103 protein-coding genes and 1 pseudogene (2 of these 104 only partly in view) are annotated in these 115343 nt (G+C 63.2%); 59 read left to right on the top strand and 45 right to left on the bottom strand.

Annotated features, from left to right (window positions below; translation table 11 throughout):
* Positions 1–205, top strand: partial view of a glutathione S-transferase family protein gene (locus LMTR3_RS24365; protein WP_065747539.1) — the 3' portion only. The gene continues 527 nt to the left of window position 1, outside the view; the window shows 205 of its 732 coding nt (coding positions 528–732); its start codon lies off the left edge, out of view; it ends in the stop codon at positions 203–205.
* A 64-nt stretch (positions 206–269) separates the two neighbouring features.
* Here LMTR3_RS24365 and LMTR3_RS24360 read toward each other — a convergent pair whose 3' ends face one another.
* Positions 270–899: a pyridoxamine 5'-phosphate oxidase family protein gene (locus LMTR3_RS24360; protein WP_065747538.1), complete on the bottom strand. Its 630-nt coding sequence runs from the start codon at positions 897–899 to the stop codon at positions 270–272.
* A gap of 117 nt (positions 900–1016) precedes the next feature.
* Here LMTR3_RS24360 and LMTR3_RS24355 point away from each other — a divergent pair, with 117 nt between their 5' ends.
* Positions 1017–1910, top strand: a complete 894-nt coding sequence (locus LMTR3_RS24355) for a LysR family transcriptional regulator (RefSeq protein WP_065747537.1) — start codon at positions 1017–1019, stop codon at positions 1908–1910.
* A 139-nt stretch (positions 1911–2049) separates the two neighbouring features.
* On the opposite strand, the gene LMTR3_RS24350 is transcribed toward LMTR3_RS24355, so the two are convergent.
* Both LMTR3_RS24350 and pobA read right to left on the bottom strand, forming a co-directional pair.
* Positions 2050–2478, bottom strand: coding sequence for a PaaI family thioesterase (locus tag LMTR3_RS24350; RefSeq protein ID WP_065747536.1), 429 nt, complete (start codon positions 2476–2478; stop codon positions 2050–2052).
* A gap of 211 nt (positions 2479–2689) precedes the next feature.
* The gene (pobA, locus tag LMTR3_RS24345) at positions 2690–3859 is read right to left on the bottom strand and encodes a 4-hydroxybenzoate 3-monooxygenase (protein WP_065747535.1); all 1170 of its coding nucleotides are present in this window, start codon (positions 3857–3859) and stop codon (positions 2690–2692) included.
* A 262-nt stretch (positions 3860–4121) separates the two neighbouring features.
* Here pobA and LMTR3_RS24340 point away from each other — a divergent pair, with 262 nt between their 5' ends.
* The 9 genes from LMTR3_RS24340 to LMTR3_RS24300 all read left to right on the top strand — a co-directional run bounded on the left by LMTR3_RS24340 (position 4122) and on the right by LMTR3_RS24300 (position 13349).
* Positions 4122–5138, top strand: coding sequence for a TRAP transporter substrate-binding protein (locus LMTR3_RS24340; protein ID WP_065747837.1), 1017 nt, complete (start codon positions 4122–4124; stop codon positions 5136–5138).
* 218 nt (positions 5139–5356) lie between these two features.
* Positions 5357–5866 (top strand): TRAP transporter small permease, encoded by a 510-nt coding sequence (locus LMTR3_RS24335; protein WP_065747534.1) that lies wholly within the window; start codon positions 5357–5359, stop codon positions 5864–5866.
* A 6-nt stretch (positions 5867–5872) separates the two neighbouring features.
* Positions 5873–7189: a TRAP transporter large permease gene (locus LMTR3_RS24330; protein ID WP_065747533.1), complete on the top strand. Its 1317-nt coding sequence runs from the start codon at positions 5873–5875 to the stop codon at positions 7187–7189.
* Between the two features lie 176 nt (positions 7190–7365).
* Complete coding sequence (locus tag LMTR3_RS24325) at positions 7366–7824, top strand: DUF3237 domain-containing protein (RefSeq protein ID WP_065747532.1); 459 nt, start codon at positions 7366–7368, stop codon at positions 7822–7824.
* A gap of 360 nt (positions 7825–8184) precedes the next feature.
* The gene (locus LMTR3_RS24320; RefSeq protein ID WP_502686667.1) at positions 8185–8991 is read left to right on the top strand and encodes a crotonase/enoyl-CoA hydratase family protein; all 807 of its coding nucleotides are present in this window, start codon (positions 8185–8187) and stop codon (positions 8989–8991) included.
* A gap of 1 nt (position 8992) precedes the next feature.
* A complete protein-coding gene (locus tag LMTR3_RS24315; RefSeq protein WP_065747530.1) occupies positions 8993–10879 on the top strand; it encodes a feruloyl-CoA synthase in 1887 nt (628 codons plus the stop codon).
* 35 nt (positions 10880–10914) lie between these two features.
* Positions 10915–11676, top strand: coding sequence for an SDR family NAD(P)-dependent oxidoreductase (locus LMTR3_RS24310; protein WP_065747529.1), 762 nt, complete (start codon positions 10915–10917; stop codon positions 11674–11676).
* Positions 11677–11689: 13 nt separating this feature from the next.
* A complete protein-coding gene (locus LMTR3_RS24305; RefSeq protein ID WP_065747528.1) occupies positions 11690–12109 on the top strand; it encodes an acyl-CoA thioesterase in 420 nt (139 codons plus the stop codon).
* An 88-nt stretch (positions 12110–12197) separates the two neighbouring features.
* Positions 12198–13349 carry an ABC transporter substrate-binding protein gene (locus LMTR3_RS24300; RefSeq protein ID WP_065747527.1) on the top strand — a complete coding sequence of 384 codons (1152 nt, stop codon included), beginning with the start codon at positions 12198–12200 and terminating at the stop codon, positions 13347–13349.
* Between the two features lie 119 nt (positions 13350–13468).
* On the opposite strand, the gene LMTR3_RS24295 is transcribed toward LMTR3_RS24300, so the two are convergent.
* Genes LMTR3_RS24295 through LMTR3_RS24285 form a run of 3 tightly spaced genes read right to left on the bottom strand, consistent with a single transcriptional unit; the run spans position 13469 to position 17012 of the window.
* Positions 13469–14200 carry an ABC transporter ATP-binding protein gene (locus LMTR3_RS24295; protein ID WP_028349379.1) on the bottom strand — a complete coding sequence of 244 codons (732 nt, stop codon included), beginning with the start codon at positions 14198–14200 and terminating at the stop codon, positions 13469–13471.
* Positions 14197–15966, bottom strand: a complete 1770-nt coding sequence (locus LMTR3_RS24290; RefSeq protein WP_065747526.1) for a branched-chain amino acid ABC transporter ATP-binding protein/permease — start codon at positions 15964–15966, stop codon at positions 14197–14199. The genes LMTR3_RS24295 and LMTR3_RS24290 overlap by 4 nt, the downstream gene beginning before the upstream one ends.
* A 5-nt stretch (positions 15967–15971) precedes the next feature.
* Positions 15972–17012 (bottom strand): branched-chain amino acid ABC transporter permease, encoded by a 1041-nt coding sequence (locus tag LMTR3_RS24285; RefSeq protein WP_065747525.1) that lies wholly within the window; start codon positions 17010–17012, stop codon positions 15972–15974.
* 171 nt (positions 17013–17183) lie between these two features.
* Between LMTR3_RS24285 and LMTR3_RS24280 the strand changes: the two genes are divergently transcribed.
* Positions 17184–17702 (top strand): MarR family winged helix-turn-helix transcriptional regulator, encoded by a 519-nt coding sequence (locus LMTR3_RS24280; protein ID WP_065747524.1) that lies wholly within the window; start codon positions 17184–17186, stop codon positions 17700–17702.
* A gap of 91 nt (positions 17703–17793) precedes the next feature.
* Here LMTR3_RS24280 and LMTR3_RS24275 read toward each other — a convergent pair whose 3' ends face one another.
* The 9 genes from LMTR3_RS24275 to LMTR3_RS24235 all read right to left on the bottom strand — a co-directional run bounded on the left by LMTR3_RS24275 (position 17794) and on the right by LMTR3_RS24235 (position 28746).
* The gene (locus tag LMTR3_RS24275) at positions 17794–19941 is read right to left on the bottom strand and encodes an EAL domain-containing protein (RefSeq protein ID WP_065747523.1); all 2148 of its coding nucleotides are present in this window, start codon (positions 19939–19941) and stop codon (positions 17794–17796) included.
* 179 nt (positions 19942–20120) lie between these two features.
* On the bottom strand, positions 20121–21410 hold the full coding sequence (locus tag LMTR3_RS24270; RefSeq protein WP_065747522.1) for a glycerate kinase type-2 family protein: 1290 nt from the start codon (positions 21408–21410) through the stop codon (positions 20121–20123).
* A 130-nt stretch (positions 21411–21540) separates the two neighbouring features.
* Positions 21541–22767: an ABC transporter substrate-binding protein gene (locus tag LMTR3_RS24265; protein ID WP_065747521.1), complete on the bottom strand. Its 1227-nt coding sequence runs from the start codon at positions 22765–22767 to the stop codon at positions 21541–21543.
* Between the two features lie 161 nt (positions 22768–22928).
* Positions 22929–24158: an ABC transporter substrate-binding protein gene (locus tag LMTR3_RS24260; RefSeq protein WP_065747520.1), complete on the bottom strand. Its 1230-nt coding sequence runs from the start codon at positions 24156–24158 to the stop codon at positions 22929–22931.
* Between the two features lie 237 nt (positions 24159–24395).
* Positions 24396–25412, bottom strand: coding sequence for a branched-chain amino acid ABC transporter permease (locus LMTR3_RS24255; protein ID WP_065747519.1), 1017 nt, complete (start codon positions 25410–25412; stop codon positions 24396–24398).
* A gap of 2 nt (positions 25413–25414) precedes the next feature.
* A complete protein-coding gene (locus LMTR3_RS24250) occupies positions 25415–26293 on the bottom strand; it encodes a branched-chain amino acid ABC transporter permease (protein ID WP_065747518.1) in 879 nt (292 codons plus the stop codon).
* Positions 26294–26305: 12 nt separating this feature from the next.
* A complete protein-coding gene (locus LMTR3_RS24245; RefSeq protein WP_065747517.1) occupies positions 26306–27019 on the bottom strand; it encodes an ABC transporter ATP-binding protein in 714 nt (237 codons plus the stop codon).
* Positions 27016–27813 (bottom strand): ABC transporter ATP-binding protein, encoded by a 798-nt coding sequence (locus LMTR3_RS24240; protein WP_065747516.1) that lies wholly within the window; start codon positions 27811–27813, stop codon positions 27016–27018. Before LMTR3_RS24240 ends, LMTR3_RS24245 begins: the two co-directional genes overlap by 4 nt.
* 69 nt (positions 27814–27882) lie before the next feature.
* Positions 27883–28746, bottom strand: a complete 864-nt coding sequence (locus tag LMTR3_RS24235; RefSeq protein WP_065747515.1) for an IclR family transcriptional regulator — start codon at positions 28744–28746, stop codon at positions 27883–27885.
* A gap of 167 nt (positions 28747–28913) precedes the next feature.
* Between LMTR3_RS24235 and LMTR3_RS24230 the strand changes: the two genes are divergently transcribed.
* The 8 genes from LMTR3_RS24230 to LMTR3_RS24195 all read left to right on the top strand — a co-directional run bounded on the left by LMTR3_RS24230 (position 28914) and on the right by LMTR3_RS24195 (position 39664).
* Entirely contained in the window at positions 28914–31010 is a 2097-nt protein-coding gene (locus tag LMTR3_RS24230; protein ID WP_065747514.1) for a 3-hydroxyacyl-CoA dehydrogenase NAD-binding domain-containing protein, read from the top strand.
* Between the two features lie 169 nt (positions 31011–31179).
* Complete coding sequence (pimA, locus tag LMTR3_RS24225) at positions 31180–32853, top strand: dicarboxylate--CoA ligase PimA (protein WP_065747513.1); 1674 nt, start codon at positions 31180–31182, stop codon at positions 32851–32853.
* Between the two features lie 31 nt (positions 32854–32884).
* Positions 32885–34075: a pimeloyl-CoA dehydrogenase large subunit gene (gene pimC, locus LMTR3_RS24220; protein WP_065747512.1), complete on the top strand. Its 1191-nt coding sequence runs from the start codon at positions 32885–32887 to the stop codon at positions 34073–34075.
* A gap of 190 nt (positions 34076–34265) precedes the next feature.
* Positions 34266–35405 (top strand): pimeloyl-CoA dehydrogenase small subunit, encoded by a 1140-nt coding sequence (gene pimD, locus LMTR3_RS24215; protein WP_065747511.1) that lies wholly within the window; start codon positions 34266–34268, stop codon positions 35403–35405.
* Between the two features lie 132 nt (positions 35406–35537).
* Positions 35538–36311, top strand: a complete 774-nt coding sequence (locus LMTR3_RS24210) for an SDR family NAD(P)-dependent oxidoreductase (protein ID WP_065747510.1) — start codon at positions 35538–35540, stop codon at positions 36309–36311.
* Positions 36312–36572: 261 nt separating this feature from the next.
* On the top strand, positions 36573–38075 hold the full coding sequence (gene glpK, locus LMTR3_RS24205) for a glycerol kinase GlpK (protein WP_065747509.1): 1503 nt from the start codon (positions 36573–36575) through the stop codon (positions 38073–38075).
* Positions 38076–38081: 6 nt separating this feature from the next.
* A complete protein-coding gene (locus LMTR3_RS24200) occupies positions 38082–38675 on the top strand; it encodes a GNAT family N-acetyltransferase (protein WP_065747508.1) in 594 nt (197 codons plus the stop codon).
* A 362-nt stretch (positions 38676–39037) separates the two neighbouring features.
* Positions 39038–39664 carry a glutathione S-transferase family protein gene (locus tag LMTR3_RS24195; protein WP_065747836.1) on the top strand — a complete coding sequence of 209 codons (627 nt, stop codon included), beginning with the start codon at positions 39038–39040 and terminating at the stop codon, positions 39662–39664.
* Between the two features lie 254 nt (positions 39665–39918).
* On the opposite strand, the gene maiA is transcribed toward LMTR3_RS24195, so the two are convergent.
* From maiA to metF, 3 genes are all read right to left on the bottom strand, one after another.
* Positions 39919–40581, bottom strand: a complete 663-nt coding sequence (gene maiA, locus LMTR3_RS24190) for a maleylacetoacetate isomerase (RefSeq protein WP_065747507.1) — start codon at positions 40579–40581, stop codon at positions 39919–39921.
* 211 nt (positions 40582–40792) lie between these two features.
* The gene (metH, locus tag LMTR3_RS24185) at positions 40793–44668 is read right to left on the bottom strand and encodes a methionine synthase (RefSeq protein ID WP_065747835.1); all 3876 of its coding nucleotides are present in this window, start codon (positions 44666–44668) and stop codon (positions 40793–40795) included.
* A gap of 4 nt (positions 44669–44672) precedes the next feature.
* The gene (gene metF, locus LMTR3_RS24180) at positions 44673–45587 is read right to left on the bottom strand and encodes a methylenetetrahydrofolate reductase [NAD(P)H] (protein ID WP_065747506.1); all 915 of its coding nucleotides are present in this window, start codon (positions 45585–45587) and stop codon (positions 44673–44675) included.
* Between the two features lie 380 nt (positions 45588–45967).
* Between metF and LMTR3_RS24175 the strand changes: the two genes are divergently transcribed.
* Positions 45968–46987 carry an LLM class flavin-dependent oxidoreductase gene (locus LMTR3_RS24175; protein WP_065747505.1) on the top strand — a complete coding sequence of 340 codons (1020 nt, stop codon included), beginning with the start codon at positions 45968–45970 and terminating at the stop codon, positions 46985–46987.
* 149 nt (positions 46988–47136) lie between these two features.
* Here LMTR3_RS24175 and LMTR3_RS24170 read toward each other — a convergent pair whose 3' ends face one another.
* Together LMTR3_RS24170 and LMTR3_RS24165 are read right to left on the bottom strand one after the other, a co-directional pair.
* A complete protein-coding gene (locus LMTR3_RS24170) occupies positions 47137–47997 on the bottom strand; it encodes a prephenate dehydratase (protein ID WP_065747504.1) in 861 nt (286 codons plus the stop codon).
* A 33-nt stretch (positions 47998–48030) separates the two neighbouring features.
* Positions 48031–48771 (bottom strand): 3-deoxy-manno-octulosonate cytidylyltransferase, encoded by a 741-nt coding sequence (locus LMTR3_RS24165; protein WP_065747503.1) that lies wholly within the window; start codon positions 48769–48771, stop codon positions 48031–48033.
* Positions 48772–48971: 200 nt separating this feature from the next.
* Between LMTR3_RS24165 and LMTR3_RS24160 the strand changes: the two genes are divergently transcribed.
* The 6 genes from LMTR3_RS24160 to LMTR3_RS24135 all read left to right on the top strand — a co-directional run bounded on the left by LMTR3_RS24160 (position 48972) and on the right by LMTR3_RS24135 (position 57513).
* Positions 48972–49523: a c-type cytochrome gene (locus LMTR3_RS24160; RefSeq protein WP_065747502.1), complete on the top strand. Its 552-nt coding sequence runs from the start codon at positions 48972–48974 to the stop codon at positions 49521–49523.
* A 281-nt stretch (positions 49524–49804) separates the two neighbouring features.
* On the top strand, positions 49805–51706 hold the full coding sequence (locus tag LMTR3_RS24155) for an extracellular solute-binding protein (protein WP_065747501.1): 1902 nt from the start codon (positions 49805–49807) through the stop codon (positions 51704–51706).
* Between the two features lie 11 nt (positions 51707–51717).
* Positions 51718–53586 (top strand): extracellular solute-binding protein, encoded by a 1869-nt coding sequence (locus LMTR3_RS24150; protein WP_065747834.1) that lies wholly within the window; start codon positions 51718–51720, stop codon positions 53584–53586.
* Positions 53587–53589: 3 nt separating this feature from the next.
* Positions 53590–54699 carry a microcin C ABC transporter permease YejB gene (locus tag LMTR3_RS24145; protein ID WP_065747500.1) on the top strand — a complete coding sequence of 370 codons (1110 nt, stop codon included), beginning with the start codon at positions 53590–53592 and terminating at the stop codon, positions 54697–54699.
* Complete coding sequence (locus tag LMTR3_RS24140) at positions 54699–55877, top strand: ABC transporter permease (protein ID WP_065747499.1); 1179 nt, start codon at positions 54699–54701, stop codon at positions 55875–55877. Before LMTR3_RS24145 ends, LMTR3_RS24140 begins: the two co-directional genes overlap by 1 nt.
* A gap of 10 nt (positions 55878–55887) precedes the next feature.
* On the top strand, positions 55888–57513 hold the full coding sequence (locus LMTR3_RS24135; RefSeq protein WP_065747498.1) for an ABC transporter ATP-binding protein: 1626 nt from the start codon (positions 55888–55890) through the stop codon (positions 57511–57513).
* Between the two features lie 106 nt (positions 57514–57619).
* Here the strand turns inward: LMTR3_RS24135 and LMTR3_RS24130 are convergent, their stop codons facing one another.
* Together LMTR3_RS24130 and LMTR3_RS24125 are read right to left on the bottom strand one after the other, a co-directional pair.
* Positions 57620–58462: a C40 family peptidase gene (locus tag LMTR3_RS24130; RefSeq protein WP_065747497.1), complete on the bottom strand. Its 843-nt coding sequence runs from the start codon at positions 58460–58462 to the stop codon at positions 57620–57622.
* A complete protein-coding gene (locus LMTR3_RS24125; protein WP_065747496.1) occupies positions 58455–59837 on the bottom strand; it encodes a leucyl aminopeptidase family protein in 1383 nt (460 codons plus the stop codon). The genes LMTR3_RS24130 and LMTR3_RS24125 overlap by 8 nt, the downstream gene beginning before the upstream one ends.
* A 129-nt stretch (positions 59838–59966) precedes the next feature.
* On the opposite strand from LMTR3_RS24125, the gene LMTR3_RS24120 reads away from it, so the two are divergent.
* Positions 59967–60803, top strand: coding sequence for a tetratricopeptide repeat protein (locus LMTR3_RS24120; protein WP_065747495.1), 837 nt, complete (start codon positions 59967–59969; stop codon positions 60801–60803).
* A gap of 347 nt (positions 60804–61150) precedes the next feature.
* Here the strand turns inward: LMTR3_RS24120 and LMTR3_RS24115 are convergent, their stop codons facing one another.
* From LMTR3_RS24115 to LMTR3_RS24075, 9 genes are all read right to left on the bottom strand, one after another.
* Positions 61151–62125, bottom strand: a complete 975-nt coding sequence (locus LMTR3_RS24115) for a type II secretion system F family protein (protein WP_065747494.1) — start codon at positions 62123–62125, stop codon at positions 61151–61153.
* A gap of 10 nt (positions 62126–62135) precedes the next feature.
* Positions 62136–63113 carry a type II secretion system F family protein gene (locus LMTR3_RS24110; protein WP_065747833.1) on the bottom strand — a complete coding sequence of 326 codons (978 nt, stop codon included), beginning with the start codon at positions 63111–63113 and terminating at the stop codon, positions 62136–62138.
* Positions 63114–63120: 7 nt separating this feature from the next.
* On the bottom strand, positions 63121–64587 hold the full coding sequence (locus tag LMTR3_RS24105; protein WP_084029787.1) for a TadA family conjugal transfer-associated ATPase: 1467 nt from the start codon (positions 64585–64587) through the stop codon (positions 63121–63123).
* A 22-nt stretch (positions 64588–64609) separates the two neighbouring features.
* Positions 64610–65878: a CpaE/TadZ family protein gene (locus LMTR3_RS24100; RefSeq protein ID WP_065747492.1), complete on the bottom strand. Its 1269-nt coding sequence runs from the start codon at positions 65876–65878 to the stop codon at positions 64610–64612.
* The gene (locus LMTR3_RS24095) at positions 65875–66624 is read right to left on the bottom strand and encodes a CpaD family pilus assembly protein (RefSeq protein ID WP_065747491.1); all 750 of its coding nucleotides are present in this window, start codon (positions 66622–66624) and stop codon (positions 65875–65877) included. The genes LMTR3_RS24100 and LMTR3_RS24095 overlap by 4 nt, the downstream gene beginning before the upstream one ends.
* A 9-nt stretch (positions 66625–66633) precedes the next feature.
* Positions 66634–68097 carry a type II and III secretion system protein family protein gene (locus tag LMTR3_RS24090; RefSeq protein ID WP_065747832.1) on the bottom strand — a complete coding sequence of 488 codons (1464 nt, stop codon included), beginning with the start codon at positions 68095–68097 and terminating at the stop codon, positions 66634–66636.
* 17 nt (positions 68098–68114) lie between these two features.
* The gene (gene cpaB / locus LMTR3_RS24085; RefSeq protein ID WP_065747490.1) at positions 68115–68903 is read right to left on the bottom strand and encodes a Flp pilus assembly protein CpaB; all 789 of its coding nucleotides are present in this window, start codon (positions 68901–68903) and stop codon (positions 68115–68117) included.
* Positions 68904–69030: 127 nt separating this feature from the next.
* Positions 69031–69555 (bottom strand): A24 family peptidase, encoded by a 525-nt coding sequence (locus tag LMTR3_RS24080; protein ID WP_065747489.1) that lies wholly within the window; start codon positions 69553–69555, stop codon positions 69031–69033.
* 202 nt (positions 69556–69757) lie between these two features.
* Complete coding sequence (locus tag LMTR3_RS24075) at positions 69758–69922, bottom strand: Flp family type IVb pilin (protein WP_065747488.1); 165 nt, start codon at positions 69920–69922, stop codon at positions 69758–69760.
* Positions 69923–70231: 309 nt separating this feature from the next.
* On the opposite strand from LMTR3_RS24075, the pseudogene LMTR3_RS40095 reads away from it, so the two are divergent.
* The 6 genes and pseudogenes from LMTR3_RS40095 to LMTR3_RS24050 all read left to right on the top strand — a co-directional run.
* Positions 70232–70434, top strand: a pseudogene (locus LMTR3_RS40095) (sterol desaturase family protein); the annotation flags it as partial.
* A 2-nt stretch (positions 70435–70436) separates the two neighbouring features.
* Positions 70437–71888 carry a hypothetical protein gene (locus tag LMTR3_RS24070; RefSeq protein ID WP_065747487.1) on the top strand — a complete coding sequence of 484 codons (1452 nt, stop codon included), beginning with the start codon at positions 70437–70439 and terminating at the stop codon, positions 71886–71888.
* 62 nt (positions 71889–71950) lie between these two features.
* Positions 71951–72778 (top strand): sterol desaturase family protein, encoded by an 828-nt coding sequence (locus tag LMTR3_RS24065; protein ID WP_065747486.1) that lies wholly within the window; start codon positions 71951–71953, stop codon positions 72776–72778.
* A gap of 136 nt (positions 72779–72914) precedes the next feature.
* Positions 72915–73415, top strand: coding sequence for a pilus assembly protein N-terminal domain-containing protein (locus LMTR3_RS24060; RefSeq protein WP_084029786.1), 501 nt, complete (start codon positions 72915–72917; stop codon positions 73413–73415).
* 223 nt (positions 73416–73638) lie between these two features.
* Positions 73639–74193, top strand: coding sequence for a TadE/TadG family type IV pilus assembly protein (locus tag LMTR3_RS24055; protein ID WP_065747485.1), 555 nt, complete (start codon positions 73639–73641; stop codon positions 74191–74193).
* A gap of 49 nt (positions 74194–74242) precedes the next feature.
* Complete coding sequence (locus LMTR3_RS24050) at positions 74243–74830, top strand: TadE/TadG family type IV pilus assembly protein (protein WP_245319984.1); 588 nt, start codon at positions 74243–74245, stop codon at positions 74828–74830.
* Between the two features lie 668 nt (positions 74831–75498).
* Here the strand turns inward: LMTR3_RS24050 and LMTR3_RS24045 are convergent.
* The 4 genes from LMTR3_RS24045 to LMTR3_RS24030 all read right to left on the bottom strand — a co-directional run bounded on the left by LMTR3_RS24045 (position 75499) and on the right by LMTR3_RS24030 (position 79599).
* A complete protein-coding gene (locus LMTR3_RS24045) occupies positions 75499–77082 on the bottom strand; it encodes a TadE/TadG family type IV pilus assembly protein (RefSeq protein WP_065747484.1) in 1584 nt (527 codons plus the stop codon).
* Positions 77083–77382: 300 nt separating this feature from the next.
* On the bottom strand, positions 77383–77595 hold the full coding sequence (locus tag LMTR3_RS24040; protein ID WP_002714433.1) for a cold-shock protein: 213 nt from the start codon (positions 77593–77595) through the stop codon (positions 77383–77385).
* Between the two features lie 268 nt (positions 77596–77863).
* The gene (gene infA, locus LMTR3_RS24035; RefSeq protein ID WP_065747483.1) at positions 77864–78151 is read right to left on the bottom strand and encodes a translation initiation factor IF-1; all 288 of its coding nucleotides are present in this window, start codon (positions 78149–78151) and stop codon (positions 77864–77866) included.
* A 23-nt stretch (positions 78152–78174) separates the two neighbouring features.
* Positions 78175–79599 carry a DEAD/DEAH box helicase gene (locus LMTR3_RS24030; protein ID WP_065747482.1) on the bottom strand — a complete coding sequence of 475 codons (1425 nt, stop codon included), beginning with the start codon at positions 79597–79599 and terminating at the stop codon, positions 78175–78177.
* Positions 79600–80158: 559 nt separating this feature from the next.
* Between LMTR3_RS24030 and urtA the strand changes: the two genes are divergently transcribed.
* The 15 genes from urtA (at position 80159) to LMTR3_RS23950 (ending at position 94418) form a co-directional block, all read left to right on the top strand.
* Positions 80159–81475 carry an urea ABC transporter substrate-binding protein gene (gene urtA, locus LMTR3_RS24025; RefSeq protein ID WP_065747481.1) on the top strand — a complete coding sequence of 439 codons (1317 nt, stop codon included), beginning with the start codon at positions 80159–80161 and terminating at the stop codon, positions 81473–81475.
* A gap of 132 nt (positions 81476–81607) precedes the next feature.
* On the top strand, positions 81608–83221 hold the full coding sequence (gene urtB / locus LMTR3_RS24020) for an urea ABC transporter permease subunit UrtB (protein WP_065747480.1): 1614 nt from the start codon (positions 81608–81610) through the stop codon (positions 83219–83221).
* Positions 83218–84384 (top strand): urea ABC transporter permease subunit UrtC, encoded by a 1167-nt coding sequence (gene urtC, locus LMTR3_RS24015; RefSeq protein ID WP_065747479.1) that lies wholly within the window; start codon positions 83218–83220, stop codon positions 84382–84384. Before urtB ends, urtC begins: the two co-directional genes overlap by 4 nt.
* A gap of 4 nt (positions 84385–84388) precedes the next feature.
* Entirely contained in the window at positions 84389–85150 is a 762-nt protein-coding gene (gene urtD, locus LMTR3_RS24010; protein ID WP_065747478.1) for an urea ABC transporter ATP-binding protein UrtD, read from the top strand.
* Between the two features lie 84 nt (positions 85151–85234).
* Entirely contained in the window at positions 85235–85930 is a 696-nt protein-coding gene (gene urtE, locus LMTR3_RS24005) for an urea ABC transporter ATP-binding subunit UrtE (RefSeq protein WP_057841055.1), read from the top strand.
* Between the two features lie 37 nt (positions 85931–85967).
* Positions 85968–86804, top strand: a complete 837-nt coding sequence (locus tag LMTR3_RS24000; protein ID WP_065747477.1) for an urease accessory protein UreD — start codon at positions 85968–85970, stop codon at positions 86802–86804.
* 43 nt (positions 86805–86847) lie between these two features.
* Positions 86848–87150: an urease subunit gamma gene (locus LMTR3_RS23995; RefSeq protein ID WP_065747476.1), complete on the top strand. Its 303-nt coding sequence runs from the start codon at positions 86848–86850 to the stop codon at positions 87148–87150.
* A 111-nt stretch (positions 87151–87261) separates the two neighbouring features.
* On the top strand, positions 87262–87567 hold the full coding sequence (locus LMTR3_RS23990) for an urease subunit beta (RefSeq protein WP_065747475.1): 306 nt from the start codon (positions 87262–87264) through the stop codon (positions 87565–87567).
* 155 nt (positions 87568–87722) lie between these two features.
* Complete coding sequence (gene ureC / locus LMTR3_RS23985) at positions 87723–89438, top strand: urease subunit alpha (RefSeq protein ID WP_065747474.1); 1716 nt, start codon at positions 87723–87725, stop codon at positions 89436–89438.
* Between the two features lie 46 nt (positions 89439–89484).
* Positions 89485–89784, top strand: coding sequence for a putative quinol monooxygenase (locus tag LMTR3_RS23980; protein WP_065747473.1), 300 nt, complete (start codon positions 89485–89487; stop codon positions 89782–89784).
* 24 nt (positions 89785–89808) lie between these two features.
* Positions 89809–90108, top strand: a complete 300-nt coding sequence (locus LMTR3_RS23975; RefSeq protein WP_065747472.1) for a putative quinol monooxygenase — start codon at positions 89809–89811, stop codon at positions 90106–90108.
* Between the two features lie 152 nt (positions 90109–90260).
* Positions 90261–90809 (top strand): urease accessory protein UreE, encoded by a 549-nt coding sequence (locus tag LMTR3_RS23970; protein ID WP_065747471.1) that lies wholly within the window; start codon positions 90261–90263, stop codon positions 90807–90809.
* A complete protein-coding gene (locus tag LMTR3_RS23965; RefSeq protein WP_065747470.1) occupies positions 90790–91527 on the top strand; it encodes an urease accessory protein UreF in 738 nt (245 codons plus the stop codon). Before LMTR3_RS23970 ends, LMTR3_RS23965 begins: the two co-directional genes overlap by 20 nt.
* Before the next feature lie 240 nt (positions 91528–91767).
* Entirely contained in the window at positions 91768–92400 is a 633-nt protein-coding gene (ureG, locus tag LMTR3_RS23955) for an urease accessory protein UreG (protein WP_065747468.1), read from the top strand.
* A gap of 359 nt (positions 92401–92759) precedes the next feature.
* The gene (locus LMTR3_RS23950; protein WP_065747467.1) at positions 92760–94418 is read left to right on the top strand and encodes a CHASE domain-containing protein; all 1659 of its coding nucleotides are present in this window, start codon (positions 92760–92762) and stop codon (positions 94416–94418) included.
* A 222-nt stretch (positions 94419–94640) separates the two neighbouring features.
* On the opposite strand, the gene LMTR3_RS23945 is transcribed toward LMTR3_RS23950, so the two are convergent.
* Both LMTR3_RS23945 and LMTR3_RS23940 read right to left on the bottom strand, forming a co-directional pair.
* Positions 94641–95189, bottom strand: coding sequence for a sigma-70 family RNA polymerase sigma factor (locus LMTR3_RS23945; RefSeq protein WP_028349310.1), 549 nt, complete (start codon positions 95187–95189; stop codon positions 94641–94643).
* A complete protein-coding gene (locus tag LMTR3_RS23940; protein WP_065731733.1) occupies positions 95189–95380 on the bottom strand; it encodes a NepR family anti-sigma factor in 192 nt (63 codons plus the stop codon). The genes LMTR3_RS23945 and LMTR3_RS23940 overlap by 1 nt, the downstream gene beginning before the upstream one ends.
* Before the next feature lie 312 nt (positions 95381–95692).
* Here LMTR3_RS23940 and LMTR3_RS23935 point away from each other — a divergent pair, with 312 nt between their 5' ends.
* The 6 genes from LMTR3_RS23935 to LMTR3_RS23910 all read left to right on the top strand — a co-directional run bounded on the left by LMTR3_RS23935 (position 95693) and on the right by LMTR3_RS23910 (position 101740).
* On the top strand, positions 95693–96499 hold the full coding sequence (locus LMTR3_RS23935; protein WP_065747466.1) for a response regulator: 807 nt from the start codon (positions 95693–95695) through the stop codon (positions 96497–96499).
* A gap of 126 nt (positions 96500–96625) precedes the next feature.
* Entirely contained in the window at positions 96626–97618 is a 993-nt protein-coding gene (locus LMTR3_RS23930; RefSeq protein ID WP_065747465.1) for a DUF808 domain-containing protein, read from the top strand.
* 262 nt (positions 97619–97880) lie between these two features.
* A complete protein-coding gene (locus LMTR3_RS23925) occupies positions 97881–98441 on the top strand; it encodes a group I truncated hemoglobin (RefSeq protein WP_065747464.1) in 561 nt (186 codons plus the stop codon).
* Between the two features lie 319 nt (positions 98442–98760).
* Complete coding sequence (locus tag LMTR3_RS23920) at positions 98761–99372, top strand: LabA-like NYN domain-containing protein (RefSeq protein WP_065747463.1); 612 nt, start codon at positions 98761–98763, stop codon at positions 99370–99372.
* Positions 99373–99821: 449 nt separating this feature from the next.
* Positions 99822–101096 (top strand): MFS transporter, encoded by a 1275-nt coding sequence (locus LMTR3_RS23915; protein WP_065747462.1) that lies wholly within the window; start codon positions 99822–99824, stop codon positions 101094–101096.
* 227 nt (positions 101097–101323) lie between these two features.
* Positions 101324–101740 carry a hypothetical protein gene (locus tag LMTR3_RS23910; protein WP_065747461.1) on the top strand — a complete coding sequence of 139 codons (417 nt, stop codon included), beginning with the start codon at positions 101324–101326 and terminating at the stop codon, positions 101738–101740.
* Positions 101741–102660: 920 nt separating this feature from the next.
* On the opposite strand, the gene LMTR3_RS23905 is transcribed toward LMTR3_RS23910, so the two are convergent.
* The 3 genes from LMTR3_RS23905 to LMTR3_RS23895 form a co-directional block, all read right to left on the bottom strand.
* Entirely contained in the window at positions 102661–103110 is a 450-nt protein-coding gene (locus LMTR3_RS23905; RefSeq protein ID WP_065747460.1) for a hypothetical protein, read from the bottom strand.
* Between the two features lie 118 nt (positions 103111–103228).
* On the bottom strand, positions 103229–103588 hold the full coding sequence (locus LMTR3_RS23900) for an ElaB/YgaM/YqjD family protein (protein ID WP_065747459.1): 360 nt from the start codon (positions 103586–103588) through the stop codon (positions 103229–103231).
* Positions 103589–103654: 66 nt separating this feature from the next.
* Positions 103655–104758: an AI-2E family transporter gene (locus LMTR3_RS23895; protein WP_141686804.1), complete on the bottom strand. Its 1104-nt coding sequence runs from the start codon at positions 104756–104758 to the stop codon at positions 103655–103657.
* 294 nt (positions 104759–105052) lie between these two features.
* On the opposite strand from LMTR3_RS23895, the gene LMTR3_RS23890 reads away from it, so the two are divergent.
* On the top strand, positions 105053–105823 hold the full coding sequence (locus LMTR3_RS23890; protein ID WP_065747458.1) for a L,D-transpeptidase: 771 nt from the start codon (positions 105053–105055) through the stop codon (positions 105821–105823).
* Positions 105824–105858: 35 nt separating this feature from the next.
* Complete coding sequence (locus LMTR3_RS23885) at positions 105859–106497, top strand: DUF2865 domain-containing protein (RefSeq protein WP_065747457.1); 639 nt, start codon at positions 105859–105861, stop codon at positions 106495–106497.
* Positions 106498–106668: 171 nt separating this feature from the next.
* Here the strand turns inward: LMTR3_RS23885 and LMTR3_RS23880 are convergent, their stop codons facing one another.
* Positions 106669–108762: a methyl-accepting chemotaxis protein gene (locus LMTR3_RS23880; RefSeq protein WP_065747456.1), complete on the bottom strand. Its 2094-nt coding sequence runs from the start codon at positions 108760–108762 to the stop codon at positions 106669–106671.
* 205 nt (positions 108763–108967) lie between these two features.
* Here LMTR3_RS23880 and LMTR3_RS37935 point away from each other — a divergent pair, with 205 nt between their 5' ends.
* On the top strand, positions 108968–109123 hold the full coding sequence (locus LMTR3_RS37935; RefSeq protein WP_141686784.1) for a Thivi_2564 family membrane protein: 156 nt from the start codon (positions 108968–108970) through the stop codon (positions 109121–109123).
* A gap of 62 nt (positions 109124–109185) precedes the next feature.
* On the opposite strand, the gene LMTR3_RS23875 is transcribed toward LMTR3_RS37935, so the two are convergent.
* From LMTR3_RS23875 to cysD, 4 genes are all read right to left on the bottom strand, one after another.
* Positions 109186–109386: a CsbD family protein gene (locus LMTR3_RS23875; RefSeq protein WP_028349298.1), complete on the bottom strand. Its 201-nt coding sequence runs from the start codon at positions 109384–109386 to the stop codon at positions 109186–109188.
* 95 nt (positions 109387–109481) lie between these two features.
* The gene (locus LMTR3_RS23870) at positions 109482–111644 is read right to left on the bottom strand and encodes a malate synthase G (protein ID WP_065747455.1); all 2163 of its coding nucleotides are present in this window, start codon (positions 111642–111644) and stop codon (positions 109482–109484) included.
* 132 nt (positions 111645–111776) lie between these two features.
* Positions 111777–113693 carry an adenylyl-sulfate kinase gene (gene cysC / locus LMTR3_RS23865; RefSeq protein WP_065747454.1) on the bottom strand — a complete coding sequence of 639 codons (1917 nt, stop codon included), beginning with the start codon at positions 113691–113693 and terminating at the stop codon, positions 111777–111779.
* A 24-nt stretch (positions 113694–113717) separates the two neighbouring features.
* Complete coding sequence (gene cysD, locus LMTR3_RS23860) at positions 113718–114512, bottom strand: sulfate adenylyltransferase subunit CysD (RefSeq protein WP_065747828.1); 795 nt, start codon at positions 114510–114512, stop codon at positions 113718–113720.
* A 253-nt stretch (positions 114513–114765) separates the two neighbouring features.
* Here cysD and cysG point away from each other — a divergent pair, with 253 nt between their 5' ends.
* Positions 114766–115343, top strand: partial view of a siroheme synthase CysG gene (cysG, locus tag LMTR3_RS23855; RefSeq protein ID WP_065747453.1) — the beginning only. It continues 859 nt past the right edge of the window; only the first 578 of its 1437 coding nucleotides appear in the window; its start codon is at positions 114766–114768; its stop codon lies off the right edge, out of view.

Here is a 115343-nt window from a genome sequence, read left to right as displayed (position 1 = left end):
CAAGCCGTTTCTGATGGGGGAGTCTCCCTGCGGCATGGACGCCACCGCGTTCGGCGCGCTCGCCGGAATCCTGACGCCGTTCTTCGAGTCGGCGCTGCGGCAGCGGACCGAGCAGTTCGCCAACCTCACCGCCTATGTCGACCGGATGATGCTGCTGTACTATCCGGAATTCGCCTGGGCGCCGGTGCAACAGCAAGCCGCCTGACTATGGCTTTTTGTTTGACGCGTTTTCTTCACGCGAACCGGTACCCACTTCGCTTGAAAACGCTCTAGCCTGCCGGAGCGGGCTGGCCCTGCAAAGCGGCCAGCACGCTCTCGAGTTCGGCGATGCGGGCGTCGCGCACAGCCAATGCCTGCGCGACGTCGGCAGCATCGAACTTCTGCGGAATGTGCTGCGGGCAATTGGTGTCCCACGCCGCAATCTTGAACAGGATGACCTGCTCAGGCCGCGCCTTGTAGCCGTGCGGCATCAGCGATTTCGTCAGGGCCGGATCATTTTCCACGACGCGCGCCTCGCCCCAGATCTTCACGCGCCGGCGATGCGCATAGTCCATCACGAAAATATGTGCCTTCGGATTCTCCGATAGGTTGCCTTGGCTGATGTACTGCCGGTTGCCGCTGTAATCGGCGAACGCGATGGTGTTCTTGTCGAGAATTTTGACAAAACCCTTCGGCCCGCCGCGGTGCTGGATGTAGGGCTGGCCGTCGGCGGAGGCGGTCGCGAGATAGAAGCTCGTGGTCTCCGCCAGGAAGCCGGCGAGGTTTTCGTCGATCTCGACGCGCCAGCCGCCGCGCGCCTCGACGCTGGCATAGGCGTCGCGCGAGCCCTTGCGGGTCTGGATCGCCTTCACTGCCGGGGTAAAGGCGACGTCGCTGGAATAGGTATGAACGTCAGACATCTGAGCCTCCGGTGGAGCGCCTAAACGGTCGTCCTTCGGGCCTTAAGATGGATGTTTCCGTGACCTAAACAATCTTGGGAATTGACACTTCACTATTGCTGGATATGCAATAATGGGATGGACCGGCTCGATGCCATGCAGGCCTTTGTCGCGGTGGCTGACCTGCGGGGCTTTGCCCCGGCGGCCCGCAAACTTGGGCTGTCCCCGTCCGGCGTGACGCGGCTGATTGCGGCGCTGGAGGATCGTCTCGGCGCGCGGCTGCTGCAGCGGACGACGCGGCAGGTGACGCTGACCGACGCCGGCTCGCGCTATCTGGAGCGGGCGCGGCGGATCCTGGCTGATGTCGAGGAGGCCGAGGGCGCCGTCGCGGGCGAGCGTACGCGCCCCGAGGGGCAGCTTGTCATCTCGGCGCCGGTCGGGTTCGGCCGGCTGCACGTCAGCGCAATCGTGACCGCCTACCTGAAGCGCTATCCCGACGTCGGCGTCGACCTCCGTTTGTCGGACCGCATGATCAACCTCGTCGAGGACGGCGTCGATCTCGCCGTCCGGATCGGCCATCTGCCCGACTCGACGCTGGTGGCGCGCCATGTCGGCGAGATGCGGCGGATCGTGGTGGCTTCGCCCGGCTATCTCCGGGCGCGCGGCGAGCCGCAGCGGCCACGGGACATCTCCGCGCATGACACGATCCAGTTCGGCGCCATGACCGCGGCGCTCGACTGGCGTTTCGTCGAGGATAACAGCGAGATCCGCGTCGCCAGCACGCCGCGGTTCGCCACCAATAGCTCGGATGCCGCCATTCAGTACGCCGAGCAGGACGGCGGGCTGACGCGGGTAATGGCCTATCAGGCGGCCGAATCCCTCAAAGCGCGCCGGCTCAAAATCGTCCTGGCGAAGTTCGAACAGCCGGCAATGCCGATCCACATCGTCTATCCGACCTCGCGGCTATTGTCGGCCAAGGTGCGCACCTTCGTCGATCTGGTGACCGAAATGGCCGACTGGCATTTTGGATAGCTATCGTGCCCCGGACGCGGCGCACCGCGAAGTGGTGCGCCGCAGAGCCGGGGCCCGTCTATTCGCACGGCAACTAGCAACATGGGTCCCGGCTCTGCGGAGCGGCGCTGCGCACCGCGTCCGGGACACGATATCGCCGTTACGGCACCGGCTCCTTCTTCGGCACCACCCGAAACGTCGCATTGGCCCGCGCGATCACGGCGTCGTCGGCCTTGATCAGGCTCTGCGCGAAACAGATCGTCCTGCCGGTCTTGACCACTTCGCTCTCGACCGCGAGCCACTGCCCGACCTCCGCGGTGCCGACGAAATCGACCGCCAGCCCGATCGTCACCAGCGACGACACCCCGCCCATCACATGGGCGCAGCTATGGCCCATGGCGCCGTCGGCAAGCGCTGCGATCAGCCCGCCATGGATCATGCCGCGGGCGTTGGTATGCGGCTTTGCCAGCCGCAAGCCGATGATGACAGCCTTGTCGGTCCGCTTCGAATAGAGCGGCTCCCATGGATCGGTAAGCGGGCTCTTGCGGGTGTGCGGTTCGAAGCCTTGGGGAATGTCGGATGCGGTCATTGGCGGCTCGCGGTGTGCTGACGTTTTCAGTCATTGAACGCAAGGCGGCCGCGATGTCATCGCCTACAAAGTTTTAAACGCGATTTCGACGGCTGTTTGAAATGGCATGACGGCGAAGCGACTGTAGGGTGGGCAAAGCGAAGCGTGCCCACCATTCTTGCGGAGCGCTTGGCGGTGGGCACGCTGCGCTTTGCCCACCTACGATTCCCGTCTAAAACGGCAGCCCGACATAATTCTCCGACAGCGACGCGGACGCCGCCTTCGAATTGACGACGTAATCCAGCTCGGCGAGCTGAATCCGTGCGCCGAATTCGCCCTGGTCGGGGAATTTGTGCAGCATCGAGGTCATCCACCAGGAGAAGCGCACCGCCTTCCAGACGCGCGACAATGCCTTGGCGGAATAATTGTCGATCCCGGTCGAGGATTTCTCGTCGTAATATTCGCGCAGCGCCTGCGAGAGGTAATGCACGTCGCTGGCGGCAAGGTTCAGGCCCTTGGCGCCGGTCGGCGGCACGATGTGGGAGGCGTCGCCGGCCAAAAACATCCGGCCGAATCGCATCGGCTCGGCGACGAAGCTGCGCAAGGGCGCAATGCTTTTCTCGATCGAGGGGCCGGTGACGAGTTCGTCGGCTGCCTTCTGGTCGATCCGGCGCTTCAATTCGTCCCAGAACCGCTCGTCCGGCCACTGGTCGATATGATCGTCGAGCGGACACTGCACGTAATAGCGGCTGCGCCGGGTCGAGCGCATGGTGCAGAGCGCGAACCCGCGCGCATGGTTCGAGTAGATCAGCTCGGGGCTGACCGGCGGTGTCTCCGAGAGGATGCCGAGCCAGCCGAATGGATAGATTCGTTCAAAGGTCTGGATCGCGGACGGTTTTACGCTGGCGCGGCTGACGCCATGAAAGCCGTCGCAGCCGGCGATGAAGTCGCATTCGATCTCGTGGGTGACGCCGTCCTTGACGTAGCCGACGCGCGGGCGGTCGGTATCGAAATCGAGCGGTTTGACGTCGGCGGCCTGGTAGATGGTGGTGAGGCCGGCCGCCTTGCGCGCGTTCATCAGGTCGAGCGTCACCTCGGTCTGGCCGTAGATCATGACGGTCTTGCCGGTAGCGCCGTGCAAGTCGATGCGGTGCCGCGCGCCGCTGAACGCGAGTTCGAGACCATGGTGGACCAGCCCCTCGCGATGGGCGCGCTCACCGGCGCCGACCTCGTCGAGCAGCGCCACCGTGCCTTCCTCGAGCAGGCCGGCGCGGATGCGGCCGAGCACATATTCGCCCGTCTGCCGCTCGAGAATGACGTTATCGATGCCGTAGCGGTGAAGTAGTTGCCCAAGCAACAATCCTGCCGGACCTGCACCTATGATTGCGACTTTTGTCCTCAATACCCGCTCCTCCCGGTATTATAGGTTTCAAGCCAGCGGTTGCCCCCAAGCTTGCAATGGTAGTTATATCATATAACGGTTTTGGCAAAGGACATTGGCGCGAAACAGTATGAGTGTATTTCGCGGCGGTGCACATGGCGAACCAGGGAAGAGGAGACGCCGCGGCTGAACGTTCGCCTTGAAAAGGCGGGCGAGTTAGATAACATGTTAATTAACGAGGTCGGGCGATCGAACAGCCCGCGTTCCAAGGGAGAGGATGCCGATGAGGAAAGCATTTCTGGCGATGCTGCTGGCCGCCAGCGTGACGCCTGCGCTGGCGCAGGAAAAATCCTTCGAACTGAAACTGTCGCATTGGGTGCCGGCCTCGCATCCGCTGCAGAAAGCGCTGGAGGAATGGGGCGCGGCGGTCGAGAAGGAATCCGGCGGCACCATCAAGTCCAAGGTGTTTCCGGCGCAGCAACTCGGCAAGGCGTTCGATCATTATGACATGGCGCGCGACGGCATCGCCGATGTCACTTACATCAACCCGGGCTATCAGCCGGGGCGGTTTCCGCTCATCGGCGCCGGCGAATTGCCGTTCCTGATGTCGGACGCGAAGGGCGGCTCGATGGCGCTCGACGCCTGGTATCGCAAATATGCCGAGAAGGAGATGAAGGACGTCAAGTTCTGTCTGGCCTTCATCCATTCGCCGTCGACGTTCCATTCCCGGACGAAGAAAATCGTCACGCCCGAAGACATCAAGGGCATGAAGATCCGGCCCGCCCACGCCACCATGGCGAATTTCGTCACCCAGCTCGGCGGCACCAACGTGCAGTCCTCGGCGCCTGAGGTCCGCGACATCATCGAACGCGGCGTCGCCGACTCCGTTACCTTCCCGTGGGGGTCGGTGGTGCTGTTCGGCATCGACAAGGTGACGAAGTATCACATCGAAGCGCCGATCTACGTCACGACGTTCGCCTTCGTGATGAACAAGGACAAGTACAACCAGATGTCCGACAAGCAAAAGAAGGCGATCGACAACAATTGCACCACGGAGGCCGCCGGCCGCGTCGGCGAACCCTGGGGCAAGTACGAGGATGCCGGCGTCGAAAAGATCAAGGCGATGACCGGTCACGAGGTCTACAAGCTGACGCCGGAGCAGACGGCGGCGTGGAAGAAGGCGGCCGAGCCGCTGGTCAAGACCTGGGGCGAGGGCGTCAAGAAGAATGGCGGCGATCCGGATGCGGCGCTGGCCGAACTCAAGGCCTCGCTCACCAAGTACAACGCGCTCGCGCAGTAAGGCCGAAGCCGAAGCGAAGGAGCTGCGCTCCCTCTCCCGCGCTTGCGGGGGAGGGCTGGGGTGGGGGTCGTGCCGCATAACGCATGCTGGAGTTCGGGGAGAGAGCCCCCACCCGCTGCGCTTCGCGCCGCGACCTCCCCCGCAAGCGGGAGAGGTTAAGTGAGTTCGCGGCCAGACCTATTCAATCAACCGGCATCAGTCGATGGGGAGCTCCGCACATGAATCGCGCGTGGATGGATCGTTTCATCGACACGATCGAATGGATCGCCGCCGGCTTTGTCGGCATCGTCGCGCTCAACATCTTCATCGGCGTCCTGCTGCGCAACACGTTCAATTATGCGATCCCGGATTCGTTCGACATCGGGCGCATGCTGCTCGGCATCCTGATCTTCTGGGGTATCGCCGCGACCAGCTATCGCGGCGGCCATATCACGGTCGATCTGATCTGGGCCAATGTCGGCCCAAAGTATCAGCGCATCATCGACGTGTTTGCGACGCTGGTGCTGCTCTTCGTCGTCACCGTGCAGACCTATACCCTGTTCGACAAGGTGCGCGGCACCTACAACGATAATGTCCTGACGTATGAAGTGCATATGCCGACGTGGCCGTTCTTCGCGGTCGCCTGGGCCGGCGACGCCGCCGCGGTGCTCCTGATCGCGATCCGCACCTGGCGGCTGGTCTTCCATCCGGAAGACATCCATGACGCCAAGATCAAGACCGTGGAGTAGGGCGGGATGACCACCGATGCCGTCGCGGTCCTGGGATTTGTCGCGCTCTTCGTGCTGATGCTGCTGCGCGTGCCGGTCGGCATGGCGATGGGCCTCGTCGGCGTCTGCGGCTTCGGTTACCTGGTCGGCTTTACGCCCGCGCTCAAGATGGTCGGCCAGACCTCGATGCGCACGGTGACCGACTACACTTTCGGCGTGATCCCGATGTTCCTGTTGATGGGCGCGTTCGTCAGCAATTCCGGCATGAGCCGCGAACTGTTCCGCGCCGCCAATGGTTTTGTCGGCCATCTGCGCGGCGGGCTTGGCATAGCCACCGTCGGCGCCTGCGGCGGCTTTGCCGCGATCTGCGGCTCGTCGGTGGCGACCGCCGCGACGTTCTCGGCCGTCGCCTATCCGGAAATGCGGCGCTATGGCTATCCGCAATCCTTTGCCACCGGCGTCATCGCGGCCGGCGGCACGTTAGGCGCCATGTTGCCGCCGTCGACGGTGCTCGCCGTCTACGGCATCATTACCGAGCAGGACATCGGCAAGCTGTTCATCGCCGGCATCATCCCCGGCCTGCTCGCCATTGCCATGTACATGCTTACGATTTCGCTGATCGGCTGGTTCCGGCCGGACTTCCTGCCGGCGGGTCCGCAAACCAAATGGCGCGAGCGCATGGCCGGCCTGAAGAGCATCTGGGCGCCGGTGCTGCTGTTCATCTTCGTGATCGGTGGGCTGTACGGCCTGCCATTTCTGCCGCGCTTCACGCCGACGGAGGCGGGCGGCGTCGGCGCCACCGGTGCGTTCCTGATTGGCATACTGACGGGAAGGCTGGACAAGGAAAAGATCCTGGGTTCGTTGCTGCAGGCGACCCGCACCGCAGCCGCAGTGTTCACGGTGCTGATTGGCGCGCTGATCTTCGGTTATTTCCTGACCGTGACGCAGACCCCGCAGAAGGTCACCGAGCTGCTCACCGGCCTCGGCCTCGGTCCCTACGGCATCCTGGCGCTGATCATGGTGATGTACCTGGTGCTGGGCTGTCTGATGGATGCGATGGCCATGATCATCCTGACGGTGCCGATCATCTTTCCAGTGATCGTGCATCTCGGTTTTGATCCGATCTGGTTCGGCGTCATCGTCGTGATGACGGTCGAACTTGGCCTCATCTCGCCGCCGATCGGCATGAATGTCTTTGTCATCAAGAGCGTCGTCAAGGACGTGTCGTTCTCCACGATCTTCCGTGGCGTGATGCCCTTCGTGGTGACGGACCTGATCCGGCTGGTGATCCTGATCGCATTTCCAATACTGGCACTGTGGCTGCCGCAGCGCATGGCCGGATAGTCGTGCTGCTTCTCCCTCATGGTGAGGAGCGCGAAGCGCGTCTCCGGACGATGCTTCGCATCGCCGGGAGAACCATGAGGCCCCGTCTGTGGCCTACGTCCTTCGAGACGCCGCTCCGCGGCTCCTCAGGATGAGGGATGTGAGCGGCTACGACGCAGTAAAAATAGGGTGATCCGATGACCCCGCAGCTTGAGACCAGATACGTCTTCACCATCACCGTGCGGATCGGCGAGGTGACGTCGGCCGGCGAGATCGGCACCGGCGTGCGCCGGATCATTCCGATCATCGGCGGCGAGGTGAGGGGCGAAGTCAACGGCAAGGTCTGTGCCTTCGGTGCCGATTTCCAGATTATCCGCCCGAACGAGCTGATCGAGCTGGAAGCCAAATACGCCTTCGAGACCGACGACGGCGCCGTGGTCTATGTCGAGAACAAGGGCCTGCGCTTCGGCCCAGTCGAACTGCTGCAGAAGCTCAAGCGCGGCGAGCCGGTCGATCCAAAGCTGATCTATTTCCGCACCGTGCCGAAATTCGAGACGGGCGCAGAGAAATATCGCTGGCTGATGCAAAACCTCTTCGTCGCCTCCGCCGCCCGCCACACCGACCGCGTCGTCATCGACGTGCACCAAGTGCTGTAGTCGTCGGGCGATATCGTAGGGTGGGCAAAGGAGCGCTAGCGACGTGCCCACCATCCTTCCGCTTAGAGCAAGTTCGATTGTGTGTGGTGGGCACGCTACGCTTTGCCCACCCTACGAGTCCGCGAGCTGATTTGCCTCGCGCCAAAGCGAAACCGGCGGACGATCCAGTATTCCAGAGACGCCAGTGATAGAACCGAGAAGCCGCGGCGTACGGGATCCCCGCCGGAGCCTGTCATCGGGCGCGCATTCGCGCGACCCATTGGCGGGGATGACAGTCGAGTGTTGCGTCGCTATTTCCCTCATTGACTCCCGCCCGGCAAAATCGTTATAAAACATAACTATTCTGCGCAGGACTTAAAATTGCCCATGGGAAACGCCTCCACCGCCGCTGCGGGTCAATCCGACCTGCTCGAGATCGAGCAGAAGGGCGCGGTGCTGACCGTAGGCCTCAACCGTCCGGCCAAGCGCAATGCGCTGAACGACGGCATCATCCGCGCGATCCAGGATTGCTTCTCCAATCTGCCCGATGGCACAGGCGCCGTGGTCATCCATGGCGTCGGCGACCATTTCTCCTCCGGCCTCGACCTGTCCGAACTGACCGAGCATGACGCCACCGAGGGCCTGCGCCATTCACAGATGTGGCACCGGGTATTCGATCGCATCCAGTATAGCCGGGTCCCCGTGATCGCGGCGCTGAAGGGCGCGGTAATCGGCGGCGGGCTGGAGCTGGCCTGCGCCGCCCATATCCGCGTTGCCGAACCGTCAGCCTATTTCGCGCTGCCCGAAGGCCAGCGCGGCATCTTCGTCGGCGGCGGCGGATCGGTGCGGCTGCCGCGGCTGATCGGCGTGGCGCGGATGATCGACATGATGCTCACGGGCCGTGTCTATTCGGCGACCGAAGGCTCGGCCTACGGCTTCTCGCAATATCTCACCGACGCCGGCGGCGCGCTGCCGAAGGCGCTGGAACTCGCGGAGCGCGTGGCAGCGAATGCGCCGCTGACCAATTTTGCCGTGCTGCAGGCGTTGCCGATGATCGCGGAAGCCAATCCGCAGACGGGTCTGCTGATGGAATCCCTGATGGCAACCGTGGCGCAGAGCGACAAAGAGGCCAAGCGCCGCATTCGAGCGTTTCTCGACCACAAGACTGCAAAGGTGAAGCCGACCTGACATGAGCGCCAAGCCCAGCATGTCCGCCTCGACCGATTCAGCCGCGCGCGCCGATCATCCGCTGCGCCCGATCTCGTTCGGCACGCCCGCGGTGCATGTCGAGCGCCGCGACGACGGCACCATCTATTTGCGGCCGAAAGCGCAGTTGCGCGACTATCCGGCGCGCATCACCGACCGCCTGCATCATTGGGCCGCAGCGGCGCCCGATCGGGTCTTCATGGCGGAGCGCAACGCGGCACGCGGCTGGCGGCAGATCACCTATGCAGAACTCCTGACGTCGTCGCGGCACATCGCGTCTGCGCTGCTGGCGCGTGGACTTTCGGCGGAAAAGCCGGTCGTCATCCTGTCCGGCAACTCGGTCGATCATGCGCTCATAGCGTTCGGCGCGCTCTATGCCGGCATTCCCTTCTGTCCGGTATCGCCGGCCTATTCGCTGGTATCGCGCGACTACGGCAAGCTCAGCTATCTGATGAAGCTGTTGACTCCCGGTCTCGTGTTCGTCGACGACGCGACGAAATTCGCCGATGCGCTCGCCGCCAATGTGTCTGATGGCACCGAGATCGCCGCCTCGCGCGGTGCGGTGCCGGGCCGTGATGTCACGACGCTTGCGGACCTGATGGCGACACCGCTGCATCCGCGGCTCGACGCGGTGCACGAGTCGATCGGGCCAGATACGATAGCAAAGTTCCTGCTGACGTCGGGCTCGACCGGTAACCCGAAGGCCGTGATCAACACGCAACGCATGATCTGCGCCAATCAGGTGATGCTGCGCGAGACGCTGGCGTTCCTGAAGGACGAGCCGCCGGTCATCGTCGATTGGCTGCCGTGGAATCACACGTTTGGCGGCAATCACAATATCGGGCTGACGCTCTATAATGGCGGCTCGATGTATCTCGACGAGGGCAAGCCGATGCCCGGCGGCATTGAAGAGACCGTGCGCAATCTCCAGGAGATTTCGCCGACGGTCTATTTCAACGTGCCCAAGGGCTATGAATCGCTATTGCCCTATCTGCGCGACGATGCGGCCTTGCGCAAAAAGTTCTTTGCGCGGCTGCATGCGATGTTCTTCTCGGGCGCGGCGCTGTCGGCCTTCGTCTGGAACAGCCTCGACGAATTGTCGGTGCAGGAAACCGGCTATCGCGTGCCGATGCTGACCGGCCTCGGCGCCACGGAGACTGCACCGTTCTTCATGTCGGTCAATCCGGTGACCAGCCGCTCCGGCCATGTCGGACTGCCGGTTTTGGGCAATGATGCGAAACTCGTGCCCAATAATGGCAAGCTGGAGGTTCGCGCCAAGGGTCCGAATGTGATGCCCGGCTATTGGCGTCAGCCTGATATGACGGCGAAGTCCTTCGATGAGGAAGGCTTCTACAAGATGGGCGATGCGCTCAAGCCGGCCGTTGCAGATAATTTCGACGCCGGCTTCGATTTCGACGGCCGCATCGGTGAGGACTTCAAGCTTGCCAGCGGCACCTGGGTCAGCGTCGGCCCGTTACGGGCGCGCTTCGTCGCGGCCTGCGCGCCGCTGGTGCGCGACGTCGTCATTGCCGGCATCAACCGCGACGAAATATCGGCGCTGGTGGTGCTCGATCTCGACGGTTGCCGCCTGATCAATCCGACGCTTCCGGTCGACGACCTCGCTGCCGCGGCGTCCGATCCGCTGATCGTCGCGGCCTTCCGCGAACGCTTTAAGAATCTCGTCGCGGGCGCGACGGGTTCATCGACCAGGATCACGCGCGCGGTGCTGCTCGATACGCCGCTGTCGATCGATCGCGGCGAGGTCACCGACAAGGGTTCGATCAATCAGCGCGCTGTTCTGGAGAACCGCACTGCGCTGATCGAGGAGATCTATTCGCCCGCGCCACCGGCGCAGGTGATTACGTTGTAACCGAATTCGCTGAGAAGCTTGTCAGGGAGAGCACCATGCAGTTGAAGGACCAGGCCGCCATCGTCACCGGCGGCGCATCGGGATTGGGCGCGGCGACCGCGCGCCGCCTCGCGGCGCAGGGCGCCAAGGTCGCAGTCTGCGATCTCAACGCCGACCTGGCAGAGGCCGTCGCGGCCGAGATCGGTGGCGTCGCCGTGATCTGTGACGTTTCCGATGCCGCCTCGGCGGAAGCCGCGATCGCCAAGGCGGCGGCGGCCCATGGTCCGGCGCGCGTGCTGGTGAACTGCGCCGGCATCGGCGTCGCCAAGCGCGTGATCGGCAAGGACGGTCCGATGGCGCTCGGCGATTTCGACAAGGTAATCAAGGTCAACCTGATCGGCTCGTTCAACATGCTGCGGCTGGCGACCGCTCCTATGTCGAAGCTCGAGCCGCTTGCGACCGGCGAGCGCGGCGTGGTGATCTCGACCGCCTCGGTCGCGGCCTATGACGGCCAGATCGGTCAGTCGGCTTATTCGGCTTCCAAGGGCGGCATCGTCGCCATGACGCTGCCGATTGCGCGCGAACTGGCGCAGTTCGGGATTCGCGTGCTGACGATCGCGCCCGGCCTGTTCCTCACGCCGCTGCTCGCCAACCTGCCGCAGGAAGCGCAGGATTCGCTGGCCGCCTCGATCCCGTTCCCGCGCCGCCTCGGTCAGGCCGACGAGTTCGCCTCGCTCGCGCTGCACATGATCGACAACCCTTATTTGAACGGCGAGGTGGTGCGGCTCGATGCCGCGCTTCGCATGGCGCCGCGCTAGGATACTTCATCCCATGTTCGTCAACCGGCGCGATGTGCAGATCCAGTGGGGCGATTGCGACCCCGCCAACATCGTTTACTACCCGCGTTATTTCGCGATGTTCGACGATTCCACCTCGATCATGTTCGAAGCCGCCGGCTTTTCGAAGCAGGACCTCATCCGCAAATATGGTCTGGTCGGCATTCCCATGGTCGACACAAGGGCCAAATTTCATATCCCGTCCACCCATGGCGACTGGATCCGGATCGAAAGCCGGATCGAGAGCTTCAAGCGCTCCAGCTTCGAGGTGGTTCACAACGTCTTCAAGGGCGAGGCATTGGCGATCGAGGCGTTCGAAACCCGCGTGCTGGTCGGCAAGCACCCGGACGATCCCGCGAAGCTGAAATCGGCGCCGATGCCGCCGGAGATCATCGAGCGTTTCATGCGGGGCTGACTTACTATCCGGCATGACCTAAAGAAGGGGCTGAATAGCCCACCGAAGTTTGCTTAAGACAATAAATAGATAGTCAAGGGAGGAATGAATGAAGAAGGCCTTTTTGTCCGCTGCAGCCGTTGTAGCGGCTCTCGCCTTGCCGGGCTCGCCGGCGGTTGCACAGACCAATGAAATCACGATCGGCATCACCGTCACCACGACCGGTCCCGCAGCCGCTCTCGGTATTCCCGAACGCAACTCGCTCGATTTCGTGCCGAAGGAAATCGGCGGCGTGCCGATCAAAGTCATCGTGCTCGATGACGGCGGCGATCCGACCGCGGCGACCACCAATGCACGGCGCTTCGTCACCGAGTCGAAGGCCGACATCATCATGGGCTCCTCGACCACGCCTCCGACGGTTGCGGTCTCCACGGTTGCGAACGAAGCGGGGATTCCGCATTTCGGCCTGGCGCCGCTGCCGATCAACGAGGCGCGCATGAAGTGGTCGGTCGCGATGCCGCAGCCGATCCCGATCATGGGCAAGGTGCTGTACGAGCACATGAAGGCACACGGCATCAAGACCGTCGGCTTTATCGGTTTCGGCGATTCCTACGGCGATCTCTGGGCCAACGACTTCAAGGCTCAGGCCGTCCCGATGGGGTTGACCATGAGCACCGAAGAACGGTTTGCTCGTCCGGATACCTCGGTCGCAGGCCAGGCGCTGAAGCTGGTCGCCGCCAATCCCGACGCGATCCTGGTCGTCGCCTCCGGTACCGCCGCAGCCCTACCGCAAACCACGCTGCGCGAGCGCGGCTACAAGGGCCTGATCTACCAGACCCACGGCGCCGCCAGCATGGACTTCGTCCGCATCGCAGGCGCGGCGGCCGAGGGCGTGATCATGGCCTCGGGTCCGGTGATGTCGCCGGAATCCCAGCCCGACAGCGCGCTGACCAAGAAGCCGGGTCTGGCGCTCAACACCGCCTACGAAGCCAAGTATGGCGCCAACAGCCGCAGCCAGTTCGCCGGCCATTCCTATGACGCCTTTGAAGTGCTCAAGCGCGTGATACCGGTGGCGCTGAAGAAGGCCAAGCCGGGTACGCCGGAATTCCGCGAGGCGATCCGTCTGGCGCTGATCTCGGAGAAGGAAATCGCGGCAAGCCAGGGCGTCTACAACTTCACCGAAAAGGATCGCTACGGCCTCGACGACCGCTCGCGCATCATCCTGACCGTGAAGGACGGCAAGTACGTTCCGGCGAAGTAGGCCCCGGGCGAGGTCCGTAGGGTGGGCAAAGCGTCAGCGTGCCCACCATCAAGCGACGAACAGGAGAGATGGTGGGCACGGCGCGAGCGCGCCTTTGCCCACCCTACGCCGCCGACTAACTAAATCCCGCTTGCGCCCTCGTGCTGGAAGCCGAGATAGCTCGCCGCGACGCGCTGGTTGCTGGCGATATCCTTGGCCGATCCGGACAGGATGAATTCGCCGAGTTCCATGACGTAGGCGCGGTCGGCGATTTTAAGCGCCGCTTGCGCATTCTGTTCGACCAGCAGCACCGAGACCCCGGCGGCGCGCAATTCGCCGATGGTGCGGAAGATATCGGCCACGATGATCGGCGCGAGACCAAGGCTCGGTTCGTCGAGCATCAACAGCTTTGGCGCGCCCATCAGGGCGCGGCCCATCGCCAGCATCTGCTGCTCGCCGCCGGAGAGCGTGCCGGCCAATTGCTTGCGCCGCTCCTTGAGCCGCGGAAACAGCGTGTAGACCCGCTCGAACGACCTTGCCGCGGTTGCCTTCGGAATCCGGAAGGCGCCGAGCTGCAGATTGTCCTCGACGTTCATCGTGCCGAACAATTCGCGGTGCTCCGGCACGAGACAGAGGCCCGCCGCGACGCGATCCTCGATGTCGAGCGGGGTCATGTCGGTGCCGGCGAAGGCGGTGGCGCCCTTGAGCGGCAGCACGCCCATGATGGCGTTCAGCAGCGTGGTCTTGCCGGCGCCGTTGGCGCCGATGATGGTGACGATCTCATCGTCGGCGACCTCGAGCGAAACCGAGCGCACGGCTTCGACCTTGCCGTAGGAAACGTGGGCGTCGGAGACCGATAACAGCGCACTCATGCGGTAGCTCCGAGATAGGCCTTGATCACATCGGGATTGGTCTTGATCGCATCCGGCGTGCCCTCGGCGATCTTGGTGCCGAAATCCAGCACGACGACGCGGTCGGCGAGATCCATCACAAAACCCATGTCGTGCTCGACCAGCAGCACCGACATGCCGCCGTCCCGCAATTGACGGAGCAGGGCAGCGAGCCGCTGCTTTTCCATGTGGCGCAGTCCCGCGGCCGGCTCGTCGAGCAGCAGCAGCAGGGGATCGACGCACAGCGCGCGTGCAATCTCGACAATGCGCTGCTGGCCGAGCGACAGGCTTCCCGCCAACTGGTCGATCTGGTCGCCGAGGCCGACGCGCTCGATCTGGCGGGCGGCTTCCGCCAGCAATTTCGCCTCGTCGGACCGGTCGAGCCGGAACATGCTGGAGATCGCGCCCGCAGACCCCCGCAAATGCGCACCGATCGCGACGTTCTCCAGCACGGTCATGTCAGGGACCAGCTTGACATGCTGGAAGGTGCGCGCGACGCCGAGCCTTACCACTTCCTGCGGCGGAGCGTTGTCGACCTTGTTGCCGAGCACCGAGATGGTGCCGCCGGTCGTCGTCAGCACGCCCGTGATCAGGTTGAAGGTCGTGCTCTTGCCGGCGCCGTTGGGGCCGATCAGGGCAACGATCTCGCGGGCCTGGACGTCGAAGGAGACGTCGTTGACGGCAATCACGCCGCCGAACTGCTTGCGCGCCTTCTCGATCTGCAGCAGCACGGCGGACGAAGCCTGTGCTCGCGCGGGCGTGGCAAGCGGAAGCGACGCATCGGGCTTATTGCGGCCCGGCTGGATCGGCAGTCGCGCCATCAGCCAGGGCCAAACGCCGGTCGGCGCCAGTTGCAGCAGAACGACCAGCAGGATGCCGAACACGATGGTCTCGAGCTGGCTCTGGCCGCCAAAGATATAGGGCAGATAGCTCTGCAGGATCTCCTTGAGGATCACGACGATGCCGGCGCCGAGCACCGCGCCCCAGACATAGCCGGCGCCGCCGACCACGGCGATGAACAGATATTCGATGCCGGCCTGCGCGCCGAACGGGGTCGGATTGGCGGCGCGCTGGAAATGCGCATAGAGCCAGCCGGACAGGCCCGCGAGCACAGCCGCATAGATGAACACCAGAAGCTTGGCGCGCGGCGTCTGTACGCCGAACGCTTCGCCGGCGATATGCCCGCGCCGCAGCGCGCGGATCGCGCGGCCGGTGCGGGAGTCCAGGAGGTTCATGGTCAGGAGCGCCGAGACCAGCACCGCGATCCAGATCGCGAAATAGATCGTGCCGGGATCGAGCATCCGGAAATTGCCGATCGAGAGCGGCGGGATGCCGGAGATGCCGTCATTGCGGCCTAGGAATTCCAGCTTGCTGAACAGGTAAAACAGGCCGATGCCCCAGGCGATGGTACCGAGCGGCAGATAATGGCCGGACAGCCGTACCGTGACGATGCCGAGCAGGACGGCGGCGATGCCGCTGACCACGAGCGAGAGCGGCAGCGTCAGCCATGGCGAGAAGCCGTAGGCCGTGGTCAATACCGCCGTGGTGTAGGCGCCGAAGCCGCAGAAGGCGGCCTGGCCGAACGAGGTGAGGCCGCCGACGCCGGTCAAGATCACCAAGCCCATCGCCACCAGTGCGGCGAGGCCGATATTGTTGAGCAGCACGATCCAGAATGGCGGGACGCCCGGAATGAACGGGATCGCTGCCATCACGAGCGCGAAGATGATGAGAGGGGTGCGCTGGTTCATCGTCGTCAATCCTTCTCTTCCTCGACCGCGGGCGCTGCGAGCGAACGCAGCACCAGCACGGGAAGGATCAGCGTAAAGACGATAACCTCCTTGAAATTGCTGGCGTAGAACGATGAGAACGCCTCGACGCTGCCGACCAGCAAGGCTGCGACAGCCGTCAGCGGATAGCTGACGAGTCCGCCGATGATCGCGGCAATAAAACCTTTCAGGCCGATCAGGAAGCCGGTGTCGTAATAGAGCGTAGTGATCGGCACGATCAGGATCCCGGAGATCGCTCCAATCAGGGATGCCAGCAGGAAAGCAATCTGCCCCGACAGCGTGGTGCGGATACCGACGAGGCGGGCGCCGAGGCGGTTGACGGCGGTAGCGCGCAACGCCTTGCCCATCAGCGTGAAGCCGAAGAACAGCCACAGCGCGACGATGAAGGCGATCGTCAGCCCGTAGACCGCGAGGCTCTGGCCGGTGAAGCGCAGCGGGCCGATCGTCAGTGCGGCATTCGACAGCGCCGGCCCGCGCAGGCCCTCGGCGCCGAAGAACACGAGCCCCAGGCCCTGCAGCGCGAGATGGCAGCCGACGGAGGCGATCAGCAGCACCAGCACCGAGGTATGAGCGATCGGTTGAAACGCGATGCGGTAGAGGAACAGCCCGATCGCCGCGACGATCAAAAGCGACAGCGCGATGTTGACCGCAATCGGGGTCTTGGGACCGGCAAGGCCGTAGGTCAGAGCCAGGATCGCAGCGGGGAGAGCGATGTTGAGGGCAAAGGCGCGCGCGACCCGCTTCAGCCGTAACGATCGCCGTGCCTCAAACAGGTCGAGGCCGAAGGCGACCACCCCCATGGCCATCGCCAGCTTTGCAGTGCCCGGCACCTGACCGGTTGCCAGCATGGCGTAGCTCAGCGCGCCGAAGGTCACGAACTCGCCCTGCGGGATCAGGATGACGCGGGTGACGGCAAACACCAGCACCAGCGCAAGCCCGAGCAGCGCATAGATCGCGCCATTGGTGATGCCGTCCTGCAGCAGGAACAGCATGATCGTCGTATTCAAGACTGGCGCTCCCCCTAAAAGCGTCGCCGGTCCTGACCTCGCACGGTCCGCCGGCCGTCCCATATCTCGGCAGTTGAAAGGCGCCGATATTTGATATATCCAATAACAATTATCAAATATAACATCAAGGCCCGGTCACCGGCCGAGCTTTTTGGGGGCGAGCCTCACGCCATGACAGTTTCCAAGGCAGCGACCGATGTCGTCAAGTCGTCGCGCGGCAACGGCAAGGAAATCGCCGATGGCGCCGCGGAGAATGCCGGGCTGCAACTGGGCGAACTGGCCGACCTGCTCGGCTATTCGCTCAAGCGCGCGCAGCTCAAGGTATTCGAGGACTTCCTGCGCTGTGTCGCGCCGCTGCAACTGACGCCGGCGCAATTCTCCGTGCTATTGTTGCTCGATCGCAATCCCGGGCGCAACCAGACCGAAATCGCCAACACGCTCGGCATCCTCAGGCCGAATTTCGTCTCGATGCTGGATGCGCTGGAGAGCCGCGGCCTCTGTGCCCGGATGCGCTCGACCAACGACCGTCGCTCGCACATCCTGGTTCTGACGGAGAAGGGAAGGGCGGTGCTGGCGCGCGCCAAGAAACTGGTGGCCAGCAAGCACGAGGCGCGTCTCAACGAACTGCTGGGTCCCGCCAACCGCGTCGCGCTGCTCGAAATGCTGTCGAAGATCGCGGCGGAGTTTTGATGGGTGTCATTCCGGGGCGATGCGAAGCATCGAACCCGGAATCTTGAGATTCCGGGTCTGGTCCTACGGACCATCCCGGAATGACAGCGGGTCACGCCGCGACGATGCGGCCTTGAGCCCCTCGCGGCCCGTGTCCCGACAGAAACTGCCGCTCGATCTCGGCGGCGGGAAGCGGCTTGCTGAACAGGAAGCCCTGCATTTCCGTGCATCCCTCGGATGCGATGCTGTGGAGTTGCTCCGCGGTTTCGACGCCCTCGGCGGTCGCCGTCATGCCCATGCCATTGGCGAGCGCAGCAACCGCGCGCACGATGTTGAGCGAGCTTGAATTCTCGGTGATGTTCTTGACGAACGAGCGGTCGATCTTGATCTTGTCGAACGGAAAGCTTTGCAAATAGGTCAGCGACGAATATCCGGTGCCGAAATCGTCCATGGCGATCCGGATTCCGAGCCCGCGCAACTGATGCAGCAGCGCGAGCGTCGCCTCCCTGCTGTGGAGCAGCACGCTCTCGGTGATTTCTATCTCCAGCCGCGTCGGCGCGAGCCCGGAGGCGGCGAGCGCGCCGACGATCACCTGCATCAGGCCAGGACTGCGAAACTGGATCGCTGAAATATTGACGGCGACGTGAAGGTTGTCGGGCCATTGCGCGGCGGTGGCACAAGCCTGCCTGATGACCCACTCGCCCATCGGCACGATGAAGCCGATCTCTTCGGCCAGCGGGATGAAGGCGGCCGGCGAGATCAATCCCTTGGTTGGATGATTCCAGCGTATCAGCGCCTCGAAGCCGCTGATTTCCTTGCTCGCCAGGTTGACGACCGGCTGGTAATGCAGCTCGAATTCGCCGCCCGGCAGCGCCTTGCGCAGATCCTGCTCCATGATGCGGCGGGTTTGCATCTGCAGGTCCATCGCAGGCTCGAAGAAGCGGAACGTGCTGCGGCCGTCGCTCTTGGCGCGGTAGAGTGCGAGGTCGGCATTGCGCAGCAACTTGTCGGGGTTCGATCCGTCGCCGGGACCGACCGAAATGCCGATGCTGACGCCGATCACGGCCTGCTGGCCGTCGATTTCATAGGGCTCGCTCAGCGCATCGATGACGTGCTGCGCCAGCGAAGTGGCATCGGCGGGGTCCGATATCGTGCCCTGCACGATGACGAATTCATCGCCGCCCATTCGTGCGATCGTGCCGGCTTCGCCAATGAGCCGGCGCAACCGTTCGGCGACGCCCCTGAGCAACTTGTCGCCGTAGGGGTGGCCGAACGTATCGTTCACGGCCTTGAACTGATCGAGATCGAGGTGATGGACGGCCACCATTTCCCCGTCTGAAACCCTGCCCAGCGCATATTCGAGCCGATCGTTCAACAACACCCGATTGGCAAGATCGGTCAGCGCATCGTGATGCGCCATGTATTCGATCTTGACCTCGGACTGGCGCTGTTCGGTGATGTCCTCATGCGTCGCGACCCAGCCGCCGCCGGGCATCGGGCGGTGGCGGATCTTGAAGGTGCGCCCGTTCTTCAATTCGACGATGCTGTCTTTCGCTTCATTGGAAACCGCCACGTTGGTGCGCCATTGCAGATATTCGTCGCGCGTCATGGCGGGGAAGCTGCCGGCTTCGAAGCGCAGGTCGACGATCTCGACCAGCGACATGCCGGGGCTGACGCGCTCGGGCGTAATGTCGTACATCTGCACGAAGCGATCGTTGCAGACGATCAGGCGGTGGTCGGAATCGAAGAAGCAAAGCCCCTGCGACATGTTGTTGATCGCGGTGTCGAACTGGAAGTTCCTGACGCGCAGGGCTTCTTCCTGCTCCTTGCCGAGCTCGTATTGCTTCTTCAGCCGGGCATTGAGCTCTTCGCGCTCCGTGATGTCCTCATGCGTCGCCATCCCGCCGCCGTCCGGCATCGGGTAGACGGTGTAGGCGACGATGCGACCGTCGGTAAATTCCTGCACCGTGGTGTCGAGTGCGATGTCGCGACCGACGCGCTCACGGATATAATCATCGACCGCGACCTGCACCTTCAACCCGAGTTTCAGCCGGTGCCGGATCAGTTCCTGGGTCGGTGTTCCCGGCTTCACCTGTTCAGGCGAGAGCCCGTACATTTCCCTGTAGCGGCGGTTGCAGAAAACGACCTCGCGCTTCTCGTCGAATACGACGATTCCGAGCGACATATGGTTGATCGCGTCCTCGAGCCGAGCACTCAAATGCGCTGACCGCGGCGCGGTTGTCGGGATGTGATCCGTCATAGAGCGTTCCCCAGCCGCCACTGGCGGCTCTACTCCTCCAGGAGAACGGCCATTAGAAGCCAGGCTGGTGAATCGCACCTTCGAGATAGGCAAACCGCGCGCGGGTTCTTCGCAAACTGCTCAACAAAGCGTTAATGCCGTTACGGCGCATGCGAGGCTCCGGCAACTGCCTCGGCGATCTACGCTGGGTCCACCAGGATCACCCTGACGTCGTTGACGTTGGTGAGGGTCGGGCCGGTCAGCAGGAGATCGCCGGTGGCCGAAAAGAACGCGGTCGCATCGTTGTTGGCGAGATAGGCCGCAGGATCGAGGCCGAGCGACTTCATCTTCGCGAACGTCTCCTGATCGATCAAAGCGCCGGCCGGGTCGGTCGCGCTGCCGGCGCCGCCGTCGGCGCCGTCGGTGTCTGCGGCCAGCGCCACAATGCCGGACGTACCCTTCAGAAGATCCGCCAGCGCCAGCGCATATTCCTGGTTGGGACCGCCGCGGCCATTGCCGCGCACGGTCACCGTGAGCTCGCCGCCCGACAGGATCGCGATGCGTTTGCCCTCGCTTTGCGCTTTCAGCGCCAGTCGCGCATGATCGGCCGCCACCTCGCGCGCCTCGCCTTCGAGGTCCGCGCCGAGGCCAACAACCTCATACCCTGCGTCCTTCGCGACCTTGATCGCCGCGTCGAGAGAAGCCTTCGGCTTTGCAATCATCTCGAATTGCGCGCGGGCAAAGGCGGGATCGCCGGGCTTGCAGCTCTCATTCCTGGGATCGTCGAGCGCGCGTCGGACGGCATCGTCGACCGTGAGATTATACTTCGCAACCAGGGCGCGGGCGTCAGCCAGCGTGGAGGCGTCCGGTACCGTCGGTCCCGATGCAATCGCGGACGGATCGTCATGCGGTACGTCGGAGATCGCAAGCGTCACGATCTCGGCGGCATGTTGTCCGGCGCGAGCCAGCCGGCCGCCCTTGATCCGCGACAAATGCTTGCGCACGACGTTCATCTCGCCGATCGGCGCGCCCGAACGCAATAGCGCGCGGTTGACCTGCTGCTTCTGTGCGAACGAAACGCCATCTGCGGGTGCGATCCAGTTTGCCGAGCCGCCGCCGGACAACAGCAGCAGCAAAAGATCGTCCGCAGTCGCCTCCGCGGCAAGACGCAGCGTCTCGTCGGCGGCTTTCAGCCCGGCTTCGTCGGGCACGGGATGGCCGGCTTCGACAACCCTGATGCGTCGCGTCGGCACGCCGTGGCCGTGGCGCGTGGTGGCAAGGCCGGTCAGCCGCGACGGATCGAGGCCGAGCGTATCGAGGTAGTGCCGTTCGGCCGCAGCCGCCATCGCTGCAGCGCCCTTGCCTGCGGCGAGGCATATCACCTTGCCCTTGGGCGCGGGACGCAGATGCGCTGATAGCACGACGTCGGGATGCGCGGCCGCAACGGCCGCATCAAAGATCGCACGCAAGAGGGAACGTCGGTCGGTCATGATCTGCAACGGGGCTGCTAACGGGACGGGAGGTCTGGTTATCCATCCAATCGCTGCAAAAGAAAACCCCCGCGAGCGTGCCGCGAGGGCTCTTCCGGCCCACAAATGGGCCGATCAATATTTGGAATGACTAGCCGCCGGCGTCACCAGACAGGATTTCGCCGAAACGCTCCCAGGTCTCGCCCTTGAACTTGATCAGTTGCACCGACGAGATTGGCGCAAAGTCGGTCGGTGACGTATTGACCTTGATGCCCGGCAGCAGCCCGCCCAGTTCGAGGTCCTTGATGCTGGCCGCCTGCTTCATGACGTTCTCGCGCGTGAGATTATCGCCGCAGGCTTTCAGCACATGCACGAGACCCTGGGCGACGGTGTAGCCGAACATCACCGAGGCGTCGGCGCGGTTGGCTTCCGGATAATATTTGTCCAGGAATTCGTTCCAGGCCTTCATGCCCGCATCATCCTTCCACTGCGCATCCGTCGGATCCTTCAGGTATTGCGAGGAAATGATGTCCTGGGCGTTCTCCATGCCGGCCGGCTTGATGACGCTGCCGATCGAGGCCGAGACGTTGTTGAGGAAATGCAGCGGCTTCCAGCCGATCTCGGCGTTCTTCTTGATCGCCTGTGCAGCGAATTTCGGCGTGGTGATGTTGATGAACACGTCGGCACCGGAGGCCTTCAGCTTGACGATGTGGGAGTCGATGGTCGGTTCGGAGACTTCGTAGCTTTCCTCCAGCACGATCATCGAAGCGGCCTTGGCGCCGAGCCCGTCCTTGAAGCCCTTCAGATAGTCCTTACCATAGTCGTCGTTCTGGTAGAGGATTCCGATCTTGGCGTTCGGCTTCTCCTTCAGAATGTACTTCGCATAGATCTGCGTTTCGCTCTGGTAGTTGGGCTGCCAGCCCATCGTCCACGGAAAAGTCTTCGGATCGTTCCACTTGGTGGCGCCGGTGGCGACGAACAGTTGCGGCACCTTCTTGCTGTTCAGGTACTTCTGGATCGCCGTGTTCGGCGGCGTGCCAAGCGGGTTGAAGACCAGCAGCACTTCATCGCTCTCGACGAGCTTGCGCACCTGCTCCACGGTCTTCGGCGGGCTATAGGCGTCGTCATAGCTGATGAAATTGATCTTGCGGCCGTTGATGCCGCCCTCGGCATTGATCTTCTTGAAATAGGCTTCCTCGGTCTTGCCGATCACGCCATAGGCGGAGGCCGGTCCGCTGTACGGCATGATGTTGCCGATCTTGATTTCGGTGTCGCTCGCGCCGGGATCGTATTTCTTCTGTGCGAGAACGCCGCTCGACGACGCGGCGAGTAGTCCAAGCGCGGCCGAAACAACCGCAAGTTTTTTGATTGTGGACACTTCTGTCTCTCCCTTTTCATTTCTTAATGTAACTGTCGAGCCTCTTGACGAGGCTCTTTTGACAGCGTCGTGATTAGCATCTTGCCAAAGGCGTCACAATAAAAAGGCCCCTGCGGCAAAAGCCGCAGGGGCTGCATCTTAAGCAGAGCTCGCAGCGGGGATCAGCCCCCGACGTCTCCCGAGAGAATTTCGCCGAAGCGCTCCCAGTTCTCGCCCTTGAACCTTATCAACTGCAATTGCGAGAGCGGAGCAAAATCGGTCGCCGACGTATTGACCTTGACCCCGGGCAGCAGGCCGCTGAGTTCGAGGTCCTTGATGCTGGCCGCCTGCTTCATGACGTTTGCGCGGGTCAGGTCGTCGCCGCAGGCCTTTAGCACGTGCACCAAGCCTTGAGCGACAATATAGGCGTACATCACCGACGCATCGGCCCGGTTGGCTTCCGGATAATACTTATCCAGGAACTCGTTCCATGCCTTCATCGCGGCATCGTTCTTCCATTGCGCGTCGGTTGGATCCTTGAAGTATTGCGACGAGATGATGTCCTGCCCGTTCTCGAAACCAGCCGGCTTCATAACGCTGCCGATCGAGGCCGAGACGTTGTTGAGGAAGTGCACTGGCTTCCAGCCGATCTCCATGTTCTTCTTGATCGCCTGGGCCGCGAACTTTGGCGTGGTAATGTTGAAGAAGACGTCGGCGCCGCTCGACTTCAGCTTGACGATGTGGGAGTCGATCGTCGGCTGAGAGACTTCGTAGCTCTCCTCAAGGACGATCATCGATGCGGCCTTCGCGCCGAGCCCGTCCTTGAAGCCCTTCAGGTAGTCCTTACCGTAATCGTCGTTCTGGTAAAGGATTCCGATCTTGGCGTTCGGGTAATTCTTCAGGATGTACTTGGCGTAGATCTGCGACTCGCTCTGGTAGTTGGGCTGCCAACCCATCGTCCAAGGAAATTCCTTCGGATCGTTCCACTTGGTGGCGCCGGTGGCGACGAACAGTTGTGGCACCTTCTTCGAGTTCAGGTACTTCTGGATCGCCGTATTCGGCGGCGTGCCCAGTGAATTGAAGACGAGCAGGACTTCATCGCTCTCGACCAGCTTGCGCACCTGCTCCACGGTCTTCGGCGGGCTGTAGGCGTCGTCATAGCTGACGAAGTTGATTTTTCGGCCGTTGATGCCGCCTTCGGCGTTGATCTTCCTGAAATAGGCCTCTTCGGTTTTGCCGATCACGCCATAAGCGGAAGCCGGTCCGCTGTAGGGCATGATGTTGCCGATCTTGATTTCGGTATCGCTGGCGCCGGTGTCGTATTTCTTTTGTGCAAATGCGCCGCTGCTGGTCGCAGCAAGCAATGCGAGGGCGGCCGCAAAGGCTCCCAAACGCAAGTTGATGGCGGACATTTTTTGATCTCCCTGGGATCGGTGACTGTGTCATTGTTTTTGATTGGAGCGCTTGGCGGCTCTTGGGGCTTTATTGAATACCTTTCGGCAGCGTCCAGCAACAAAAAGCCCTCCGCGACGGCGTCGCGGAGGGCGATATTTAGTCGGATGCTCCGGGAAACTACCGCCCGGCGGAATATCGGTTAATGGCCGAGTTCGCCGTTGATGAAGTCGCCGAACCGATCCCGCGGCGTGAAGTTAGTTCTTAAATTTGCCGAGCATCTGCTGCGCAACAATTGCGACCTGCCTTGCGCCATGCGGCACGAGGAAGATGACAATAAACAAGAGCACGCCGAACACCGCACCGGAGAGGCCCTTTGAGATGCTCTCCGCGATGTTGGGCACGAAGATGATGAAGGCAGCGCCGACGAACGAGCCCGGCAGCCAGCCGACGCCGCCGACCACCATGCCGAGGAATAGCGCGATGGCCAGGTTGATCGTGTAGCTGTCGGGCGCCACGAACGCCACGACGATGGCGCTGAGCCCGCCGGCGATACCGGTGATGCCCGCGGATACGCCGAAGGCGAGCGTCTTGTACTGGGCGACGTCGACGCCCATGGCGGAGGCCGCGATCTCGTTGTCGCGGATCGACATGAAGGCGCGGCCCGAGCGCGAGCGCAGCAGGTTGACTGATCCGACATAGATCGCGACCGAGATCGCCAGCGTGAAGTAATAAAGCCACTTGTCCTGACCGATCGGCAGGCCGAACGGCGCATCGGGTTTCATGACCGTGAGGCCCTGAACGCCGCCGGTCCAATGCTCGAGGAAATGCAGCTTCAGGAGCTGCGGCATGGCGACCGCCAGCGCGAAGGTGGCTAGCGCGAGGTAGATGCCGGAAAGCCGCAACGCGGGCTTGCCGAACAGGTAGCCGGCGCCGAACGAGACCAGCCCCGCGATCGGCAGCGTCAGCGCGTAGTTCACGTTGAAGTTTTCCATCAGGACCGCCGACGTATAGGCGCCGAGCGCGTAGAACGCGCTCTGGCCGAGCGAAAATTGCCCGCTGCCGCCGGTCAGGATGTTGAGCGCCAGCACCGCGATCCCGTAGATCATAACCATCGTCATCTGGAAGACGACGAAGTTCTTCACGAATACCGGCGTGACGAGCAGCGCCGCCAGGATCACCAGCGAGGTGCCGGTGCCCAGCGTCATGGCGCGCTTCGGAACGGCCTCGACAGCCGGGGCTTCTGTGACGGTGTCTTCTGCAGCTACGCTCATGATCAGACTCGCTTGACGATGGCTCGGCCGAAGAGACCGGCAGGTTTGAAGACCAGGACGGTTATGATCAGCGCAAGCGCGATCGGCAGTTTCAGTTCATTGCCCACGCCGGGGATGTAGGTGCCGGCGAGGTTTTCGAAGACGCCGACCAGGAAGCCGCCGATGACGGCGCCCAGCGGCGAGCTAAGGCCGCCGAGCACGGCAGCGGCGAAACCGTAAACCAGCACGCCGCCCATCATGTTCGGTTCAAGGAACACGACCGGGGCGATCAGGATGCCGGCGACGGCGCCGATCGCGGAGGCCATGCCCCAGCCGAGCGCGATCATCCAGGAGGTATTGACGCCGACCAGCCGCGCCGATTCCGGCAACGCCGCCGCTGCGCGCATCGCAAGACCGATCCGGGTGAACTGGAAGAAGAGGTAGAGTCCGACCAGCATCAGGAGGGTGACGCCGATCATCCCGGCCTGGTGGGTCGAGATCAACTGGCTGCCGAGGAACGGCGCGGAGCCGAACGGGGTCGGATATTGCTTGATGGTGAAGTCCCAGGTCAGGCCGGCCACCGAGTTGACGATCGCGAACAGCGCGATGAAGCCGGCGACGTTGGTCAGCACCGGCGCTTTCGCAAGCGGCTTAAACAGGAGCCGTTCGATCAGGATGCCGCCGGCGAACGAAATCGCCAGCGTGAGCAGGAACGACCACCAATAGGGCACGCCCCACTGCATCAATTGCCAGGAGATGAAGGTCGAGAACATCGCCATTTCGCCTTGGGCGAAGTTCAGATGGTCGATCGCCTGGTAGATCATGACCACCGCGAGCGCCATACAGGCATAGATCGCGCCCGTGGCGATGCCGGCCAGGACTTGGTTGGTGAATAATTCCATCGTCCCAGCTCCTCAGTAACCCAGATAGGATTTGCGGACGTCTTCGTTGCTCGCGATTTCCTTCGCGTTCCCCGACATCACGATTTTTCCGGTTTCGATCACATAGGCCTGGTCGGCGAGCTCCAGCGCGAGCTGCGCGTTCTGCTCCACCACGAGGATGGTGACCTTGTCCTCACGGTTGATCTTGCCGAGGATCTTGAACAGGTCGCGTACGATCAGCGGCGCGAGGCCGAACGACGGCTCGTCCAGCAGCATCAGCCGCGGACGCAACATCAGCGCACGCGCGACCGCGAGCATTTGCTGCTCGCCGCCGGATAGCGTTCCGGCCTGCTGGGTATGCCGCTCCTTCAGCACCGGGAAATGGTCGTACATGCGCTCGATGTCGGAAACGATATTCTTCTTGTCGTTGCGGGTGATGGCGCCGAGCTGCAGGTTCTCCTCCACCGTCATGGTGGTGAAGGTGCCGCGGCCCTGCGGCACATGCGCGATACCGAGGCGAACGACGTTTTCGGTCGACTTGCCGGACAGCGGCTTGCCCTCGAACTCGATCGCGCCGGTCGAGCGCACCATGTTGCAGATTGCCCGTAGGGTGGTGGTCTTGCCGGCGCCGTTGGCACCGAGCAGCGTGGTGAGGCTGCCTTCGTTGAGGGCGAAGGAGAGGCCGTGAAGGGCCTGGACCTGGCCGTAATAGGCGCGCAGGTCCTTGACATTGAGCATCGCAGTCATTGGTCCTTGCTCCCCAGATAGGCCTTGATGACATCAGGATCGGCCTGGACCTGGGCCGGCGTTCCCTCGGCAAGCTTGCGGCCGAAATTGAGCGCCACGACATGATCGGCGATCGACATCACCAGACCCATGTGGTGCTCGACCAGCAGCACCGTCATGTGCCGTTCGTCCCTGATGCGCTTGATCAGGTCGCCAAGCACATGGACTTCCTCATGGTTGAGGCCGCCGGCGGGTTCGTCGAGCAGCAGGATCTTCGGATCCGCGGCCAGTGCGCGCGCCAGCTCGACGCGCTTCTGGGTGCCGAACGGCAGCCCGGACACGATGGTATGGGCAACATCCTCGAGATGCAGATAGGCGAGGATCTCCTGCACCTTCTTGTTGATCTCGACCTCGCCGCGGCGAACCCAGGCGAGCTTGATCGAGTCGGAGAAAATGTCGCTGGAGGAGCGCGCGTGGCAGCCGACGCGGACGTTGTCGAGCACCGACAAATTGGGAAACAGCGCGACGTTCTGGAAAGTGCGGCCGATGCCGATCTCCGCGATCCTGTGCGCCGGGCGCGTCAGGATGCTGACGCCTTCCATCAGGATGTCGCCGGTGCTCGGCTGATAGAGGCGGGACAGACAGTTGAAGAGCGTCGTCTTGCCGGCGCCGTTTGGCCCGATCAGCCCGAGGATGTTTCCCTTGTGCATGTCAAAGGACACACCGTTGAGCGCGATGATGCCGCCGAACACGACGCTGACGTCGCGGACCGCAAGCAGGGGAGCATTGCCCTGCGCGAGCTGTGCCTGCGTCATCGCGTCCCGCCCGCCCTGATCACGGAGCGGGAACGACCGCGCAAATGTTTTTGCCGGTCATGGTGAAGGCTATCTGATCCCCTCGGCCAAACGTGCAACTCTTCCTCCTGCTTTCAACTTCTTGTTCTCTGATTTTTTTGATTGTGGTGCTGCGCCGCCCAGCGCTGCTTCGATGTTCCTTACCATCGTGACAAGGCGAGGTCCAATGTCGTTGATCAAACGATCTTCCGTGAAACGGAAAGCAGGCGCGCCGCAATTGAAGGCATACGGTCCGGTTCCGTCGCTGAGCTTCAGCGGCACACCTACGGCGTGCACATCGTCCTGCCATTCGCCGGCAGAGATAGTGAATCCGTGACGCGCGAGCATTTCACCCGCGCGCTCGATGCCGTCGCGCATTTTGGGCCAGCGATTGCCGTAGTGGTCGCGCAGTTCGCGCAACAAGGAGGCACGCTCGTCGTCGGGCAGGGCCCAGAGATAGGCCCGTCCCATCGCGGTGGTCGCGATCGGAACGCGTGAGCCGACGTCGAGCTGCACACCGAGCAGCCCGGTGCGGCTCTGCCCGAAATAGATCATGCTGTGACGGTCGCGTCCGCCGACGGCTACGGCGCCGCCGGTCTCGCGCATCAGCGCTTCGCGATAAGGCTCGGACAAATGCCGAACGCCGAGATTGGCAAGGGCGGCATACCCCAGCGCCATGGCTGATGGCGCGAGCTGATACTTTTCGAAACGCGGAACGGGTGTAAGATAACCGAGTTTGGTCAGGGTGTAAGTCAGCCGGGAAATGGTCGGCTTCGGCAGTTTGGTACGGGCGGCGAGTTCTTGATTGCCGAGAAGCCCGTCATTGGGTTGGAATGCGCGCAACACATCGAGTCCGCGGGAGAGCGCGACGACGAAGCTGCGATCAGTCGCCACTTTCTTCCCTGGACGCTTCATTTCCCCGCTACTGCTGCTGATGAGCTCGTTGACAAGGGACGTGCTTCAAAATAACCCTCCCTGTCAAGATGTGGAATTAAATTTCGCAGTGCGAAATTGATGAATAGCCGTAGCTACTCAACGCAAGTTGGGCGGCATCCAAGAACAAACGATCCAGGGAGAGTCCCGTGAGCGAAGTGGTAAAACTCGAGCGTCATGACGTCATCGCCATCGTCACGGTCAACAGTCCTCCCGTCAACGCGCTCAGTGCCGCGGTGCGCGGCGGCATCTTCGAATGCATGAAGAGCGCGATCGCGGATTCGGAAGTGAAGGCGATCGTGCTGACCTGCGCGGGCCGCACCTTCATCGCCGGCGCCGACATCACCGAATTCGGCAAGCCGCCGAAGCCGCCGGGCCTCGCCGAGGTGCTTGATCTCATGGAGAAGTCGCCGAAGCCGATCATCGCTGCCATTCACGGCACGGCGCTCGGCGGCGGTCTCGAAGTCGCGCTGGCATGCCACTATCGCGTCGCCACCAAGGACGCTCGCCTCGGCCTGCCCGAGGTGAAGCTCGGCTTGCTGCCGGGCGCCGGCGGCACCCAGCGCCTGCCGCGCGCCGTCGGGCCCGAGCTGGCGGTCAAGATGATCGTCAGCGGCGATCCGATCGGCGCGGCGGAGGCGCTCAAGAACGGCCTGATCGAGGAGATCGTCGAGGGGCCGGCGTCGGGTGGCGAATCCTTTGCGCTGAAGGTGCTGGCGGAGAAGCGCCCGCTGCGCAAGCTGCGCGACGATGACAGCAAGCTCGCTGCCGCCAAGGCCGACATCTCGATCTTTACCAACGCAGTCGCCGCACTGACCAAGAAGGCGCGCGGGCTGGAAGCGCCGTTCGCTGCAGCCGATGCGGTGCGCGCCGCGATCGAGCTGCCGTTCGACGAAGGGTTGAAGAAGGAGCGTGAAGGTTTCCTCAAGCTGGTCTCCAGCGACCAGTCCAAGGCGCAGCGTTACGCCTTCTTCGCCGAGCGCGAAGCCGCAAAAGTCGCCGGCGTGCCTGATGGCACCAAGCCGCGCCCGGTCGAACGCGTCGCCATTATCGGCGCGGGCACCATGGGCGGCGGCATCGCGATGTCCTTTGCCAATGCCGGTATCCCGGTGACGCTGATCGAGACCGGCGAAGAGCAGCTCAAGCGCGGCATGGGCGTGATGCAGAAGAATTACGAGGCGACCGCGGCGCGCGGCGGCATCCCGGCGGATGCGCCGGCCAAGCGCATGGGCTTGATCGACGGCAAGGTCGGCCTCGACCACGTCAAGGACGCTGACCTTGTGATCGAAGCCGTGTTCGAGACCATGGCGGTCAAGAAGGAAGTATTCGAGGCGCTCGACAAATACGCCAAGCCCGGCGCGGTGCTGGCTTCCAACACCTCGTATCTCAACATCGACGAGATCGCGAAGGTGACGAAGCGTCCGCAGGACGTTCTCGGCATGCACTTCTTCTCGCCGGCCAACGTGATGAAGCTGTGCGAGATCGTCCGTGCCGACAAGACCGCGCCGGATGCGCTGACGACTGCGGTGTCGATCGCGCGCAAGATCGCAAAGGTTCCGGCCGTGGTCGGCGTCTGCGACGGCTTTGTCGGCAACCGCATGCTGGCCCAGCGCGGCAAGCAGTCGGAGAAGCTCTTGTTCGAAGGCGCGTTGCCGCAGCAGGTCGACGCCGTGGTGACGAAGTTCGGCATGCCGATGGGCCCGTTCGCGATGAGCGATCTCGCCGGCCTCGACATCGGCTGGCGTTCGCGCAAGGACCGCGGCATCAAGTCGGAAATCGCCGACGCGCTGTGCGAGGTGGGACGCTTCGGCCAGAAGACCGGCAAGGGCTATTACAAGTATGAAGGCGGCTCGCGGGCGCCGCTGCCCGATCCGGACGTCGAGAAGCTGATCGACGAGACGCTGCAGCGTCTCGGCCGCAAGAAGCGCGTCGTCAGCGACGACGAGATCCTCGAGCGCATGATGTACCCGATGATCAACGAGGGTGCGCGCATCCTGGAGGAGGGCATCGCGGCGCGGCCGAGCGACATCGACGTGATCTGGCTCTATGGCTATGGCTGGCCGATCTATCGCGGCGGCCCGATGTTCTATGCCGACCAGGTCGGGCTGAAGCATATTGCCGACCGGCTGTCGTACTATGCCAAGGAGACCAATGATCCGTCGCTCGAACCGGCCCCGCTGCTCAAGCGCCTCGCCGCCGAGGGCAAGACGTTTGCGTCGCTGGCCCAGCAGTCGAAAGCGGCTTGATGGTGACGGTCGACGCAGGCCAGCTCTCTCCGTTCCCTCCCCCCTTGCAGGGGAGGGAGGGGGGTGGCCGCATCGGCACCGCTCGTGTGGACCCCCTTCCCCCGCCCCTCCCCGCAAGGGGGAGGGGAGCCCTGCCGTCGGTGACCCCCTCACTTATTACAAATCGCGCATGACCCACCCCGGCGAGCAGTTCTATCCGGAAGGCGTCCGCTGGGACGATCAGATCGCGCGCGGCACGCTGCCGGATCTATTGTCGACAGCCGCCGCCGAGTTCGCCTCGCGGCCGGCCATCGAATTCCGCGACCGGCCGATCAGCTACGGCGAACTCGAAGCGTTGGTGGAGACCGCCGCCAGCGCCTTCCTCCGCGCGGGCTATGGCAAGAACAGTTCGGTCGCGCTGTTCCTCGGCAATTCGCCCGATCACCCGATCCATTTCTTTGGTGCGCTGAAGGCCGGCGCCCGGGTCGTGCATCTGTCGCCGCTCGACGGCGAAATCGCGCTGTCGCACAAGCTCACCGATTCCGGCGCGCGCATCGTCGTCACCAGCAATCTCTCCGCGCTGCTTCCGACCGCGCTGAAGTTTCTCGACAAGGGACTGATCGACAGGCTGATCGTCTGCGAGGACGACGACTGGGGCAAGGTCGGCGCGCCCCAAACGCCGCTGCCGAGCAACTCCGCGATCATCACCTACAAGCAGTTCGTCGATGGCGTGGCCAGGCCGGCCGCCTGGCCGGTAATCGACATCGAGGACGTCGCGTTGCTGCAATACACCAGCGGGACCACTGGGTTGCCGAAAGGCGCCATGCTCTCCCACGGCAATTTCACAGCCGCTGTGTCGATCTACGATATCTGGGGAAGACCCGCGCGACTGGAGCGCAATGCGATCGAGCGCGTCATTTGCGTGCTGCCGTTGTTTCACATCTTCGCGCTGACCGTGGTGCTGCTTTCCTCGCTGCGCCGTGGCCATCTGGTCTCGCTGCACCAGCGTTTCGATGTGGAGGCCGTGATGCGCGACATCGAGGTCAAGCGCGCCACCATTTTTCCCGGCGTGCCGACGATGTGGATCGCCATCGCCGCGCTGCCCGATCTCGATAAGCGCGATTTCTCGTCTTTGCGCAGCGCCGGCTCGGGCGGCGCGCCGCTGCCGATGGAAGTCGCAAGGATTTTCGAGCGCAAGGTCGGCATGAAGCTGCGGAGCGGCTGGGGCATGACCGAGACGTCACCGGCTGGCACGGCGTATCCGGAGAACGGACCGGACAAGCCGGGTTCGGTCGGGGTGATGCTGCCGGGCATCGAGATAGACATCGTATCGCTGGACGATCCGACAAAGGTGCTGCCGGTCGGCGAGTCCGGCGAACTCCGCATCAAGGGGCCGAACGTCACCAAGGGGTACTGGAACAAGCCGAAGGAGACCGCGGAGTCCTTTGTCGGCGACCGCTTCCTGACCGGCGACGTCGGCTACATGGATGCCGACGGCTATTTCTACCTGGTCGACCGCAAGAAGGACATGATCATCTCCGGCGGCTTCAACGTCTATCCGCAGATGATCGAGCAGGCGATCTACACCCACCCATCGGTGCAGGAAGTCATCGTGATCGGCATATCAGACGATTACCGCGGCGAGTCGGCGAAAGCCTTCATCACGCTGCGCGCGGGCGCTCAGCCATTCACCATCGATGAGTTGCGCAGCTTCCTCGCGGGCAAGCTCGGCAAGCACGAGCTGCCGACCGCCGTCGAGTTTGTCACGGAATTGCCGCGCACGCCGGTCGGCAAACTGTCGCGCCACGAATTGCGCATGCAGCAGAAGTCATCGCAAGCTGCCAACAGCAAGAACGTCGCTTAGCCGGAATGTAGTTCGCACACAGGAGGATCCGATGGATCTCGCTTTCAGCAAGGAAGAAATCGCGTTTCGTGAAGAAGTAAGGGCCTTCTTCCGGGACAACGTACCGCCGGAAACGCGTCGCAAGATGGTCGAGGGCCGTCACCTCTCCAAGGACGAGATGATCGCCTGGTGGCGCATCCTGAATAAGAAGGGCTGGGGCGTCTCGCACTGGCCGAAGGAATATGGCGGCACCGGCTGGAGCTCGGTGCAGCAGTACATTTTCAACGAAGAGCTGCAGATGCATCCGGCGCCGGCGCCGCTCGCCTTCGGCGTCAGCATGGTCGGCCCGGTCATCTACACCTTCGGCAACGAGAAGCAGAAGCAGCATTATCTGCCGCGCATCGCCAATGTCGACGACTGGTGGTGCCAGGGCTTCTCGGAGCCGGGCTCGGGATCTGACCTCGCCTCGCTGAAGACCAAGGCCGAGCGCAAGGGCGACAAGTACATCATCAACGGCCAGAAGACCTGGACCACGCTGGCCCAGCACGCCGACATGATCTTCTGCCTGTGCCGCACCGACACGTCAGCGAAGAAGCAGATGGGCATCTCCTTCATCGTGTTCAGCATGCAGTCGAAGGGCGTCACGGTGCGTCCCATCGAGACCATCGACGGCGGCCACGAGGTCAATGAAGTGTTCTTCGACGACGTCGAGGTGCCGGTCGAGAACCTGATCGGTGAGGAGAACAAGGGCTGGGACTACGCAAAATTCCTGCTAGGCAACGAGCGCACCGGCATCGCCCGCGTCGGCGTCTCCAAGGAGCGGCTGCGCCGCATCAAGGAGCTCGCCTCCAAGGTCGAATCGAACGGCAAGCCCGTGATCGAGGACCAGGGTTTCCGCGAGAAGCTGGCGGCCTGCGAGATCGAACTGAAGGCGCTCGAACTGACGCAGCTCCGCGTCGTCGCCGACGAGGGCAAGCACGGCAAGGGCAAGCCCAACCCGGCATCTTCGGTGTTGAAGATCAAGGGTTCGGAAATCCAGCAGACCACCACCGAACTTCTGATGGAAGTGATCGGCCCGTTCGCCGCTCCTTACGACGAGCATGGCGACGACGCCTCCAACGAAACCATGGACTGGACCGCCCAGATCGCGCCGAGCTACTTCAACAATCGCAAGGTCTCGATCTACGGCGGCTCCAACGAGATCCAGCGCAACATCATCACCAAGGCGGTGCTGGGGCTGTAGGGCAAGGTCGCGCCACAACAACGCACGTCGTCCCCGCGAAAGCGGGGACCCAGTACGCCGCGGCGGTCATGATTCACGAAGAACGCCGGTGGATACTGGATCCCCGCATTCGCGGGGATGACGACTGAGGGTGGGGGCGTGGATGCCCGCGCATGACGACGAATTTGGTTAGCCGGAGAAAGTAACGAACATGGATTTTGATTTGTCCGAGGAGCAGCGGCTTCTCAAGGAAAGCATCGACGGTCTGTTGACCGACTCCTACGATTTCGATGCGCGCAAGAAGTACCAGAAGGAGAAGGGCGGCTGGAGCAAGGCCGTCTGGAGCAAGCTCGCCGAGCAGGGCCTGCTGGGCCTGCCGTTCGCGGAAGCCGATGGCGGTTTCGGCGCCGGCGCGGTAGAGACCATGATCGTGATGGAAGCGCTCGGCAAGGCGCTGGTGCTGGAGCCGTATCTGGCTACCGTCGTGATCGGCGGCGGCTTCCTGCGCCATGGCGGCTCGGCCGAGCAGAAGGCTTCGCACATTCCCGGCATCATCGACGGCAGCAAGACCTTTGCCTTCGCGCAGCTCGAGAAGAATTCGCGCTACGATCTCGCCGACGTCTCGACCACGGCCAAGAAGAAGGGCGGGGCTTACGTGATCGACGGTGAAAAATTCGTCGTGCTCAACGGCGAGAATGCCGACACGCTGATCGTGACCGCGCGCACCAAGGGCAGTCGGCACGACAAGACTGGGATCGGCGTGTTCCTCGTGCCGGCGAATGCCAAGGGCGTCACCCGCAAGGGCTATCCGACCCAGGACGGGCTGCATGCCGCCGACATCACCTGCACCGGTGTCGAGGTCGGCAGCGACGCCGCGATCGGCGATCCCGAGAACGGCTTGCCGCTGATCGAGCGCGTGGTCGATGAAGCCCGCACCGCGATGTGCGCGGAAGCCGTCGGCGCGATGGATGAATCGCTGAAGACGACCGTCGAGTATCTCAAGACGCGAAAACAGTTCGGTGTTCCGATCGGCAGCTTCCAGACCCTGCAACATCGCGCCGCCGACATGTTCGTCGCCCTCGAACAGGCCCGCAGCATGTCGATGTTCGCGACCATGGCGGCCGATTTCGAAGACGCCAAGGAACGCGCGACCGCGGTTGCCGCTGCCAAGGTGCAGATCGGGAAGTCCGGAAAATTCATCGGCCAGCAGTCGATCCAGCTCCACGGCGGCATCGGCATGACCCAGGAAGCCAAGATCGGCCACTACTTCAAGCGCCTGACCATGATCGAGAATATGTTTGGCGATACCGACTACCACCTCCGCCGTGTCGCGGAAGGTGGGCTGGTGTAGGCCCCGCCGTCATTCCGGGGCGCGCGTCAGCGCGAACCCGGAATCTCGCGCCGACAACTTCTGGATTCCGGGTCCACGCGCTTTTGCGCGTGTCCCGGAATGACGGGGGAAGGATTAAGGGAGCCAAGAACAATGAAAAACACCCCGTTCGATCTGACCGGCAAGGTCGCCGTCGTCACCGGCTCCAGCCGCGGCATCGGCCGTTCATCCGCCGAACTGCTGGCAAAACTCGGGGCCAAGGTCGTGATCTCCAGCCGCAAGGCGGATGCCTGCCAGGAAGTGGCCGAAGGCATCAAAAAGGCCGGCGGCGACGCCCATGTCATCCCCTGCAACATCTCGCGCCGCGAGGAAGTCGAGGCATTGATATCGGGCACGACAAAGCATTACGGCAAGGTCGATATCCTCGTCTGCAACGCCGCGGTGAACCCGTATTACGGCCCGCTGCTCGATATCAAGGACGAGGCCTTCGACAAGATCATGGGCAGTAACGTCAAGAGCAACATCTGGCTCTGCGCGCTGGCGATCCCGCAAATGGCGGAGCGCGGCAACGGCTCGGTGGTGATCATCTCGTCCATCGGCGGCATGCGCGGCTCCACCGTGATCGGCGCCTACGGCATTTCGAAAGCGGCGGATTTCGCACTCTGCCGCAGCCTTGCCGGCGAATGGGGCCCGAAGGGCGTCCGCGTCAACTGTGTGGCGCCGGGTCTCGTCAAAACCGATTTCGCCCGCGCACTGTGGGAAGACGCCGAAAACCTCAAACGCCGCACCGCCACCACGCCGCTGCGCCGGATCGGCGAGCCGGATGAAATCGCAGGCGCCGTGGCCTATCTGGCCTCCGATGCCTCCACCTTCATGACCGGCCAGACCATCGTGGTGGATGGCGGCGTGACGACAGCGGCGACGTGAAGAGTCCCTCTCCCGCTTGCGGGGGAGGGTGCCGAGCGAAGCGAGGCGGGTGGGGGTCTCTCCGCGAGACCGACTCTAAATTAAAGCACGCCGCTCTTGCTAATCTCTAGCGCCATCGCCTGCGGTGGCATCCCCACCCCAACCCTCCCCCGCAAGCGGGAGAGGGAGCGCACCGAACGCGCGGCAAGCTTCCCAACTTGACCTTCGCCTCCCAATCGGATTGCCTCTCCGCAACCAACAATCCTTCGGGGAAGCAACGTCATGTCCTTTGTGCTGGCCATCGATCAGGGCACCACGTCCTCACGTGCCATGGTGTTCCGCAGCGATATTTCCATCGCCGCCACGGCGCAGCAGGAATTCCCGCAGCATTTTCCAGCGTCGGGCTGGGTCGAGCACGAGCCGGAGGACATCTGGATCTCGACGTTACAGGTCTGCCGCGAGGCGCTGGAAAAGGCCGGCCTTAATGCGAAAGACATCGCCGCGATCGGCATCACCAACCAGCGCGAGACCACGGTGGTGTGGGACCGCGCCACGGGGCAGGCGGTGCACCGCGCCATCGTCTGGCAGGATCGCCGCACCGCCGACATCTGCGCCAAATTAAAGACTGAAGGCCACGAGCCCACGATTTCGGCCAAGACCGGCCTGATCATAGATCCCTATTTTTCGGGGACCAAAGTCGCCTGGATCCTCGATCACGTGCCGGGCGCGCGCGAACGCGCCGGGCGCGGCGAATTGATGTTCGGCACCGTCGACTGCTACCTGCTGTGGCGGCTGACCGGCGGCAAGGTGCACGTCACCGACGCCACCAACGCCTCGCGCACGCTGCTGTTCAACATCCACACCGGCGACTGGGACGACGAGCTCCTGAAAATCCTGCGCGTGCCGCGCTCGATGCTGCCCGAGGTCAAGGACTCCTCCGCAAAGTTCGGCGAAACCGTGCCCGGCTTGTTCGGCGGCCCGATCGCCATCTCAGGCATTGCCGGCGACCAGCAGGCCGCAACCATCGGCCAGGCCTGCTTCACGCCCGGCATGATCAAGTCGACCTACGGCACCGGCTGCTTTGCGCTGCTCAACACCGGCACGACGCCGGTGGCCTCCAAAAACAAGCTGCTCACCACCATCGCCTATCAATTGAACGGCAAACGCACCTATGCCCTCGAAGGCTCGATCTTCGTCGCCGGCAGCGCGGTGCAATGGCTGCGCGACGGCCTCGGCATCATCAAGCAGGCGTCCGAAACCGGCCCGCTCGCCGACAGATCCGATTCCATGCAAAGCGTCTATCTGGTGCCGGCCTTCGTGGGCCTCGGCGCGCCGTACTGGAATCCGCGCGTACGTGGCGCGCTGTTCGGCCTCACGCGCAACACAGGCCCGGCCGAACTCGCGCATGCCGCCCTCGAAAGCGTCTGCTACCAGACCTTCGACCTCTGGGCCGCGATGCGCGCCGACTGGCCGGACGCAACCGCCGCCAACATCGTGCTCCGCGTCGACGGCGGCATGACGGCGTCCGACTGGACCATGCAGCGCCTCGCCGACTTGCTGGATGCACCCGTCGACCGGCCGAAGATCCAGGAGACCACAGCGTTAGGCGCCGCCTATCTCGCCGGGTTGAACGCCGGCGTCTACCCCGAGCCCGCAAAGTTCGCGGACAACTGGCGGCTCGAACATCGCTTCAAGCCGGCGATGAGCAAGGCGACGCGCGAGCGCAAGCTCGCCGGCTGGGCGAGGGCGGTGAAGGGCGTGCTGGCAAGCGATGAAGGGGAGTGATGTCAGTTGATAGAGCCTGATGGTTACTCCGACATCGCTGCCGGCAAGATCGCTGCTGTCGTCACGCATCTGGAGATGACTGAACGGCCTGCGCCGCGTTCCGATCCCGCCGGCGCATGGTCGCTGCGTCGGGTGGAGATGCCGCCGCTCGATTGGTTTCGCGATCTCTATCGTCGCGTCGGCGAGGAATGGCTGTGGTTCTCGCGAACACAGATGCCCGACGCCGAACTCGCGGCGCGGCTCCATTCGCCGCAGCTCGAAGTCTACGCGCTGGTCGATAACGGCCGCGACGAGGGCCTGTTAGAGCTGAATTTCCGCGAAGCCGGCGCCTGTGAGATCGGCATGTTCGGCGTCACCGCAAAACTGGTCGGCTCCGGTGCTGGCCGCTGGCTGATGAACCGCGCGCTGGAGCTCACATGGTCGCGGCCGATCAACCGCGTCTGGCTGCACACCTGCACCTTCGACCATCCGCATGCGCTCGCGTTTTATCAACGTTCGGGCTTTCGTCCCTTTCGCCGGCAGATCGTGAGCGGTGACGACCCACGTCTCGACGGCACTGCTCCGCGCGACGTCGCGCGGCATGTGCCGGTGATTGAGTGAATCAGTAGCGCATCCTCATCCTCGGTCGTCATCCCCGCGAAGGCGGGGATCCAGTATTCCAGAGACGATGCGACAGAACCGAGCCGCCGCAGCGGTACTGGATACTCCGCTTTCGCGGAGCATGACGACTTGTATGTGGGGCGTCATCAGAGCATTTCTCAAAACACCTCGAGGAGGATTAGCCGCGGGCGCATGACATGACTCGTGGGTTGCATTACTGACCAGCGTACTTAGGATGGTGTGCAGCGCAACCCCGACCCAGCATGTCATGCCCGGGCTTGACCCGGGCATCCATCAATCTTCGGAAAATCTTTTCGAAGGGGATGGATTGCCGGGTCAAGCCCGGCAATGACGAGTTTAGCATGATCCTGATCGGCCAATTCGACTCCCCCTTCGTCCGCCGCGTCGCCATCGCGATGCGGCTCTATGACATCGTCTTCGAGCACAAGCCGTGGTCGACCTTCGGCGATGCCGACAAGATCGCGCCCTATAATCCGCTGCGGCGGGTGCCGACACTGGTGCTGGACAGTGGCGAGGCGCTGATCGAGAGCGCGATGATCCTGGATTATCTCGACGATCGCGTCGGGCCCGAGAAAGCGATGATCGCGCGCGGCGGCGAGGCGCGCTGGCGGCATTTGCGGATTTGCGCGCTGGCGATGGGGCTCGGCGACAAGGGCGTCAGCCTGCTGTACGAGCGCGTGCTGCGCAAGGAGCAGCTCGATCTCTGGGTCGAGCGCTGCAAGTCGCAGATCGCGGGCGTGCTGGAGGTGCTGGAGAAGGAGCGCGCAGCGGTGAAGACGCCGTACTGGTTCGGCGAGCGCGCCGGCCATGCCGACATCGCGGTGGCCTGCGTGCTGCGTTTTGTCGGCGAGGCGCACCCCGCGCTGTTCGACGCCCGCTATTCGGCGCTGAAGGCGCATTCCGCCGCTTGCGAGGCGCTGCCGGCGTTTAAGGAAATCGTGCAGCCGCTGGCCCCGCCGAAGGGGTGAGTGGTTGCTGTTGTAGGGTGGGCAAAGCCACCGGGTCGCGCGAATGCGCGCCCGATGACAGGCTCCGCGTGCCCAACTTCTATGCCGAGAGAATGGTGGGCACGTCGCTACGCTCCTTTGCCCACCCTACGGCTGCGCTCGCACGCGCGCGAGCCGCAGGCCCAATCCCACTTTGCATGGGGTTGTTTTCGCGATTTTTTCAGGACGGGTGAGGCGCGTCCGGGGAGTCGCGCCGCCCGGTGGCAGCCTCGCGTTCAGGCCTTCGCCCGCATCGCCTCCGGCGTATCCGGCTGCTCCAGCGGATGTGCTTTTTCAAATTCCGGCAGCGCCATCGCGGTCTCGAAAATGCGCTTCACGGTCGGATAGGTCGCCAGATTGACCTGCTGGTTCAGCGCGGCGGTGACATGGCCGACCATGCAGATGTCGGCGATTGTCGGCGCATCGCCATGACAGAATTTTCCGGTGTCCTTGTTATCAGCGAGGTGCCCTTCCAGCGCCGCCAGCGTCTCGGCGATCCAGTGCCTCCGCCACGCCGCCTGCTGCGTGTCGCGCAGATTCAGCTCGTGATCGAGATAGCGCCGTACCCGCGGCGTCAGCAGCGGGTGGCCCTCGCACGCCACCATCAGCGCCAGCGCGCGGACGCGGGCGCGGCCGGCGAGGTCGGCAGGCAGCAGCGGCGGGGAGGGATATTTCTCGTCGAGATATTCGAGGATGGCGAGCGACTGGAACAGCGTGGTGCCGTCATCTTCCACCAGCGCCGGCAACGCCATCTGCGGGTTGATCCGGCGATACTCGGGATCGCGATGTGCGTTGGCGTCGAGGTCGACGAAGATCACTTCGACCGGAACATTTTTCAGATTGAGCGCGATGCGAACGCGAAAACTCGCCAGCGATGGCCAGAAGGAGAAGAATTTCATGGGGCCTCCGTCTCTCTTCCCCTCTCCCCTTGTGGGAGAGGGTGGATCGAATGAGCGAAGCTCATTCGAGACGGGTGAGGGGTTCTCTCCGCGGATACAACCCCTCATCCGGCGCCGTAGCCGATGCGAAGCATCGGCGTTCTAAGTGACGGCGGCCAAAGGTCGCCTATGCCATCTTCTCCCACAAGGGGAGAAGGGAAGAAAGTGCTTGTCAGGCCCCCACTGCCTTCTTCCGCCAGGCCAGATGCACGGCGCAGGCGCAGCCCGGCGGGTGCGAGGCCAAATCCTTGGAGGTCTCGTCGTTGGCGGGGACGGCCGCGATCGGAGCCGGCTCTTTCGAAGCGGCCTGCTCCTGCGAGGGAATGTAGTTCAGCACCGGCGCCAGCCAGCGTTCGGTCTCGGCGACGCTCATGCCCTTGCGCGCGGCATAGTCCTCGACCTGGTCGCGCTCGATCTTGCCGACGCCGAAATAGAAGCTTTCGGGATGGGAGAAGTAAAGCCCCGACACCGACGAGCCCGGCCACATCGCAAAGCTCTCGGTCAGCTTCACGCCGGCGGTGTTTTCCGCATCCAGCAGGCGGAACAGCGTCGCCTTCTCCGTGTGATCGGGCTGCGCCGGATAGCCGGGCGCCGGGCGAATGCCGGCATATTGCTCCAGGATCAACTGGTCGGAGCTCAGCGCCTCGTCGGGCGCATAACCCCAGAACTCCTTGCGGACGCGCTGGTGCATCCGCTCGGCAAAGGCTTCGGCGAGGCGATCGGCCAGCGCCTTGCACAGGATCGAGGAGTAGTCGTCATTGGCGTTCTTGAAGCGGTCGGCGACTGCGTCCTCGCCGATTCCTGCCGTGACGACAAAGCCGCCGATGTAATCTGATACGCCCGACGACGCAGGTGCGATGAAATCCGACAATGCGGCGTTGAAGCGGCCTTCGCGCTTCTCCAACTGCTGGCGCAGCGTATGGAAGGTCGCGATCTTCCGCTTGCGGCGGTCGTCGGCATAAACCGCGATATCGTCTCCTTCCGCATTGGCCGGCCAGAAGCCTATGGTAGCGCGCGCGGTGAACCATTTCTCCTTGATGATGCGGTCGAGCATCTTGCGTGCGTCGTCATAGAGCGAGCGGGCGACCTCGCCGATCTTGGGATCGTCGAGAATGGCCGGGAAGCGCCCGGTCAGTTCCCAGGTCTGGAAGAACGGCGTCCAGTCGATGTATTCGGCAAGTTCGGCCAGATCATAGGCGTCAAAATTCTTGAACCCCAGGAACGATGGCTTCTTCGGCGGCGTTTTCACAAAGTCCGCCTTGACCGCATTGGCGCGGGCATCCGCCAGCTTCAGCCGCTTCTTGTCGGCCTGCGCGCGCAGATGCGCGGCCGAAATCTTGGCGTATTCGGCGCGGATGTCGGCGGCATAGGCCTCGCGCCTGTCCGGCGAGAGCAGCGACGACGCGACGCCGACGGCGCGGCTTGCGTCGTTGACATGCACCACCGGCCCGCCCGGATAGTTCGGATCGATCTTGACCGCGGTATGGACGCGGCTCGTCGTCGCGCCGCCGATCAACAGCGGCATCTTCATGCCCAGCCGTTCCATCTCGCCGGCCAGAAAACTCATTTCGTCGAGCGAGGGCGTGATCAGGCCCGATAGCCCGATGATGTCGGCACCTTCGGCTTTCGCCGTCTCGATGATCTTGGTCGCGGGCACCATGACGCCGAGGTCGATCACCTCAAAATTGTTACATTGCAGGACGATGCCGACGATGTTCTTGCCGATGTCGTGGACGTCGCCTTTCACCGTCGCCAGCACGATCTTGCCGGCGGCGTTGCGGCCGTCGCCGGTGACGCCATTGGCGAGGTTGCGCGCCTTCTCCTCTTCCATGAACGGCATCAGATAGGCGACCGCCTGCTTCATCACGCGCGCCGACTTCACCACCTGCGGCAGGAACATTTTGCCGTCGCCGAAGAGGTCGCCGACGATGTTCATGCCGGCCATCAGCGGGCCCTCGATCACGTTCAGCGGGCGTTCGACCGTCAGCCGAGCGGCCTCGGTGTCTTCCTCGATGAATTCGGTTATGCCGTGCACCAGCGCGTGGCTCAGCCGCTTCTCGACCGGCCACTCGCGCCAGGCGAGGTCCTGCTCTTTTGTCTGCTTCTCCTTGCCGCGGAATTTTTCCGCCAGCGCCAGCAGCCGCTCGGACGCGCTCGCGTCGCGGTTGAGGATGACGTCCTCGCACACCTGGCGCAGCTCGGGATCGATATCGTCATAGACGATCATCTGGCCGGCATTGACGATGCCCATGTCCATGCCGGCATGGATGGCGTGATACAGAAATACCGAGTGCATCGCCTCGCGCACCGGCTCGTTGCCGCGGAACGAGAACGACAGGTTCGAGACGCCGCCGGAGACGTGCGCTCCCGGCAGGTTCGTCCGGATCCAGCGCGTTGCCTCGATGAAGTCGACGCCGTAATTATTATGCTCTTCGAGGCCCGTCGCGATCGCAAAGATATTGGGGTCGAAGATGATGTCCTCGGGCGGAAAGCCGACCTCGTTGACCAGGATATCGTAGGCGCGCTTGCAGATTTCGGTCTTGCGCGCGAACGTGTCGGCCTGGCCGATCTCGTCGAACGCCATCACCACGACGGCCGCGCCATGGCGGCGCGCGATGCGGGCTTCGTGGATGAACTTCTCCACGCCTTCCTTCATCGAGATCGAGTTCACGACCGGCTTGCCCTGAACGCATTTCAGGCCGGCCTCGATCACATGGAATTTCGAGGAATCGACCATCACAGGGACGCGCGCGATATCCGGCTCGGCGGCGACGAGGTTGAGGAACGTCACCATCGCGGCTTCGGAATCGAGCAGGCCCTCGTCCATGTTGACGTCGATGATCTGCGCGCCGTTCTCGACCTGGTCGCGCGCCACCTGCAGCGCCGCGGTGTAATCGCCCGCGGTGATCAGCTTGCGGAATCTCGCTGAGCCCGTGACGTTGGTGCGCTCGCCGACGTTCACGAACGGAATCGCCGGCGTCAGTTCGAACGGCTCCAGCCCCGACAGCCGCAGCCGCGGCTCGATCATGGGCACGATGCGCGGCTTATGCGGAGCGACCGCGGCGGCAATCGCGGCGATATGGTCCGGCGTGGTGCCGCAGCAGCCGCCGACGATGTTGACGAGACCCGCCTCGGCGAACTCACCGATCAGCCGCGCCATGTATTCCGGTGTCTCGTCGTACTGGCCGAATTCGTTGGGCAGGCCGGCGTTCGGATAGGCGCAAACCAGCGTGTCGGCGACGCGGCCGATATCGGCGATATGGGCGCGAAGGTCTTCCGCACCGAGCGCGCAGTTGAAGCCGACGGTGATCGGCTTGGCGTGGCGGATCGAATTCCAGAATGCTTCCGGCAATTGCCCCGACAGCAGGCGGCCTGATTTGTCGGTGATGGTGCCGGAGATCATCACGGGCACGTCGATGCCGCGTTCCTCCGTGATTTCTGAAATCGCGTAAAGCGCCGCCTTGGCGTTCAGCGTATCGAAGATGGTTTCGACCAGCAGCAGGTCGGCGCCGCCGTCGAGCAGGCCATTGACCTGTTCGCCATAGGCCTTGCGCAGATCGTCGAAGGTGACGGCGCGATAGCCGGGATTGGAAACGTCGGGCGAGATCGACGCGGTGCGGTTGGTGGGGCCGAGCGCACCGGCAACGAAGCGCGGCTTGCCGTCCTCGGTCGAAACACGCTCGGCGGCGGCCCGGGCGAGTTTTGCGCCGTCACGGTTCAGTTCATAGGCGAGGTCCGACATGTCGTAGTCGGCCTGTGCAATCGAGGTGGACGAAAATGTATTGGTCGCGACGATGTCGGCGCCGGCGCGCAAGTACGCGGCGTGGATGTCCTCGATCGCCTCCGGCTGCGTCAGAATCAGCAAGTCGTTGTTGCCTCGGACGTCGCGATGGAAGTCCTTGAAACGCTCGCCGCGAAACGCTGTTTCGTCGAACTGCAGTCCCTGGATCATGGTGCCCATGGCGCCGTCGAGCACCAGGATGCGTTCGCGGGCGGCGGCGAGCAGGGCGGTTCGCTTCGGCGAAACCTTCGGAATCGAAACACTCATCGGATCAGGCGGCTTTCTGTGCGCCATTGGGGCGGATGCCCAGCAGATGGCTGATCGCGAACACCAGGTCCGCGCGGTTCATGGTGTAGAAGTGAAAGGTCTCGACGCCGTGCTTGGCGAGCTTTTGCACCTGGCCGGCGGCCACCGTGGCGGCGACGAGCTTACGGGTCTCTGCATCGTCATCCAGGCCTTCGAACTTGTCCGCCAGCCAGTCTGGCACCGTGGTGCCGGCGCGGGTCACAAAACTCCGCGCCTGCTTGAAATTGTGCATCGGCATGATGCCGGGGACGATCGGAATATCGATGCCGCGGGCGCGGACGCGATCGAGGTAACGGAAGTAGAGATCGTTATCGAAGAACACCTGCGTAATCGCTCTCGCCGCGCCGGCGTCGACCTTGGCCTTCAGCGTATCGATGTCGGCGTCGATCGTCGGGCTCTCCGGATGTTTTTCCGGATAAGCGGACACCGAGATTTCGATATCGGGAAAGCGCTTCTTGATGCCTGCGATCAGGTCTGGCGAACTCTGGTAGCCGTCGGGGTGTGCGCGATAGGCGGTGCCGATGCCGGTGGTGGGATCGCCGCGCAGCGCTACGATATGGCGGACGCCGATCTCATGATAGCGCGCCACCACGTCGTCGATCTCGCCCTTGGGCGCGCCGACGCAGGTTAGGTGCGCGGCAGGCGTGAGCCGCGTCTCTTTCAGGATGCGGGCAATGGTCGAATGGGTCCGCTCGCGGGTCGATCCCCCGGCGCCATAGGTCACCGAGACGAAATTGGGGGCAAGCGGCGCCAGCCGGTTGATGGCCTCCCACAGGCTCCGCTCCATCTCTTCGGTCTTGGGCGGAAAGAACTCAAAGGAGATCTTTGGCGAATGCAGCGCGCGATGGCCGTCGAAAGCGGGGGGCGTAACCTCGGTCATGGCACTTCACAGAGCTCCGAAACGATGGGCGGACGTCAGCCGTAGCGATGCGCTAAAATAAGCGAAACCGGGTGGACCAAACAGCCCATTGGGGATGGGAAGTATCCCAATTCATATAAAATATGTGAAATTTGTACCTTGGTAGAAGGTATGGGTGGGCCGAAGCTCATGCTAATTTATACAGCAAATACAACGATTGGTAAGAAGGTTCCCTGTAAAAAGAGGCGTGCTTGGTAGTGGGCAACAGTATAATTTTCCGAATTTGTCACATTTTGTCCCACTTCAGTGCTGCGATGTGGCGCTCCTTTCCCCACAAGCGCGGGCCTGCTCTGCGCCGGCCAGGCCTTTGTCGGCTTCGCTTGTCGCATTAGCTTAACGCCATGATCCCGCTTTCCGTCCTCGACCTCTCCGTCGTCACCACAGGCACAAGACCCGCCGCCGCGCTGCAGAACAGCATTGATCTCGCGCGTCATGTCGATGGGCTCGGCTACGTCCGCTACTGGCTCGCCGAGCACCACAATCTGGCGTCGGTGGCGAGCCCCGCGCCTGATTTGATGATCGGGCAGATCGCCGCGGTGACCAAAAACATCCGCGTCGGCTCCGGCGGCGTGATGCTGCCCAACCATGCGCCGCTGGTGGTGGCCGAGCGCTTCAAGATGCTGGAGGCGCTGTTTCCCGGTCGCATCGATCTCGGCCTCGGCCGCGCACCCGGCACCGATGGGGCGACCGCGCATGCGCTGCGCAGCCGGCTCGACCGCCGCGAGGGCGACGACTTTCTCGAACGGCTGAGCGAACTGGTGTTGTGGGAGACCCGCGGCTTTCCGGCCGGCCACCCCTACAACAATGTGGTGGCGATGCCGGACGACACGCCGCTGCCGCCGATCTGGCTGCTCGGCTCCTCCGATTACAGTTCGGAATTGGCGGCGCAAGTCGGCATGGGCTTCGCGTTCGCGCACCATTTTGCTTCATACGACGCGATTGCAGCGATGACGAACTACCGCAGCCACTTCAAGTCGTCCGGCTGGCGGGAAACCCCACACGGCATTCTCGCCGTTGCGGCGGTCGCCGCCGAGACCGATGCGGAGGCTGAGAAGCTCGCCTCCTCGATGGACCTCAACCGCCTGCGCCGCGATCGCGGGCAATACCTGCCATTGCCCAGCGTCGAGGAAGCGCTGGCCTATGACTACACCGACGCCGAGCGCGCCTCGGTCATGCGCAACCGTTCGCGCCTGTTTGTCGGCAGCCCCGCAACCATCATGGCGAAGCTGCAGCCGATGATTACGGCAAGCCAGCCGGACGAGCTGATGGTCATCACCGCGGTGTACGACCACGATGCGCGGAAGAAGTCGTATAGTCTCTTGGCTGAGGCTTTTGGGCTGGCGAAGAAAGTCGCCGCGTAAAGACTCTCCGTTCCCCGGACGCAGCGCAGCGCGCCGCCCTTTTGCGGCGTGGTGCGCTGCAGAGCCGGGGCCCAGCGTCCGTGGCAAGATAGGTCCCGGCTCTGCGGAGCAGCGTTGCACGCTGCGCCGCGTCCGGGACACGAGAGAGGCTAATCAAGCTTCTCGCTAAACGTCGCGCGGAAAGGGTGGGCCGGGTAGACGCCGACGATGCGGAATTCGCGCGAGAAGAATTTCAGTTCCTCCAGCGCAAAGGCGAGACCCTTGTCGTCGGGATGGCCGTCGACGTCGGCATAGAACTGGGTGGCGAAGAAATTGCCGTCGACCATGTAGCTTTCGAGCTTGGTCATATTGACGCCGTTGGTGGCAAAGCCGCCGAGCGCCTTGTAGAGTGCGGCGGGCAGGTTGCGCACCCGGAAAACAAAAGTGGTGACCAGCGGGCCCGAGGCTTGTTTCGCCCAGTTGGCCTCGCGCGCCAGCACCACGAAGCGCGTGGTGTTGTGCGCTTCGTCCTCGACGTCCTCGGCGAGAATATCGAGGCCGTAGATCTGTGCCGCCAAGCGGGATGCGATCGCGGCCACGCTTCTGTCGTTGCGTTCGGAAACATCGCGCGCGCTGCCGGCGGTGTCGGCCGCGACGATCGGCTTGATGCCGAGCTTGCGGATGATGCGGCGGCATTGGCCGAGCGCATGGACGTGGCTCTCCACCGTCTTGATGTCCGCGAGCTTTGTCCCCTTCGGGGCCATCAATTGATGGCGGATCGGCAAGAACCATTCGCCCACGATGAACAGACCGGACGCCGGCAGCAAATGATGGATGTCGGCGACGCGCCCCGCCACCGAATTCTCGATCGGGATCATGCCGAGATCGGCCTCGCCCGAGGCGATCGCCGACAGCGCGTCCTCGAAGGTCGCGCAGGGCAACGGCTCGGCGTCCGGATAGGCCTCGACGATGGCGATATGGGAATTGGCGCCAGGCTCGCCCTGGAATGCGATTTTGAGCTTTTTGGTCATGTTGTCTTTCCTGGCGGGCCTTTTAGCAGCCGATCAGGCCTTGGCTAGTATGTTGCGGGCGGTTTCGAGGTCGGCCGGGGTATCGACGCCGCGCGGCACGCTATCGACGATGGTGATGTCGATCCGCATCCCGGCTTCCAGCGCTCGGAGCTGTTCGAGCTTTTCCTGCTGCTCCAGCGGGGAGGGGGGCAAGGCCACGAACCGCTGCAGCGCGGCGCGGCGGTAAGCATAGAGGCCGATATGGTGGTAGCGCGGACCGTCACCGTGAGGCGCGGTGGCGCGGGTGAAATACAGTGCACGCAGCCGGTTTGGGCCGATCGGCGAGCCGACCGCCTTCACCACGCTCGGCGCCCGGTCTTCCTCCTCGGTGTGGATCTGCGAGGCCAGCGTCGCGATGTCGACCGCGGGGTCGTCGAGCGGCGGCAGCGCGGCGCGGATGGTGTCCGGCATGATCGTAGGGAAATCGCCCTGCAAATTGACCACGATCTCAGCCTTGCCGGCCGGGTCGAGCGCCAGCATGGCCTCGTGGATGCGGTCGGAGCCGGAAGCGTGGGAGGCACCGGTCATCACCGCCTCGCCGCCGGCAGCCCGCACCGCGTCGGCGATCTCCGGCGTGTCGGTCGCAACCGCGACCCGGCCGATTTTGGCTTCTTCCGCCCGCCGCAGCACGTGCACGATCATCGGCAGGCCGGCGATATCCAGCAGCGGCTTGCCCGGTAGCCGGGTCGCCGCCATCCGGGCGGGAATCAGCACCAAAATACGGGAATCGGTCATCGTCTGAAGGCCCGGCGGGATAGCTGGTTTTGATGGGGATGGGACGAAATTCGGCGCGTTTATACGGGTTGCCAGAGCCCGGGCAAACCGATATCTCAACCCCTGCTGAGGGTGCGGCGCGAAAGGCTGATTCCTCACGCCCACCCGCGGCCGTTCTGCCGGCCTTCAGTCGACCATTCCGGCCTGGAGCCTGATCCGTTATGGACTCCTTCGAACTCAACAAGATTCTCGGTGCCGTCCTTGGCACCTGCATTCTTCTTCTGGTGACGAGCTTTGCCGCCCAGGCGATTTTTGCGCCCGCGAAACCGGAAAAGCCGGGCTTCGAGATCGCCGTGAAGGAAGACACCTCTCACGGTGCAGCCAAGGAAGCCGCCGCGCCGTCCGAGCCGATCGAGAAGCTTTTGCAGACCGCGTCCGTCGAGAAGGGCACCGCCGCCGCCAAGAAGTGCGCCGCCTGCCACACGTTCGAAAAGGGCGGCCCCAACCGCGTCGGGCCCAATTTGTACGGCGTCTTGAACGAGCCGAAGGGCCAGGGACGCGGCGGGTTCAACTTCTCGGCCGCCTTGAAGGGCAAGGGCGGCACCTGGACCTATGAGGACCTCAACAAGTTCCTCGCCAACCCCAAGGCCTTCGTTCCGGGCACGGCAATGGGCTTTGCCGGTATTCCGAAGGACAGCGAGCGCGCCGACGTGATCGCCTATCTGCGCAGTCTCTCGGAAAACCCGGCTCCGCTTCCGACAGCGGCGAATTGATATTTCGTCAGTCCTGCAGGGACTTCGATGGCGGCCAGGCATTGCCTGGCCGTTTCGCTATGCGGGATCGCATCGTTGTTGTCGGAGTTGTTACCGGGACTATTCGCCGCAGCGGCGGTGTTCCCAAGCTGCTATCATGAGGAAAAAGCAACGTAATTCGTCGAACCCTTGCCTTATATTGGGTCCTCACTAACTCCGCCCCGTGTTTGCGCGGTTCGCGTCTGGGGCCGCCGCGGACTTCGACAGAACGGATACCGGCGTCAGCAACAGGAATTCTGCACTTGGCAATTACCCGACGACATCTTCTCCAGGGCGGCGCGGTTGCTGCCCTGGCCCCTGCGCTGGGACTTACCCCGGGCACCCCTGCAATTTCGGTCGCGCACGCACAATCCGGCGCGGGCGAACCAGCCTTTCGACATGCTCTGTCGCTGTTCGGCGAAATCAAATATCCGGCAGACTTCAAGCGCTTCGACTATGTCAATCCGGAGGCCCCGAAGGGCGGCACCGTACGTCAGATCCAGATCGGTACGTTTGACAACTTCAACCTAGTGGTTGCCGGCGTCAAAGGCTCGCTCGCAGGCGGCGTTCAGTTGATTTACGAATCTCTCATGACGCAGTCGCTGGACGAGGTTTCGACCGAGTACGGCGAACTGGCCGAAGCCGTCAGCCACCCCGAGGATTTCTCCTGGGTGACCTATCGCCTCCGGCGAGAGGCGAAATGGCATGACGGGAATCCCGTCACGCCCGACGACGTGATCTTCTCCCTTAATGCGTTCAAGCAACATCATCCGCAGTATTCGGCCTATTATCGCCATGTGGTGAAAGCTGAAAAGGTCGGTGATCGCAACATAAAATTCAGCTTCGACGCGCCCGGCAACCGCGAACTCCCGCTGATCGTCGGACAACTCACGATCTTGCCGAAGCATTGGTGGGAGGGCACCGACAGCGAGGGTCGCAAGCGTGATATCGGTGCGACGACGCTAGAGAGGCCGCTGGGCTCGGGTGCCTATCGCATCAAGGAGTTTGTCCCAGGCAGGACGATAACGTTGGAGCGGGTGAACGACCATTGGGGGCGCGATTCCAGCACCAATGTCGGCCGCAACAATTTCGATGAGCTGCGTCTGGAATACTTCCGGGACTCGACGGTCGCGCTCGAGGCGTTCAAGGGCGACCAGGTCGATTGGCGAACCGAAAACAGCGCGAAGAACTGGGCGACGGCCTACGACTTTCCGGCCGTCAATGACAAGCGCGTGCTACTGGAGGAGTTTCCGAACCGCAGTTCTGGAATCATGCAGGCGTTCGCGCTGAATGTCCGGCGTGACCAGTTCAAGGATCCGCGGGTGCGTCGCGCGCTGAATTTTGCGTTCGACTTCGAGGAAATGAACAAGCAGATCTTCTTCGGTCAGTACAAGCGCATCAGCAGCTATTTCGACGGCACCGAACTGGCATCAAGCGGCCTGCCGCAAGGCACGGAGTTGGAAATACTCGAGGCCGTCCGCGCGGAAGTGCCGCCCGAAGTGTTCACCAAGCCCTATACCAATCCGGTCGGCGGCAGTCCCGAGGCGGTTCGCGAAAATCTTCGTGAGGCGCTGCGCCTGCTCAAGGAAGCCGGCTATGAGGTGCGCGAGCGCAAGCTGGTCGACAGCAAGACGGGAGCGCCATTTACGCTCGAATTGCTTGGTGCAGACCCAACCTTCGAACGGGTCATGCTGTTTTTCAAACCTTCTTTGGAGCGGCTAGGTATCAATGTAAGCGTGCGCACGATCGATCCGACACAGTATGAAAACCGGCTCCGTAGCTGGGATTTCGATGTAGTCGTCTCCTCTTGGGCGGAATCGTTGTCACCCGGAAATGAACAGCGCGAGTATTGGAGTTCGCAGGCGGCGGACATGGCAGGTTCGCGCAACATCATCGGCATCAAGAATCCCGCGGTCGACAAATTGATCGAGCGGCTGATCTATGCCAAGGGCCGGGAAGATCTTGTTGCGGCGACGAGGGCGCTCGATCGTGTGCTGCTCTGGAATCACTATGTCGTGCCGCAGTGGAATTATCCCAAGGTCCGCACCGCGCGTTGGGATCGCTTCGGCAGGCCGTCCGAATTGCCGAAGTACGGCTTGTCGGGCTTCCCATCGCTATGGTGGTACGATGCCGACAAGGCAGCCAAGATCGGCAGGCGCAGTTGAAGGAATCGCGCATGGCGCTAATCACCCGTCGGCACGCGCTCGGCCTCGGCATCGGTACGCTCTGCGCCAGCCGATTTCGCACCGCCGCTGCCGACAATGGCGGCGCCGAGATGCACGGCATGTCGGTGTTCGGCGACCTGAAATACCCGGCTGACTTCAAGCATCTCGACTACGTGAATCCGCAAGCGCCGAAAGGCGGGGTGTTTTCCTCGATCCCGTCGACCCGCGCCTACAATCAATCCTTCCATACGTTCAATTCCTTCAACGCCTTCATCCTCAAGGGCGAAGGCGCGAAGGGCATGGAGCTGACCTTTGCGGCGCTGATGGCGCGTGCGACCGACGAGCCCGACGCGGTGTACGGCCTTGCCGCCAAGTCGGTTTGGATTTCGCCCGACAAGCTGACCTACCGCTTCACGATGCGCCCTGAGGCACGGTTTCATGACGGCTCGAAATTGACTGCGCATGATGTCGCCTTCTCGCTGAACACACTGAAGGAAAAGGGCCATCCGCTGATCATGGTGCAACTCCGCGACTTCGTGAAGGCGGAGGCGGAGGACGACGAGAAGGTGACCGTCACCTTTGCGCCGAACCGTGCGCGTGACGTCCCACTCTATGTTGCGGGCCTGCCGATCTTCTCCAAGGCCTATTACGCGACGCGTCCGTTCGAGGAGTCGACCACGGACATTCCGCTCGGCTCGGGGCCGTACAAGGTCGGGCGATACGAGATAAACCGCTACGTCGAATTTGACCGGGTCAAGGATTGGTGGGCGGCCGATCTTCCCGTCAACCGCGGCAGTTACAATTTCGACACAGTGCGTTACGAGTTCTATCGCGACCGCGATGTGGCGTTCGAAGGCTTTACCGGCAAGAATTACCTCTATCGCGAGGAGTTCACCGCGCGCATCTGGGCGACGCGTTACGACTTTCCGGCGATCAAGGACGGCCGCGTCAAGCGCGAGACCCTGCCGGATGAACTGCCGTCGGGCGGGCAGGGCTGGTTCTTCAACACCCGTCGCGACAAGTTCAAAGACCCCAAGGTGCGCGAAGCGATCATCCATGCGTTCGATTTCGAATGGACCAACAAGACGGTGATGTACGGCGCCTATGCGCGCACGGCCTCTCCGTTCCAGAATTCAGACATGGTGGCGACCGGACTGCCCTCGCCGGAAGAGCTGAAGCTGCTCGAGCCATTCCGCGGACAGGTGCCGGACGATGTGTTCGGCGAGCCGTTCGTGCCACCGGTGTCGGACGGATCGGGCCAGGACCGAAAGCTGCTGCGCAAGGCGCAGCAATTGCTGCAGGAGGCAAAACTCCCCGTCAAAGATGGCAAGCGGCTGTTGCCGAACGGCGAGGTCTTTACGATTGAATTCCTGCTCGACGAGCCGTCGTTTCAGCCGCACCATGCGCCCTTCATCAAGAATCTCGGCCAGCTCGGCATTGAGGCCAGCATCCGGTTGATCGACGCCGTGCAGTATCGCGCGCGGGTCGAGTCCTTCGACTTCGATATGACGGTGATGCGCCTCAGCATGTCGCCGACGCCTGGCGACAGCTTGCGGCCGTACTTCACGTCGCACGCCGCCGCCACCAAGGGATCGTACAATTTGGCGGGCGTGGCGAACCCCGCGATCGACGCGCTGGTCGACAAGGCCATCGGCGCTGAAACGCGTGCCGATCTGACGATCGCCTGCCGCGCGCTCGACCGCGTGTTCCGCGCCGGCCGCTACTGGGTGCCGCAATGGTATCGCACCAATCATCCGATCGCCTATTGGGACGTGTTCGCGCATCCGGAAAAGCCGGCGCGCTACACGCAAGGCACCGGTGCGCCGGAGAACTGGTGGTATGACGCCGCCAAGGCTGCCAAGCTCGAGCAGGCGAAATAATACATGACCGCCTATATCGCCCGTCGCATTCTCCTGATGATACCGACCTTGCTCGGCATCCTGTTCGTATCTTTCGTGGTTGTGCAGTTTGCCCCCGGCGGCCCGGTCGAGCGCGTCCTGGCGCAGCTATCTGGCGCCGATACTGGTGGCTCCTCCCGCGTGTCGGGCTCCTCCGGCGGCGATTTCGGTTCGCGGCCCCAGGTCGGCGCGGCGGCGGACGCCGTCAATTCAAAATACCGCGGCGCGCAGGGACTGGATCCCGATTTCATCAAGAAGCTGGAAGCGCAGTTCGGGTTCGACAAGCCGGCGCATGAACGCTTTCTGCTGATGGTGTGGAATTTCGCGCGCTTCGATTTCGGCAAGAGCTATTTCCGCGACGTCAGCGTGATCCAGCTCGTCAAGGAAAAGCTGCCGGTCTCGATGTCGCTCGGGATATGGATGACGCTGCTCACCTATCTGATCTCGATCCCGCTCGGTATCCGCAAGGCCGTGCAGGACGGAACGAAGTTCGATACCTGGACCTCGGGGGTGATCATTATCGGCTTCGCAATCCCGGGATTTCTGTTCGCGATCCTGCTGATTATCTTGTTCGCCGGCGGCTCCTTCTTCAACATCTTCCCGTTGCGCGGACTGACTTCGGACGGCTGGTCGCAATTCCCCTGGTACTGGAAGATCATCGACTATTTCTGGCACCTCACGCTGCCGCTGATCTCGATGGCGCTCGGGGCGTTTGCCACCATGACGCTGCTGACCAAGAACTCGTTCCTCGACGAGATCCGCAAGCAGTATGTGATGACCGCGCGCGCCAAGGGCTGCGGCGAGCGGCAGGTGCTGTACGGTCACATCTTTCGCAATGCGATGCTGATCGTGATCGCGGGCTTCCCGAGCGCGTTCATTGGCGCCTTCTTCTCCGGCTCGCTCCTGATCGAGACCATCTTCTCGCTCGACGGCCTTGGTCTGCTCGGATTCGAGAGCGTGCTGAATCGCGACTATCCCGTGGTGTTCGGCACGCTGTTTATCTTTTCGCTGGTCGGCCTCCTGATCAATCTGATCTCGGATCTCACTTACATGTGGATCGACCCGCGGATCGATTTCGAGGCTCGCGAGGTCTGATGACGATCACCGCACGCCAACCGGTTGAGACCTCGACGCAGTCGCCGCTCGGCGCGGCGGTTCCGGTCGTAAGCCATGTTTTTGCGCCTTCGCCGCTCAACCGCCGCCGCTGGCAGAACTTCAAGGCCAACCGGCGCGGCTATTGGTCGTTCTGGATCTTCACGATCCTGTTCGTGGTTTCGCTGTTCGCCGAACTGATCGCCAACGACCGGCCCTTCCTGATCAAGTATGACGGCCATCTCTACTGGCCGGCGTTCGTCAGCTATTCCGAAACTACCTTCGGCGGCGACTTCGAGACCGCCGCGGACTATCGCGACCCGTACCTGCAGAAGCAGATCGCGGCCAAGGGCGGCACCATCGTCTGGCCGCTGATCCGTTATTCCTACGCCACCCACAACCTCGACCTGCCGACGCCGGCGCCGTCCCCGCCAACCTGGATGTTGACGGAAGCGCAATGCAAGGAGGTCGTGCAGAGGAAGGGTCTCACGGGCTGCAGCGACCTCGAATACAACTGGCTCGGCACCGATGATCAAGGTCGGGACGTGGTCGCCCGCCTGATCTATGGTTTTCGCATCTCGGTGCTGTTTGGGCTGACGCTCACCATTATCTCCTCGATCATCGGCATCGCCGCCGGCGGTGTGCAGGGCTATTTCGGCGGCTGGATCGATCTCTCCTTCCAGCGGTTCATCGAGGTCTGGACTGCGATCCCCTCGCTCTATCTGCTTCTGATCATCTCAGCGGTGTTGCCGCCGGGCTTCTTCGTCCTGCTCGGCATCCTCCTGCTGTTCTCCTGGGTGTCGCTGGTGGGCCTGGTGCGCGCCGAATTCCTGCGCGGGCGCAATTTTGAGTATATCCAGGCGGCCCGCGCGCTCGGCGTCTCCAACGCCGTTATCATGTTCCGCCATCTGCTGCCGAACGCGATGGTGGCGACCATGACATTCCTGCCGTTCATCGTGTCGTCATCGGTGATGACACTGACGGCGCTCGACTTCCTCGGCTTCGGCCTGCCGCCCGGCTCGCCGTCGCTCGGCGAATTGCTGGCGCAGGGCAAGGCCAATGTGCAGGCGCCGTGGCTCGGCTTCACCGGCTTCTTCTCGGTCGCGATCATGCTGTCGCTGCTGATCTTCATCGGCGAAGCCGCGCGCGACGCCTTCGATCCACGCAAGACGTTCCGGTAAGGGCTCGCGCATGGACGCCATCAACCAGCCTCTGCTCGATGTCCGCGACCTCTCGGTGGCGTTCGGCGATACGCTTGCGGTCGATCGTGTCTCGTTCTCCGTCAAGCGCGGTGAATGCGTGGCGCTGGTCGGTGAATCCGGCTCCGGCAAATCCGTCAGTGCATTGTCGATCCTGAGACTGCTGCCTTATCCGAGCGCCTCGCATCCCTCAGGCCACATCCGCTTCCGTGGCAGCGATCTCTTGCGCGCGTCGGAAAACGAGATGCGCAAGATCCGCGGCAACGACATCTCGATCATTTTCCAGGAGCCGATGACCTCGCTCAATCCGCTGCACACGATCGAGGCGCAGATCGGCGAGATTCTTTCCCTGCACAACGGCATCGGCGGGCAGATGGCGCGGGCGCGCACGCTCGAGCTCTTGACGCAGGTCGGCATTCCCGATCCCGAAACCAGGTTGAAGAGCTATCCGCACCAATTGTCCGGCGGCCAGCGCCAGCGCGTCATGATCGCGATGGCGCTCGCCAACGAGCCGGACCTTCTGATCGCGGACGAGCCGACCACCGCGCTTGACGTCACGGTGCAGGCCCAGATCCTGGCGCTGCTCGCGGAGATCAGGTCCCGGCTCGGCATGAGCATGCTGTTCATCACCCATGACCTCGGCATCGTCCGCCGCATCGCCGACGTGGTCTGCGTCATGAATTCGGGCAAGATCGTCGAGCAAGGGCCGGTCGAACAGGTTTTCACCGCGCCGAAGCACGCCTATACCCGCGCGCTGCTCGCGGCCGAGCCCAAGCCCGATCCGGCGCCGCCGCGGCCCAACGAGCCGGTGGTGATGTCGGCCGACAATCTCAAGGTCTGGTTTCCGATCAAGCGCGGGCTGTTGCGCTCGACCGTCGGCCACATCAAGGCTGTGGATGGCGTCAGCGTCGCGGTCCGCAAGGGCGAGACGCTCGGCGTCGTCGGCGAATCCGGCTCGGGCAAGACCACACTGGGTCTCGCGCTGCTCCGGCTGATTTCCTCCGACGGCCCAATCGTGTTCCTCGGCAACAACATCCAGGGCCTGCGCTTCAAGGCCATGCTGCCGCACCGTCGCGACATGCAGATCGTGTTTCAGGATCCGTTCGGCGCACTCAGCCCGCGCATGTCGGTCGGCGATATCGTCGCCGAAGGCCTGAGCGTGCATCAGAGGTCGCTGTCGCGTGAAGAGCGCGAGGCGCGCGTCGTCAAGGCGCTCACAGACGTCGGTCTCGATCCGGCGACGCGATTCCGCTATCCGCATGAATTTTCCGGTGGCCAGCGCCAGCGTATCTCGATTGCGCGCGCGGTGGTGCTGGAGCCGAATTTTGTCGTGCTGGACGAGCCGACCAGCGCGCTCGACATGCTGTTCCAGGCGCAGATGGTCGACCTGCTGCGCGAGCTGCAGCGCAAGCGCGATCTGACCTACATGTTCATCTCGCACGATTTGCGCGTCGTGGCCTCGCTGGCCAGCCATCTGATCGTGATGCGTCACGGCAAGGTGGTGGAGGAGGGGCCGGCCGCGGAGCTGTTCAAAAACCCGAAGAGCGACTACACCCGCGCCCTGTTCGCTGCCGCGTTCCGGATCGAGGCGGTTCCGGGCGGTGCGGCCGCGACCTGACCGTCATTCCGGGGCGCGCGCAGCGCGAACCCGGAATCCAGAGATAACCTGAGCGAGATTCCGGGTTCACGCGCGTACGCGCGTGCCCCGGAATGACGGTGCGAGGCTACAGCCGCTTGATCGCGGTCACCTCGCTGCCGACGGCCTTGATCCGTGCAATAGCCTCCTGCGTGCTCTCCACCACCGTCGCCATGTGGTGCGCGTTGGCATGCACGATGCTGTCGGCGTCGCGAACGATCGCGACGTGGCCCTGCCAGAAGATCAGATCGCCGCGCTGCAGCTTCGTCATCTCGGCGGGACTCAATGCCCGGCCGAGGCCTCCCTCCTGCATGTCGCTATCGCGCGGGCAGCCGGTGCCGGCGGCGTTCAGCGATACCTGGACGAGGCCGGAACAATCGATACCGAGCGAGCTCTTGCCGCCCCAAAGATAGGGCGTGCCGATGAAGCGTTCGGCAACCGCGACGAAATCCTTTTCCACCGCGTCGAGGCTGCCGAGATGATGGCGCGGCAGATACCAGCCTTCGCTTGTAATGGCGAACGCGCCGTCTTCGCGCATGACCGTCACCCTTGTTCCCGTCGTCAGCGTCTCGACCGGCGGCAGCTTGATCGAGGGGCCCGGAAACGCGAAGGTCCTCAGCGCCGTGACCTTGTGCGTCGGTGCGGCCGCAGGCTTTGCCAGCGCGGCATCCGGAATCCAGCCGACATAGCCGTCGCTCGCGAGTTGGCCCCACGCAAATCCTTCGCCATTGCGGTCGTAGATCGTGATGCGTTCGCCCTTCAGCGCCTGCGTCAGCATCATGGCGCCCGCGGCAGGTCGCTCCCACAGCGGCGCGATCGCCTCACACACGCAAAATTCCTCGCCGGACACATAGCGGGCGGCCTTTACCTTACCTTCGAGATATTTCGCGGCGATTTCGGGCCGTGCCGGCGTCAGGCGCGGATCATGCATAGCGTTCGCTCAACAGTTTGTAGATCGCGCGTGCGGCCTGGCATTCGCCGCCTTCGGGACGCGCGGGTTTTGCGGAAGGCGTCCAGCCGTAGATATCGACATGCAGCCAGCTTTTGGCATCGGTGACGAAGCGCTGCAGGAACAAGGCGCAGGTGATCGAGCCGGCAAAGCCGCCCGACGGCGCGTTGTTGATGTCGGCGACCTTCGAATCCAGCCACGAATCATAGGGTGGCCACAGCGGCATTCGCCACAATGGATCGTTCTCCCGTTTCGCATGCGCTGCGACGCTTTCGGCGAGCGTCTCATCATGGGTGTAAAAGGGCGGCAAATCCGGTCCAAGCGCCACCCGCGCTGCGCCGGTCAGTGTGCCCAAGTCAATCAACAGATCCGGTTTGTCTTCGTCCGCCAAGGCCAGCGCATCTGCCAACACCAACCGTCCCTCGGCATCGGTATTGCCGATCTCCACGTTAGGTCCCTTGCGCGACTTGAAGATGTCGAGCGGACGGAAGGCGTTTCCGGCGACTGCGTTCTCGACCGCGGGGATCAGGACGCGCAGGCGGACCTTCAGCTTTGCGTCCATCACCATCTGCGCCAGCGCCAGCACATTGGCGGCGCCGCCCATGTCCTTTTTCATGATCAGCATGCCGCTGGACGGCTTTAGGTCGAGCCCGCCGGTATCGAAGCAGACGCCCTTGCCGACCAGCGTCACTTTGGGAGCGGTGGGATCGCCCCAGCTCAGGTCGATCAGGCGCGGGGCACGCGCCGAGGCCATGCCGACCGCGTGGATCAGCGGAAAGTTCTGCTGCACGAGGTCGTCGCCGACGATGCAGTCGAAGCTGGCGCCGAAACGCGCCGCCAATACCTTCGCGGCTTCCGCCAGTTGCTCCGGCCCCATGTCGTTCGACGGCGTATTGATCAGGTCGCGCGCCAGCGCCACCCCTTCCGCCATCCGCGCGATGTCGGCGATATCGACGCCGTCGGGCGGCACCAGCCGGACCTCGGGCTGTTCGGCTTTGCGGTAGCGGCCGAAGCGGTAGCTCCCCAGGGCAAAGGCGAGCGTCGCCAGGCGTAGATCGTGCGGCGCGTTGGCGAAACGATAGACGCCCGGCGGCAACAGGCCAGGCAGCGCGCCGGGACGGAACAGGTCGCGCGACTTGGCGGTCTCTTCATCAAGTCCGAACACGACCTGCGCGATCTTCCCGTCGGGCGCCGGCAGCGTCAGGCACTTGCCGGGCTTGGCGGTAAAATCATTGGCGAGCGCAAACTGCCGGGCCGGATCGGGAAGGTCTTTGGCGATCGCGCTCCAGGTGGTTTTGGTGGCGAACGTGATCGGAATGGCGGGGGCGATGGGCGCAGTCTCGAACGGCGATTGCATGCATGTCTCGCGGAGAATGGGGCGTGTCTGGCTGGCATAGCACGGCCAATTAACCGGCCGTTAGGGTTAACAGTCTATTGCCTTCTGGTACGGCTCTATTTGTCCGCCATTCCCGTGAGTTGGAGTGCCATGCGTCGATCGTCCAGCTACGCCGGATCTCTTGCCCGGTTCCTGACCTCAGCCGCGGTAACCGCGGTTTTGGCCGCGGGCCTTGGCGGCTGCAAGACCATGTCCGATGTCACGGGATCGCTGGGTTCGTCCTCATCGAAGGCTGACGCCGCTCCCGAAGATCCGCGCCGCGCGGCCGAGGTCTATGGCGAGCGCTACCGCGCCAATCCCAAGGATGCCGAGGCGGCTCTGGGGTATGGCCAGGCGCTCCGCGCCACCGGCCAGCGGGCACAGGCCGCTGCCGTGCTCGAACAGGCCACGATCGCCCATCCCGGCAATAAGACGCTGCTCGCTGCTTACGGCCGCGCGCTCGCCGACAACGGCAATTCGCAGGCTGCTTTCGACGTGCTCAGCCGCGCCCACACCCCCGCCAATCCCGACTGGCGCATCCTTTCGGTGCAGGGCACCACGCTCGACAAGATGGGCAAGCACGAAGAGGCCCGCCGCTATTACGCGAGCGCGCTGAAGATCGTGCCGGAAGAGCCCTCGGTGCTGTCCAATCTCGGCCTCTCCTACATGCTGACGCGGGAACTGCCGCAAGCCGAGGAAACGCTGCGGCGCGCCTATTCCAATCCGCGTGCCGACGCCAGGGTGCGGCAGAACCTCGCGCTCGTCGTCGGCCTGCAGGGCCGTTTCGCCGAAGCCGAGGCCATCGCCAAGGGCGATCTGCCCGCCGACGAGGCCGCCGCCAACGTGGCTTACCTGCGGGAAATGCTGAGCCGCAAGGACAAGGACCATTCGCGTCCCCCCGGCAACAAGGCGACAGTCCCCGTCGCCGCCCTCAAGCGGCCGGACTGAGCATCACAGCGGTCACCCGCCGTAAGCCGTGATCGCCGCGCGAAAGCACTGATTGTCCATCCGCGGCTCAACGAATACTGCTCACCAGCTTTAGCCACTCATGAGGGCGGAGTTTCGGTACCTGCCTGCATGGGCCCCGGATCTGCAGCGCACCGCCATAGCGCGTTGAAGACGCGCGTAAACGCGCTCTTGGAGCTGCGCAGCGTCCGGGGAACAGAGGCTGCCTCCAGGTCGCAAAAGCTCTCGCGTCCCGGACGCGGCGCGGCACGCAGTGACGCGACGCAGAGCCGGTACCTACGACCACCGGACATGGGCCCGGGGAAGCGCCGGCCCGCCGCGCCGCGGCCTCACGGCAACGCCTGAAGCTTGATGTAGGCCGGTCCGAGAATGACGATGAACAGACATGGCAGGAAGAACACGATCATCGGCACGGTCAGCTTCGGCGGCAGCGCCGCCGCCTTCTTCTCGGCCTCGGTCATGCGCATGTCGCGGTTTTCCTGCGCCATCACGCGCAGGCTCTGGCCGAGCGGGGTGCCGTAGCGTTCCGACTGCATCAGCGCGAGACAGACCGATTTCACGCCCTCCAGGCCGGTGCGCTTGGCGAGATTCTCGTAGGCCACCTTGCGGTCCTGCAGGTAGGACAATTCCGCCGTGGTCAGCGCGAATTCCTCCGACAGCGCGATCGATTGCGACGTGATCTCGGCGGAGACCTTGCGGAAGGCGACTTCGACCGACATGCCGGACTCGATGCAGATCAGCAGGAGGTCGAGCGCGTCGGGAAAGGCGCGCTTGATGGAGAGCTGTCGCTTGGTGATGGCGTTCTTCAGGAACAGCATCGGCGCCTGCAGCCCGAGATAGGCGGCGCCGATGCAGATGCCGAGCTTGACCGTCAACGACTGGTCCAGGTTGGTGATCACGAACACGTAGAGGGCCGCGCCGAGAAACAGCACGATCGGCGTCACCGCGCGGGCAAACAGGAAGGTGACGTAGGGCGCGTGGCCGCGGTAGCCGGCCATGATCAGCTTGTCGCGCGCGGCTTCCTGCGCCAGCCATTTGGTCAGGTTCAGGTCTTCCACGACCTTGGAAACGATTTGCTTCGGAGTCTGGCGCAGCGATACCTTTTCCGATTTGTTGAGGCGTTCGCGCTCGCGCTGGCGGAGCCGTTCGCGCTCGCTGGCCACCGCCTTCATGCGCTTGGCAAGGCCTTCGCCGGCGAACAGCGGCATGATCAGCGTATAGGCGGTCGCACTCGCCGCGATGGCGGCAAGCAGCATGGTCATGAACCGCGCGTCGTGCATCTTGGCGATCAGAAACTCAATCATAGGTGCACCGTCAGAAGTCGAAGTTGATCATTTTCTTCATCACCAGGACGCCCATCGTCATCCAGGCGGCGCAGCATACCAGCATGAACTGGCCGAGGTGGGTGGTCCAAAGCAGCGCGATGTAGCCGGGCGTCGAGATCCACACCAGGACCATCACGGCCGGCGGCAACGAGCCGATGATGCCGGCGGAGGCCTTGGCTTCCATGGACATCGCCTGAATCTTCTCCGCCATCTTCTTGCGATCGCGCAGAACCTTGGAGAGGTTGCCGAGTGCTTCCGACAGGTTACCGCCGGACTTCTGCTGGATCGCGACCACGATGCCGAAGAAGTTCGCCTCCGGCAACGGCATCCGCTCATACAGCCGCGCGCAGGCGTCGCCGAGCGGCATGCCGATGGTTTGGGTTTCGATGATGGCGTTGAACTCGCTCTTGAGCGGCTCCGGCGAGTCGGCGGCGACCACCTTGATCGATTCGAACAGCGGCAGACCGGCCTTGATGCCCCGCACGATGACGTCGACGGCGTCGGGAAGCGCTTTCAGAAACGCCTTCTCGCGCCGCTTCTTGAGGTAGCTCAAGAGCCAGCGCGGCAGGCCGAGGCCGGTGCCGAATGCCATCACGGCGGCGCCCAACAGCGAGCCGCCGACGAAGAATGCGAGCACGAAGCCCACCACCGCGAGGATGCCGGAAACGATCCAGAATTTCTGAGGCGTCCAGGATCCCAGGCCGGCCTGGGCGAGGCGGGTCGAAAGCGGAACGGACTTTTCCTTCTTGCGCCGGGCGTCGAGCTCCTTGAGCGATCCCTCGACCTGCTCGCGGCGCGAGCGCTGGCTTTTCTCGGCCTGCCGCGCCGGCGCATCGGAACGGGCAATCGAGGCGCGGCGCGACTCGGCCTTCTTCTCGCCCGACAGCATCGGATAGATGAATACCCATGCCACACCGCCGATGGCGGTGGCGGCAAGAAACGCCAGTGCGAGCGCTTGCATGCTCATCGCTTCCTCATGTCTGGTCGGCGACTTCGGCGGCATCGAGCGCCGCCGCAAGCCGCTTCTCTTCGTTGTAGTATCGCGCGCGGTCCCAGAACTTCGGACGGCCGATGCCGGTCGAGCGGTGCCGCCCGATGATCTTGCCGTTCGCGTCTTCGCCGAGCAATTCGTAGACGAACAGGTCCTGGGTGATGATGGTGTCGCCTTCCATGCCCATCACCTCGGTGATGTGGGTGATGCGGCGCGAGCCGTCGCGAAGGCGCGCGGCCTGCACGATGACGTCGATCGAGGCGCAGATCATCTCGCGGATGGTGCGCGAGGGCAGCGAGAAGCCGCCCATCGTGATCATCGATTCGCAGCGTGACATGGCTTCGCGCGGGTTGTTGGCGTGCAGCGTTCCCATCGAGCCGTCGTGGCCGGTGTTCATCGCCTGCAGGAGGTCGAACGCCTCGGGTCCGCGGACTTCGCCGACGATGATGCGTTCGGGACGCATACGCAGGCAATTGCGGACCAGTTCGCGCATGGTGACCTGGCCTTCGCCCTCGATGTTGGGCGGACGGGTTTCCAGCCGCACCACGTGAGGCTGCTGCAGTTGAAGTTCGGCGGCGTCTTCGCAGGTGATGACGCGCTCGTCATGCTCGATGAACTGGGTCAGGCAGTTCAGCAGCGTGGTCTTGCCGGAGCCGGTGCCGCCCGAGATCAGCACGTTGCAGCGGACACGGCCGATGATTTGCAGGATCGTCGCGCCTTCCGGTGATATCGCGCCGAACTTGACCAGTTGATCGAGCGTCAGCTTGTCTTTCTTGAACTTACGAATGGTGAGGGCAGGCCCGTCGATCGCCAGCGGCGGAACGATGGCATTGACGCGGGAGCCGTCGGCGAGGCGGGCGTCGCAGATCGGAGAGGATTCGTCGACGCGCCGGCCGACCTGGCTGACGATGCGCTGGCAGATGTTGAGGAGCTGCTGGTTGTCGCGGAAGCGGATGCCGGTCTTCTGGATCTTGCCGGCGACTTCGATGAACACCGTACCGGCGCCGTTGACCATGATGTCGGCGATGTCGTCGCGCGACAATAGCGGCTCGAGCGGGCCGTAGCCGAGCACGTCGTTGCAGATGTCGTCGAGCAGCTCTTCCTGCTCGGCGATCGACATCACGATGTTCTTGATCGCGATGATCTCGTTGACGATGTCGCGGATTTCCTCGCGCGCGGACTCGCCGTCGAGCTTGGCGAGTTGGGCAAGATCGATCGCCTCGATCAGCGCGCCGAAGATGGTCGCCTTGACCTGGTAGTAGTTGTCGGAGCGCCGCGCCTCCATGGTGGCCGCAGGCTGCTGCTTTGCGGGGGCGAGCGGCGGCGAAGCCACCGCCGGCGCCGCGATCTCGCGCGGCGCGGCTGGGGCGCTGGAGACCGGCTCCGGCGCCTGAATGGCGGGCTTGAGTACCCGCGTATCACTATCATTTCCGCTACGCTTACCGAACACGATGGCACTCCACGCGGGCTGTTTACTTCTTGGCCCGCAACTTCTCGATCAAAGGCGACAGCAACGAACTCTTCTTCTTGGTCTCGCCGCGGCCGGTGAGCCGTTGCGCAATCTGCAGGAACATCTCGGTGGTGCGATGAGTTGCGGAGATCTCCGCAATCATCTGGCCGTTGTTGGCAGCCGCGCCGAAGATTTGCGGCTCGAACGGGATCGTGGCGATCGGGTGGTTTTCGATCGCCTTGGCGAACTCGGCGGCGGGGATCTCCGGCCGCTTCGGGATGCCGACCTGATTGAGGCAGTAGAGCGGCGCACGATCGTTCGGCCGCGATGCCTTCAGGAGGTCGAAGATATTCTTGGTGTTGCGCAGGTTGGCGAGATCAGGCGCGGCCACGATCAGGATGTCGTCGGCCGCGATCAAGGCGCGCTTGGTCCATCCGGACCATTGATGGGGAACGTCGAGCACGATGCAGGGCATCGTGGTGCGAAGCGTGTCGAAGATCGAATCGAATGCTTCCGCGCCGAAATCGTAGACCCGGTCGAGCGTTGCCGGCGCTGCCAGCAGGCTGAGATGGTCCGTGCATTTCGACAGCAGGCGGTCGAGGAACGCGGTATCGACCCGGTCGGGCGAGAATACCGCATCCGCGATACCCTGCGGCGGGTCCTGATTGTAGTCGAGGCCGGCGGTGCCGAAAGCGAGGTCGAGATCGGCGACCACGGAATCCAGCGACAGGTCGCGCGCGATCGCCCAGGCGACGTTATGGGCGACGGTGGACGCACCGACGCCGCCCTTGGCTCCGACGACGGCGATGATGCGGCCGACGGCCTTGGCTTCCGGCGAGGAGAACAGGTTGCAGACCGAGCGCACGACGTCGATGGCGCTGACCGGCGCGATCACGTAATCGCTGACGCCGCGGCGGACCAGTTCGCGATAGAGCATGACGTCGTTGATGCGCCCGATCACGATCACGCGTGTTCCGGCGTCGCAGACAGCGGCGAGCTGGTCGAGGCCGACGAGAATGTCGTTGCGGCCCTCGGCCTCCAGGATGATGACGTTCGGGGTCGGGGCCGAGCGGTAGGCCTCGATGGCCGCCGCCATGCCGCCCATCTGGATCTTGAGGTGAGCCTTGCCGAGTCGGCGGTCTTCGCCCGCCGACTGCACGGCGGCCGCGGTTTCCACCGTCTCGCAGAACGCTTGCACCGACACCCGCGGCGCCGGTGCGATGTGGTCCTCGGTCGATGGCGCCGTGATTTCCGGCTGCGGTTCTGTGTTCTGGCGCGAGTAAGTGATCATTTGCCGGTATCGCTGAGTTTGGCCCTGTCGGCCTCGGGATAGGTCGTCGCGGTGGTCATGCCCTTGCGATATTTGTCGAAGGCTATGCCACGGCGAGGCGTATAGGCTGGGGTTTCGGAACGCGGCTGCACGAGGTCGGATGGGTTATCGACCATCGCCGCCAGATTGCGCTGGTTGGAGCAGCCGAAATTGTAATAGGGCTTGTTTTCGAAATAGCCCTTGTTGTGGATCGACGGTCCGAGATCCTCCGGCCACAATCCGCACGGGCCGGCCACCGCCGAGATCTTGGGATAGTTGAGGCGGATCGCGGCCATGTGCCTGGGGTCCTCAGGGCGATACTGCCGGACATTGACCGCGCGCGGCGGCACGCCGGCGGCGGAGAAGGTCGCCTGGATCTCGCGCAAGGAATCCTCGGCCGCCCGTGCGTTCGGGGTATTGACGGGCAGGTCGACGCTGATGACGCCGGTGCCTTCGCGAAGCCAGTCCTGGGCCAGGCCCATGACGTCGGCGCGCTGCGAGGCGGACAAGCCGCCGCGTCCGCGACCGACGAAAACCACGACCGAGCGGTCGGCTTCCTGGACCGCGATTGGATGGCGCTGGCGGTAATCGTCGGGCACGCCAGCCGTCGTCACGGGATCGACGACGGTATGCTTGCAGGCGCCGAGCGCCACGGAAACACCGATCAGCGCTGCGGTCAGGCGGAGCGCGCGCTTGCGATCGGCGGGTTTTGTGCTCTGTGCTGTCATCGTCCCGCCTCAGTCCGTAATAAAGCCGTAAGTGCCGCGATAATTCCGCGCCTTCTCGACGCGGCCCGGAACGCCGTAGATGCGATTGATGCTGCCGAGCAGGTCGGCCTGTGGGTCCGAGGCGCTGGCAAAGCCGTCATCGGGACGCGACAGATCCTTCTGCGCCACCGCACGCACCACATAGGGCGTGACCAGAACCATCAGTTCGGTCTGGTTGTTGATGAAGTCGCGGCTGCGGAACAGCGTGCCGAGAACCGGCAGTTGGGCCAGGCCCGGAAAGCCATTGATGGCCTGCTTAGTCTGTTCCTGGATCAGGCCGGCCATCGCCATCGCGCCGCCGGACGGAATTTCCAGTGTCGTCTCGGCGCGGCGGGTCTTGATCGAGGGAATGGTCGTTCCACCTGCGCCGCCGGTCAGAGCGTTTTCGGTCGAGATTTCCGACACTTCAGTCATCACCCGAAGGCTGATCCGTCCCTCCGTCAGCACGACCGGCGTGAAGTTGAGCGAGATGCCGAATTTCTTGAAGCTGACGGTCTGGACGCAATTTCCGATGCCACCGGATGTTGTTGTTTGGCAGGTCACGCCGGTCGGAATGGGAAATTCGCCGCCGGAGATGAATGTTGCGGACTCGCCGGAAATGGCTGTGAGGTTAGGCTCGGCAAGGGTCCGCACCACGCCGGCGCTTTCCATCGCGCGCAGCGTCGCCTGCACGGATGGCGGCGCGCCGAAAGCCCCGGTAAGTTCATTGGTGGGGACGAGCGGCGCACTGTTCGCGGTGAACGGGGTGTCATTCCTGAAGCTAACAACGGACGTGCCGTAGCTCAGGTTGGCGCGGAGATCGATGCCCATCTGCTTGATGATCGAACGCTGGACTTCGGCAACCGTGACCTTCAGCATCACCTGGTCACGGCCGCGAACTGCGATCGAATTGACGACTTTCTCGGTGCCGCCCACGAGGCGGGCGGCGATGTCGGCAGCCTGTTGCGCCTCGACCGGGGTCGCCGCGGTGCCGCTCAATAGCACGCCGTCACCGACGCCTTCGATCTGGATGTCCGAATTCGGCAACGACTGTTTCAGCGCGGCGCGCACGCCGTTGAGGTCGCGCTTGACCGCGATGTCATAGGCCGCGATCTGTGCACCGGTGGAATCGAAGAAAACGATATTGGTCTGGCCGACCGCGGCGCCGATGATGTAGGCGCGCTGGGTCGACCGCACCACGGCGTTGGCGACCTTCGGATCGGCAACCAGCACGTCCTTGATCTCGCGCGGCAGGTCGATCACGATGGACTTGCCGATCCCGAGCGAAACGAAACGCGCGTTCATCTGCCCATCGGTGGACAACGGCGCGACGCGATAGTCGCTCGCCACCACCGGCGTCAGCGCCGGATTGAGCGTGAGAGCAGCCACGGCCGAAAACGACAGGGCGCGGACGATGAACGTTCGCATCATCGGCTGAATTTCCCTGCACTTCATATCGTGCGTCCTTTCGGTCACTTCTGCACCGCCTGCCGGCTGGCAACGCCATAACGAATCACGTTGAGGCTTTCGCCGCGCTTGTTGAGTGGTTGATCGTCCGGGGCTGCGTTGACGTCGGCGATGCTGCGCAGCGCCAGCGTCAGAGTGCCGCTCTGGCGCGACCGCGCCAGCATCTCGGCCTGCTCGGGCTTCAGTTCGAGGGTAACCGTCCTGCCGACCAGCGCGCTGGTGCCTTCTTTTTCCTTCGGCGCCTGGTCGATAGCGAGAACGCGAACATTGGCGAGGATGATCTCCGAATTGGAGACATCCGGGCCGGTGCCGTCCGGACTCTTCTCGCGCTTGGTAAGAATCACGTCGACGCGGTCGTTCGGCAGGATGAAGCCGCCGGCGCCGGTTTCCGGCGAAATTTCGGTGGAAATGGCCCTGAAGCCGGCGGGCAGAATCGCCGCCATGAAGCCGGAGCCGTCGGCCCTCACCAGCTTCGGCTCGCGAATCGGCTCACCCGCGATGAACGGCGCGCGCGCGATCGAGCCGGTGATCTCCTTGACGGCGTCGGCCCTGCTGGCGCGGCTGATGAAGTTGCTGCTGGCGGTCGACGCCGGCCAGGTCTGCCATTGCAGATCGTCCGGCTTGACCGACTGGCCGAGGCCGATATCCGATTTGGCGACGAGAATATCGACCGTCTGTATCTGCGCGACCGGCTGGGCCGGCGCTGGCTTGTCGCCGGATCCGCTGGCGAGATATGCGGCAATGCCGCCGGCGCCGATGGCGATGGCCAGGACCACAATGCGTGCGGTATTCATTACGCTTCACTTTCCACATTACGCCGCGACGCTTCCGTCGCCGTGATGGGAGTTGACCAGCTATTCGTCAAAGCATGGTTAATGAGGCGTGTGTAAATTGCCCTAACGGAAAGTTAGCGGTGCTGGATCAGCGCATGGCGAGGTGAGCAAGGTCGATCGCCTTGATCCATGCGGTCTCCGGATAGACGATCAGCGCGCCGAGGGCGAGCGCGATGCCGTAGGGGATTCCGCTCTGCTTGTCGTGCAACCGGTTCAGCCAGGCCTGTCCCGAAAGCGGGTAGGGGAGCGGCCACTGTCGGAATTGCAGCAGCAACAGCGTCAGTGCCCCGCCGAACAGCGAGGCGTAGACCAGAAAATTCAGAAGATGGTCGAAACCGAACCAGAGCGCCACGCTGGCTGCGATCTTGGCGTCGCCGCCGCCGACCCAGCCCATCGCGAAGCAGGCGAAGGCCACCACCAGAACGGCGGCGCCGGCGCCGATATGCAAGAGCATGTCGTGCAGGCCCATGCCGCCCAGCACTGCAAGCGTCACAAAGCCGGCGATCAGTGCCAGCGACACGCGGTTCGAAATCGTCATGGTGAAGAGGTCGCTCGCGGCTGCGAACGCCATCAGGGCCGGAAACAGCAGGAGGCGGGCGGTATCGAGAATCATGAATTTTCACACACGCTGCGGCTAACCCGGGGTCCAGGCTCTGGCCGAGCCTAGCCATGAGAAATGAACAATCGGGAAACGCCGGAATGTCGCGTCTCATGTCACATCCGGCGGCGGCTTGCTAAATCCAGCGCGCGCCTTGCCAAAACGAATAAAGGCCCCGGCTTGCCGGGGCCTTTTGACGCTTGCTCGCAACCGTCGCTTATTTCAGGTCGGTCGAGATCGAAGTGAAGGCCGTGCTCAGCTTGGTGCCGATGCCGTTGACGGCGGCGATGATCCCGACCGAGATGCCGGCGGCGATCAGGCCGTACTCGATGGCGGTGGCGCCGGACTCATCCTTCACGAAACGCAAAACGAGATTCTTCATAGATGATAGCTCCTGTGTACACACGTGGCTGGTCGAACTTCAGTTTGGTCTCGCCGGCGTTCTCAGCACCGTGACCATGACGTCACCCTAGGGTGCGACAATTTCGGCGCAGTTAATTCGACCGTGCAAAAATGCTTGGAACTTGCAGTTCTTGAGCACAGTAAACGCTGCATTAAGGCGTTCGATAAAATGCAAGTTACGACTGCGGGTCGTTCGTCGCGATCGCGCAGTGTCGGCCGACTCCTTTGATTCACGGCTCCTTAAGCGCGAGCGGATACCCCTTGTGCTCCCCGATCGAACGAGGCCGTCATGTCCGGTTTGCCAATGGAAGTCACCGAGGTGGTAGACGAGACGATGGCGAAGGTCGTTCCGGTCACGATCGCGCTCGCCTTCGTGTTCACGGCACCCTCGCATTTCTGGCCTGCAATCCCGGCAAGCCCTGGTGGCGCAAGCGCGAGCTCATCACCGACATCTGCTACTGGTTCTTCGTGCCGGTGTTTTGCGGGCTGATGACATGAATACAATTATTGCGGCGGCTTCCAATGAGAAGTCCGCCATCCTCGGCCAGGTACCTGCATGGCTATGGGTCGGCATCGGTGTGTACGCGCTGCTATTGAGCAATGGCGGCATGCTCCTGAACGATTCCGATACCTACTGGCAGATCACCGTGGGCCAGTGGATCCTCGATCACAACGCCTTGCCGCGCACCGACATCTATTCCTTCACCAAGGCCGGAGAGCCATGGACATCGTCGTCCTGGCTGGCGCAGGTGCTGTATGCGGCAAGCTACAATCTGGCGGGTTGGACCGGGCCGGTGGTTCTCGCCTCGAGCTGCATCGCCGCAACCTTCGCACTGCTCGCTTATATTCTCGGCCGCCGCATCCCCGCCGTCCATGCCGTCACCTTCGCGATGGCGGCGTCGGCGCTTTCGATGGGGCATTTTCTGGCGCGGCCGCATGTGCTGGCGCTGCCGATCATGCTTGCGTGGGCGAACGGGCTGATGTCGGCGAGCGAGCGCGGCCAGGCGCCGTCGCCATGGCTGCTCTCGTTGATCGCGTTGTGGGCGAACCTGCACGGCGGATTCGTGTTTGGCCTGGTGCTGGTCGGCGCGTTCGCGCTCGATGCGCTGTGGAATGCCGATCGGGCACAGCAAAAGCCGCTGGCGCTGCGTTGGGCGGCGTTCGGCATCGGCGCGCTGGCGGCCTGCTGCGCCACGCCTTACGGGTGGGGATCGATCCTCGCCGCACGCAAGATTCTCGATCTCGGCGAGCTCCTGCATGTGATCTATGAATGGACGCCGGCGGACTTCAGCAAGTTCGGCGAGTTCGAGATGGCGATCCTCGCGCTGATCGCAGCCGCGCTTTATAGCGGCGTCAAGCTCTCGCCGCCGCGGATCGCGCTGGTGCTGGGCCTTTTGCACATGGCGTTGTCGCATGTCAGGAATTTAGAGATCTTCGCATTGCTGCTGCCGATCGTGGTGCTCGCGCCGGTGGCGTCGCAGTTCGCGCTGCGACCAGCCTGGTCTGCCCGCACCGGCGCTTCGATGCCTGTGCTGGCTGCAGGGATGATCTTGCTCGGCGGCTCGACATGGCTGCTCGCGGCCAACACCAGGTTTGCACCGCCCGAACGACATTCGCCGGCGGCGGCAGTCGATGCGCTGAGGACGCATAATCCCAAGCGTATTTTCAACGATCTCCCGTTCGGCGGCTATTTGATCTGGCGGCAGATGCCCGTGTTCGTCGACGGGCGCGCCGAGCTCTACGGCGAAGCGTTCGAAATGGCCTATTACCGTGCGCTCAAGCTCAAGGACGTCAACCAGCTTCTCGACATTCTCAAGACCTGGAACATCGACGCCGTGCTGCTGACGCCGTCTACGCCTGCGGTCGGCCTGCTCGATCATATTGGCGGCTGGCGGCGCGCTTACGCCGATGAGAATGCGGTGCTGCACGTTCGCACGGCCAACTGATCCGGCCGATCTTTTGGGGACGCCAACTGGCGGGCGAGCCGGGATTCTGGTACGCGGGCCGGATGAACCTGCCGATCGAAGTCGTCGAGATGCTGGGCCAGACCCTGGCCAAGGTGGTGCCGGTCACGATCGCGCTGGCGCTACTGTTCTCGGTGCTTTCGCATTTCTGGCCTTGCAATCCCGGTAAGCCCTGGTGGCGCAAGCGCGAACTCGTCACCGACATCTGCTACTGGTTCCTGGTGCCGCTGTTCACGCGCGTCTTCCGCGTCGCCCTGTTGGTGCTCGGCGCCGCGCTGGTGTTCGGAATTCGCGACGCCGACGAGCTGATCGCCTTCTACGACAACGGCCACGGCCCGTTGTCGAGGCTGCCGTTTTGGCTGCAGGCGATCCTGTTTCTGGTCGCAACCGATTTCATGATGTACTGGCTGCACCGCATGTTTCATGGCGGCGGGTTCTGGAAATACCACGCCATTCACCATTCGTCGGAGGATGTCGACTGGATTTCGGCGGCGCGCTTTCATCCTGTCAACCTGCTGCTAGGTACCATCGGGGTCGACGTCGCGCTGCTGATGGCCGGCATTTCGCCGGGCGTAATGCTCTGGCTCGGCCCGTTCAACATCTTCCTGTCGGCGTTCGTTCACGCCAACCTCAACTGGACCCTCGGACCGTTCAAATACGTCGTGGTAACGCCGGTGTTTCACCGCTGGCACCACACCGCGCGCGAAGAAGGCGGCGACAGCAATTTCGCGGGCACCTTTCCGCTCTGGGACATCCTGTTCGGGACCTTCCGGATGCCGCAGGGCCGCCTGCCGGACCAATTTGGCGTGGATGATCAGTCCTCGTTCCCGCGCGAAATCATTGGGCAACTGACTTACCCATTCCGCAAGTAGGTCGGCGGCGGATTTCTTGCCCGATTTCGGGGTCTATTTGCCCTTTGTTCATGAATTGTCGTCAGATTCATCCGTGTCGGGCGCCGGTTCCGCTGCGTATCGCCATCGCCGGCTTGTTGATGCCCCGGGGTAAAATATGTCGTTCAAGTTCCCGCGTATTCGCGCACGCGCGCGTGTTGGATTGCGTTCCCTCGCTGCAGGAATCCTGCTGTGGCCGGCCATCGGCCTGGCCTCGCCCGATCCCGACCGGATCGCCGTCTATGTCGATCAGGCGAAGCTCGTGAAGCTTCCCGCCAAGGTCTCCACCATCGTGGTCGGAAATCCGCTGATTGCGGACGTCACGCTGCAGAGCGGCGGCATCGTCGTCGTCACCGGCAAGGGCTACGGCGCGACCAATTTCATCGCCATGGACCGCAACGGCGACGTGCTGGTCGATCGTCAGATTCAGGTCGAAGGCCCGACCGATCAGCTCGTCACCGTCTATCGCGGCGTTGAGCGCGAATCCTATAGCTGCATGCCGATCTGCCAGCGCCGCGTCACCCTCGGCGACGGCGAGACCTACTTCAAATCGGCGATCGATCAGGCCGGTTCTCTCAGCGGTCAGGCCAGTGGCGCTGGCGCTAAATCGGCAAACTGAACCTTTTCGGTTCTGATTGTATCAGAACCGAAGCTCCAGTTGGCGCATCCGGCACATTACCCTGTCCACGAATCGATCTCGGCCCGCACGAGGCCCGCTCAGAACATTGTTAACGCCCGGTTAGCGGGCCGGGCCGCTCTGCCTCGATTCGACGAAACACTTCCACAATCACTTTCAGGTAGTTCTTGCAGGCGGATAATCGCTGCCGTCTGGGGATCTTTCGATGTCGTCACCCGCTGTTGCAACAGTCTCTGTCAGAAATGCACTGTACCGATTTCGCCGCAACCGCCGGGGTTCGGCCGCCGTCGAGTTTGCGCTGATTGCGCCGTTGTTCTTCGGCATGCTGTTCGCGATTCTCGAGACGGCGATTATTTTTTTTGCCGGCCAGGTTCTGGATCATGGAATGCAGCAAAGCGCGCGGCTGATGCTCACGCATCAAGCCCAGGACAGCGGCATGGACGAAGCTGCGTTCAAAACGGACCTCTGCAATCGCATCAAGGCGATGTTTAACTGCTCCGGCAATCTGGCCAACCTTACTGTGGATGTGAAGGTCTTTACCCCGGGCACCGCGATCACGATTACCCCTCCGATCGTCGGTGGAAACCTGACCGGACCTTTCTCATATTCTCTGCCGGCAGCCGGCTCTCCCAATACCGTCGTCATTCGCGCCTTTTACAAATGGCCGCTGTATGTGACGGGGTTCGGCTACGACATTGCAAATCTCAACGGCAGACAGCGGCTGCTCGCTGCGACCGCCGCTTTTCATGTAGAGCCGTGATATGATGGTATCCCCGATGCAGAAGATGTCGCTTCGCGTGCGCGGCTTGTTGGACGATCGCAGCGGCCTCGCGGCGATCGAGTTTGCCATGATCTTTCCGCTGATGGTGGTGATGTTCTTCGGAGTGGTCGAGATTTCGTCGGCCATCGCTGTGGATCGCAAGGCTACCCTGGTGGCGCGAACGCTTTCCGATCTGACGTCTCAGATGAAGAGCGTGGTGGATGCAGATATCATCAGTTTTGGCGAAACGGCAAAGGCGATCATGACACCCTACCCGGCGTCGCCGTTGGTCTCCTCGATCACGGAGGTTTACGTCGATAGCGCGACGGGGGTCGCTCGGGTTCAGTGGAGCAAGGGGTTGAAGATCGATACAGGAGGCGGTGTCACGATCGCGTCGACGCCGCCTCATAATCAGGGTGACGTTGTGGTGCTGCCGCCAGCTCTCGTCGTGGCCAAGGGGACATACGTGATCTGGAGCGAGGTCAGCTACAAGTATACGCCGGCCGTCGGTTATGTGATGGCGAAGACTGGCAAAAGCTTTGAAGATGCCGCCTTCACGCGTCCGCGCCTGGAACTCTGCGTTAAATATCGAGCATCCGCTTCGGATCCCCTTCCTGCCGAATGTCCGAAGCTGTGACGGCAGCAGTCTGCGACAACCTTCGCAACTCGTAGCGTTCACCGCGACCTTCTCCTGGAGGAGGACCGGCGCTGTATTCGTGGGGGTGCATTGGTTCAGGCTTCGGTAAGGGCGGGCTCGATCCGGTGCATCGGAAAGCCGCTTCCGTACAGCAGCATTGCATTTTAGCGCGAGGATACGTCCAACTCTCCACTGACCGACACAAGGCGCCTCTGCCCAACGCCATCGTGGGGCTTGATCTGCGCATGATCCGGACCAGAAGGGGCCGCGTTAGTCTCACCGCGTCATAGCCGCTCAACGCCATATCCTGAGGTGCCCGCCAACGGGTCGCGCGACGCCCGATGACAAGCTCCGCGAACGTCTCGAAGGATGTGGGCCGCAGACGGGCCGCATGGTTCGAGAGGCGCGGAGCCTGTCATCGGGCGCGCTATGCGCGGACCCGTTGGCGCTCCTCATCCTGAGGGGCTTATGACACAGTGAGGTTAGCGCAATGTGGAGGCCGGTTTTCCTCGGGACAAACGCGAAGCGTTTGCCTGGAGGTCATGCTCAGACAGAAACATTAGATCCCGACCCGTTTCAGTTTGATCGGATCAGGATCTAATGCGCGCGCCAGCAATCCGGAATTGCTCCATCTATCGCCTGGCTGATGGCCGGCCCCTTCTGCCAGGTCATTGCGTAATATGTGCGGTCTGCAGCGCGTGCTTGAACATGGCGTTCAGCGCGTTTTTGATCTCAGTGGGCGTGCTCGCTGTGTAGAAGAAGCTGGGCGACGCGCATTTCTTCAGGCTCGCCGGAATATACTGAATGTTGTTGTTGGCATAGGTGCCTTCATTGCCGGCAAAGCTCGTATTCACGGGATCGATCTTTTCATAGGGAATGTAGAGCACGGAAACGATGATGCCGCGGTTCTTGAGGGCTTCGCAGGAGGGAACGGTCGTCAGGCTGTTTTGGAGGTCAATCGTGGTAGCGTGGTTGCTACCCGACCAGGAACCGTTGGGAACGCCTTTCACCTGGTTGTTTTGTGCGCCGTCAGTGACGAGGAAGACGTAAGGCTGCGGGGTGGTCGGCGTGCTGCCGTCGCCGACGGCGCCGGTGCCGCCGGAGATGAGGTTATTGACCGAAGTAAGCGCGGCACTGATATGCGTGCCGCCGGAGCCAAGGTTTGCATTTATATTTGTGTCAAGCTGCGTGGCAAGGTTTGCGGCTGCGTAGTTTATGGTGCCGGAGGTTTTGGGATCGCCGTTGATGCTGCTGGTCAGCGGAAAATAGGCGTAGAGGTACCGAATGAACGGGTACAGCCCGACCTTGAACTGGTTGGGAACCTTCTTCTCGGCGTTCGCGGTCTTGAACAATTCGTTCAAGGCGTAGCCGACCGCGTCAAGGCGCAACTGGATGCAGGCGTCGGTGCCGTCGGTCTCGCAGGATGAAACCGGCGGCAAGGCCGCATACAGCGAATTCGGCAGGCCGGCCGCCATCGTATTTGAGAGCTTCTTGCCCGCAGGATAAGTCGAACTGACTGTAGTGTTGGAGAGAAGACCCTTGTATCCGCTTTGGCTGACGCGCGAGATCGCATAGCCCATGCAGTAGTTGTTCGTTGGGTATGCCTGGGTCCCGGTATTGGTGCACGCGCTGTTCTGTGGCGCAAAATGGCAGGCGAAGGTGCAGCCGGTGGGATATTGGCGATAGTTATCCGGATTGACTTGGGAAAGCCGCGTCTGCTCGGCGCTCGTCGACGCCAGGCCCATCGAGCCCGAGACGTCCAGAGTCAGATAGAAATCGAGATACGGCGGCAACGTGGCGGCCGAACTTGAAACGCCTGTTACCGTCAGCTTCTGAAACCCAAGCACCTTCATGAAGGTTACCGGTACCTCGGCAGTGAACGTGACGCTGGCGGCCAGTTTTATTCCGGTCTTCGTAACGGTGCTGCTGCGAACCAGGTTTTGGTAGCCCGTGATCCCGTTCATGTTGGCGTCAAAGACATTGTTGGCGTCGGTAACGCCGTCGCTGACCGAGCCGTTGCCAGACATTTTCGAGGCCGCGAGAAAGCCAGGCGACTTCTGCGCAAGCGCGGCAATGCTCGCGGCATCTGCCGCGGATTGCAGTTTTGCCTTCACTCTGGTCGCGAGCGAGTAATCCACCGCAGAACCAACGGCCGATATCAGGGGGATCGCCGCGATCCCGAAAATTACCGCGATATTGCCGCGTTGATCGCGGCGGAAACGGGAAAGATACGGCTTAAGACGAAATGGCACGAGAACGCCCCCTGGCTATCCAAAAGCGCGTGATCGTAGCCCTGGCCTCCCTAAGTGCCCATTAATCCGATTGCCGAAAAACAGGCTGATCTCGGATGCGAACGATTTCAGCAGTGGTCGGTTACGATCTCTTTACTACTTTGGGTCTGTGAAGGCTTGGGCTCAGTGAAGGCGCAACGCCTGCGCGCTCTTCGTCGATCGCCAAATCGCGCGCATCGGCCGAATAAAAAAGGCCGCGCATCAGCGCGGCCTTTTCAAATTTTCGAACGGGATTTCTCGGCCGAGGCCGGAGGAAATCCCTTATCCGGCGGCGCGCAGATTGTCGGCCGAAGATTTGCCAGAGCGGCGATCTGCCACGATTTCGTAGGAGATCTTCTGTCCTTCACGCAACGTTCCGAGGCCGGCACGCTCGACAGCGCTGATGTGCACGAACACGTCATTGCCGCCGTCATCCGGCTGGATGAAGCCATAGCCCTTGGTTGCGTTAAACCACTTCACGGTTCCCATGCTCACGGGGGTAGTCCCTTCTCAGATATACAAGTCGTAGCCCACCTCTCGACGGGCTGGTGAGATCGAATTTTTGGAAGGGTCGTCAGCGTCTAAACCGGCTGTACCGGTGGATAGCTAATGTCGTCCGGCCGAAAATCGATACCTAATATTATTCGATAGTAGGGTTCAAAACAATCCTGACGTGCGATTTTTTGATTCGGCCGGCCAGCCGCCCTCGCTCACGCGCGACGCCGCCGCGTCGGGCGCGATTTCGAGGGCGTTTACGATCTGTTTACCGGCGGCGGAACTGGCCGCCGCGCGGCGGCGCACCACGCGGGGCGCCCGGCGATGACGGACGCTCGTCCTTGTGTCGGAAGATCAGGCGACCCTTCTCCAGATCGTACGGCGACATCTCGATCGTCACGCGATCGCCTGCCAGCGTCTTGATCCGGTTCTTCTTCATCTTGCCCGCGGTATAGGCAACAATCTCGTGTCCGGCATCGAGCTGCACGCGATAGCGCGCGTCGGGGAGAATTTCGGTCACCAGTCCTTCGAACTGGATCAGCTCTTCTTTAGCCATGGTGGTCTCCAGGTCGATCGAGGCTAGCGCTGCGGTCGGTGGTTACGGTTCGGTTGATTATTCGGACGGCTCTCGCGATGCAAGAAGGCAACGCCCTGAATGCCTTCGCTGTGGCCGGCCTGACTCTTGCCGGCCTGCTGGGCCGGACGCGGCGCTTCGTGCCTGTTCGGCTGCTGCGCATTATTACCACCACCGCGGCGGTGTCGGCGAGGGCCTTTTGCGCTTGGGGCCGGTTCATGGGAACGGCCAGCATGGACGCGTGTTCCAGGCCGTCCGCCCCGGTGCTGGGCGGGGGCCGGCGCCGCATCACGGTGGCCCGGCGTCCTGCGGTCTTCCCGCGGCAGCGCGATGCGAATCAGCCGCTCGATATCGCGCAGATAGCCCATTTCCTCGGCGCCCGCGATCAGCGAGATCGCCACGCCCTCGGCGCCGGCGCGCGCGGTGCGGCCGATGCGGTGGACATAGGTTTCGGGAACATTGGGCAGGTCGAAATTCACCACGTGGCTGATGCCGTCGACATCGATGCCGCGGGCGGCAATGTCGGTGGCGACCAACGTGCGGATCTCGCCGGAGCGGAACGCCGCCAGCACGCGTTCCCGGTGGTTCTGCGACTTGTTGCCGTGAATGGCGTTGGCTTCGATGCCGGCCTTGGCCAGCACCTTCACCACCTTATCGGCGCCGTGCTTGGTGCGGGTGAAGACCAGCGCGCGGTCGACCGGTTCCTGCTTCAAGAGCTGCGCCAGCACCGCCGGCTTGGCCGCGAAATCGACCTGGATGATGCGCTGGGTGATCCGGTCGGCCGTCGAGGCCACCGGCGTCACCGCCACCCGCGCAGGGTCGCGCAGCATGGATTCGGCGAGTTCCGCGATATCCTTCGGCATGGTGGCCGAGAAGAACAGCGTCTGCCGCCTGATCGGCAGCTTGGCGACGACTTTGCGGATGTCGTTGATGAAGCCCATGTCGAGCATGCGGTCGGCTTCGTCGAGCACCAGGAACTCGACCTGGTTCAGCTTCAGCCCGTTGCTTTGGACGAGATCGAGCAGGCGGCCGGGGGTCGCCACCATTACTTCGACGCCCTGCATGACCGAGCGGACCTGGCGGCCCATCGGCACGCCGCCGATCGCGAGCGCCGAAGTCAGGCGGATGTGGCGGCCGTAGGCGGTGAAGCTGTCGAGGATCTGGCCTGACAGCTCGCGGGTCGGCGACAGCACCAGCACGCGGCAGCTCTTCGGCTGCGGCCGGATGCGGCTTTCCAGGATCCGGTGCAGGATCGGCAGCGCAAATGCCGCGGTCTTGCCGGTGCCGGTCTGGGCGATGCCGACCACGTCACGGCCGGTCAATGCGATGGGAATGGTCTGGGCCTGGATGGGCGTAGGCGTGTGGTAATTCTCTTCCTTGAGCGCACGCGAGATGGGATCGGCAAGGCCGAAATCCTGAAAGGAGGTCAAAAGGTGGTTCTTTCCATTAAAAAAGGCAGGCGCCCGGCAATGTCGGCCAGGAGCGCGCGAGTGTGTCAGAGACACCCGCGTGTTTGGGGCGTCGGTTTTGCTAGCTGAAGGGGGCAAGCCAGAAACCGCAAAACGGGATCAGAACACGCGGCTCGCAGGGACCTGATGATTCTCTAGGTCACGGCAGTCATATGGAGCACCTGCGCGCCGCTTTCAAGGTGAATTCGGCGCGCCTCGCCAGCGCGGTTAAAAGAAACCGATCGGCCAGATCGCGCCGTGCCCCCGTGCCAACCCAAACGATCAAAATTCGTGCAAGAAATTTAGCCAAATTGCGGCATTTGCACAAAAAACAGATACTTTGCCGCCAAAGCATACATTTCTACTGTCTAATAAATAGGCATATTTCCCGCCGACGGTTTTCGCGTAGCCGGAATTTCCAAGCGATTATAGGAGTTTATCCGGCTATCAAGCGATGGCATGGTTCTTGCGATTCCCTTAACGCAGGCGGCCGTGGGGCCGTTCGCAGCGTTCAACGCCTGCGTCAGGGAGATGACATTTCATGCTTACAAAATTGACTCACGATATAGCGACGCTGAGCCGCCGCCGCTGGCTGGCGGCCACTGCCGGCCTGGTTTTGGGTCTGGCTGCATTCTCGAACGCCAAGGCGCAGGAGACCATCAAGGTCGGCGTCCTGCATTCGCTTTCCGGCACCATGGCCATCAGCGAAACCACGCTGAAGGACACCATTCTCTTCCTGATCGAGGAGCAGAACAAGAAGGGCGGCGTGCTCGGCAAGAAGCTCGAGCCTGTTGTCGTCGACCCCGCCTCGAACTGGCCGCTGTTTGCCGAAAAGGCCCGCGAGCTGATCACCAAGGACAAGGTTTCGGTCGTGTTCGGCTGCTGGACCTCGGTGTCGCGCAAGTCCGTGCTGCCGGTATTCAAGGAACTGAACTCGATCCTGTTCTACCCCGTGCAATACGAGGGCGAGGAGAGCGAGCGCAACGTGTTCTACACCGGTGCTGCGCCGAACCAGCAGGCGGTCCCCGCCGTCGACTATTTGATGAAGGACGAGAAGGTGAAGCGCTGGGTGCTGGCCGGCACCGACTACGTCTATCCGCGCACCACCAACAAGATCCTCGAAGCCTACTTGAAGTCGAAGGGCGTCAAGCAGGAAGACATCATGATCAACTACACGCCGTTTGGTCATAGTGACTGGCAGACGATCGTGGCCGACATCAAGAAGTTCGGCTCGGCCGGCAAGAAGACCGCCGTGGTCTCCACCATCAACGGCGACGCCAACGTTCCCTTCTACAAGGAGCTCGGCAACCAGGGCATCAAGGCGACCGACATTCCGGTTGTCGCGTTCTCGGTCGGTGAAGAAGAACTCGCCGGCATCGACACCAAGCCGCTGCTCGGCCATCTCGCCGCCTGGAACTACTTCCAGTCGATCAAGTCGCCCGAGAACGAGAAGTTCATCAAGGCCTGGCAGGCCTACACCAAGAATCCGAAGCGCGTGACCAACGATCCGATGGAAGCGCACGTCATCGGCTTCGACATGTGGGTCAAGGCGGTCGAGAAGGTGAAGTCGACCGATCCGGACAAGGTGATCGACGCGCTGCCCGGCATCGAAGCCAAGAACCTGACCGGCGGCACCTCCAAGATGCTGCCCAACCATCACATCACCAAGCCGGTCTTCATTGGCGAAATCAAAGCCAACGGCCAGTTCGACGTGGTGTGGAAGACCCCGGGCCTGGTCGCTGGCGACGCCTGGTCGAAGGAGCTTGAGGGCTCCAAGGACCTGATCGGCGACTGGGTCGGCAAGAAGTGCGGCAACTACAACACCAAGACCAACAAGTGCGGCGGTCAGGGCTCCTGATCCCGATCTGATCCGATAGGATCAGGATCGCCTGAGCTGCAATAAAGAACTTCCAAGAGTTCTTCGAAGAGAACGACGGGAGAAGGCGGCGCTGCCGCCGCCTTCTCCCCATACTCCTGCCGGGGTCGTATTGTGTCTGCCAATTTCCTTGATCGCCTTCGCGCGTTCTTGCTCGCGATTTCTCTCGCCGTAGCCTTTGCAGCGCCGGCGCTGGCGGGCCCGTTCGAGGACGCGGTCGCCAAGTTCGCCAACGACGATTTTTCCGACACCGATGAGGCGATCGGCGCGGTCGCGACGTCGGGCAATCCGCTGGCCTTTCCGATCATCAGCGCGCTGCAGGACGGAAGGCTGTCCGCTGATCCGGACACCAAGAAGGTTTTCATCACACAGGCCGACGGCAAGATCATCGATGCCGCGACCGGCGCTGCCGTGGACAAGCTGCCGGACAATGCGGCCGCCGTGCGCCTCAACAACCGCTTGCGCCGCGCCGTCGAGGCCGCGCTCGGCGGGTTGACGCTGTTGTCACCGGACCCGGCCAAGCGGATCGCGGCGGCGCAATCGGTGTTCAAGAGCCATGAGGAGAGCGCGCTGTCCGTGATCGACGGCGCCCTGGCGAAGGAGACCAACAAGTCCGTCAAGGCTGCCTTTGCGGAAGCCCGCGCCGCCATCCTGCTCTACAAGTCCGACGCGACCGAAGTCGAGAAGCTCGAAGCGGTCGCCGTCGTCAAGGCGCGCGGCGATCAGGAGGCGATGGCGCTCCTGACCGGCTTGGGCGGCGACCTGCCGCCCAATGTCGCGCGCGCCGCGGCAAGCGCGATCGCCTCGATCCAGAGCAATCTTGCGATGTGGTCGATGGTGCAGAACGCCTGGTACGGCCTGTCCCTGGGATCGGTGCTGCTGCTCGCCGCGATCGGCCTCGCCATCACGTTCGGCGTCATGGGCGTCATCAACATGGCCCATGGCGAGATGGTGATGCTGGGCGCCTACACCACCTTCGTGGTGCAGGAGGTCATTCGCAACAATTATCCCGGCCTGTTCGATTATTCGCTGCTGATCGCGGTGCCGCTGGCATTCCTTGTCGCGGGCGCGGTCGGTGTAGCGATCGAGCGCGGCATCATCCGCTTTCTCTATGGCCGTCCGCTGGAAACGCTGCTCGCGACCTGGGGCCTGTCGCTGGTATTGCAGCAGGCCGTGCGCACGGCGTTCGGCCCCACCAATCGCGAGGTCGGCAACCCCTCCTGGATGAGCGGCGCGTTCGAGCTCGGGCAGATCACCATCACCTATAACCGGCTCTGGATCCTCTGCTTCACGCTGGCCGTGTTCGTCATCCTGCTGGCGATGCTGCGTTACACTGCGCTCGGGCTCGAGATGCGCGCGGTGACGCAGAACCGGCGCATGGCGGCCTCGATGGGCATCGCCACCTCGCGCGTCGATGCGCTGACCTTCGGTCTCGGCTCGGGGATCGCCGGGATTGCCGGCGTGGCGCTGTCGCAGATCGACAATGTCAGCCCCAATCTCGGCCAGAGCTATATCATCGACAGCTTCATGGTCGTCGTGTTCGGCGGCGTCGGCAATCTCTGGGGCACGCTGGTCGGCGCCTTCACGCTCGGCATCGCCAACAAGTTCCTGGAGCCGGTGGCGGGCGCCGTGCTCGGCAAGATCGCCATCCTGGTGCTGATCATCCTGTTCATCCAGAAACGTCCGCGCGGCCTGTTCGCGCTCAAGGGCCGGGCGGTGGAAGCATGACGCCGCACGTCCTCACGCGCTCGCTCGATCGCAGCGCCACCGTCTTCCTGGTGGTGGTCGCCGGCCTCGGCGTGCTGATCCCGCTCTCCAATGTCCTGCTGCCTTCAGGCTCGTCGCTGCAGGTGCCGACCTATCTTGTCGCGCTGTTCGGCAAATACGCCTGCTACGCCATTTTGGCGCTCTCCATCGACCTGATCTGGGGCTATTGCGGCATTCTCTCGCTCGGCCACGGCGCGTTCTTCGCGCTCGGCGGCTACGCCATGGGCATGTACCTGATGCGCCAGATCGGCAGCCGCGGCGTCTACGGCAATCCGATCCTGCCCGACTTCATGGTGTTCCTGAACTATCCGGCGCTGCCCTGGTACTGGCACGGCTTTGATATGTTCTGGTTTGCAGCGCTGATGGTCATTCTTGTCCCCGGCCTGCTCGCGTTCTGCTTCGGCTGGCTGGCGTTCCGCTCCCGCGTCACCGGCGTCTATCTCTCGATCATCACCCAGGCCATGACGTATGCGCTGCTGCTGGCGTTCTTCCGTAACGATTTCGGTTTCGGTGGCAATAACGGCCTGACCGACTTCAAGGACATCCTCGGCTTCAACGTGCAGGCCGACGGCACCCGCGCCGCCTTGTTCGCGCTGAGCTGCCTGGCGCTGATCGTCACCTTCCTGATCTGCCGGGCGGTGGTGACGTCGAAGCTCGGCAAGGTCTTGATCGCCATCCGCGATGCCGAGTCGCGCACGCGTTTCCTCGGCTATCGCGTCGAGTCCTACAAATTGTTCGTGTTCACGCTGTCGGCCTGTATGGCCGGCGTTGCGGGCGCGCTCTACGTGCCGCAAGTCGGCATCATCAATCCGAGCGAATTTGCACCGGGCAACTCCATCGAAGCGGTGATCTGGGTCGCCGTCGGCGGCCGCGGCACGCTGGTGGGCGCTGCACTCGGCGCCGTCGTCGTCAACTACGCAAAAACCTACTTCACCTCGGGCCCGCTGGCGCCGTACTGGCTGTTCATGCTGGGCGCGCTGTTCATCCTGGTGACGCTGCTGCTGCCAAAGGGGATCGTCGGCACCTTCAACGCCTGGCGGGAGTCCCGGAAGGCAACCGAAAAAGCCAATGCCGAAAGTGCTGCGCTCGAAGACGGCGTCGGCGAACCGAAGCCGGCGGAGTGAGCGCATGAGTGTCATGGAGGGAAGGACCACTTCGGCGCTGCTCTACCTCGACGGCGTCCATGTCTCGTTCGACGGCTTTCACGCCATCAACAATCTCTCGCTTACCCTCGAGCCAGGCGAGATGCGCGCCATCATCGGCCCGAACGGCGCCGGCAAGACCACGATGATGGACATCATCACCGGCAAGACCAAGCCGGACGAAGGCACGGTGCTGTTCGATGGCATGACCGACCTGACGCGGCTGGACGAGACCCACATCGCCGAACTCGGCATCGGCCGCAAATTCCAGAAGCCGACGGTGTTCGAGAGCCAGACCATCGAGGATAATCTGTTGCTGGCGCTCAATGTCGATCACAGCGTCAAGGGCACGCTGTTCTGGCGCGGCAGCAGGGATGAATCCGAGCGGATCGACCGCGTGCTCGAAACCATTCGCCTGACCGATGCACGCAACCGTCTTGCGGGCAGCCTGTCACACGGCCAGAAGCAGTGGCTGGAGATCGGCATGCTGCTGGCACAGGACCCAAAACTGCTGCTGGTCGACGAACCGGTCGCGGGCATGACCGATGTCGAAACGCATCAGACCGCGGAGCTGTTGAAGGAAATCAACAAGGAAAAGACCGTCATGGTCGTCGAGCACGACATGACCTTCGTGCGCGAGCTCGGCGTCAAGGTCACCTGCCTGCACGAAGGCACGGTGCTGGCGGAGGGGACCATCGATCAGGTCTCGTCGAACGAGCGCGTGATTGAAGTGTATTTGGGAAGATAGGCGAATGGCGAGTAGCGAATAGCGAATGGAATCCTTCTTTTAACTATTCGCTACTCGCCATTCGCTATTCGCGAAAGGCTGACGATGCTGGACGTGAAAAACATCAATCTCTACTACGGCGCAGCACAGGCCTTGCGCGGCGTCTCGCTGTCCGCCGAGCCCGGCAAGGTGACGTGCGTGCTGGGCCGCAACGGCGTCGGCAAGACCTCGCTGCTGCGCGCGATGGTCGGCCAGTATCCGATCGCCAGTGGCTCGATCGCGCTTGATGGTCACGATATCACCGGTCTGAAACCTTACGAACGCGCCCGGCGCGGCATCGGCTTCGTGCCGCAGGGCCGCGAAATTTTTCCGCTGCTCACAGTTGAGGAAAATCTCAAGACCGGGTTCGGGCCGCTCAAGCGCGAGGATCGCCATATCCCCGACGACGTGTTTTCACTGTTCCCGGTACTGAATACGATGCTGGGGCGGCGCGGCGGCGACCTCTCCGGTGGGCAACAGCAACAGCTCGCGATCGGCCGTGCTTTGGTGATGCGGCCGAAACTGTTGCTCTTGGACGAGCCGACCGAGGGTATCCAGCCCTCGATCATCAAGGACATCGGCCGCGCGATCTCTTACCTGCGCAGCCTCGGCAACATCGCGATCGTGCTCGTCGAACAATATCTCGACTTTGCCTGCGAGCTCGGCGACAATTTCGCGGTCATGGACCGCGGCGCGGTGAAATATGCTTGCGACCGCGCCAATCTCGATCCCGCGGAGATCAGCCGCCAGATGGCGCTGTAACGTTTTCGAGCGCGGCATACACCGTTTGGGGGGACGGATGCGGACCGATATCACGCGCACGGCTTCAGCAACGTTTGCTGCCAACCGGGCCCAGGGCGCGGTCAGGTTCGGCGTGCATCTGCAGGATGGCGTCACCCGCCGCGGGGACTTGCATGAATCCGGCTCGCTGCGCGTGCGCTTTCCCTCGCCTGAAACAGAGGGCTTGTCGGGCGTGTTCGTCAACACCGCCGGCGGTATTGCCGGCGGCGACCGTTTCGACATCGACATCAGGGCAGGCGAGCGCACCCGGCTGACGCTGACAACGGCAGCGGCCGAAAAGGTCTATCGCGCCCCCGGTCCCGCCGCGCAACTCGGCATCGGACTGAAAGCGGAAGCGGGCGCGCATCTTGCCTGGCTGCCGCAGGAGACCATCCTGTTTGACCGTGCCCGGATTATCCGCCGCATCGACATCGACCTGGCCGAAGACGCATCGCTTCTGCTCTGCGAAATCGTGGTGTTCGGCCGAGCCGCGATGGGCGAACGGATGCTTCACGGCGAGTTCGTCGACCGCTGGCGTCTGCGCCGCGGCGGCAAGCTGGTGTTTGCGGAGACCATCCGGCTCGACGGCGACATCGGCGCAAAGCTGGCGCGGCCAGCCGTGGCCAAGGGCGGCGTCGCCATCGGCACCGCGCTGATCGTGCCCGGCGATGAGGCAGTCGTGGAGCGTATCCGCGCAGCCTCGGAAGCGTTCGGCGGCGAGGTCGGCATCTCCTGCTGGAATGGATTTGCAATGACGCGCTTCTGTGCCCAAGATGCGGCCCGGCTGCGCGCCGATATGATGACGGTGCTCGGCCGCGCCAGCGGCGTGGCGCTGCCAAGACTTTGGCTCAATTAACCGCTGTGGCTCAATTAGGTTTTTCATCCACCAGAGTGCTCGCATGAATCTCTCCCCCCGCGAAAAGGACAAGCTCTTGATCTCGATGGCGGCCATGGTGGCGCGCCGCAGGCTGGAGCGCGGCGTCAAGCTCAACCACCCCGAGGCGGTCGCCATCATCTCCGACTTCATCGTCGAAGGCGCCCGCGACGGCCGCACCGTTGCCGAGCTGATGCAGGCCGGCGCGCAGGTCATCACCCGCGCCCAATGCATGGACGGGATTGCGGAGATGATCCACGACATCCAGGTGGAAGCGACGTTTCCAGATGGGACAAAACTCGTCACCGTGCATGAGCCGATCAGATAGTTATTCGTCATTCCGGGGCACGCGAAGCGTGAACCCGGAATCCAGAGGTTAATCATTTCGAGATTCCGGGTTCGATGCTACGCATCGCCCCGGAATGACAGAGGAGGGTACATGATCCCCGGCGAACGCTTCATCAAGGACGGCGAGATCGAACTCAACGCCGGCCGCAAGACGGTGACGCTCACCGTCGCCAATACTGGCGACCGCCCGATCCAGGTCGGCTCGCACTACCATTTCTTCGAAACCAACCCCGCACTGAAATTCGACCGCAAGAAATCCCGCGGCATGCGCCTCGACATCGCCGCCGGCACCGCGGTGCGGTTCGAGCCGGGCCAGACCCGCGACGTCCAACTCGTCGCGCTTGCTGGCAAACGCACCATCTACGGTTTTCGCGGTGACGTGCAGGGCAAGCTGTAAGCGTGTGATCGAGGGCAGCGCCGTGACGCATTGTGAGGTGAGCACGCGGGTAGGGCTCCCTCCCCCCTTGCGGGGGAGGGTTGGGGAGAGGGGTGACCACGAGTCATGACGCCAGTAATGAAACCGCCGATCAGATCTGAAAGCCGGAGTCCGATATGTCCGTAAAAATCAAACGTAGCGTCTATGCCGACATGTTCGGGCCGACCACCGGCGACAGAGTGCGGCTCGCCGACACCGATCTCATCATCGAGGTAGAAAAGGACTTCACCACCTATGGCGAGGAGGTGAAGTTCGGCGGCGGCAAGGTGATCCGCGATGGCATGGGGCAGTCGCAGGTGACGAACCGGCAGGGCGCTGCCGATACCGTCATCACCAATGCGCTGATCGTCGATCACTGGGGCATCGTGAAGGCCGACGTCGCGATCAAAGAGGGGATGATCGCAGCGATCGGCAAGGCCGGCAATCCCGATATCCAGCCCGGTGTCACCATCATTATCGGCCCCGGCACCGACGTCATCGCCGGCGAAGGAAAAATTCTCACCGCCGGTGGGTTCGACAGCCACATCCATTTCATCTGCCCGCAGCAGATCGAGCATGCGTTGATGAGTGGCGTCACCTCGATGCTCGGCGGCGGCACTGGGCCCTCGCACGGCACGTTTGCGACCACTTGCACGCCCGGCCCCTGGCACATGGGCCGCATGATCCAGTCGTTCGACGCCTTCCCGGTCAATCTCGGCATATCAGGCAAGGGCAATGCCGCGCGCCCCGCTGCACTGGTCGAGATGGTCAAGGCCGGCGCCTGCGCGCTGAAGCTGCACGAGGATTGGGGCACCACGCCGGCCGCGATCGACAACTGTCTCGCCGTCGCCGACGATTACGACGTCCAGGTGATGCTGCATTCGGACACGCTGAACGAATCCGGCTTCGTCGAGGACACGGTAAAAGCCTTCAAGGGCCGCACCATCCACGCCTTCCACACCGAAGGCGCCGGCGGCGGCCATGCGCCTGACATCATCAAGATCGCAGGGCTGAAGAATGTGCTGCCGTCCTCGACCAACCCGACGCGCCCGTTCACGCGCAACACGATCGACGAGCATTTGGACATGCTGATGGTGTGCCACCATCTCGATCCGTCGATTGCGGAAGATCTCGCGTTTGCCGAAAGCCGTATCCGCAAAGAGACCATCGCAGCCGAAGATATCCTGCACGATCTCGGCGCGCTCTCGATGATGTCGTCGGATTCGCAGGCGATGGGCCGGCTCGGCGAAGTCATCATCCGGACCTGGCAGACCGCCGACAAGATGAAGAAGCAGCGCGGTTCGCTGCCCGAGGACAAGGGTAACGACAACGACAATTTCCGCGTCAAGCGCTACATTTCAAAATACACCATCAACCCCGCGATCGCGCATGGCGTGTCGAAACTGATCGGCTCGGTGGAGAAGGGCAAGCTCGCCGATCTCGTGCTGTGGTCGCCGGCGTTCTTCGGCGTGAAACCGGATTGCATCATCAAGGGCGGCTCGATCGTGGCGGCACCGATGGGCGATCCGAACGCCTCGATCCCGACGCCGCAGCCGGTGCACTACCAGCCGATGTTCGCCGCCTTCGGCAAGTCGCTGACCGCATCTTCAGTGGTGTTCACCTCGAAGGCCGCGATTACCGGCGGGCTGGCGCGCAAGCTTGGCATAGCCAAGACGCTCTACCCGGTGAAAAACACCCGCGGCGGCATCTCCAAGAAGAGCATGATCCATAACGGCGCGACGCCCAAGATCGAGGTCGATGCCGAGACCTATGAGGTGCGCGCAGACGGCGAGCTTCTGACATGCGCGCCGGCGGAGGTCCTGCCCATGGCGCAGAGGTATTTCATGTTCTAAGGTCCCTCCCGGAACCATAGCCAGAACAAGATTCCGGGAGGATCGAGTGATCTACGTCGTTGCCACGCTGACCATCAAGCCCGAAACGCGCGCCGATTTCATTGCCGCCGCCGCTGCCTGCATCAAGGAAACCCGCAAAGAGCCGGGCAACATCGCCTATGACCTGCATGAGAGCGTCACCGATCCCTCAAAAATGGTGTTCGTCGAGCAGTGGGAAAATGCCGAGGCGCTGGTGCCGCATCGTGGCGCCGAGCACATGAAGACGTTCGGTCGCGTCGCCGTGAAATGCATGTCGGCGCCACCAAAGATCGAAGTGATTACGCCCGAAAAGATCGACGTCCGCTAATCAAGAAAAAACGGGAACAAACCTATGATCTACGTCATCGCCACCACGCCGATGAAGCCGGAAAACAAGGACGACTTCATCAAGGGGCACAAGGCCTGCATCGCCGAAACGCGGAAGGAGAAAGGCTGCATCTCCTACGAGGGCCATGTCAGCGTGAACGATCCAAATCTATATGTGGTGGTGGAGCGCTGGGAGACCCGCGACGACCTCAATGCACATGGCCGTGCGCCTCACATGAAGATGTGGCGGGAATATTCCTCGCAAATGAAGACGGCGCCGACGGTGATCGAGATCATCAGCGACGGCAAGGTGGAGAAGTTTTAGGTGCTTGGGTGGAGTCACGGCCTCGTGGTTCGAGACGCGCGGCGTTGCCGCGCTCCTCACCATGAGGGTCTCAGACCTCATCCTGAGGAGGCGCGAAGCGCCGTCTCGAAGGATGAAGCCACCGACCTCGCATCTGTACCAAGCGTGCCCTTATGATCCGCGCGACCAAAGTCCTGGGCCAGCATCGCTGGACGCAAGCAGCCGCCGACACCGTCGTGCTCGATTTCGACGACCGGCACCGGCGGCGGATGGCGATGACGGGAACGCGCGGGCTGGAATTCCTGCTCGACCTGGAGAATGCGGTGGCGCTGCGCGGCGGTGACGCGCTGGTGCTGGAGGACGGCAGGCTGATCGAGGTGGTCGCGGCCGCGGAGCCCCTGATCGAGATCAGGGGCGTCGATCCCTTGCATCTGGTCCGCATCGCCTGGCATCTCGGCAACCGCCATTTGCCGACCCAGATCATGCCGAAGGGCCTGCGCATCCGCCGCGATCACGTCATCGAGGCGATGGTGAAGGGGCTGGGTGCGCGCATCATCGAGATCGAGGCGCCGTTCGATCCCGAAGGCGGCGCCTATGCGCAGGCTTCGCATGATCATGCCGCGCACCACCATGGCCACGGCCATGATCATCACCACCACGACGAACATTGCGACCACGATCATCACCACCACGATCACTCCCATGCTCACGACCACAAGTGAGCCGGCGCCTGCCGATGCGAGCAGCGGAATGAATGGGGAGGAGTCAGCGGCGCTGTACCGGCTGATGACCTGGCTGTCGCCGTCCTTCCCGGTCGGTGCATTCTCCTACTCCAGCGGCATCGAATGGGCGGTGGAGGCGGGCGATATCACCGACGCCGCATCGCTGCGCGACTGGCTGGCCACGATGCTGGTTGACGGCTCCGGTTTCTGCGACGCCGTGTTTCTGGCGCAGGCCTATCGCGCCGCGTCCGTGCAGGACGTCACGGCGTTGCGCGAGATTGCCGAACTCGCCGCTGCCTTCGTGCCCTCCCGCGAGCGTCAGCTCGAGACCTCGACGCAGGGCCGCGCCTTCATCGATATCGCGCGCGCCGCCTGGGCCTGCGACGGGTTCGACAGCATGGTGGCTGCGAGCGGCAGCGCGATCGTTTATCCCGTCGCGGTTGGTGTCGTCAGCGCCGCCCATGCCGTTCCGCTTGCGCCGGCAATGCATGCCTTCCTGCATGCCGTGGTGTCGAACTGGATTTCCGCCGGCGCGCGCCTCGTGCCGCTCGGGCAAACCGACAGCCAGCGCATTCTCGCGAGCCTGGAAACTGATGTCGCTGCAACGGCGAAGCGCGCGCTCGCCGCCTCGCTGGACGATCTCGGCAGCGCCACCTTCCGCGCCGATCTCGCCAGTCTCCGCCACGAGACGCAATACACGCGGCTGTTTAGGTCATGAACTCTATGCCGATGCGTTGGGGGCCTGCATGGTTCGAGACGACCCGCTGCGCGGGTCTCCTCACCATGAGGGGAGAAAGATCGGTGTCGGCCAAACGTTGCTTGTTTCCCCTCATGGTGAGGAGGCGCAAAGCGCCGTCTCGAACCATGAAGGCCCGGATGCAGCCGCCGTCGGTCAAGATTAAATTCAGCGGCTATGGGTCCCTGCGTTCGCAGGGACGACAACGTAGAGAGCATTAACATGGCAACTTCTCACGGCCCGCTTCGGATCGGCGTCGGCGGTCCTGTCGGCTCCGGCAAGACCGCGCTGATGGACCTGCTCTGCAAGTCGATGCGCGAGCGCTACGATATCGCCGCCATCACCAACGACATCTACACCAAATGGGACGCCGAATTCCTGGTGCGCTCGGGCTCGCTGACGCCGGACCGCATCGCCGGCGTCGAGACCGGTGGCTGCCCGCACACCGCGATCCGCGAGGATGCATCGATGAATCTCGCGGCGGTCGCCGACATGCGCGCGAAATTTCCCGATCTCGATCTGGTGCTGATCGAATCCGGCGGCGACAATCTCGCCGCAACGTTTTCCCCCGAACTCGCCGATCTCACGATCTACGTGATCGACGTCGCCGCCGGCGACAAGATTCCCTCCAAGGGCGGCCCCGGCATCACCCGCTCGGACCTGCTCGTCATCAACAAGATCGACCTGGCGCCTCATGTCGGCGCGTCACTGGAGAAGATGGAGACGGACGCCAAGCGGATGCGCGGCGAGCGGCCGTTCGTGATGACCAATTTGAAGAAGAGCGAGGGGCTCGATCGCATCATCGGCTTCATCGAGACCAAGGGCGGCCTGCGCCCGGCCGCGAAGGCCCGGTAGGCCCGGGGGTAGCCGGCCCCGCCGGGCCCGGATGAACAGGCGGCCGAACGCGCGGTCAGGCCAGCGGCAGGTGAGCGGCCTATTAACATTAATGCTCGGTCCGCCGCCGCAGCCCTCGGATTTGTCCGTCCGCGCTGGAACCAAATCGACGCTGTCAGATTATCAACTTCTGGCGCCGCCAAATCAGCGTTAACGGCTGCCGTTGTTTGCCCGCTGCCAAGCTGTCAGTTGCGTGCTGATGATCGCTCCGTCATATTCGCCGCGCTTGGCCTTCGCGCTACTGCCACGTGTCTCTGCCCCGGCAGACCTCGAAATGCTTCCAATACGTCTTCGCCAACACGTCATTCCTGAGTAAGCGAGTGGTTCGGCTGGGCTTCATTATCGGCTTTATCGCCCTGATCGGAGTTTTGCTCTCCGGTCTCGCAGCCTATCGCGTCCACGAGCAGGAACTGGCGATCGACGGCATCGCGCTGTCGCGAGCCATCGACGTTCATGCCAGCCTGGTGCAGGACCGGCTGACCGAGCGCGAATTGCTCGCACGCGTTGCATCCGGCTTGTTTCGCTCACCCTCAGTAGTGAAGGCCAACATGCTGCAGCCGCTGCGCTCGGCGATCTATGCCTTCAAGACCGATTTTGTGAGCGCGTTCTGGATCGCGCGTCTCAAGCCGGGCGATCTGGCGGCTGCGCAGGCGGAGCTGAAGGGCGCCGGCTTCACCAATCCGACGATCAGGGATTTCGACGACAAGCCGCTGGATCTACGGACCATCAACAAGCCGATCGACGTGCTGATGGATCTCGAGCCGCGCAGTCCGGACACGCTCGGCTTTCCCGGCCGCGCCTACGACCGGCACTCGGTGATCGGGCCGATGCTGGCGCAGGCGGCGGCAACCGGCAAGCCGCTAGCATCGGACCCGATCCCGCTGTTGCGCCAGAACGGGCCGATCGGCCTCGTGCTGGCGTCTCCGATTCTGCAGGACGGCGGCTCGGAGCCGGCCGGTTTCGTTACCTTTTCCTACGAGCTGGCGCCGCTGATGCTGACCGATGACGACCGCTCGCTGTTCTCGGTGGTGCTGAAGGACCCTGATGACGCCAACGACGAATATGTCGCCAACGACCAGGGCGTCGTCACCCTGCGGGCGGTGAGGCAGGGCGATCCGCTGCCGTCGGTGGTGCGGACGGTGACGTTCGGCGGCCGCGACTGGTCGCTCGCCTATTACGCCAAGAACAACGCCGCGCAGCGTGCGCAGCAGACCGCGATCGTCGTGGCGGCCATTGGGCTGGCGCTCACCGGCATCGTCTGCGGGCTGTTCGGCTATGTCGCCTACAACAATCTGCGGCTCAGCCGCGAGATCCAGGTGCGGATCGGTTTCGAGCGGCGCTTGACCGCCGTCATCGACGAGCTCAACCACCGGGTCAAGAACATCCTCGCCGTGATCCAGTCGATCGTGACGCGGACGCTGCGTCACGGCTCCGACATGGATGTGGCACGCGAGCTGTTGATTGGCCGCATCCATGCGATGTCGAACGTGGTGACGCTGCTCAGCGAAAGCCAGTGGCAGGGCGTCAAGCTCAAGGGCCTGTTCGAGTCGCGAGCGATTCCGCATGCCGACCGCATCGTCGTCAACGGCCCGGATATCGCCGTCAGCGCGCGCGCCGCGCAGTCGCTCTCGCTTTTGTTTTTCGAGCTGGCCTCGCACTCCGACGAGGGCCTGTCGCTGGTCGGCAAGCATCCGCATATCGTCGCGAACTGGGAAGTCTCGGGCGAGGAGCCCGACACGATCTTTCATTTTCGCTGGGAAGAGTTCAACACCAGCGCGGCAACACGGCGCGAAGATAGCGATTTCGGCCTCATCCTGCTCGACCGCGTCGCCCCCGAAGCGCTCGGCGGCACTGCAAAACGCTACTTCACCGATGTCAGCTATGTCTACGAACTCCTCGCGCCGATGGCCACGGTGGTCGACATGACTGAGCGCGACCGCACGGGCGAGATTTCCGCGCCGGTACGGCCGGCAAAGTAGGCCACGCTCCGTCGCTCTGTCGTTCCTGCGAACGCAGGGACCCATAACCACCGCTGTGAATGGTCAGACAAGCCGTCTTGCCTTGTGCTACTTCCGCCGGCCGCGGCGTATGGGTCCCTGCGTTCGCAGGGACGACAACGAAGGCCATCACGTCCAGGTTATGACAGCGTCAAAAGAGGCGGCCCGCTCGGGCCGCCTTTCCGTGTCGTCTCGATCGCGTCATCAGCCGCCGTTGCCGCCGATCACGGCGCGCACCGTCTCGTCAGGTCCGAAATCCTCGGCGCCCTCGACATAGAGCAACGCGGAGAGTTTCGAGCGCGCGCGGTTGACGCGGCTCTTGATGGTGCCGACCGCGCAGCCGCAGATGGCGGCGGCGTCCTCGTAGGAGAAGCCGGAGGCGCCGACCAGGATCAACGCTTCGCGCTGGTCCTGCGGCAGCTTGTCGAGCGCTGTGCGAAACTCCTCGAACTCCAGATGCGCGTTTTGCGACGGCTGGGTCTTCAAAGTTTTCGCGTAATTGCCCTCGGCGTCCTCCACCTCGCGCCGCCGCTTGCGATAGTCCGAGCGAAACAGGTTGCGCAGGATGGTGAACAACCAGGCCGGCAGGTTCGAGCCGGGCTGGAACGAGTCAATGTTGGCAATGGCGCGCAGCAACGTTTCCTGTACGAGGTCGTCCGCACGGTCGCCATTGCCCGAGAGCGAGATCGCGAACGCGCGCAGGCTTGGTACCGACGCCAAAATGTCGTCGCGAAGAGAGTCTGTGAGAGGCATTAGTCCCTCCCGTCTTCTTTGTTGTCGATTTGGGCCGCCGCCGCTTCCGGCCCATCGAGCTTCCGGATCAGCTCCGCAAAGCGGTCCGGCACGCCCTGTCGGACCACATCGTCGTACATGGCACGGAGCTGGTGGCCGATCCTCGATTGAATCTCGGCATTGAGCCCGCCCTGCTTTTTTGCTTCCTTCATGGTCTGATCCACGCTTCCCCGAGAGTTAATTCTCTGTGGTTTCAAGAGGTTACCTCGAAATTGGGCCTAGGCCGCCGCGTTATAGGTCAAAGGCTAATGCGAATATCTGCGGATGGTTCCGAAATCTGGGAACTTTTTCTGGAACTTTTTTGCCTTCCGCGAGTAGTCGGGGTGACAGGGGAACCGGGTCCCCCCGAATCGAGGCTTAAGAAACTTTTAATTTGGCGCCGGACGCGGCGCGCGAGGTTACGTTCGCCCAGATGCGACCCTAAGTAACGGCCAACGATACGGCCCAAGACAAGGATAATGGGGATGTCCCGATCACAGCTCGTTGCTGAACATCTGCCGCTGTTGCGGCGCTATGCCCGTGCGCTCACCGGAAACCAGGCCTCGGGCGATGCCTATGTGGCCGCCATGCTGGAGGCCCTGCTGCAGGATGCCTCGCTGCTGGATGAACGGTACGGCCCGCGCGCCGGGCTGTTCAAGCTGTTCACCCAGATCTGGAATTCGGTCTCGCTCAACGACAATCCTGATGTCGCGACGTTGGCGCTGCCGCCGGAGCGGCGGCTGTCGAACATCACGCCGCTGCCGCGGCAGGCGTTCCTGTTGCTGTCGCTCGAAGGCTTCTCCGAGGAAGAGGTGGCGTTCATCCTCAATACCGACATCGCCGAGACCCGGCAGTTGACGGATACCGCCGGCCGCGAAATGGCGGCCGAGATCGCCACCGACGTTCTCATCATCGAGGACGAGACCTTCATCGCGATGGACCTCGAGAGCCTCGTGAAGAACCTCGGTCACAACGTCATCGGCGTCGCCCGCACCCATGCCGACGCGGTCGCGCTGGCCAAAAATAAGAAGCCCGGCCTGATCCTCGCCGACATCCAGCTCGCCGACGGCTCGTCGGGCCTGGATGCGGTCAACGAATTGCTGCGCGCGTTCGAGGTGCCGGTGGTGTTCATCACCGCTTACCCCGAGCGCTTCCTGACCGGCGAACGCCCCGAGCCCGCGTTCCTGATCTCAAAGCCGTTCCAGCCCGCAATGGTTTCGGCGGTCGCGAGCCAGGCGCTGTTCTTCCAGCGCAACTCGCGCAATCGCACCCCGCGAGCAGCCACCGGTTGATCTAGATCTTCTTGAGTGAGTAAGAATGCATCCGGCGCGCCCCACTGCGCGCCGGATTTTTCTCGTCGTGTCACATACCGCAGCTTGTCTGCTACGAATCTGCGAACGGTTGGGGGCTAAAATTCGATGAGTATCGGGCTGATCGGCCTTCTCGACGATGTCGCTGGTATCGCGAAGGTAGCTGCAGCCTCCCTCGATGATGTCGCCAGCCAGGCCGCCAGGGCAGGCGCAAAGGCCGCAGGCGTCGTGATCGACGATACCGCGGTTACGCCCGGCTACGTGATCGGGTTCGAGCCGAAGCGCGAGCTTCCCATTGTGGGCAGGATCGCCGCGGGATCGCTGCGCAACAAGCTGTTGATCCTGCTGCCAGCCGCCTTGGTGCTGAGCTACTTCCTTCCCTGGACGATTACGCCGCTGCTGATGCTGGGCGGAGCCTATCTCTGCTACGAAGGGGTGGAGAAAGTGCTCGAAGCGGTCATGCCCCATCAGGCACACCAGCATGAGGCCCAGCTCGGCACGGTGGCGTTGAACCCTCAGTCAGTCGAAGACGAGAAGGTCGCAAGCGCCGTTAAGACCGACTTCATCCTCTCGGCCGAGATCATGGCGATCACGCTGGCGGCGCTACCGGCCGGGAGCCTTTGGAAGCAGGCGCTCGTGTTGGCGGTCGTGGCGATCGGAATCACCGTCGCCGTGTACGGCGTGGTCGCCCTGATCGTGAAAGCCGACGACGTTGGCTTAGCGCTTGCGACCAGCGATCGTGCTTCGCTCGTCGGCCGTGCGCTCGGCCGCGGCCTCGTGCGGGGCATGCCCGTGCTGCTGAAACTCCTCAGCGTGATCGGCACCGCCGCCATGATCTGGGTGGGTGGCGGCATCATCCTGCATGGCCTCGAGGTCTACGGCCCGCCCGCGATCGAACACGCCGTCAAGGCGGCGGAGGAGGCTGCGGCGCACGCGATGCCGCCCGCCGCCGCGATTCTCGAATGGGTGGTTGAGGCCGCCATCTCCGGTGTCATCGGATTGCTGATCGGCGCCGCATCGATTCCGGTCGTCGGATTTGTCGTCGCGCCGGCGTGGAAAGCTGTGAAAGCTGTTCTGCAAGGGTGGCGGAAGGCCACGTAATGCGAGCCGGATGAAATGCGCTCGCTCGCGCTATCGCCGCGGCCGAGCGGGCTGAGGACGTTCGCGGAGCTCACGAAAATTCACGTCCAGCCCGATTTTATCAGGAACGTTTTTCTTTCAGCTCCATCCAAGTGACACGGCGACGAGAGCGCCGATGCCGCAACGGGCCTCGACCCATGGGCACCGGACGATACCGAGCTGGTTCAGCGCGCCAGGCGCCCGGACGGTAATGCCTTTCGTACCCGCACCATGGAGGTAACCAATGGCACGAGCTCGTTCGACTTCCATTTCCAGACGCAGCGTGGTCGCAGCGCTGGCGCTCACCGCCGTGCCGGCGGCTTTGGTAACGGCCGACAACGCCCACGCGCAGGCCAAGGACGCAACGTCGGAGAAAAGTCTATATGAGCGGCTGGGCGGCGTTTTCGCCATCGCAGCCGTCGTCGATCATTTCAGCGACGCCATCGTGAAGAATCCCATCGTCGGCCAAAAATCCAAAAACCCGCAACTGCGGCAATGGCACACCAAGAACCTGCAAAGGCTGCCCGGTCTCAAATTCATGCGGACGCTCTGGGTCTGCAACGTTGCGGGCGGCCCGTTCCAGTTCACCGCGACCAAGCCCGGCAAGACGCCGGTCGGCCTTGAAGAGGCCCACCGGAACTTGCGGATCTCGCCCGCAGAATTCGACGAGGTGGCAGCCGAACTCGGGCGGACGCTGAGCATCTTCAAGGTGCCCAAGCGGGAGAAGGGTGAGGTCCTCGCAGCCTTCGCCGCGCACAAGGGCGAAGTTACCGCCGGCTATGTCGCGGGCGCCAGGCGCGGCTGACGCAGTTCGGATGAAACTGCATCGTCCGCGGCGTCGCCGCGGAGCTAAGTCATAAACCTTCGTATAGCCGGTCCATCCGTTTCGATACCGGCGGCTTACCTCGGTACAATTGAGCTTGGCGCGCACGCACCTTAACGTTGGCGCGTCGAGGCAGGATGCATATCGACTGAACTACTGGCGCAGCGCGCGATTGTTCCTCCCGATCGTCGGCGCCACCTGCCTCGTCACCTCGGTCAGCTTTGGTACCTAGCAGCAGCGTGCGGGCCTTTAGGCAATGCTCGCTCGATCGGCGTCCCCTTGAATGAGAGGCCAGTGTCTGATGATGCCGTCCGACAGAATCGCGCTCTTTATCGATGGCGCCAATCTATATGCGACCGCCAGGACACTCGGTTTCGATATCGACTACCGGCGTCTGCTCAAGGAGTTCCAGGGCCGTGGCGCGTTATTGCGCGCGTTCTACTACACGACCATTATCGAGGATCAGGAATATACATCCATCCGTCCCCTTGTCGATTGGCTCGATTACAACGGCTACACCGTCGTCACCAAGCTCACCAAGGAATTCACCGACGCCGGCGGCCGCCGCAAGGTGAAGGGCAGCATGCATATCGAGCTTGCCGTCAATGCGATGGAACTCGCCGAGCGTATCGACAGGATGTTTCTGTTCTCCGGCGATGGGGATTTTCGCCCGCTGCTGGAGGCGGTGCAGCGCCGCGGCGTGCACGTTACCGTCGTCTCGACCCTGACCAGTCAGCCGCCGATGGTGGCTGACGAACTGCGGCGTCAGGCCGATGCCTTCATCGACCTTGCGGAATTGAAGGCCGCGCTCGGGCGCGCCCCGTCCGAGCGGCCGGTACTGCGCGAGACCCGCCAGCAATTGCCGTCGTTCGCGACGCGCGGAGCGATCAATGGCGGGGGCATTGCGGAATGATTTCCGATTGGTCGGTTGAACCGCGGGCTGCGGACTGGTTCGAGTTGCTGTTGCGTAGAGTTGGAATGGATTCCGCGTGCCCGCTGCACGGCCTGTATTTTTGTGCACGCGGTCTGTGAAGCAGTTCACGTCCGGCTTGTGAGGCCGGCGGTATGATTGCTTCTCCTGACACGCCGCCGATCCTGGAATTCCACACGTTGGGACCGGCGACCGCCGGCGTTACCGTGTTCTCGGCCAGGCACCTCCCCCTGGCTAGGGCCACCAGCTTCGATGTGAAAAGCTGGTCGGACTATCCGGCGCGCCACCAGCGCGCCGGATTTTTTTGTGGGCAAGAGCCATGCGCGCACTGACATGGAGGCCACCAATCGGATCGATTGCTGGTTGAACTGCGTTCCGTGCCCGCATAGGCTCGCAGCCACAAGAAAAACAACCGGAAACGTCCTTCACCGATGCAGTCCGCCGAGCGGCCTTTCCCCCACCGCCGGGGCCTCATCATCGTTGCGACATTGGCGACCGCCTATGTCGCCAGCCATTTTTTCCGCGCCTCCAACGTTACCATCGGCCTCGACCTGATGCGCGATCTTGCCATCGGGCCGGAAGCGCTGGGGGCTCTGACCGGCGCGTTCTTCTTCGGCTTCGCGGCGATGCAGATTCCTTGCGGCTTCTTCTTCGACCGTTTCGGGCCGCGCTATACCGTGGTCGGCATGCTGATCGTGGCCTGCATCGGCGGCGCGATGTTCACGCTGGCGCCGAGCTGGCCGGTGCTGCTCACCGGCCGCGCGCTGATGGGGGCCGGCTGCGGCGTGATGCTGATCGGCAGCATGGTGGTGATCTCGCGCTGGTTTCCGCCGGATCGTTTCTCCACGCTGACCGCGCTCGTGCTGTCGATCGGCCTGCTCGGCAACCTCGCCGCCACCACGCCGCTCGCCTGGGCATCGCAGGCGGTCGGCTGGCGTCCGGTGTTCGGCGCCGTGGTCGTCTTCACCGCGCTCGCCACGGTCGCGATCTTTCTGGTGGTGCGCGACGCGCCGCCCGGCCACCCCTTCCTGAGCCGCAAGGCGGAGCCGCCCGGCGAGATGCTCAAAGGCCTGATCGAGGTGCTGCGCAATCCGCACCTGAAGCCGATCCTGGCGCTGAACTTCTGCAACTATGCCTGCACCTTCACCGTGCAGGGCCTGTGGGGCGGCGCGTTCCTGCGCGAGGTGCATGGCCTGAGCCCGATCGCGGCCGGCAATGTCCTGCTCTGCGCCGTGATCGCCTACCAGGCCGGCATGCTCGCCTTCGGCCCGCTCGACCGCCGGCTCGACACCCGCAAATGGATCGCCATCGGCGGCACCTCGGCGATCATCTTGCTGCTCGCGATTCTGGCGCTGTTCTCCCACCCGCCCACCTGGCTGCCGGTCGGCGTCATCGTCGCCATGGGCTTCTTCTCCGCCTCCAGCACCATGGTGATGACGCACGGTCGCGGCATCTTTCCGGACCGCCTGATCGGCCGCGGCATCTCCACCATGAACACGTCGGTGATGCTCGGCGTCGCCTGCATGCAGACGCTCTCCGGCATCATCATCGGCGCGTTCGAGCCGCTGGCCAGTGGCGCACGCACGGAGGACGCCTATCGCGCGCTGTTCGGCACGCTGACGCTGGTGCTGATCGTGGCGGTTGCCATTTACAGCAGATCGCAGGATGTGAAGCCGAGCGAGGAGATGAAGGCGGCGGGGCGGTAGTTACAAAAAAGCAGGGCGCGATCGGCATCACCACGATCGCGCCCTACGTCGCCGGTCAATGGGGCAGGGGGAATAACCGGCTGCCGGGATGACTCCGAGCCCCCGGAGTCGTTCCATGAGACCGCAAATATTTTTCGTACACGGTTAAGTGATCGCTAAGCACCGGACCTGCGGCTACTCGGTTCGGGTTGTGTTCGTGATCGCCATGGGGCGAGGGACACAGAGCCATGTCACAGATTTTCAAAGCAATTTTTGCCCTTCTTGCCGTCTTCGCCACGTTTGGCGCCGTTCAGCTCGCTTCCGGCCACGACCTCGCCAGCCGGCTGAAACTCGCCGCGACCTCACCCGGAACAGACATCAACCGCGGAGCAGACATCAACCGCGCCACCAAGGCCGACCGCGCGGCCGTCAAAGCCGCGGCGGGCCAGACCGAGACGATTACGATCCGGACCGTCGGCCTCGAGGACACTTCCGTGGTGGTACGTGTTCCCGTGGTTCAAGAGGAGGCGCGGAACCGCCCGGCGCCGCCGGCCAAACCCGACAACAAGCCCGGCAAACCGAAGACAACGATCGCCTGCGAACCGCCCGTCAGCGTGCTGACCGAAGTCGCAAAGCTGCTCCAGCCCGGCCGCTGCGTGACGTAGGCATCGTATCCGCCAAGCGAGATCTGTAGGTTGGGCAAAGGCGCGATAGCGCCGTGCCCACCATCTATCATCGAGCACGGTGATTGATGGTGGGCACGCTTGCGCTTTGCCCACCCTACGAAATGCAAACTGATTTGCCTCGCGCCCAAGCGAAATTTCAATGCGCGGTTGCGACCAATTGGCACGACGGGCAAATCACTTCTGATTTTCAGAAATCGTGTCAAGCCCGGGAATCAAAAATATTCCGCTTAACATCACGGGCAAATCATCGGCATAACTCCGCCGTCTCACCCGATGGAGGGGCGGCTCGCGATCGTCACGAACGCGCGGTGAGATGCGATGGACGCTGATGGCGCGCTAGACGTACGCGCCGGAGGCGTACGGTGAAGTCGTGTGGTTCGGGCGCCGCGGTGCTGGCGTTAAGTTGGCGGGAAGTGTCCCGCCGATGACGGAGGCAAAAGAGCCGTTCTCCGGGAAGAGCACGAAGTAAGCCGTAAAGCCATTGCGCAGGGAAGGCCGGGATGCTCCCGCTGTACCTGTATGCTCGTGTGCGTGTTCTTTATGCGCAATGGCACACGAGACCGCGGGTGCGGCGCGCACCCGGTCTTCCCTGCGCCCTCAGTTTGGAGAGGGCGGGAAGTTGAGAGCATACCTCGGGCGAAATGCGCCGCGAGATCGCCTCCTCATACTCGGTAGTCATCGCCCGGCTTGACCGGGCGACCCAGTATTCCAGAGACGCCAGTGATTGAACCGAGAAGCCGCAGCGTACTGGATCCCCGCCGGAGCCTGTCATCGGCGCGCATTCGCGCGACCCGTTGGCGGGGACGACAGTCGAGTGTTGCGTCGCTATCTCTCCCCGTCATTGCGAGCGCATGCGCGCGGAACAACAACTTCGTTATCTCACGACACGCGAGGCTCGTCTACTCCGCCGGCGCTTCGCTCTCGCCGCTGCTTGCGTTGGCGCGGCTCGCGAGAAATCCAAGCGCCAGTCCGCCGATTGCGAGAATCGGGATCAGCTTCTTGACGCCGATGGCGCGGATCACCTGGATGCCGGTCGCGACCAGCACCGGATCGGACAGCACGGCCTGCGCGGTGGATCGCGCCTTCGCTGCCTGCTTGGCGCGCTCCTCGATCTGCTTCTTGCGCACCATGTACCAGCCGGCCGCGATCAGCGCGACCACGAAGAAGATGCCGGCCCCGGTGAGGCAAGCCTGTACGGGACCGTACCGCTCCAGCACGAACACGAAGGCCGCGGCGCACAGAAACGCAGCCGTGACCAGCAATGCCATCGCCGCCGCTGCCGCCAGCGAAGTCAGTCGCAACGCGGTGCCGGTCGATTCCTTGAAATCGTCGATCAGTCGCTGAAACATGGCCACGCCTCGATCTGAAAGCCGCGTCAACAAAACACGCCGCAGCGCTCCGTCGCCACGGGAATGCAAGAGGCGATGCAAGGCATGGCTGCCCAGCGCACGCGATCCGTCGCCAAACCTACCTACGCCACGTCACACCGATCAGAAAGCCGATCCCCAGCGCTAGGGCGACGGTTGCCAGCGGACGCTGCGTGATGGCGTCTTCCAGCGTCTCCTCGATCGAAGAGGCGGCGTCCTGGGCGGCGTCCATCATCGCGCTGCCGCGCTCCGACACGTCGTCGACCACCTGTTCCGCATTGGCGCGCGCCTGCCTGAAGCCATGCCGCGCCTGCTTGCCGGCGGTGCCGGCAAAACTGCCCAGCGCGTCGGTAATCTGCTCGGTCAGGGCTGCGATATCGTTTTTCACAGCGGTTACATCCTTCTGCAGGCGCTCGTAGGTCGCTTTGTCCGTCAGATTCTTCATTGCGGCGTCAGACATCGAAAGCTCCCGGGTACTGAGTTCATTCGCGGAACAAACGCTCCGCCGAATGGGAAGTTCCTCGCCCTAGTCCTCCGGCAGTTGCGGCGAAGCCGGCGGCATCAAGTGCTCCTTCACGATCAGCGCGACGATCAGAAGCGGCGACGACAGGAACGCGCCCATCGGGCCCCACAGCCAGGTCCAGAAAGCCACCGCCAGGAATACTGCAAGCGCGTTCAGTGCCAGCCGGCGGCCGACGATCGTCGGTGTCAGGAAATGACCTTCCAGAAAAGTCATCACGGCGAACATGGCCGGCGCCAGCAACCCGGCGCCGATGGTCGGGAATGCGACAAGGCCGACCACGACCAGCACGGCAAACATCGCCACCGGGCCGATGATCGGAATGAAGTTCAGGATCGCCGCCAGTGCGCCGAGACTGGCCGGGTTGGGCATGCCCGTGACCGCGCAGATCAGGCCGGTGGCGATGCCGACGCCGGCATTGATCATGGTCACCAGCAACAGATAGTTGCCGAGATGCTCCTCGATCTCGTTGAGGATCCGCAGCGTCCGCAGCCGCCACGCCCGCTCGCCGAAATTCAGGATCAGGGCCCGGCGCAGGTCCCGCCAGCTCGCGATGAACAGGAGCAACGTCGCGATGAACAGCAGGAATTCGGCAAAGGTCGGCGACAGGAATTCCAATGTAGGCTGCACCCAGTCGACCTTGGGCAGATGCAACGTCGTCAGCGTATCGGGCCCGCCGAGCATGCTCTGCAACTCCTGCCACAGCACGAGCGGCCGGTCGAACACGCGCAGCTTGTCCTTCAAAAGCGCTCCCAGCTCCGGAAGCTTGCTGCTCCATTCGATCGCGGGCGAGGCGATCAGGCCGACCATGAAAGCGGTGGCGGCGCTGGTGGCAGCCACGATCAGCACCGCGGCGACCGCGCGCGGAATGCGGTAACGCTCCAGGAGGCCGGCGGCCGGGGAAAGCATAGTCCCGACGATAAAGGCCATCGTGATCGGCAGAAGGAACGCCTTGGCGAGATAGAGGCCGGTGATGATGCAGATGATCAGAAGGCCCACGAGGCAGATCGCAACTACTTCCGTGCGACGGATGACCGGCGGCAAATCGAGCTTGCTCTCGGGGACCGGCGTGCCTTCCTGCTCGTGGGAAAGCTGGCGTTCACCGGGCAACGGCTTTGTCGGCGGAGATTTGGCGGCCAAAGGCTTGGCGGGCGAAGGCTTGGTGGGAATGACGCTCACAATGGTTTTCCCTCGCCCGAAGCGGCGGTGACACGGCAAAGCGACGTCGCGAACCGGACTGCGATCATAACGTGACGCCAAGGTGCGAGTTCCAATCGCGCAGGCGTGAGCGGTGTCGCACTTGACGTGATGCGACGCGACATCGGCGGTTCGGAACCGCCGGCTCGCGGCGGCGTTTGTTGGAGCAGGGCATCCAGCGATGCGCAATCCCACGGGGCAGGTCCCATGACACAGTCCTCCGATCGCCGGCCTTCGTCGCGCGTGGCGAGCGCGTTTGTTCTCGTCGCCGCCGTCTTGCTGACGCCCTCGGCACTCTTGAGCGCTGCGAACGCGCAGACGCTCGGCTACGCGTCCACCCCACCGAATGGCTATCCCGCCGATGAGGTGATTGCCTCCGACGAGGGCGCGACGCCCGAACGGCTTCGACGCGCCGTCGTCCCCTTCGGCACGACCGAGGCGCCGGGCACCATCGTCATCGATACCGGCAACACCACGCTCTATTACGTGCTCGGCCAGGGCCGCGCCGTCAGGTACGGCGTCGGCGTCGGTCGCGAAGGCTTTACCTGGTCCGGGGTGCAGACCATCAGCCGCAAGGCGGAATGGCCGGATTGGCATCCACCCAGCCAGATGATCGCGCGCCAGCCCTATCTGCCGCGCTTCATGGCCGGTGGTCCCGGCAATCCGCTCGGCGCGCGGGCGATGTATCTCGGCACCAGCCAGTACCGCATTCACGGCACCAACGATCCTTCGACGATCGGGAAATTCGTCTCGTCCGGCTGCATCCGCCTGGTCAATGAGGACGTCATCGATCTGTTCAACCGCGTCGATGTCGGCACCAAGGTCGTGGTGCTGCGGAAGAACGCGCCCGTCATGGCGCGCGGCGGGGACTCCAGGACCGGCATCACGGCGCGTCCGGCCGCGGCGCATTCGCGCCCGGTCGCCGCCGCGCCTTCGGGCCGCCAGGCGATGAACCTGACGCCGCCGGAGCTGAACTGAATTGATGCCTGGTATTGCGTGAGAGGAGAGCGTTGATGCGATCGGGAAAACTGGCGGCATGGGGAGCAGCCGCGCTGGCCTGCGCGTCGGCGTTGGCGCCTGCCGCGCAGGCGCAGGACTTCTTCTCGCAACTATTCGGCGGATTCGCCCGCCCGCGCCATCAGCCCACTCTCCAGATGCCGTTTCCCAATGACGACGGCCAGGTGTATGTGCCGCGCGGCGAGGGGCGCACCCGTTACGGCGGCGGCCAGGCCTATTGCGTGCGGACCTGCGATGGACGCTATTTCCCGGTCAGCGGATCCGACAATGCCAGCCGCGCAGCCTCCTGCAACAGCTTCTGCCCGGCAAGCGAGACCAAATTGTTCTATGGCAGCAGCATCGACGACGCGGCCGCCGAAAACGGAAAAGCCTATTCGGAATTGCCGAACGCGTTCCGCTATCGCAACGAACTCGTCAGCGGCTGCACCTGCAACGGCAAGGACCAGGTCGGGCTGGCGCTGGTCAAAATCGAGGACGACCCGACACTGCGCAAGGGCGACATCGTCGCCGGCGAGAACGGGCTATTGGTCGCGGGCCGCAGGGGCGACAGGCGCGGCGCCGAACTGAACCTCTCACCCGCCTCCGGCAAGGTCCGCGCCAAGTATGGGCGCGTGCCGGTGGTGGCGCGGGATTGAGAGGCTCGGCCACTCCCTCTCCCGCTTGCGGGGGAGGGCCGGGGTGGGGGTGCCTCCGCATAACGGATGCTTAGAGTTCGCGGAGGGACTTCTCCCACCCGCCACGCTCTGGCGAGCGCGTCGACCGGAGAGCGAGCTTCGCTCGTCTCGACCCCGCGGGAGAGTAACCAGCTAAGCCGCGCGGATCTTGCCGAGGAACGCGGTGACCTGATTGCCGAGCTGCTGGCTCTGCGTCTCCAGCGTCTGGGAAGCCTGCTTGACGTCCTCGGCGGCGGCTGCTGCTGCGTCGGCATCGGCCTTCACGCCAGTGATGTTGTCGGACACGTTCTTGGTGCCCTGCGCGGCAAACTGGGTGCTGCGCGTGATCTCCTGCGTCGCGGCACCCTGTTGCTGCACGGCGGCGGCAATCGCGGTCGCGACCTCGTTGACCTCGCCGATGATGCTGCCGATGCCCTTGATGGCGTCGATGGCCTCGCCGGCAACGCGCTGGATGTCCGAGATCTGCTCGGAAATCTCCTCGGTCGCCTTCGCAGTCTGGCTCGCCAGCGATTTGACCTCGGAGGCGACCACCGCGAAGCCGCGGCCTGCCTCGCCGGCGCGCGCGGCCTCGATGGTGGCGTTGAGTGCCAAGAGATTGGTCTGCGCGGCAATGGTATTGATCAGGCCGACGACTTCGCCGATCCGCCCTGCCGATTGCGCCAGCCCCTGAACGGTGCCGTCGGTATTGCGCGCCTGGCCGACCGCGCGGCTGGCGATGCTGGCGGCGTGCGCCGCCTGCTGGCTGATGTCGTTGATCGAGGCGCTGAGCTCTTCGGAAGCCGCAGCGACTGTCTCGACGCTCATCGAGGCGTCGCCGGAGGCCTTCTCGGCGACCTGGACGCGCTCGTTGGTCTGGCGCGAAATCGTCGAGAGGCCGGTCGAGGTGGTCCGCATCTGGCCGGAAGCATCGCCGAGCTGGGTGAGCGTCTCGCGCACCATGCCCTCGAACTCGCCGACATAGCTCTCGATCGCCTGCTGCCGCGCCATCGCGCCGGCGTTGCGGTCGCGCTCCTGCGCTTCGATCCGCGCCTTGTCGGCGGCCTGCTGCTTGAACGTCTCCAGCGCGCCGGCCAGCGCGCCGATTTCGTCTTGGCGCGCCGCATGGCCGGTATCGACGCCGAGGTCGCCGGCTGCGACTTTCAGCATGGCGTCGCGCATGGCGTGCAGCGGCTTGATGACGCGGCGGGTAACGATCGCCATGGCGCCGAACGCCAGCGCCAGCGCGCCGGTCAGCAATGCGAGCTGCATCGTCAGCGAGCGTTGGGCGGTGGAGCGCAGGTGCGCGGCGTGATCCTTGGCGGCGTCGAGCGCGGCCTCGGCGACGGCGACGGCGGCAGCGAGACGCCCGACCGTGACCGGGGTCCACTGGTTGGCGGTCAGTTCCGACTTCTCGCCGGCCGCAACCTGCGTCAGCAGCCGGTCGCGCAGAGCGAGATATTGCGGCTCGAAATAGGCGGTTTTGGTTGCAGCCATGGCGCTCGAGATCGCCGGGGGCAACTGCATCCCCGCGGCGGTCAATTCCAGCGCGCTCCAGGCGGCGTCGATGCCGCCGCTGTATTTCGTATAGGCGAGCCTCATCTCAGGCGCCACCTTGCCGGTATTGAGCCCGTTCGAGACGATCAGCGAGGCTTCGCCGGCGGTGTTGCGCAACAGCCAGGCGATCTGCTTGATCGCCAGCAACTGGTCGATGGTCGCGTCCTGGTGATTGACGGCCGCACCCAGCGCCCCGGACAGCTTCTCCAGCGTCTCCAGCATCGCGCTGGCGGCAGCAAAGTATTCCTTGGCCAGTTCGGGGCGGCGCGCGGCCTTCGGCTTGGCCACGGCTTCCCAGAACTCCTTCTGCAGCGTGGTCATCGTCTTGTAGAGGCGGTCGAACTCGGGGACCAGCGTCTGGTGCTGCGCGAACTCCAGGCCGCCGAGCAGGCCGAGCGCATTGCCCATCGCCGGCATTTCGGTGTCGCGGATGTTGCGCAGATACTTCTCGATATCGGCGTCCATCGGCGCATCGGAATTCAAGAGCCGGTTGGTCGTGGAGCGATCGGTGCGCAGATTGTGCATCGCCTTGAACATGTTTGCGGAGGCGTCGGCGATGACCGCAATGCGGCTCGCCACCTGCAAGCGGCCCCAGGAGTCCCAGGCACTAAGCGAAAATCCGACCACCACGCAGAATGAGGTGACGAGGATGACGGCTTTCAGCAGCGCGGATACGGTCAGACGGTTCAACATGATGCTCCCCCGAGGCGTCGTGGGTCATTTGGGGGGGAAACGGTAAAGACTTATCGAGTGAGAGCCGCGTAGTATTACGAGGATTCCTTGAAATGGCTGCGATTTTCCAAGCGGGCTCGGTTCCGTGGCACGGAACCCGGCGCGCTTGTTCACGTTAACAAAACACTACCAGCGCATTTTCCGGCCAACGCCGAGGGGGCTTCGCATGCTTGTCAGTATACTCATCACGTTTCTGGTCGTTATCCTCGTCCTCTATCTCATCAACCTCCTGCCGATCGACGGCCGCGCCAAGCAGATCGCCCGCGTCGTGGTGATCATTCTGGGCGTGATCTCGCTGTTGAGATACATCGCGGTGATTTAGCCGCAGCCACCAACGAAAAAGCCCCGGCGCGGACCGGGGCTTTTTCGCTCGAAAGCGCGTTCCTATTTCAAGGTCCTGAACCAGTCGTCCACGTCCTTGCGGATCTGGTCCTTGGCGAAGCCGTAGCGCTGCTGCAGCTTGCCTTCGAGTTGTTCGCGGCGGCCCTCGATGACGTTCAGATCGTCATCGGTAAGCTTGCCCCACTTCTCCTTGGCTGAGCCCTTGAACTGTTTCCAGTTGCCTTCAACCCTGTTCCAATCCATCGCCATCTCCTCCTCAGTTGGTATGGCGATCAACGGACAAAAAGCTCAGGCGTTCCGCCAGAATCAATGCGGCATCGTGACGTGTCGCGGCGGGCTCAGCCCGCCGCCTTTGCCTCGCGGCGGCGAGCGGTGAGGATGTATTCGGTGTAGCCGTTCGGCTGCTCGCGGCCCTTGAAGACGAGATCGCAGGCGGCCTGGAAGGCAACGCCATCGAACGAAGGCGCCATCGGCTTGTAGAGCGGGTCGCCGGCATTCTGCTTGTCCACCACGACGGCCATTCGCTTCAGCGATTCCATCACCTGATCCTTGCTGACGACGCCATGCGCCAGCCAATTCGCCAGATGCTGGCTGGAAATCCGCAACGTCGCGCGGTCCTCCATCAGGCCGACGTCATGGATGTCGGGCACCTTGGAGCAGCCAACGCCCTGGTCGATCCAGCGCACGACATAGCCGAGGATACCCTGACAGTTGTTGTCGATCTCCTGCTTCACGTCATCGGGCGCCCAGTTCGACTGCGACACCGGAACGGTGAGGATGTCGGAGAGTTTTGCGCGCTGGCCACCCCTGGCGAGCTCCTCCTGTCGCGCGATCACGTTGACCTGGTGATAGTGCAACGCATGCAGCGTGGCGGCGGTCGGCGAGGGCACCCATGCCGTGGTCGCGCCGGCCTGCGGATGACCGAGCTTCTGGGTCAACATGTCGGCCATCTTGTCGGGTGCCGCCCACATGCCCTTGCCGATCTGGGCATGGCCGGGCAGGCCGTCGATCAGTCCCATGTCGACGTTCCAGTCCTCATAGGCCTTGATCCAGGGCTGCGCCTTCATGTCGTTCTTGCGGATCATCGGACCCGCTTCCATCGAGGTGTGAATCTCGTCGCCGGTGCGGTCGAGGAAGCCGGTGTTGATGAAGCAGATGCGCTTCGAGGCGTTCTGGATGCAGGCCTTCAGGTTCACCGTGGTGCGACGCTCCTCGTCCATGATGCCGACCTTCATGGTGTTCTCGGGCAGTCCGAGCAGCCTTTCCACCTCGCCGAACAGTTCACAGGTCAGTGCGACTTCGTCGGGGCCGTGCATCTTCGGCTTGACGATGTAGATCGAGCCGGTGCGGCTATTCCTGATCTTCGAATTGCCCCTGAGGTCGTGGATCGCAAGCAGACCGGCGACCGCAGCATCGAGCAGCCCTTCCGGAATCTCCTCGCCCTTTTCATCGAGCAATGCGTCGGTGAACATGTGATGGCCGACATTGCGCATCAGCAGCAGGCTGCGACCGTGCAGCGTCAGCTCCTTGCCGTCGGGCGTCTTGTAGACGCGGTCAGGGTTGAGAGATCGTTGAACCGTCTTGCCGCCCTTCTCGAAATCGGCGGAAAGCGTGCCGTTCATCAAACCGAGCGTGTTGCGATAGACCAGCACCTTGTCTTCGGCGTCGACCGCGGCAACCGAGTCTTCCATGTCGAGAATGGTGGAAACCGCCGATTCCAGAATCATGTCGGCGACACCGGCCGGATCATCCTTGCCGATCGAATGATTGCGGTTGATCTTCACTTCGACGTGCATGCCATTGTTGACGAGCAGGACCGCGGAAGGCTGAGCGGGGTCGCCCTGGTAGCCGGCGAACTGCGAAGCGGATTTTAGCGCGGTGGCGTTGCCGCTCTTCAGTTTAACCGCGAGCTGGCCGGCGATGACGCTGTACGACGTCACATCGGTGTGGCTGCCGGTCGCGAGCGGCACGGCGGAGTCGAGGAACGCCTTGGCCTTGGCGATCACCTTGTCGCCGCGCGCCTTGTTGTAGCCGCGGCCAGCTTCGCTCGGATCATGCGGAATCGCGTCGGTGCCGTAGAAGGCGTCGTATAGTGAGCCCCAGCGCGCGTTCGCGGCGTTCAGCGCGTAGCGGGCATTGGTCAAGGGAACGACGAGCTGCGGTCCGCAGATCTTGCCGATCTCCTCGTCGACATCTGATGTCTCGACCTTCTGCGTGGCCGGCTCGGGCAGGAGATAACCGATCTCCTTCAGGAACGCCGTATAGGCGTTCATGTCGAACGCCTTGCCCTTGTTGGCGCGATGCCAGCCGTCGATTTTGACCTGCAGCGCGTCGCGGAGGGCGAGCAGCTCGCGATTTTTCGGCCCGAGCTTTTTGACGATGGCGGCGACGCCGGCCCAGAACGCGTCTGGGGAAATCCCGGTCTTGGGAGTCGCCTCCTTGGCGATGAAATCGAACAGGACAGGGGCGATCTTCAATCCGTGGGCATCGACACGATTCATGACGGGCTTTCTCGGGTAAACTGGCGTTCAATGGCTGGTTTTCAGACGAAAACAGCAAAAAACGCGCCAAAGGGGCGGTATTGGCCGCCCTTTTAGCCCTAAAGCCGGGTCGATGAGAAGGCCCCAAAAGGCCTAGATATTCGCCGCCAGATCCACCAGTTCGTCGAACAGAATGCCCGTCTCAGCCAGCATCCGCTCGATCTCGTCGGTCGCATCCGAAACCGTGCGCGCAGAGGTGTCGATGCGGAGCTCCGCTTGAGCCGGCGGTTGATAGTCGTTGCCGATGCCGGTGAAAGCCTGCAGCGTGCCCGCGCGCGCCTTGGCATAATGGCCCTTGGGGTCGCGGCTCTCGCAGATTTCGGCCGGCGTCGCGACGTAGATCTCGCGGAACGAAGCATCGGCGATGCGGCGCGCGGCTGCGCGATCGTCCGCGGACGGCGACACCGCAGCGACGACGGCAATGTGCCCGTTGCGCGCCAGATGGGTCGCAACTTCCGCCAGCCGGCGGATGTTCTCGGTGCGGTCCTGCGCCGAGAAGCCGAGATCGCCGTTGAGGCCGGCGCGGAGCGTGTCGCCATCGAGCAGAATGGGCGAACCGCCGCGCGAAAACAGCCGTCGCTCGAGTGCGCGCGCCAGCGTCGATTTGCCTGAGCCCGGCAGGCCGGTCAGCCAGATCACCGCGCCGTTGTGGCGGTAGCGCGCCGAGCGCTCTTCCGGGCGCAATGCGGATTCCACCGGCACGATGTCGATCGGAACGGCGCGCTGTCCGGCATCGACCGACAGCACGAGGCCGCCGCCGGCGATGCGGCCATTGACCTCGATCACCAGCCGACCAGTGCGCGAATTTTCCTGATAGGGATCGGCCGCGATCGGCTGCGCCAGCGAGATGTCGATTTCGCCAACATGATTGCGCGCGATCGCCGTGGTCTCCTCGTTGGAGAGTTCACCGGGATCGACCGCCTTCTCGATCGCGACCACGCTGGCGCGGGTTTCCCGCGTGCCGAGGCGGATCAGGATCTGGTCGCCCTTCGACAGCGGCTTGTCGTGCAGCCAGAAAATGCGCGCGCGAATGCGCCGTGTGTCGCGCGGGGTAGCTCCCGCATGGGCGATGACATCGCCGCGCTCGATGAATAATTCGCGGTCGAGCGTGATGCCGACCGAACGGCCGGCGCCGTGACTGCCCTTCAGCGGCGTCACTGGCCAGCTCTCCACCGTCTTGATCTTCGCGATCTTGCCGGCGGGCATGATGACGATTTCATCGCCGGCACTCAGATGTCCGGACTCGATGCGCCCCGCAACGATGCGGCGGTCGTCGAACTTGTAGATCGCCTGCACCGGCAGCCGCAGCGCCAGTTGCTCCAACGGCCGCGCCGGCTCGAGCGCGTCAAGCGCTTCGACGACGGTTGGTCCCTGGTACCAGCCGATCCGTGGCGTCTGCTCCGCAACGCCGTCGCCGTCGCGCGCGGAAATCGGAATCACGGCCGAAGGCGTCACGCCAAGGCCGATGAGATGCGTCGAAATCTCGTCGCTGATCTCCTCGAAGCGATCCGCGCTGAAATCGACGCGGTCCATCTTGTTGACGACGATCGCGACCTGCCTGATGCCCAACAGATGCAGCAGATAGCCGTGACGCCGGGTCTGGTCGCGCACGCCCTCCAGCGCGTCGATGATCAGCACCGCACCGTCGGCCTGCGAGGCGCCGGTGATCATGTTGCGCAGAAATTCGGCATGGCCGGGCGCGTCGATCAGTACGACGTCGCGCGAGCGGGTGCGGAAGCGGATTTGCGTGGTGTCGATGGTGATGCCCTGATCGCGCTCGGTCTGCAGCGCATCGAGCAGGAACGACCATTCGAACGGCATGCCGCGCCGTGTGCTGACGGCTTTCAGCATCTCCAGCTTGCCTTCGGGCAGGCTGCCGGTCTCGTGCAGCAGGCGGCCGACCAGCGTGGATTTGCCGTGATCGACGTGACCGACGATGACGATGCGGACTTGCGGGCGGGTGGTGCCGTTCGGTGTTGCCGAAACGCTGGCAGGCAGGATCATGTTCATCGCAACGCTCACAGCAAATGTCCGTTAGAGATAGCCGGCGACGCGCAGCCGCTCGAAAGCATCTTCGGTCTCATGATCCAGCGCGCGGCCGGCGCGCTCCGGCACCCTGGTGCCGTCGAGCTCGGCGAGAATCTCGTCGATGCTGGAGGCGGTCGACGCCACCGGATTGGTGATGTCCTGATCGCCCAGCGAGCGATAGCGCTTGCCGTCCTTCGAGAGATAGAGCGGAATGATCGGAATGTTTTCGCGCTTGGTGTAGGCCCAGATGTCGGCCTCGGTCCAATGCAGGATCGGATGGACGCGCAAATGCGCGCCTTGCGGCACTGATGCGTTGAACTGGTCCCAGAACTCCGGGGGCTGGTCGCGCACGTCCCAGCCGCCTTCGAGTCCGCGCGGCGAGAACACGCGCTCCTTGGCGCGCGTGGCCTCCTCATCGCGGCGGATGCCGGCAATCAATCCGTCGAAACCATATTTGGTCAGGGCCCACTTCAGCCCTTCGGTCTTGCGGGCGGCCGAACGTGCGGCCGGCGGTAGCGTTGGATCGACGGCATCGATCGACGGGCAGGGTTCGACCTTCAGATCGAGATCCCACTCTTTTCCGAAGCGATCGCGGAAGGCGTACATCTCGGCAAATTTCTTGCCGGTATCGACGTGAAGCGCCGGAAACGGCACGCGGCCGAAGAAGGCCTTGCGCGCCAGCCAGATCATCACGTTGGAATCTTTTCCGAGCGACCACAGCAGCGCGAGTTTTTTCAACCGCGCGAACGCCTCGCGCAGAATGTAGATGCTCTGTGCCTCGAGTTCGTCGAGATGATCCATCGAGGGCGGCGGCAGCCGTCCATCGGTGAAAATTTGTTCGACGGTGGCACCGCTTTTGCGGTCCGCGCCACGCAACCGGTCTTTGGCAGAGTCGGGATTGAGAAGATGCATCTCTGGGCCTTGGCCTTGGTGGGCGAAAATTCTATAGTCGCGATGCAACAGAGAAGAAAAAATTTTCTCTTTGCGGGCGCTGAACGACACATATATAGAAAATAATTCCAGTCAACCCCGAAGTGGGGGAAGCGAGTTTCGCATGCGATTTCTGCCCGTATTTCTCGACCTGCAAAGCGGCGTGGTGCTGCTCGTCGGAGCCGGCGAACTCGTGCGCGCGAAGTTGCGCCTCTTGGCATCGGCCGGCGCAAACATTCGCTGGTATGCGACCGACGGCAGCCATGACGTTTCGGGACTCGATGCGGCCGCTGCCGCGCGGATCGAACGCGCAACCGGCGATCCGCTCACGGCCGATATCTCAGGCGTCATCGCGGTGCTCTGCGCCGGCGCCGGTGATATCGGCGTTGCGATGTCGGTGCGCGCGAAGGCGGTCGGTCTGCCTGTGAATGTGATGGACGATCTCGCGCATTCCACTTTCATCTTTCCGGCGATCGTCGATCGCGGCGACGTCGTCGTCGCCGTCGGCACCGGCGGTGCTTCGCCGGTGGTCGCACGTCGCGTGCGCGAGCGCATCGAGGCGGTGCTGCCGGCGCGCATCGGCGATCTCGCCACCTTCATCGGCAGCTTTCGTAAATCGATGCATGCGCGCATTCCCGAATTTGCGCTGCGCCGCCGGTTCTGGGAGCGCGTGATCGACGGCCCGATCGGTGCGCTGGTTCT

Origin of the sequence: Bradyrhizobium sp. LMTR 3, from assembly GCF_001693485.1 — a bacterium.
GTDB lineage: Bacteria > Pseudomonadota > Alphaproteobacteria > Rhizobiales > Xanthobacteraceae > Bradyrhizobium.
Note: the sequence above shows the minus strand (reverse complement) of the source record. Positions and strands in the feature narration are given on the sequence as shown.

Excerpts from the sequence above, each read along its gene's own strand:
- LMTR3_RS24360 (WP_065747538.1), bottom strand. The coding sequence starts at position 899 with ATGTCTGACGTTCATACCTATTCCAGCGACGTCGCCTTTACCCCGGCA.
- LMTR3_RS24355 (WP_065747537.1), top strand. The coding sequence starts at position 1,017 with ATGGACCGGCTCGATGCCATGCAGGCCTTTGTCGCGGTGGCTGACCTG.
- LMTR3_RS24350 (WP_065747536.1), bottom strand. The coding sequence starts at position 2,478 with ATGACCGCATCCGACATTCCCCAAGGCTTCGAACCGCACACCCGCAAG.
- LMTR3_RS24340 (WP_065747837.1), top strand. The coding sequence starts at position 4,122 with ATGAGGAAAGCATTTCTGGCGATGCTGCTGGCCGCCAGCGTGACGCCT.
- LMTR3_RS24335 (WP_065747534.1), top strand. The coding sequence starts at position 5,357 with ATGAATCGCGCGTGGATGGATCGTTTCATCGACACGATCGAATGGATC.
- LMTR3_RS24330 (WP_065747533.1), top strand. The coding sequence starts at position 5,873 with ATGACCACCGATGCCGTCGCGGTCCTGGGATTTGTCGCGCTCTTCGTG.
- LMTR3_RS24325 (WP_065747532.1), top strand. The coding sequence starts at position 7,366 with ATGACCCCGCAGCTTGAGACCAGATACGTCTTCACCATCACCGTGCGG.
- LMTR3_RS24315 (WP_065747530.1), top strand. The coding sequence starts at position 8,993 with ATGAGCGCCAAGCCCAGCATGTCCGCCTCGACCGATTCAGCCGCGCGC.
- LMTR3_RS24310 (WP_065747529.1), top strand. The coding sequence starts at position 10,915 with ATGCAGTTGAAGGACCAGGCCGCCATCGTCACCGGCGGCGCATCGGGA.
- LMTR3_RS24305 (WP_065747528.1), top strand. The coding sequence starts at position 11,690 with ATGTTCGTCAACCGGCGCGATGTGCAGATCCAGTGGGGCGATTGCGAC.
- LMTR3_RS24300 (WP_065747527.1), top strand. The coding sequence starts at position 12,198 with ATGAAGAAGGCCTTTTTGTCCGCTGCAGCCGTTGTAGCGGCTCTCGCC.
- LMTR3_RS24295 (WP_028349379.1), bottom strand. The coding sequence starts at position 14,200 with ATGAGTGCGCTGTTATCGGTCTCCGACGCCCACGTTTCCTACGGCAAG.
- LMTR3_RS24290 (WP_065747526.1), bottom strand. The coding sequence starts at position 15,966 with ATGAACCAGCGCACCCCTCTCATCATCTTCGCGCTCGTGATGGCAGCG.
- LMTR3_RS24280 (WP_065747524.1), top strand. The coding sequence starts at position 17,184 with ATGACAGTTTCCAAGGCAGCGACCGATGTCGTCAAGTCGTCGCGCGGC.
- LMTR3_RS24275 (WP_065747523.1), bottom strand. The coding sequence starts at position 19,941 with ATGACGGATCACATCCCGACAACCGCGCCGCGGTCAGCGCATTTGAGT.
- LMTR3_RS24270 (WP_065747522.1), bottom strand. The coding sequence starts at position 21,410 with ATGACCGACCGACGTTCCCTCTTGCGTGCGATCTTTGATGCGGCCGTT.
- LMTR3_RS24260 (WP_065747520.1), bottom strand. The coding sequence starts at position 24,158 with ATGTCCGCCATCAACTTGCGTTTGGGAGCCTTTGCGGCCGCCCTCGCA.
- LMTR3_RS24255 (WP_065747519.1), bottom strand. The coding sequence starts at position 25,412 with ATGAGCGTAGCTGCAGAAGACACCGTCACAGAAGCCCCGGCTGTCGAG.
- LMTR3_RS24250 (WP_065747518.1), bottom strand. The coding sequence starts at position 26,293 with ATGGAATTATTCACCAACCAAGTCCTGGCCGGCATCGCCACGGGCGCG.
- LMTR3_RS24245 (WP_065747517.1), bottom strand. The coding sequence starts at position 27,019 with ATGACTGCGATGCTCAATGTCAAGGACCTGCGCGCCTATTACGGCCAG.
- LMTR3_RS24240 (WP_065747516.1), bottom strand. The coding sequence starts at position 27,813 with ATGACGCAGGCACAGCTCGCGCAGGGCAATGCTCCCCTGCTTGCGGTC.
- LMTR3_RS24235 (WP_065747515.1), bottom strand. The coding sequence starts at position 28,746 with ATGAAGCGTCCAGGGAAGAAAGTGGCGACTGATCGCAGCTTCGTCGTC.
- pimA (WP_065747513.1), top strand. The coding sequence starts at position 31,180 with ATGACCCACCCCGGCGAGCAGTTCTATCCGGAAGGCGTCCGCTGGGAC.
- pimC (WP_065747512.1), top strand. The coding sequence starts at position 32,885 with ATGGATCTCGCTTTCAGCAAGGAAGAAATCGCGTTTCGTGAAGAAGTA.
- pimD (WP_065747511.1), top strand. The coding sequence starts at position 34,266 with ATGGATTTTGATTTGTCCGAGGAGCAGCGGCTTCTCAAGGAAAGCATC.
- LMTR3_RS24210 (WP_065747510.1), top strand. The coding sequence starts at position 35,538 with ATGAAAAACACCCCGTTCGATCTGACCGGCAAGGTCGCCGTCGTCACC.
- glpK (WP_065747509.1), top strand. The coding sequence starts at position 36,573 with ATGTCCTTTGTGCTGGCCATCGATCAGGGCACCACGTCCTCACGTGCC.
- LMTR3_RS24195 (WP_065747836.1), top strand. The coding sequence starts at position 39,038 with ATGATCCTGATCGGCCAATTCGACTCCCCCTTCGTCCGCCGCGTCGCC.
- maiA (WP_065747507.1), bottom strand. The coding sequence starts at position 40,581 with ATGAAATTCTTCTCCTTCTGGCCATCGCTGGCGAGTTTTCGCGTTCGC.
- metH (WP_065747835.1), bottom strand. The coding sequence starts at position 44,668 with ATGAGTGTTTCGATTCCGAAGGTTTCGCCGAAGCGAACCGCCCTGCTC.
- metF (WP_065747506.1), bottom strand. The coding sequence starts at position 45,587 with ATGACCGAGGTTACGCCCCCCGCTTTCGACGGCCATCGCGCGCTGCAT.
- LMTR3_RS24175 (WP_065747505.1), top strand. The coding sequence starts at position 45,968 with ATGATCCCGCTTTCCGTCCTCGACCTCTCCGTCGTCACCACAGGCACA.
- LMTR3_RS24170 (WP_065747504.1), bottom strand. The coding sequence starts at position 47,997 with ATGACCAAAAAGCTCAAAATCGCATTCCAGGGCGAGCCTGGCGCCAAT.
- LMTR3_RS24165 (WP_065747503.1), bottom strand. The coding sequence starts at position 48,771 with ATGACCGATTCCCGTATTTTGGTGCTGATTCCCGCCCGGATGGCGGCG.
- LMTR3_RS24160 (WP_065747502.1), top strand. The coding sequence starts at position 48,972 with ATGGACTCCTTCGAACTCAACAAGATTCTCGGTGCCGTCCTTGGCACC.
- LMTR3_RS24150 (WP_065747834.1), top strand. The coding sequence starts at position 51,718 with ATGGCGCTAATCACCCGTCGGCACGCGCTCGGCCTCGGCATCGGTACG.
- LMTR3_RS24145 (WP_065747500.1), top strand. The coding sequence starts at position 53,590 with ATGACCGCCTATATCGCCCGTCGCATTCTCCTGATGATACCGACCTTG.
- LMTR3_RS24140 (WP_065747499.1), top strand. The coding sequence starts at position 54,699 with ATGACGATCACCGCACGCCAACCGGTTGAGACCTCGACGCAGTCGCCG.
- LMTR3_RS24135 (WP_065747498.1), top strand. The coding sequence starts at position 55,888 with ATGGACGCCATCAACCAGCCTCTGCTCGATGTCCGCGACCTCTCGGTG.
- LMTR3_RS24130 (WP_065747497.1), bottom strand. The coding sequence starts at position 58,462 with ATGCATGATCCGCGCCTGACGCCGGCACGGCCCGAAATCGCCGCGAAA.
- LMTR3_RS24125 (WP_065747496.1), bottom strand. The coding sequence starts at position 59,837 with ATGCAATCGCCGTTCGAGACTGCGCCCATCGCCCCCGCCATTCCGATC.
- LMTR3_RS24120 (WP_065747495.1), top strand. The coding sequence starts at position 59,967 with ATGCGTCGATCGTCCAGCTACGCCGGATCTCTTGCCCGGTTCCTGACC.
- LMTR3_RS24115 (WP_065747494.1), bottom strand. The coding sequence starts at position 62,125 with ATGATTGAGTTTCTGATCGCCAAGATGCACGACGCGCGGTTCATGACC.
- LMTR3_RS24110 (WP_065747833.1), bottom strand. The coding sequence starts at position 63,113 with ATGAGCATGCAAGCGCTCGCACTGGCGTTTCTTGCCGCCACCGCCATC.
- LMTR3_RS24100 (WP_065747492.1), bottom strand. The coding sequence starts at position 65,878 with ATGATCACTTACTCGCGCCAGAACACAGAACCGCAGCCGGAAATCACG.
- LMTR3_RS24095 (WP_065747491.1), bottom strand. The coding sequence starts at position 66,624 with ATGACAGCACAGAGCACAAAACCCGCCGATCGCAAGCGCGCGCTCCGC.
- LMTR3_RS24090 (WP_065747832.1), bottom strand. The coding sequence starts at position 68,097 with ATGAAGTGCAGGGAAATTCAGCCGATGATGCGAACGTTCATCGTCCGC.
- cpaB (WP_065747490.1), bottom strand. The coding sequence starts at position 68,903 with ATGAATACCGCACGCATTGTGGTCCTGGCCATCGCCATCGGCGCCGGC.
- LMTR3_RS24080 (WP_065747489.1), bottom strand. The coding sequence starts at position 69,555 with ATGATTCTCGATACCGCCCGCCTCCTGCTGTTTCCGGCCCTGATGGCG.
- LMTR3_RS24075 (WP_065747488.1), bottom strand. The coding sequence starts at position 69,922 with ATGAAGAATCTCGTTTTGCGTTTCGTGAAGGATGAGTCCGGCGCCACC.
- LMTR3_RS24070 (WP_065747487.1), top strand. The coding sequence starts at position 70,437 with ATGAATACAATTATTGCGGCGGCTTCCAATGAGAAGTCCGCCATCCTC.
- LMTR3_RS24065 (WP_065747486.1), top strand. The coding sequence starts at position 71,951 with ATGAACCTGCCGATCGAAGTCGTCGAGATGCTGGGCCAGACCCTGGCC.
- LMTR3_RS24060 (WP_084029786.1), top strand. The coding sequence starts at position 72,915 with ATGTCGTTCAAGTTCCCGCGTATTCGCGCACGCGCGCGTGTTGGATTG.
- LMTR3_RS24055 (WP_065747485.1), top strand. The coding sequence starts at position 73,639 with ATGTCGTCACCCGCTGTTGCAACAGTCTCTGTCAGAAATGCACTGTAC.
- infA (WP_065747483.1), bottom strand. The coding sequence starts at position 78,151 with ATGGCTAAAGAAGAGCTGATCCAGTTCGAAGGACTGGTGACCGAAATT.
- urtA (WP_065747481.1), top strand. The coding sequence starts at position 80,159 with ATGCTTACAAAATTGACTCACGATATAGCGACGCTGAGCCGCCGCCGC.
- urtC (WP_065747479.1), top strand. The coding sequence starts at position 83,218 with ATGACGCCGCACGTCCTCACGCGCTCGCTCGATCGCAGCGCCACCGTC.
- urtD (WP_065747478.1), top strand. The coding sequence starts at position 84,389 with ATGAGTGTCATGGAGGGAAGGACCACTTCGGCGCTGCTCTACCTCGAC.
- urtE (WP_057841055.1), top strand. The coding sequence starts at position 85,235 with ATGCTGGACGTGAAAAACATCAATCTCTACTACGGCGCAGCACAGGCC.
- LMTR3_RS24000 (WP_065747477.1), top strand. The coding sequence starts at position 85,968 with ATGCGGACCGATATCACGCGCACGGCTTCAGCAACGTTTGCTGCCAAC.
- LMTR3_RS23995 (WP_065747476.1), top strand. The coding sequence starts at position 86,848 with ATGAATCTCTCCCCCCGCGAAAAGGACAAGCTCTTGATCTCGATGGCG.
- LMTR3_RS23990 (WP_065747475.1), top strand. The coding sequence starts at position 87,262 with ATGATCCCCGGCGAACGCTTCATCAAGGACGGCGAGATCGAACTCAAC.
- ureC (WP_065747474.1), top strand. The coding sequence starts at position 87,723 with ATGTCCGTAAAAATCAAACGTAGCGTCTATGCCGACATGTTCGGGCCG.
- LMTR3_RS23975 (WP_065747472.1), top strand. The coding sequence starts at position 89,809 with ATGATCTACGTCATCGCCACCACGCCGATGAAGCCGGAAAACAAGGAC.
- LMTR3_RS23970 (WP_065747471.1), top strand. The coding sequence starts at position 90,261 with ATGATCCGCGCGACCAAAGTCCTGGGCCAGCATCGCTGGACGCAAGCA.
- LMTR3_RS23965 (WP_065747470.1), top strand. The coding sequence starts at position 90,790 with ATGCTCACGACCACAAGTGAGCCGGCGCCTGCCGATGCGAGCAGCGGA.
- ureG (WP_065747468.1), top strand. The coding sequence starts at position 91,768 with ATGGCAACTTCTCACGGCCCGCTTCGGATCGGCGTCGGCGGTCCTGTC.
- LMTR3_RS23945 (WP_028349310.1), bottom strand. The coding sequence starts at position 95,189 with ATGCCTCTCACAGACTCTCTTCGCGACGACATTTTGGCGTCGGTACCA.
- LMTR3_RS23940 (WP_065731733.1), bottom strand. The coding sequence starts at position 95,380 with ATGAAGGAAGCAAAAAAGCAGGGCGGGCTCAATGCCGAGATTCAATCG.
- LMTR3_RS23935 (WP_065747466.1), top strand. The coding sequence starts at position 95,693 with ATGTCCCGATCACAGCTCGTTGCTGAACATCTGCCGCTGTTGCGGCGC.
- LMTR3_RS23930 (WP_065747465.1), top strand. The coding sequence starts at position 96,626 with ATGAGTATCGGGCTGATCGGCCTTCTCGACGATGTCGCTGGTATCGCG.
- LMTR3_RS23925 (WP_065747464.1), top strand. The coding sequence starts at position 97,881 with ATGGCACGAGCTCGTTCGACTTCCATTTCCAGACGCAGCGTGGTCGCA.
- LMTR3_RS23920 (WP_065747463.1), top strand. The coding sequence starts at position 98,761 with ATGATGCCGTCCGACAGAATCGCGCTCTTTATCGATGGCGCCAATCTA.
- LMTR3_RS23915 (WP_065747462.1), top strand. The coding sequence starts at position 99,822 with ATGCAGTCCGCCGAGCGGCCTTTCCCCCACCGCCGGGGCCTCATCATC.
- LMTR3_RS23910 (WP_065747461.1), top strand. The coding sequence starts at position 101,324 with ATGTCACAGATTTTCAAAGCAATTTTTGCCCTTCTTGCCGTCTTCGCC.
- LMTR3_RS23905 (WP_065747460.1), bottom strand. The coding sequence starts at position 103,110 with ATGTTTCAGCGACTGATCGACGATTTCAAGGAATCGACCGGCACCGCG.
- LMTR3_RS23900 (WP_065747459.1), bottom strand. The coding sequence starts at position 103,588 with ATGTCTGACGCCGCAATGAAGAATCTGACGGACAAAGCGACCTACGAG.
- LMTR3_RS23890 (WP_065747458.1), top strand. The coding sequence starts at position 105,053 with ATGACACAGTCCTCCGATCGCCGGCCTTCGTCGCGCGTGGCGAGCGCG.
- LMTR3_RS23885 (WP_065747457.1), top strand. The coding sequence starts at position 105,859 with ATGCGATCGGGAAAACTGGCGGCATGGGGAGCAGCCGCGCTGGCCTGC.
- LMTR3_RS23880 (WP_065747456.1), bottom strand. The coding sequence starts at position 108,762 with ATGTTGAACCGTCTGACCGTATCCGCGCTGCTGAAAGCCGTCATCCTC.
- LMTR3_RS37935 (WP_141686784.1), top strand. The coding sequence starts at position 108,968 with ATGCTTGTCAGTATACTCATCACGTTTCTGGTCGTTATCCTCGTCCTC.
- LMTR3_RS23875 (WP_028349298.1), bottom strand. The coding sequence starts at position 109,386 with ATGGATTGGAACAGGGTTGAAGGCAACTGGAAACAGTTCAAGGGCTCA.
- LMTR3_RS23870 (WP_065747455.1), bottom strand. The coding sequence starts at position 111,644 with ATGAATCGTGTCGATGCCCACGGATTGAAGATCGCCCCTGTCCTGTTC.
- cysC (WP_065747454.1), bottom strand. The coding sequence starts at position 113,693 with ATGAACATGATCCTGCCTGCCAGCGTTTCGGCAACACCGAACGGCACC.
- cysD (WP_065747828.1), bottom strand. The coding sequence starts at position 114,512 with ATGGATCATCTCGACGAACTCGAGGCACAGAGCATCTACATTCTGCGC.